Below are 115,343 nucleotides of genomic sequence, written 5' to 3'. Positions count from 1 at the left end.
TCATCAAACCGAATGTAACGGCCAACCCAATCGCAATGAGAATCAAAATAGAACCGAGACTGATCCCGTTAAATAATTGAGTCATGACGACAGACATGTTCCGCTTCCTCTCCCGCAAACGGCTTTGATTTATTTAGATAACCCCTTTGCCCAATCGTACGATTTTAAATACGGATCAGGTTTTACCGGGTCACCTGAGTTCCATACTTCTTTAAACTGTCCATCCCCCGTGATTTGCCCGATTCTGACCGTTTTGTACAGATGCTGTGTATCTCCGTCGATTTTCACTGTGCCGCCCGGGGCTTTGAATGCAATCCCGTCAGCCGCTTTCTTCACCTTATCGACATCAAAGGACTTCGCTTTTTCAACAGCTGCTGCCCAGAGATAGACCGCATTATAGCCAGCTTCAATCGGGTCGCTCGTCACCCTGTTATCGCCGTTCATCTTTTTATAGTTCTTCACGAATGTTTGATTTTCGCTCGTATTGGTTGTCTGAAAGTAATTCCACACCGCATAATGTCCTTTTAGCACATCAGGGCCGATCCCCCGAATTTCTTCCTCAGCGACACTTGCCGACATCACAGGCATATCGTCAGCCGAGATGCCCGCATCTTTCAGCTGTTTGAAAAACGCCACGTTGCTGTCGCCGTTTAATGTATTAAAAATGACATCAGGCTGTTTTTCTTTGATTTTGCTGACGAGCGTACTGTAGTTCGTGTGGCCGAGCGGCGTATACTCTTCACCGGCAATTTCTCCTCCGGCCGCTTTCACCTGCGCTTTAATGATTTTATTGGCTGTTCTCGGGAATACGTAATCTGATCCGATCAGAAAGAACTTCTTACCTTTATTCTTCAGCAGCCAATCAACAGCCGGAACAATTTGCTGATTCGTCGTTGCTCCGGTATAAAAAATATGAGGTGATGACTCCATTCCCTCGTACTGCACCGGATAGAACAGCAGCCCGTTGTTTTGCTCCACAACCGGAAGCATGGCTTTGCGGCTCGCTGATGTCCATCCGCCAAAAATAGCAGCGGCTTTATCCTGCTGAAGCAGTTTTCTCATTTTTTCCGCATAAACAGGCCAGTCTGAAGCGCCGTCTTCCACGACGGGTTCAAGCTTTTTGCCGAGAACTCCGCCTTTTTGGTTGATTTCTTGAATCGCCATTAACTCCGCATCATGTACGGACACTTCGCTGATCGCCATAGTTCCGCTTAACGAGTGAAGAATCCCAACCTTCACTGAATCACCGCTTGTGTCGATATCAACTGTTTTTTTCGCATCCCCGCTGGCTTCCGACACTTTCTTCGGCGCAGCGCATCCCGTCATCAGAACCATGAGCAGAAACAACAGAAAAACAACCTGTATTCCAACCCCTTTGTTTTTCATTCAAAACCTCCCTTTTGTGATTCCACTAGCTTATGTAACAAAAGTTAACATCTTATGTCATCATTATATAGAAGAGAGCCAATATTTCATATAATATTTTAAAAATTTAGATACTTTAACCAAATCGACTGCTTTTTTTGTTACATTTATTAACACATCCAAACAAGCGCACAAAAAAAGGCAAGAAACATATCGTTTCCCGCCTCTTCCGTACGATTAATCTTTATTGAATTTATCCTTCGCTTCCCCGATATCCTTTTGGATCTCGCCTTTTGCCTTATCTTTTTTGCCTTCAGCCTGCATATCCGCTTTATCGGTCATATCTCCGACTTTATCCTTCGCTTCTCCTTTGGCTTTATTGAAGCCGCCTTTCATTTTATCTTTTACACTATCGTTACCCATGTTGATTCTCTCCCTTCATATCTGTGTACTTGTTACCTTCCCGATCTAAGAGGCGGTAAACATTTGAATGTTAATTATCGATCTCATAGCGCTCTCCGTAGCGAAGCACCTTATAAATCGCCAGCCCGTCTGATGTCTTTTTCTCAGAATATCGAACCGGCAGCAGGGCGAAGAACACATAATACGTAGAAAAATAGACAAACTGATAGAAAAACAAATTCGGTTTTAATACACTGTGTATAATCAGCAAATTGACCGCGAAAATCGTTATCAGGTTAAACAGGCTGCCCCCGGCATACACGAGTGCATGTGAGAACCGATTGTCGGTTTTCAGCTCACCAAACCTGCAAAAAGAATCGATGAAATAAATCGCTCTGATCCGTATCGGCCCAATCTTAAACAGCGTTTTGCCCATCCCAATATCCAATGATCCTTTTCCGCCAAAAATTAAAGCCATAAAGCTGTGCCCTGAAACATGTATGATCTGTACAAGCGGCAGAACAATGAGGAAAGACCATAAAAACTTCACAATATCATTGAAACCAAACATCGAATTCCCCCCTCACGCTTGTCAATGACTCAGGCACCTTCTGAACCCGGCCATGTTAAGTTGTTCAAAAGCATATGTAGCGATTTTTCCTGTTTCGTCCGGAAATAAACGTTGCGATACTCTCCTTTTTTTGTATATAAAAAAACCATCTGGCAGCAGATGGTTTCGTCTTACACTTGATATAAACAGTCGTTCCTTTGGATCATCTCTCTCATGCTGACCGCTTTTTCATAAAAATACACCGCTTCTTTGTATTGTTCACGATGACTGCAATAGGCGGCAGCATCCAAAGCGAATTCTTCAATATATACATACAGGGATTTTTCTTCCATATAGTCAAATACTTCTTGAATCATATCTACATTGACACATTCCACATATAAAGCCTGCAGAAATTTATATTTTGCCAGACTGAAGAAATCGTTTCGTTTTTGAGCGATGGCAATCCCTTTTTCATAGTACCGCGTCGCGGCTTGGGCATCTTCTTTTTTGAAAAGAACGCGAGTCAGGCTGAAGAGCGCTTTCGGAAGCTGTTCCAGCTGATGCTCCTCAAAGACAGGCAGCGCTTTTTCAAAGTATGCCGCAGCTTGATCCAGCTCGCCTTTATCGTCATAGCAATTCCCCATATTGTAGAGGGCAGATCCGATCAAACGGGGCTGTCCTTCCAATAAAGCCAGGCGATACGCGTCATCCAAATGCTCAAGCGCCTTTTCATAATTTCTGTAGTCAATGTAGTTTCCTGATATCACGAAATGGCATTGAATTCTTCTGACTCTGTAAAAATCGTGATCCTTGTATGTCTCAAGCGCCTGTATGGCATGGTTCATGGAAAAGTGTGTCTGCTTCATGACATAAAAAACTTCAGCCACTTTAAAATGATATTCCGCTCTTTCAATTTCATCTTCCACAAACGCAAGCATCTTTTCAGCTTTCCGATAAAAGGATATGGCTGAAATATAATTGTTCTGTTCAAATTCGTACATTCCTCTGAACAAGTGAAAATAATACTCAGATAACCCGGAGATGCTGTTCTGATTGCTTTCCAGCGTTTTGATCAATTCACGATATTGAAGCTGAGATTCCTCGTGCAGGTCAGGTTTTACATAATCCAGCATAATTTGGTGACGGTAACTGATCAGCTGGTAATACAGCAGAAGCAGCTGATCCTCTTCCATATGTTCGATGTTCTGATCAATCTCTTTCTTCAGCTTAACGGCATCAGCCACTTGAAATGCTAAAATGTGCTTATACCACTTATTGATTTTCACTCCTACTTGAGATGACGGGATCTCGTACGCGGCCATGCCCCTCCAACCCTTTCTATTTTCTAATTGGTTATATTTTATCATAATGTATGGCATTGGAATTAAAAATTCTTACAATGATTCCTTCTTTATGCCTATCCTTATATATTTCGGTGTTTGTAACTATTTTTTGCCCTTGGACTCTTATAAAAAAAGCTTACCGGACAGTGCCGATAAGCTTTTTACATGAAATTTAGCCGCCAATATAAGACATTTCCACTTTCTTTTTGCCTAATGCTTTTGATAGAGTACGATCGACCGAATACTGATCGATCCGATTTTTCCATACTGTGCCGATCATCTCCGCCAGTTCGTCATCACTTAACTCCTGCCGTACCGGCGCTCTGAGGTCAAACCCGCCTGCAGCGAATAAGCAGGTAAACAGCTCCCCTCTCGCAGAAAGACGGGCCCTGTTGCATGATCCGCAGAACGCATCAGATACAGATGATATGACGCCGATTTCCCCTGATCCGTCCAAGTAGCGGAATCTGGAAGCCACTTCGCCTATATAATTAGGCGCTATCGGTTCTACCGGCATGTGTTCATTGATCAAATCAATGATTTCCGCCTTTGTCATGACGTCCTTCTTTTCCCATTGGTTGGTGTTCCCAACATCCATAAATTCGATGAATCTCAGGATATGCCCTTTTTCTTTAAAATAACGCGCCATAGGCATTATATCTTTTTCATTGACGCCCTTTTGGACGACCATGTTGATTTTAACACCGAGCCCCGCTTGCTTCGCCGCTTCAATGCCTTCAAGCACCTTGCTGACAGAAACCCCGCGCCCGTTTATCTTTTTAAACCGTTCGTCCTCTAAGGAATCAAGGCTGATCGTGACCCTTTTCAGCCCGGCTTCCTTGAGCCTCTCCGCATAAACAGGCAGCAGTGATCCATTTGTCGTCATCGCAATATCACGGACACCCGGAATACGGGCCAGTTTTTTGATTAATTCGGGCATATCCTTTCTCATGAGAGGCTCTCCGCCGGTTAAGCGGATTTTTTCAACGCCGAACCTTGTGACAAACAGCGTCGCAAGCCGTTCCAGCTCCTCAAATGAAAGCAGTTCCTCTTTCTTTAAAAAAGGATAATCCGGGCCGAATAATTCGGCGGGCATACAGTACGTGCATCGGAAGTTGCAGCGGTCTGTAACAGAAATGCGAAGGTCTCTCAGCGGCCTGTTCCTTTTATCCAACATCTGACGCGATTCTGTATTCATAGCTACAGCCCCTTCCTATCCCCCGATTCTCTCAGGGTGTGTATATACATTAAATGATCCGTTTCTGACGAATCCGATCGCTGTGATATTTAATTCTTCCGCCATTTGAATCGCAAGCTCCGTCGGGGCCGATTTGGAAATCACAATCGACACGCCGATTTTTGCCGCTTTTAACAGGACTTCTGATGAGATTCTGCCGCTAAACACAATCAGTTTGTCGCGGACAGATATCCCGTTCAGCAGGCAGTGTCCGTATAATTTATCAAGCGCGTTGTGCCGGCCGATATCTGCGCGCATCAGGAGCAGCTTCTCTGTGTCGCAAAGCGCCGCATTGTGGACGCCTCCCGTATCCTGAAACGTTTCGCTCCCTTTCTGTAAATCTTTCATAAGCGCCAGACATGCTTCAGGCGATATTTTCATTTGGCTGACAGCCGTTTTTGCGGTTTTGACATCCTGCTGAAAATAAAAATGGCGGCCCTTTCCGCAGCATGAGCCGATCACCCGTTTTGTATAATCCTTTTGATCCAATGCCTCAGGATGAATGAGATCGACATAAACAAAACCGAGACTTTCATCTATTGTAAACCTTTTAATCTCTTTTTGAAATCGTATAACACCCTCTGATGCGAGAAATCCGATGACAAGCTCTTTGATATGCTCCGGCGTACAAACGAGTGTCACAAATTCACTCCCGTTCAGTATCACTGTCAAAGGATATTCCGTCACTATCCGGTCTTCAATTTTGCTTATTTCCCCTTGTTCATAGCGCCATACATCCCTGACCGCAGTTAGTTTATCATTCAATTTCTCTTCCCCTCCGCAATGTTCCTGCCTTTATATTTTTTCATAATCCCCGGATTTTGTCGAATTCTGAGACATAAAAAGAGCCCTCTGTATAAAGGGCTTTCACAGGATGTGATGACGGCGGTGTTAGGCAGGACGCCTAAGGATTTAGCCGCCGTTCGTTTCATAACACGTGAGCACCAAGGTGCATTGACAATAATGCGGGGTTTGTCGACACGCTGAGAGCCCTCTATATAAAGGGCTCTATGTTTGATTATGCTGATTCTTTTTCACGATCACAAACAGCACAACAGCTGCGATCAAGGTGAGAATGCTGACAAAAAAGAAGGCTGCCAGTTTTAGAAAAACACCGAGCAAGACAAACGCCACGGCGGCTATAAGAAAAATCATTCCTAATAATCTCATATGTTCAACCCCTTTTAAGGGTATCTTTCCCGCACAGATCGTTTTTAAACCAATAGAAAAAGGCGCCTGGGGGAGCGCCTTCATACAAGCGATTACTCAGTAAATTTTTGTGCTTCTTTTTCCCAAGTCTGTTCGAACTCATCCGCGCTGTTCGCTGAAATATATTCTCCGCCGCCAGCAACAGCCGCCTGTTTCATCTCTTCGTTTCCTTTCACATCAAAGTTAAATCCGATAATGTTTACAATCGTATCCACATTCGCTTCACGAAGCTTTTCAATTTCAGCCGCTGGATCTCCGCCGCACGTTTCTTCACCGTCAGTGATTAAATACACCACGTTTTTTCCGTCTGCGTCGAATGCTTCAAGTTCTTTTCTTGTATCTGAAAGTGCTTTGGCAATCGGTGTCCAGCCAGTCGGCTTGATCTCGCTCAATGAATTGTCAAACAGTGATCCTTCATATGGATGAAGGCCGTAAATGGTTTCCGTCGTGCTGCATGAAAGAGCTTTTCCGGACAGTTTATTGTTTCCAGCATGTCCGAAAACGCGAAGCATGAGATTTGTATCCTTCGGAAGCAGCTCGGCAAAAGACTTGACGGAATTTTTGGCAATATCTATTTTGCGCTCTCCTCCTGTTTTTTGAACCATGCTTCCGCTTCCGTCAAACAAAACAGCCACATTTGTGTCCGCCTGTTTCTCAGCGGCAAAAGACGGGGAGGCAAAGGAGACAGTCAGCAATCCAATGATACCGGCAGCCAGCAATTTTTTCACGTTTAATCTTCCTTTCTCTATCATATTTTCCAACTTTATGTTGGATTATCCTTTATGCTAGAATATGAAATTGCAAAAAGATATAGGGCAAGCTGCCTTTTGTACCGCTTTCACTTTCTGTACAAAATCGCTTGATATGCCGGTGATTTTTAGCTATTTTCGCCCATAAAGTATATACAGACTGTAACACCATTCATTCTTTTTTCTCCTTGGTCAAGACAGAGAAACGAAAATCTGCTACTATGCTACAGGCTGACAGCGAATCACTTTTGAACATTTTGTTACATACAAAAAAGAGGCTGACCATTATCAGCCTCTCTTTTTTTCTTATTCAGATAACATCAATGATTGCTGAGTGAAGATTTTCTCAACATCTTTTTGAGTATACGCAGGGAAGTATTCACCGCCGCCTACTTTCGCAATCGCGTTCAGCTGGCCTTTGTATCCCTCTTTATAATCAAAACCGATCACATTCACAGTGATATTGTCTTTGTGCAGTTCTTTTGCTGTTTTAATCGGATTTCCTCCGCACGTTTCCTCACCGTCTGTCAGCAGATACACTACTTTTTCTCCTTTAGTATCAAGCTGATCAAAAGAAGATTTCGCCTCGTTCAGCGCTTTGGCAATTGGCGTCCAGCCAGTCGGCCCGATTGCATTAAGAGAATTGAGGAAGCTTTGTTCGTTAAAGCTTTGGAAGCCGTATACGTTGCGGATAGATTCACATGACTGAACCTTTCCGGAGTTTTTATTGTTTCCTTCTGAACCAAACACGCTCATTTTCACCTGAGTGCCTTCCGGCAGTGAGCTTGCAAACTTTGAAATTTCTTTTTTAGCTGAATTAAATTTAGATACACTGTCTATTCTTTTCGCCATACTTCCGCTGGCATCAAGCAAAACTGCCACGTTTGCCGGATCTTCAGCCTCCGCTTCTTTCTTTTCAGCTGCAAAAGCAGGTGAGGTTAATCCAAATAACAAGCCTGTCATCATGATCAGTGAAAATCTTTTCTTCATGCTCGTACCCCTTTACAAGTTTGTTTCTGCGTGCAGATGTTCAACGCTGAACATCATTAATCGTAATCGACAAAAACAGAGAAATAAATAGGGCGGGCTTCCCCATTGCTGTTATTTACTTTTGCATAGAAACCTTTGTTTTTATTAGTGATTTCCGCCTAACACTATTAAGAAAAAAGAAGATTGTCGGCCTTTCGGCTTTCGTTATATGAGTCTGTCGAAGTCTGTCGATATATGTGGATTACTTTACCACAATCTCAAAGTGAGCAATCAGGAAAAAGGAACTGATTCCCTTGTCGCCCTAAAGGCTGTCAGGAGCTTCTCTAAAACATTTCAACCGCTCTTAGATAAAAGACATTTAAGAACAGAAAAAGACGCTCAATGAGCGTCTTTTTCTACTTCTTCGCCATATATTTATTCAAAAACGAATCTGCTTCAGAAATTTGTGTACCTTGGTAATAGTACTTCACAATGTCATCAACCGTTTTTCCTTCTTTCGCCATAAAATTCGCGCCATATTGGCTCATCCCGACACCGTGGCCAAATCCTCTCGTCGTGACTGTAATCGAGTCTCCGCTTCGCTTCCATTCAAAATCGGCTGAATTGAGGCCCAGTTTTTCGCGTATGTCTCTTCCTTTCAGCGTCTTGCCGTTAATAACGGCCGTTGCGACCTGGCGGCCCGGTGTTTCTCCGGTAATCTGTCCGACTGTGCCAGACCCATCCAGCTTGACGCCAAGCTTTTGTTCAAATTCTGAGGCTGTAAAGGTTTTCGTTGCCTTATATTTCGGAGACTTTTTATCCCAAGCGCTTTTGACGCTTTTTAAATATGGTATGGCACTTGTCCAATAGGCTTCAGCATTTTCTGTGTAGCCGTTGCTTGTGGAGAAAAAGGAGGCTTCAATCGGCTGGTTGTTGTACGTTAGGATTTTGCCTTGCGTGCTGGCAACCGCATCTGTGATTTTCTTCAAATCCCGCTCGTAGCTCGCGCCCCACTGTTTTTTCAGCTCCGCTTTGCTTTTATACACCTGAAACATCTGTGTATCATCCACCAGTGAGCCTTTAGGAGCCTCTACCGCTGAATTTGAGACCATCAGTCTGACAATAAACGTTCTGGCGGCGAGAGCCTGAGCTTTCAGCGCTTCAGATTCAAAGGTTGCCGGCATTTCGGAGGCGACGACTCCAATCACATACTCTTCAAGCGGAATGTTTTCTACGGATTGATTTGCGGTTCGATAGACGGGAATAGAAACAGGCGATGCTTTCAACGTTTCCGCTCCTTTTGATGCCGATTTCGTGCTGACTGCTGTCTTTCCTGATTCTACACTGGCCCCCGCCTCTTTGTTATGCTGGAATGGTATGACCAAGAGTGTGGGAACCAAGAGAATCAATGCACATAGTACAGATAGTGTGATTACGAATTGTTTCATATTCAGCTGCCTCCTGCTCGGAATTCGACTCTAGTCTAGTCTATGGGCAGGGACAAGCTAATATGACCCTCGTTTTGGACAGAAACTTTATTTGTCATTTACGTATTCTTTTTTGCTATTTTGCGCATAATGATGATAATACACGAAAATAAAAAACCAGTATGCCAAAGTGACATACTGGTTTTTAGGTAAGTTTATGCGTTTAAGTCAGAAACGACTTCTTTGTTCTCTTGCTCAGAAGCAGACTCATCATTTACACGTTCGATGTCTGCGCCAATACCTTCAAGCTTCTTATGGAAATCAACGTAACCGCGGTCTAAGTGCTTCAATTCAGTAACACGCGTATGACCTTCAGCCACTAACCCCGCAAGAATCAGCGCTGCACCTGCACGCAAGTCAGTCGCTGCAACTTCAGCTCCCTGAAGCTGTACAGGACCGTTAATGATGACAGAACGTCCTTCAATCTTGATATCACCATTCATACGGCGGAATTCTTCCGCATGCATAAAACGGTTTTCAAAAACAGTTTCTGTAATCATGCTTGTGCCGCTTGCACGAAGCAGAAGCGCCATCATTTGTGACTGCATATCAGTCGGGAAGCCCGGATGAGGCATCGTTTTAATGTCAATCGGTTTGAGTTCTTTCGGGCCGATGACACGCAGGCCTTCACCTTCATCCTTAATCGTTACACCCATCTCTTCCATTTTTGCAATTAAAGAGGTGAGGTGTTCAGGAACCGCTCCTTTAACTAATACGTTTCCTTCAGTGATTGCAGCAGCAACCATAAATGTGCCCGCTTCAATGCGGTCAGGAATAATATGGTGTTTTACGCCGTAAAGCTTTTCGACACCTTCAATTTTGATGGTGCCGGTGCCAGCTCCGCGGATTTTTCCGCCCATGCCGTTGATATAGTTTGCTAAATCAACGATTTCGGGTTCTTTCGCCACGTTCTCTAGCGTTGTTGTTCCATCAGCCAGAGCGGCTGCCATAATCAGATTCTCTGTAGCTCCTACACTTGGGAAGTCCAGATAGATTTTTGCGCCTTGCAGACGGCCGTTTACTTCAGCTTCGATGAAGCCGTTGCCGACTTTGATTTCTGCGCCCATTGCTTCAAAACCTTTTAAATGCTGATCGATCGGTCTGGAACCAATTGCGCATCCGCCCGGAAGCGCAACTCTTGCATGACCTGTACGCGCAAGAAGCGGCCCCATAACAAGCACGGACGCACGCATTTTACGAACATATTCAAAAGGTGCTTCAGTTTGCAAAGCGTATGAAGCATTTACAGTCACTTCATTATTTTCAAAATGCACATCTGCTCCTAAATGACGCAACACTTCGTTAATTGTATATACATCGGAGAGCGTAGGTACATCACAAATTACGCTTTTTTCTTCACTTGCTAATAAAGATGCAGCGATAACAGGTAAAACGGCATTTTTAGCGCCTTCAACTTTGACTGTGCCGTTTAACTTTTGACCGCCGCGGACGATGATTTTTTCCAAGGTATTCCCCTCCGCGTCCCTAAATTCTCTATATTAATATTCAGTCGTAACGATTGGTGTGCCAACCGTAACGGTATGTTTTCCGCCCATTCCTGCACTTCTAAGTGCAATTTGCAAATTCATTTTATGTTTTGAGGTCATGATGGACTCTTTCCACTCATCTGTAAACGCAGAAATAGAAACGAAATTTGGCTCAACTACATGTTCTACAGTTCTTGCTTGAAATTCATTTAATAACTGATTTGCTTTTTTTTGCAAAACAATACTCATATTATCATCTAAATGACCATTTAGACAAGTAAAAATAACTACTTTTTCTTGGAATATCCCGAGTGACTCACGTTCAAACTGTTCATATGTATCATTCCAGCTATTCGGTGTCTCAAGACTCATTTGCTCATATAATAAATACGAAGTTGGGTTGTGTTTTTTGAGGGTTGTGACAAGCTGCAGCCTAAAAGAAGTGCGATTTTTTTTGTCAGTATATGTGCCCATTGCCTTTACGACCTTATCTTCCTGTGCAAGTACCCAATCATATTGACGATATTTTGTTTTTAAACGTTGCACTTTTTGATAAAATTCTTTTTCGGTCAGCGACATGTTTTGTTTGGCATGCAATGTCCATTTATCTATTAACACATCTTGGCGTTTCATCCCCTCAGCGATTTGCGCTAACGGCGTTAACTCACTCGCATGAATGGTATGAAAAAAAGCTATGACGAAGCTTAACATCACGGAAATGATAATGGCGCGGCTTACTTGTTTTTTGTACATATTCATCTCTCCCCCTTATCCCCAGTTTTACCGGAGGCGAGAGGCGCCATACGTAAAAATCTTCGTCAAAACTCGAGCTATTCGCTTATACCCCTTCCCCAACCATTCCCGTGATTATGATGTTCAAAACCTATTAAAATAGATAGGGAAGCTGCTGTGAATAATTGAGGTAATCTAAAAAGAAATTTGCAACGGCCGTTCCAATAGCGATTGTCAGCAAAATCATCAGGAGTCTAGCTTGCACAACTTTGCCTTTTTTGATTAACGGATCGATATTGACGGCTTGCAGTGCCCACCAAGTCACCGCTATAAAAATCAAGTGAACGACAATGCCGATTGCAGCCTGCTGTCCCAATACACTCATCTATTCCACTCCTTTCATCCTTTATCCGCGTTTTTACCCTTTCTTATTATATAAGAAGCACAGATAAAGATGATACCTTTTATACAGAACGGAATAATCAGCCAAATCTAGGGTTAATCCCCGCTTAAAGTACGATTCTCTTACATGGTATACTTTGTTGGAAAGGAGCTGGCAAACGTGAATCATTCTTTTTTTCAGCCTGAAAAGCAATACGGTGAGGATTTGCCAATTTTTGAACAGGAATGGGAAGCAATTGCATTCTATTATGATTATAGACAGTCACAGATTGAAGAACTGAATGAATTGTGTCAGTTTTATAACATTTCTCTTACCTATACGAGAGAAAGCCTTGAAGAGCTTGAAAACCTTTATTTTCAAAGTATACAAGAGCTTTTGCTTGCTGATTGGAATCTTCCTATTGAAGAATTCGAGAAAATGATCAGTGTGTATCTTATAGATTGCGTGATTGCCCATCATGAAGATGCGGAATGGATCGTAAAGCCTTACCCATACACAGACGGCGCTTATACAATGGGTTTCAGAAGACATCGTAAATCATGGCATACCGTGAATTGCTGTGATCGTTTATACTTGCGGCAAAAAGAGAGTCAGCCGCTGCTTTCGCTGTTTGATTCTCTTATGCGGTCATAAAAAAATCCTTCTCATAAAGAGAAGGATTTTTTCTATTTCCCTGCTACATCCAATCTGTTCAAAGCCCGCTGTAACGCAAACTCAGCCCGACGAATGTCAGTATCACCTGATTGAGAATTCAAACGCTCCTGCGCCCGCTGGCGTGCAGCTTCAGCGCGCTCTTTATCGATGCCTTCCGCTGTCTCCGCAGTTTGGGCAAGGATGGTCACATGATCAGGACGGACTTCTACAAACCCGCCGCTGACAGCAACCAATTCAGTCTGTCCGTCTTTTTTCAGACGGACAGCGCCAATTTTAAGAGGAGCCACGGTTGGAATATGACCTGGCAAAATACCGAGATCGCCGCTTTCGGCTCTCACACTCACCATTTCAATATCCGCATCGTATACTGGGCCGTCGGGAGTAACGATATTGACTTTAACGGTCTTCATGCTTTTACCCTCCTAGGACCAGATTAAACTTCTACACCCATTTCTTTTGCTTTCTCAACAACTTCTTCGATACGGCCTACAAGACGGAACGCATCTTCAGGAAGATGGTCGTATTTGCCGGCTAAGATTTCTTTGAAACCTTGAACCGTTTCTTTTACAGGCACGTAAGAACCTTTTTGTCCAGTGAACTGTTCAGCCACGTGGAAGTTTTGAGAAAGGAAGAACTGAATGCGGCGTGCGCGTTGAACGACAAGCTTGTCTTCATCACTCAATTCATCCATACCGAGAATCGCAATGATATCTTGAAGCTCTTTGTAACGCTGAAGCGTTGATTGCACTTCACGGGCAACTGCATAATGCTCTTCTCCGACAATTTCAGGAGCAAGGGCGCGTGATGTAGAAGCCAACGGATCAACCGCGGGGTAAATACCCATTTCTGTTAACTTACGCTCAAGGTTTGTTGTCGCATCCAAGTGAGCGAACGTTGTTGCCGGCGCCGGGTCAGTGTAATCATCGGCAGGCACGTAGATCGCCTGGATAGATGTAACTGATCCAACGTTTGTAGACGTGATACGCTCTTGAAGCTGACCCATTTCAGTCGCAAGCGTCGGCTGATAACCAACCGCTGAAGGCATACGGCCAAGAAGGGCTGAAACCTCGGAACCCGCTTGTGTGAAACGGAAAATGTTATCGATGAAGAACAGTACGTCCTGTCCTTGTTCATCACGGAAGTGCTCAGCCATTGTAAGGCCTGTCAAAGCAACACGCATACGGGCGCCCGGCGGCTCGTTCATTTGGCCGAATACCATGGCTGTTTTGTTGATTACGCCAGAGTCGCTCATTTCGTAGAACAGGTCGTTCCCTTCACGAGTACGCTCCCCTACACCGGCGAATACAGAGATACCGCCGTGCTCTTGCGCGATGTTGTTGATTAATTCCTGGATTAATACGGTTTTACCTACACCGGCACCGCCGAACAAACCGATCTTACCGCCCTTGATGTATGGAGCAAGCAAGTCAACAACTTTAATACCTGTTTCAAGAATTTCAACTTCTGTTGAAAGCTGATCAAACGAAGGCGCCTGTCTGTGAATCGGATCCTTTTTCGCATCCGCGGAAAGCGGCTCATTCAAATCAATATTTTCTCCGAGTACGTTAAATACACGGCCGAGTGTTACATCACCAACTGGTACTGAGATTGGCGCTCCTGTATCAATAGCTTCCATTCCGCGCTGAACACCGTCCGTAGATGCCATTGCGATTGTACGGACTGTATCATCGCCTAAATGAAGAGCGACCTCAAGCGTTAAATCAATACCTACTTCGTTTTCACTTGCTGGCTGTGAAACTTTAATCGCATTATAAATTTCAGGCAAGTGACCGTCTTCAAAACGCACGTCGACGACCGGCCCTAATACCTGGCTAACGCGTCCTTTCTTCATCGCTATCCCTCCTGACAAAATCTTTCTATTCTAAAGCGGCTGCTCCGCCGACAATTTCCGTAATTTCTTGTGTGATGGCTGCTTGGCGAGCGCGGTTGTAAGAAAGCGAAAGTGAATCGATAAGTTCCTTCGCGTTGTCTGTCGCGTTTTTCATCGCCGTCATTCTTGCAGCGTGCTCACTTGCTTTACTGTCAAGAAGCGCACCGAAAATTAAGCTTTCCGCGTATTGAGGAAGCAAAACCTCCAGAACCTCCTCTTCAGACGGTTCAAATTCATAAGACGCCGTTCTTTTACCGCCGCCGCTGCCCAAATCAGATAACGGCAGAAGTTTTTTCTCCGTTACTTCTTGAGAAATGGCGCTGACAAAATGGTTATAAACAAGGTGCAATTCATCATACGCACCATCTGTAAACATTTGGATCGTTTGTCGGGCAAGATCCTTAATTTGTGTAAACGTTACTTCATCTCCAAGCCCTGTTAACTCGGAAATGATCGGAATCTCACGTTTCTTAAAGAAATCACGGCCCACTCTTCCGATGACGATCACCGCGTACTCATCCTTAGACTGATGACGTTCTTGCATGGCCTGATAAGCACTTCGTAAAACCGAACTGTTAAAAGCGCCGGCAAGGCCGCGGTCAGACGTAATGACTAGGTATGCTGTCTTTTTCACTTCTCTGCTGAGAAGCATCGGATGCTTCACGTTGCCGGAAACTCTTCCGACGTTTGACACAACCTCTTGGATCTTATCCATATATGGCACAAATGATTTTGCATTGTTTTCAGCACGATTCAGCTTAGCCGCAGATACCATCTGCATGGCTTTTGTAATCTGGCTCGTTTTTTTCGTTGACGTGATCCTTGACTTAATATCGCGTAATGAGGCCAAAGATTTCACCACCTTTTCTCTTCATCTGCGTAAAAAGAGAGAAAAAGAGAACCTTTTTCTCTCATCAGCATTCGAGTTAGTTGCTTGGTGCAAATGTGCGTTTGAAGCCTTCGATTGCAGCTTTGAAGTCTTCATCAGCAGGAAGGTTTCCTGTTTTCGCAATTCCATCAAGCAGTTCTTTATGGTTTTGGTCAAGGTACATGTAGTACTCTTCTTCAAAACGTCTGATGTCCGCTACAGGAATATCATCAAGATGTCCTTTTGTCAGCGCATAAAGAATGGCTACTTGCTTTTCAACCGGAAGCGGCTTGTTCAGGTCCTGCTTCAGCACTTCAACTGTACGCGCACCGCGGTTCAGTTTCGCCTGAGTCGCTTGGTCGAGGTCAGATCCGAATTGAGCGAATGCTTCCAGTTCACGGTATGACGCAAGGTCAAGACGCAACGTTCCTGATACTTTTTTCATCGCTTTGATTTGCGCTGAACCGCCGACACGGGATACAGACAATCCGGCGTTGATCGCTGGACGTACGCCTGAGAAGAACAAATCAGATTGCAGGAAGATTTGTCCGTCGGTGATAGAGATAACGTTCGTCGGAATATAGGCAGAGATATCTCCGGCTTGTGTTTCTACGAACGGCAGAGCTGTAATTGATCCTGCGCCTTTCGCGTCGCTAAGCTTTGCTGCACGCTCAAGCAGGCGGGAATGAAGGTAGAATACATCCCCAGGGAACGCTTCACGGCCCGGCGGACGGCGTAGAAGCAAGGACAGCTCACGGTAAGCAGCCGCTTGTTTAGAAAGATCATCGTATACAACAAGAACGTGCTTGCCGTTGTACATAAATTCTTCTGCCATTGTAACCCCTGCATACGGAGCCAGGTACAGAAGCGGTGCCGGCTGTGACGCAGACGCCGTTACAACGATTGTATAATCAAGCGCGCCGTGCTTACGCAATGTTTCTACTACGCCGCGGACTGTTGATTCTTTTTGACCGATCGCAACGTATACGCAGATCATGTCTTGGTCTTTTTGGTTCAGGATCGAGTCGATCGCAACAGAAGTTTTACCTGTTTGACGGTCACCGATGATCAGCTCACGCTGGCCGCGGCCGATTGGGATCAGTGCGTCGATCGCTTTAATACCCGTTTGAAGCGGTTCATGAACGGATTTACGGTCCATAACGCCTGGTGCAGGGCTTTCGATCGGACGTGTTTTGCTTGTGAGGATCGGGCCAAGTCCGTCTACCGGCTGACCTAATGGGTTCACAATACGGCCGATTAGTTCCTCACCGACAGGAACCTCCATGATGCGGCCTGTTCTTTTTACTTCGTCTCCCTCACGGATCTCACTGAAAGGCCCTAAGATAACGATACCTACGTTTGATTCCTCAAGGTTTTGGGCCATACCCAGAACGCCGTTTGAAAATTCGACAAGTTCACCGGCCATACAGTTGTCAAGACCGTGCACACGCGCAATACCGTCACCGACTTGGATGACTGTACCTACGTCTTGAACTTCAATATCAGATTGATAATTTTGTATTTGCTGTTTTATCAGCGTGCTAATCTCTTCAGCTTTGATGCTCACTTAGGTTTCACCCCTTCTATCGATTTTCCCCGGCTAGTTGACGTTCAATGCGCTGAAGCTTTCCGCTTACGCTGCCGTCAAAAATCCGGTTTCCAATGCGGACTTTAATGCCGCCTATTAAATCCGTCTGCACTTCATTTTTGATTCTCAGTGAAGCGACTCCGGCTTTTTGTGCAAACACTTGTGATAATGATGAAATTTCCGTATCCGTCAGCGGTTTCACTGAATATACGATTGCGTCTTCTGTTTGACGGGCCTCATTTGCGAGTTTGATAAACTCATCTGTGAGATCAGGCACAATCGCTGCCCGATGGCGGTCAATCAAAAGAAAAATCGTATTGAGCACGGTCTGTGACAAAGAGCCAAATACATTTTGAATCAACTCTTTTTTCTTCGCAGCCGGCACCTTCGGATGGTTTAACACATCATTAAGCGCTTTTTCATTTTGGAATACTTCTTTTACAACGATTAGCTCTTCTTCTACTTGATTCAGCTGAGCGGACTCATTGGCAATATCAAAAAGAGCTGACGCATATCGTTTAGAGACAGCTGATCCACTCATCGGCTTTCTCCTACCTCTTTAAGATAGTCCTGAATCAATTTCTCTTGAGCCTGTTCATCCAGTTCTTTTTCGATCACTTTCGACGCAATCATGACAGATAGAGACGCTACTTGCTCACGGAGAGCAGAAACCGCCTGTTCTTTCTCCTTCACGATTTCAGTTCTTGCTGCTTCTTTCAGACGTTCAGATTCTGCACGTGCAGCCTGAATAATCTCTTCTTTTTGCTTATCTCCCAGTTTCTTTGCGTTTTCGATAAGAGTTTGGGATTCCTGTCTTGCTTCTTTTAAAAGAACGCGCTGCTCTTCAATCAGCTGCTGCGCTTCTTTATTTTTTTCTTCAGCAGACGTAATTTCTCCAGCGATGTGGTCTTCACGCTGTTTCATTATGTTTAATAGCGGCCCTAAAGCGTATTTCTTCAGAAGCGCTAATAAGATTAACATAGCTAACAGTTGGAACAGAATATCTCCGCCGTTAAACGACAATCCTAGTTCAAGTGGTAATTGAGACATCTACTACGGCAACTCCCTTCTGCAGGTTTTTCTTTGCTGATCCAGCAGCCGCACTTGTCTCTTTTCAGCCGGCAAGGCGGGATGCTTATCAGACATAAAGCAATGGCGAAGGTTCTCTTGGAATGATCTTCGCCATTTTTAGTTCATATAAGGCTTTTATGCTTAGCCAAAGAACGCTAAGAATGCGATAACGACAGCGATAATTGGAAGGGCTTCAACTAATGCGATACCCATGAACATAAGAGTTCTAAGTTCTTTACCTGCTTCCGGCTGACGGGCAATCCCCTCTACCGTACGTGAAACAATCAAACCGTTACCAATACCTGCACCAAGTGCGCCTAAACCAATTGCAATTGCAGCTGCTATTAAATTCATGAAAAAGTTCCTCCTTTTAAATGTTATCCGTTTGGATATAATGTTTTAATGATCATGACTGATTTTATGAGACATGTACACCATCGTGAGCATTGTAAAGATAAACGCTTGGATGGCACCTATAAATAAACTGAATGCTTGCCATGCCAGCATCGGCAGAATAGCGCCGATTGTACCGACAAGACCGAGAGCCACGCTTTGCGAATAATGGCTTGTCGCTAAACCCGCAAGCAGGCCGAGAAGAATCTCACCGGCGAAGATGTTACCATAAAGCCGCAATCCGAGAGTCAGCGTATTCGCAAACTCTTCGATAATTTTCATCGGGAACATGAGTGGAACAGGTCTTAAATAGTCTTTGGAATATTCCTTGAGCCCTTTCATCTTCACACCATAGTAGTGGGTTAAAGCGACAACCATCACGGCTAGCGTTAATGTAATGGCAGGGTCGGCTGTCGGAGATTTCCACCAGAGCTCATGTCCGATTGTAATAGAGAACGGCAGCCCCAGCATATTCGACACAAATATGTACATCAGCAATGTGACACCAAGTGCCAAGAAGTTAGCCCCTGTTTTCAAATCCATTGTACTGCCGATAATATTGCGGACGAAATCCACAACCCATTCCATAAAATTCTGGGCTTTTCCGGGACGAATCGAAAGCGTTCTTGTCGTTAATATCGCAATCAATAAAACAATCACACTCGCCACAGTAATCATCAGAATGTTTGTCAGATTAAAAGTAAGACCTAGAAATTCAATAGTTCTGTATTCATGATTCAAAGGGTTTTCACCTCTCTTCCATTGATGAACGTTTAAGCTGGATAATAGAATCTATCATAATGACAGGATATATTGTCATTAATCCAATAATTGTACTTGCCATATGAAAATGCTCGGGATATTTATAGGCGACAGCCACAGCAAGAATCGCATTGCACCACCGCGCTGCGCTCCCCAGAGATCGTATGGACTTTCCTTTCTCAACAGCTCTGTCAAAAGCGTTCATTCTTCTGATGAGCAGTAACAAATTAAACAAACTGAAAACAGTTCCCAGAATAAGGCCTAAAAAAACGGTTTTATACGCTGTTAAACCATAACCCAGTACATACACTGCCAAAATGCATAATAGATATTTTCGTTGTCTGCTAAATGTAAGCTTGGGATCGTCCATCAACTATCTGTCTCCTGATGAAAAAATAATGTATTTCTTAGATACGGCAAAATCAGCGGTTAACCCTAGTAGAAGACCTTTTTTGACCGACAAAACGGGCCTGTTCGAAAAAATCATTCATCCGCAAGCCTTGCAAGGATGCTGTTTCATTCGCTTAAATAAATCCTCATAATACGGGTTTACTGAGAGGATTTATATTGAGGATGAGGACTATAATGAAAGCTATGAAAACCTTCTCATAATACCCTCGTTTAGCATACAATAGCCCCTAACAAGTGTCAATCTGTTTAAAGTTAAAAAACTTTTTATACTGTGAGCCTCCACAGAATGTTCACATTTTCACCTATAATTGTATACAAATTGACCGAATAGCAAAAAACTGGATAAAAAAAGGAAACCCCTTTCGGGATTCCTTTTATTTTGTTCCAAACATACGGTCTCCCGCGTCTCCGAGACCTGGAACGATATAACCTTTTTCATTTAATTTTTCATCAAGCGCCGCGATGTAAATATCCACGTCCGCATGATGCTTCTGCAATTCTTCCACACCCTCCGGCGCCGCTACAAGGCACATGAAACGGATATTTTTCGCACCGCGTTTTTTGAGGCTGTGAATCGCTTCTACAGCAGAGCCGCCTGTAGCCAGCATCGGGTCAACCACGATGAATTCACGCTCTTCCACGTCAGAAGGAAGCTTGACATAGTATTCCACGGGTTTTAAGGTTTCAGGATCACGGTACAGGCCGACATGTCCCACTTTCGCTGCAGGAATCAGCTTTAAAATGCCGTCAACCATTCCCAATCCCGCTCTGAGGATAGGAACCACTCCAAGTTTTTTTCCTGAGATGACTTTCGATTTCGCAGCCTGAACCGGTGTATTGATATCCACTTCTTCTAAAGGAAGATCGCGGGTAATTTCAAACGCCATAAGAGTGGCTACTTCGTCTACAAGCTCTCTAAAATCTTTCGTACCTGTATTTTCATTCCGTATATATGTCAGCTTATGCTGAATTAAAGGATGATCAAATACATAAACCTTTCCCATACTGTGTTTCAGCTCCTTTTTTATTGTCCCATCAACAATTACACACTTCTATTGATTCTACAAAAAAAGACATTGAGTTTCAAGAACATCGTCAAAAAACCCGCCGGCCATAAGCCGAGCGGGTTTTTAGGATCTTAGTAATCTAATTCTTTATATAAAGGAAATTGATCAGTCAGAGCAGCTATACGCTGTCTTGCTTCTTCGAGTTTTCCTTCATCTTCGTGGTTCTTCAATGCAAGCGCAATGATGGAACCGACTTCATCCAATGCATCTCCGTCAAAACCGCGGCTTGTCACAGCAGCTGTACCAAGACGGATACCGCTTGTCACGAAAGGTTTTTCCGGATCGTATGGAATCGCGTTTTTGTTAGACGTAATACCGATTTCATCAAGCACGTGCTCCGCAACCTTACCTGTCAGTCCGAGAGAACGAAGGTCAACAAGGATCAGGTGGTTGTCAGTTCCGCCTGACACAAGCTGGATGCCCTCTTTCGTTAACGCTTCAGCCAGACGTTTTGCATTTGAAATGACGTTTTGTGCATATGTTTTGAAATCGTCCTGCAATACTTCGCCGAATGAAACAGCTTTTGCGGCAATAACGTGCATCAGCGGGCCGCCTTGAATTCCAGGGAAGATCGATTTATCAATTTTCTTGCCGAACTCTTCACGGCAAAGGATCATACCGCCGCGAGGTCCGCGAAGTGTTTTATGTGTTGTTGTTGTAACGAAATCAGCGTAAGGAACCGGGTTTGGATGAAGGCCTGCCGCAACAAGTCCTGCGATATGCGCCATATCCACCATGAAGTAAGCGCCGACTTCATCAGCAATTTCACGGAATTTCTTAAAGTCGATTGTACGAGGATACGCACTTGCTCCTGCTACGATAAGCTTCGGCTTATGAGCAAGGGCTTTTTCACGCACGTCATCGTAATCAATATATTGAGTTTCTTTATCTACGCCGTACTCAACAAAGTTATATTGAACACCGCTGAAGTTGACTGGACTTCCGTGTGTTAAATGGCCGCCATGGGAGAGGTTCATCCCAAGTACAGTATCGCCTTGCTCCAAAATGGTGAAGTACACTGCCATGTTTGCTTGTGCGCCTGAATGCGGCTGAACGTTTACATGCTCCGCTCCAAAGATCTCCTTCGCGCGGTCACGAGCGATATCTTCAACGACATCAACGTGCTCACATCCGCCGTAGTAGCGTTTGCCCGGATATCCTTCAGCGTATTTATTTGTCAAAACAGATCCTTGTGCTTCCATAACCGCTTCACTTACAAAGTTCTCAGAAGCAATCAATTCGATCTTAGTCTGTTGGCGTTCACGCTCATTTTTAATGGCGTTAAACACTTGTTCGTCTTGCGCAGGTAAATGTTTCATCAGCGAGATCCTCTCCTATCCGTATCCTGTTCTTTGTTTTTACCATCACTATTGTACATGGTTTTTTAGGCCGATGTAAAAGATTATTTTAAAAAAATCAAAATTTTTATTGGTAAAAACGAATATTGATAACTTAAATTTAAATTAAAGTTCGGGATTTATTTCACCGCCTTAAAAATAAAAGAAAAGACTGGCCACGCAGTCCTTTCATTCACATTCATAAACCGCCCGCATTCCGCCGATTAGTTTCGGCCGCGTACGCGCTAATGTCACATGTGCTGCCCCGAGACTGTTTTGAGACACACGCACAGGTACAGCTACCGGCTTCAGATGCATGCCGATAAACGTATCGCCGATGTCGATTCCGGCATCAGCCTGAATGGTTTCGACAAGAACAGGAGACTTCATCTGCTTAAACGCATAAGCAGCCATCGCCCCGCCCGCTTTTGAAACGGGTACGGCAGAAACAGTTGGAAGCCTGAACAGCCGGGCCGTTTCTTCCTCGACGACAAGCGCTCTGTTCAAATGCTCACAGCATTGAAACGCGAGATGGATTCCCGTTTTTCCCTTAAGCTCGGCAAGTCCGCTGTAGATGCTTTCGGCGATGTCTGTACTGCCCGATGTTCCGATCCGGCTGCCGGCCACTTCGCTCGTGCTGCATCCAAGAACAAAGAACTGATCCTGTTTCAATCCCGCTTGTTCCTGAAACTCAGACAACATCGTATTCCACGTTTGCTTGATCTCATTCATTGAACAGCACCCCTACAGGTTTTTCCCTTCATAATCTGAGATTTTTCCAATACGGGTTTGATGTCTTCCGCCGGTAAACTCAGTGGTCAGCCAGATTTTCGCGATTTCACGCGCCAAACCGGGGCCGATGACCCGTTCACCCATCGCGAGGATGTTTGTGTCATTATGCTCTCTCGTTGCCTGTGCGCTGAATGTATCGTGCGCCAGCGCGCAGCGAATGCCTTTGACCTTATTAGCGGAAATACTCATACCGATGCCTGTCCCGCAAATTAAAATGCCTCTGTCAACTTCGCCGCTAACCACTTTTTCGGCCACCGGGAAAGCATAATCCGGATAATCGACAGATCCGCTTCCGCAGTCACAGCCCATATCAATATATTCAATTTGCAATTCGTCCATTAACTCTTTGATTTCATTTCGAATGTGAACGCCGCCATGATCCGATGCTATGGCTACTTTCATCAGCTTTTCCTCCCAGTGTGTGTGATGCGGCCCGCCCGCTTTGTTGACCGCGCAGCCTGTCCGCTCTTAGATTCACACCATATGATGTGCTTTTCACTATATTCTACTCCTTCACGAAGGATTTGCAAATGACCTGTTTGCAGATTTTCTGACAACTTACCTGCCGTCTTTTTTCAGTTGTTTTGCCAGCTGCTGAAGAAGCTCTTCAAGCTCATCTCTCGTTTGTTTATAGATATCAATTGTGCCGCCGAACGGATCGATGACATCCCCGCGGCTGTCTGTGACATATTCTTTTAGCGTAAACACTTTATCACGATAACGTCCGAATTGGCTGGCAATGATCTGTTTGTGCTGCTGGGTCATAGCCAGAACCAAATCAGCCGATATCATATGTTCTTCAGTCAATGGAGAAGACAAATGATTAAGGGCAATGTGTTTTTCAAACAGCGCTTCGACAGCATGAGGCGTCGCTCTCCCATTAGGCGAAGCAAACACACCTGCCGAGCGGACACTGACATTCAGCCCTTCCGTTTCTGCAATTGATTTAAAAAGCGCCTCAGCCATGGGGCTGCGGCACGTATTTCCAGTACAGACAAAAATAATGTTCATGTCAGTCACCCCTTATTTTCTCTATTATATATGAAGAAAAAAGAAACGGCGACTTCGTTTCTTTTATTGGTATATTAAATTGGCAAAAGCAGCTTTAGACCGAATGCGATTAATATGATGCCCCCGAGCGCTTCACTGTATGTGCCAAGCCACGACTGTACTTGTTTTCCGATCAGCAGGCCCAGCCATGTCAACATCATGCTGAACAGCCCGAACAGGGTAATTGTGAGGAGCGGATGCGAGCCGTATATCCCCAAGCTCAAGCCGACGGAGAAGCTGTCAAGGCTGACGCCGACGGCAAACAGCAATAAGCCCGGTCCTGCCGGCGACATGAGTCGTTCTTCTGACTGTTTAAAAGAAGACATAAGCATTTGAACACCAAGAACAAAAAGCAGCGCCCCCCCGATATAAACCGCTAACACGCCGAGGAGCCCTGACAGCATGTTACCGGCCGCCATCCCTCCGAGAGGCATGATGACGTGAAAGAGGCCGATGATGAAACCAATATAGAATATCTGCTTTTTTGTGAGTTTGATCATGCCCATTCCGAGACCGACAGAAAAAGCATCCATCCCTAAAGCAAACGCCATGATGCTTAATGTAATCAGTTCGCCTATAAACAAATCCGACATACATGAATAACCCCCTTGGACACGCCCCGCTTTTTTAGCCTATGCGTGTCCAAAAAGGGTTAGAACATCTGACTGCGTTCAGCGAATCACTTTTCCTCCAGCGGCTTTCATCAGCCTGTTCATAATGGCGAGTCCGACGCCCGTGTCCGGAAAGGATTCCGCGATAATAAAATCCACCTTCTTCTCATCAAAGCTGCGTAAAGCATCATACAGCCCTGCCGCAACAGTCTCAAGCTGAGCCCGTCTGCCGCAGCTCTTCACGTAATCAGCGGAATACACGTCCGCATTTTCTTCTGTCGTCAGGACACCGACTCGTCTTCCGTCCTGTTGATATTCTTGAATGAGGTGCTGAATGCGCTCAGGGCTGCCTTCGCAAATGGCAAGCGGCGCTGTCGGCGCATAATGTGTATATTTCATCCCTGGAGAAATCGGCTTCTCATTTTGATCACTGAGCCCTTTATCCACAAGGATCGGTCCAATCTCCGCTTCAATTTGTTCTTTCGTAATGCCGCCCGGGCGCAGGAGAACGGGGATGTCTCCCTCACATGAAAGGACGGTCGATTCGACCCCAATCCCGGTAGGGCCTCCGTCCATCATTCCAGCTATGCGGCCATCCAAGTCGTGAGCCACATGCTCGGCCTTTGTCGGACTTGGCTTACCTGACAGATTGGCGCTCGGTGCCGCAATCGGCAACCCCGACGCGCGAATCAATGCAAGGGCAAGCGGATGATCCGGCATCCTAATGGCAACCGTTTCAAGCCCTGCCGTTACACGAGGTGAGAGCGCACTAGGTTTGCAAGGCAGGATGAGCGTAAGTGCCCCCGGCCAAAACCGGTTCATCAGTGTTTTCGCCTTTTCTGGCGCCGGTCCTGTTAAATCGTCTAGCTGGCTGATGTCCGCAATGTGGACAATCAGGGGATTATCACTTGGACGCCCTTTTGCTTCATATATTTTTTTGACAGCATCTGTGTCTTTCGCATTTGCGCCGAGGCCGTATACCGTTTCTGTCGGGAACGCAACGACCTCATTTTCCCGGAGCAAAGCGGCTGCTTGTGCAATTTGTGGATCATTTGTGGATAACTCGTCAGTTGCGTCCACAAACCATCTTTTCGTTTTCATTTTCTGACCAAACTCCTTATTCACAACAATAAAACGATTGTTTTACGCGTGTAATCCTTTTGAAAGTATAAAAGATGTCCTGTAATAAAACAAGCGTTATCCACAAATTGTGGACAACGCTAATGAAGAAGTGGATAAGTATGTGTATAAATCACATTTATCCAGACGCTTTTTTCATCAAGACAGCCCCTTCTGTTTGCCGGGATTCACGGAAATGGTCGGAAGAAAACAGCTCTTCAGGTACACTTTCAGCTGGTTCAAACCCCATAGCCGTCAGGAAATCGGCAGAAGAATGCTGATTCGCAATTAAATATACTGTTTTGATCTGATGCTTTTCACACAGCAGCTCCATACTCTGAAAGAGCGTCACCATATGGCCTTGGTGAAGCTTGTCCGATATCACAAGTGATCGCAGCAGCCCTTGGTCACAGCTTATTTTTTCAATTCCGAGACAGCCGGCAATGTTTTTCTCACTGTCCTCCAGCATCAGAAACTGGGTGAAGCCTTCTTTCACGCCTTCATGATTGGTTTTCGCCTGTTTTAAAAATTCCTCGAGCACGTCTCCGTCTTTTTCCCTTGCCACCCGCAGTTGATAAAACATCCGTTCACCCCGTTTTTGCATTCTTTCTTCCAATCTATGAGGCAAATCTATTTTTAGACCAGGTGATTAGGAAAAAAGGCCGGAAATCCATTCGACTAAAAAGAATTTCACTTCTGTGCCGCCGTCTTCCTTCTCTTCTTTCTCTTCTTTTGTGGCTTTTTCCGCTTTAGCGGTTACGTCCTCAAGCACTTTTTCAGTCTGCTTTTTTGAAGCTTCTTTATCTTCTTGTTCTTTTACGGCTTCCCCGTTAGAAAAATCGAGAAAACAGAGCGGCGGGAACAGCACACACCACCAATTGGCGCCGTCGCCGTTTCCAAGCGTAATCAGAATCGCTTCATATTCACCAGCAGGATATACCATGTTGCCATAAAGCTTTGTCGGAAATGAGATTTTGTCAAAATCAACGGAAATCGACTGGTTCGCTCCTTCTTTCTCCATTGTTTCCTTTGCAATTTCTTTGATTTCGGGCAGCTTTGAGCGAATCACACGCCGCGCTTCTTCTATAGAAGTAATATCCTCTACCCAAGTCGTGATTTCTTTATTGACCGCGTCTCTGATATGCCGTTTTAATTGCTGGTCCTGATCCCTATCGCTGTTTGCCAATATTCTCAGGCGGATCGCCTCGTCCGGAATGACCACCGGCTGATTTTCTGATTGCTGTGCCGTCTCTTCTTTTGCCAGCCCTACAAGCGCACCGGATAATAAAAGAAAGATATATATACAAATGATTACTGTTTTTTTCATCGGTCCCCACCGTTCCTCTCCGTGCTTTGTTTCTAGCCCTATTATGGACAAGGAGAGCCTGGGGTAAACGTGCAGGGTGAAAAAAATCTAGCAAGCTGTTAATCTTATTTATGGTACGATAGTGTTTTAGGAGGTTTAAGATGAAATATAATTATACAGTGCTGTTATCAGCATTCACGATGTCGGTTCTTTATTCGATGATTTATATTCATTCATTTATCATTGCCGCTCTCGTAACGATGGCATTTTATTTTCTATTTCCTTATTTGATATTCGCACTTCCGCTTCAGTTCATGATGAATAAAAAGCCGAAGCGGTTCAACCCTTTGTATCTGCTGTATTACTTTGCCGCGTCTATTGTTGCCAACGCGATTATTTTCGGCTTGCTGCAGCCTTCGGGACAATCCCTGTTTCAAAATAAAGCCTTCTATCTTTTCGCTGTATTAACAGCTCTTGTCTATTGGATATGGGATTCTGTGTTACTGCAAAAAAAGGAAGCCTAGGGGGCTTCCTTTTTCATTAAAACAAAATCGTCAGCAAATAACAAAGAATAGAGGGTATCCCCGCAACAAAGAAAGCTGCCGCCATTTTCATGCGGGATGTACGGCCTTCTTTCGTTTCTGAATGGTAGTTTGCCCGCTGATCGCTTCCGCTTACGGCCAAACCCGATGTGATGATCGCGAGCCCAATCAAAATAAGAGACGCAATGCCAAAAATCGACTCAAATGGAAGTGCCTGCGGAACAATGGTGCCGATCATACTTTCAATCGCAATGAGCAAGATTCCTGCTGCCAGGGCCTTTTTCATCTTTCACATCCCCTTTGCTGGTGTTAAAACAGCTTGATTCATCAACTCGCCAGCAAGCTGCTTATATATTTTTATGAATCACAGCGCATATGGTTCTGTCTTTTCCATTAATATCTTTCAGCACTTCCACTTCCGCACCCTTAAACGTCTTGAGGATCAGTTCTTTGACCGCCGCTCCCTGATTCCATCCGATTTCAAAAACGACAAACACTTTATTCTTCATGACAAGCGGGATGTCTTCCATAAACCGCTTATAAAATTTGAGCCCGTCTCCGCCATCAGTGAGAGCGTGAAGCGGCTCATGAAAACGGACAATCTCTGATAGATCAGCCATCTCTTCTTCTGAAATATAAGGAGGATTCGAGACGATAATATCCGCTTTTTTTCCAGCCATAATAAAAGGCTCTAGCAGATCGCCCTGATAAAAGTGCACATCAGCTCCAAGCTTTTCCGCATTAGCAGAGGCGACTTGCAGCGCCTCTTTTGAAATATCGACCGCCGACACAGAAAAATTTTTGTTTTCAAGCGCAAGCGTGACGGCTATCGCACCGCTCCCTGTACCGACGTCAACGACATCAACCCGGCCGTCTTCCGAAAAGACACGCCGATATTTTTCAAGCAAATGATAGACAACCTCTTCTGTTTCCGGCCGCGGAATCAGTACATCATCATTCACCATAAATTCCCGCCCGTAAAAAAACTCTTTTCCTATAATGTACTGAACCGGCACGCCCTCTTTATGCATCTCAACGTGACGCTGAAAGCGATACAGTTCGTCTTCGCCAATCGGTTCCTGTAAGCTGGCGAGCAGCTTGCTTCTGTCCATTCCGGTATCATAAAGCAAAAGAAGCTCGGCAGCGTTTTCTTCTCTTCCCGCTTCGGTTAAATAAGAAGAAGCCCATTTCAGGGCTTCAAATATCGTCTTCATCTTAACCTTCCGACTGTTGAAGCTTGCTTGCCTGATCTTCAACGATCAGTGTTTCAACCACTTCGTCAAGTTTTCCTTCAAGAATCTGATCAAGCTTTTGAATCGTCAGGCCGATTCTGTGATCCGTCACACGGTTTTGCGGGAAGTTGTATGTGCGGATACGCTCAGAGCGATCACCTGATCCAACTGCTGATTTCCGTGTTTGATCATATTCAGCCTGGGCTTCCTGCTGAAATTTATCATAGATTCTGGCACGGAGAACCTTCATTGCTTTTTCTTTGTTCTTGATTTGAGATTTTTCATCCTGGCATGATACCACAACACCTGTCGGCAAGTGCGTCAGACGAACGGCAGACATTGTGGTGTTCACGCTTTGTCCGCCCGGTCCGCTTGAAGCAAACGTATCAACTCGGATATCCTTCTCATGGATGTCAACCTCTACCTCTTCCGCCTCAGGAAGACACGCTACTGTTGCAGTCGATGTATGGATACGGCCGCCTGATTCTGTTTCCGGAACACGCTGTACGCGATGGGCGCCGTTTTCATATTTGAGTTTAGAATATGCGCCGCTCCCCGTAATCATAAAGATGATCTCTTTGTAGCCGCCCGTTCCGGTTACACTCGCTTCCATGACCTCTGTTTTCCAGCCTTGAAGCTCAGCGTAACGGGAATACATTCTGTACAGGCTGCCCGCGAATAAAGCGGCTTCTTCGCCTCCCGCAGCTCCGCGGATCTCCATAATAACGTTTTTGTCATCATTAGGATCTTTCGGGATCAGAAGCACTTTGAGGCGTTCAGACAGTGTTTCCGTTTCCTTCTGGAGTTCAGAAATCTCTTCCTTCACCATCTCGCGCATTTCAGCGTCCAGCTTCTCTTCAAGCATCGCTTTTGCATCAGTCAGCTGTTCTGACGCATCTCTGTATTGTCTATATACGTCAACTGTTTCTTGTATATCAGATTGCTCTTTTGAATATTCTCTTAGCTTTTTCGGATCGTTGACTACTTCTGGATCGCTTAAAAGCTCATTTAATTTTTCGTATCGTTCTTCGATTGACTTTAATCGGTCTAACACGGTCTTCACCTCTGTTTTCCTGTGCGTAACATTCTCATTATAGTATAGTGATTAACCCCAGTCAAAAGCATTTCAATCCAAGTTGGAAATGCCTCCTCTGCTATACTGGGAATCGAGGAGGGATCATCATGCTGAAATCCATACATCATATTGCAATCATATGTTCAGATTATGAAAAGTCGAAAGCTTTCTACGTACATAAGCTTGGTTTTCAAGTCATTCAAGAAACGTATCGAGAAGAGCGGGGCTCCTATAAGCTTGATTTGTCACTTAACGGCACGTATGCTATTGAGCTGTTTTCGTTTCCCGATCCACCCGCACGCCAAACCGAGCCTGAAGCGGCAGGCCTGCGCCATCTCGCCTTTACAGTCAGCAGCTTGGATGAAGCGGTTCAGGAGCTTCATAAAAAAGGAATCGAAACAGAGCCCGTCAGAACAGATCCACTGACCGGCAAGCGTTTCACCTTCTTTTTTGATCCTGACCAGCTTCCTTTAGAACTGTATGAACAATAACGGTTTTTGAAGAAAAAAAGAAGATACCCACTTTCTTTGCCGAATCTTTTCTTGTTTTGTCTAACAGGAAGGGAACCGCATTCTATGGTCGAATACCTAGCTAAAAAGGAGGTATGGGATCATGAATACAAATATGGTAGCAAGTGAACTCGGCGTCTCCGCAAAAACGGTGCAGCGGTGGGTGAAGCAGCTGAATCTTCCGGCCGAACGCAATGAGCTCGGGCACTATTCGTTCACGGCAGAAGACGTGAAGATTCTAAAATCTGTACAGAAACAAATCTCTGAAGGCAAGGCGATTCAGGATATTCATGTGCCTCAAAGCACTAAAAAGCGCACAGGCTTCCTTGTCCAAAATACAAATGGCGACACAGAACGAAGAATCGAGCAGCTCGAACAGAAGCTGAACACCCTATTACTGCAAAAGCAGGACGAAAACGAACTGCTGGCAAGGTTCGAGGAACTGGAACGCCAGCTGAAGCAAAAAGCGGATGAGGGTGTATCTTATCAGCTGCTTCAGCACCGCAGGGAAATTGATGACATCCTTGCAGACATGCAATCACTGACCTCACAAATGAAAGAATTCACCGCCCAGCCGATCCCCGAGACCGCTGCCGCTTCCGAAAAAAACAAAACAAGAAAAAAACCGCTGCTGTCACTGTTCAAATTTCAAACCTAATATAAAAAGCTCCCCGTAAAGGGAGCTTTTTTGATTTACGCAGTAAGCGCAATAATAATTGGAAGTGAAATCAATGACAGAATCGCACTGATTACAAATGCAGAAGCAGTTTCTTCCTCTTGTTTTTCGAAACGAGTTGCAATCATGGCTGCTACGGCAGAACCAGGGAATGCAACAAGAAGGATCGCTTTTGTCATTTGGTCAGCTGGAAGTCCGACTGCAAGAGCAATCAAGAACATTAACGCAGGCTGAACCGCAACTTTGAGCAGCGCAATACCAAATGCTGGTACGCTGAGTTTGATACTGCGGATACCAACAGTAACACCGACAGCAAAGAGAGCCACACCAGATGTTGTGCTTCCAATCTGGTCAAGCATTTTAACACCCAGCTCAGGTAGAGTCACACCGCAAAGCACTAAGATCATACTGATTAATGGAGCAGCTGCAAGCGGCTCAGAAAGACCGTGCAGGATTGATTTTCCTGTCATCTTCCAGAAGCTGTCGCCGCCCTCTTCGTTTTTCTTAGAAGACACACCGACAGTAGCGACAATAATCGCAAGCGGATCAAGAATCGCATTAACAACGATACCTGTAACCGCGATCGGAATCGCAACCTCTTGCGCGCCGAACAAGCTTCCCAGTACAGGAATACCCATAAATGCGAATGTCGGCTGTGCAGAGTTCAAAGAAAATATGGATGAGTTCGTTAAATCATATTTAAACACAAATCTGCAAAGCAATAAAATAACAATATAGAAACCAACAATCCCAATAATTAAAGAAACCATTAACGGAATTTGAGATAAAAATTCACTTCTGGAAGTAGTCAAAATACCAGCGATAAAGTGAGCTGGAAGTGCGTATTTCGTTACTAACGTACTTACCCCTTTTGCCGACTTGGCATCATAACTTCCAAAATGTCCTGCAAACCATCCCAGCACGATAACAAAGAAGATCGGTGCCAGGAGGATTAAGATATCTAAGATGCTCAAAATATTCTCCTCCAAATCCTATGTCCGTATACTTTAGCTTTCCAAAAAGCTTTCCCTCGGACGATGTATTTAATCGCTAATTATTTTGCGATGACTTTTTTGTATTCCGGTGTCCACATGGCATCAAGAACCGCTTGTTTCACATCTTCAGGCTGACGATTTGCTACGCCTTCTTTAATAGCTGCTTCAGCAACGGCAATCGCAACTTGAATAGAAACTTCTTGAAGCTTATCAATGCTTGGAAGCAATCCTGCTCCAGGTGTTTCAAAATCAACCATTTCAGCAATCGCATCAGCAGTTGCAGCAAACATAGCAGGCGTAATCACACGCGCTTCAGCTACAATTGAACCAAGTCCAAGACCAGGGAATGCAAATGCGTTGTTAGATTGTCCGATTTCATAAGAAACACCGTTGTATTCCACATTTTCAAACGGGCTTCCTGTTGCTACAAGCACTTTTCCGTCAGTCCATTTGAATAGATCTTCAGGAGTCGCTTCCGCAAGGTGAGTCGGGTTTGACATCGGCATGATTACCGGACGGTCTACGTGAGATGCCATTTCTTTTATAATTTCCTCTGTAAACGCGCCTGATACACCTGAAGTACCGATTAAGATCGTTGGTTTCGCTTGGCGAACCACTTCATCGAATGGGATTTGGCCTTTTTCATCGCGTTTCCAATCTTTCACTTCATCTACACTGCGAAGGTAAGGTTTTTGGAAATCAAGGATGCCTTCGATTTCTTCAGTCAGCAAGCCTCTGTAATCAATTGTGCAGAAGCGTTTGTTCGCTTCTTCTTCAGATAATCCCGCAAGCACCATTGTGTCACGGATTTGGTCGGCGATTCCGATACCTGCGGAACCTGCACCGAAGACAACAACACGCTGATCTTTAATAGATGCGCCTGTTTTCTTCATAGCAGCAAGCACACCAGCAAGTGTAATCGCGCCTGTACCTTGAATATCATCGTTGAATGTCAGAATGTCGTTGTTGTATTTCTTCATGATATTACGCGCGTTTTTATTACCAAAGTCTTCCCAGTGAAGAAGTGCTTTAGGGAAGAATTTCAGCGCAGCTTTTACATACGCATCAACGAATTCTTCATAACGTTCATCTGAAATACGCTCATGATGGTTACCGATATATAAAGGATCATTTAAAAGTTTTTCGTTGTTCGTACCGACATCAAGCACAACCGGGATAACACGGCTTGGATCAATACCAGCTGCTGCAGTGTAAACAGCCAATTTACCGATCGCGATGTTAATACCGCCTACACCCCAGTCACCGATTCCGAGGATGCTTTCAGAGTCAGTTGCAACGATAAGATCAATATCGCCTGCTGTCGCATGAAGGTTTTCAAAAGCTTTTTCAATACCCTCAATATTGTCGATTGACAAGTAGATACCTTGAGGTCTTCTGTACTCATGGCTGTATTCTTGAATCGCTTCGCCGACTGTCGGTGTGTATACAACAGGAAGCATTTCGCGAAGATGGTTTTTCAGCAATTTATAGAAAAGAACTTCGTTACGGTTTGCCAAATCATTTAAGTAAACATTTTGACGGAGGCGGTCTGGCTGAGCTTTAAACTGCTCATATGCGCGTTTTGCTTGTTGATCTAGAGAAAGTACAGTTGGCGGAAGAAGTCCTTCTAAGCCAAGTTCTTGTCTTTCCTCTAATGAGAAAGCAACACCTTTATTTAAAGTAGGAATAGATAAAACTTCTTTTCCTCTAAGAGTTGTTTCTAAATGGCCTTCCTTCGTTTTTTTTATGTTATTCAAGCAAATCTCCTTCTTTCTTGAAATAGTTAACAAAGTTAAGTAATAACCCATCTTGAAAATCCGATCATGATCTTTATGCGACTTTATGACAATTATTCGAACAATGTCTAAAAACTATTTACATTACGTAAGCTATTGTATGCCTGTGAAAATCAAAATTCAAGGGAAGAAAATTACTTAATTTTTTAATACACTTAATTAAATTTTTTAATTAATTATTATCAGAATATAAAAAAAACACCGGTGTTTTTAGCCGGTGTTTTCTATCTTTATACCCATGCTTCGGGCTATTTTTTAGATTTCCCTGGAACTTCGTGATGGTGTCTGCATCTCGCTTCATACGATTCGGATGCGCCCACCAAAATGACCGGATCATCGTAGGAAGCAGGTTTGCCGTCAATCAGGCGCTGTGTTCTGCTCGCCGGCGATCCGCAGACGGAACAGACGGCTTGCAGCTTCGTCACACTTTCCGCAATCGCCATAATATCCGGGACGACACCGAACGGCTCTCCTCTAAAATCCATATCAAGACCGGCTGCAATCACACGGTAGCCTTTATCGGCAAGGGATGATAAAACCTCAACAATTTCCTGGTCAAAAAACTGCACTTCATCAACCGCAATCACATCCGTACGCTCACTGATATGGTCCCAAATATCTGCAGCAGAAGAAATGGCATAGCTCTTCATGGATGTTCCATTATGGGAGACAACAGCATCTTCACTGTATCGATTATCAATCACAGGCTTAAATACCCTGACTTCCTGCTTGGCGTAAGTCGCTCTCTTCACTCTTCTGATCAGCTCTTCAGATTTCCCCGAGAACATGCTGCCGCAAATCAGCTCAAGCCAACCGCTTTGTTTCATTATGTACATAGGCTCTGTTCCCCTCTTTCTGCCAGCTGTGTTTTAGACAATATAAAAAACAGGCAAGACTGCTTGCCTGTTGAAAAATCTATTATTACTTAAGACCGTATTTTTTGTTAAAGCGATCAACACGACCATCAGCAGAAGCGAATTTTTGGCGGCCAGTGTAGAATGGGTGGCACTCAGAGCAAATCTCAACGCGTACCTCTTCTTTTACTGAGCCTGTTTCAAATTCATTTCCACAAGCGCATTTAACTGTTGCTTTTTTGAAATTAGGATGAATTCCTGCCTTCATTGTATCCATCTCCTTCCGCCCTGAATCCAGTGTGGAAACAGAGTTATTATTTCGGAGCATTGTCCGAAACGCATATAAGAAAATTATATCAGTGATTTACTTCTTTTGCAAATACTATTTACCTTCTTGCAGATGATAGATTTGCCTGTTTCCATTCTTGATTGAGAATGTCGAAAAATTCCTGGTTTGTTTTGGTTTTTTTCATTTTTCTCATGAATTTTTCCGCAAAATCAGGTGAATCAGACATCGTTTTGCGGATCGACCATAAACGATCAAGATGCTCTTTAGGCACAAGCAGCTCTTCCTTGCGCGTTCCTGAACGGCGGATATCGATGGCCGGGAAAATGCGGCGCTCGGCCAAAGAGCGGTCAAGGTGAAGCTCCATGTTGCCTGTTCCCTTGAATTCTTCATAAATAACATCATCCATACGTGAGCCGGTATCGACCAGAGCCGTAGCAAGGATAGTTAAGCTGCCGCCCTCTTCGATATTTCTCGCAGCCCCGAAGAAGCGTTTCGGACGGTGGAACGCCGCAGGGTCAATCCCCCCGGAAAGCGTTCTTCCGCTCGGCGGAATCACTAAGTTGTAGGCGCGGGCAAGGCGTGTGATGCTGTCCATCAGAATGATGACGTCTTTTTTATGTTCTACAAGACGCATTGCGCGCTCAAGTACAAGCTCGGCCACTTTGATATGATTTTCCGGCACTTCATCAAACGTTGAACTGACGACATCCCCAGCCACAGAACGCTCGATATCAGTTACTTCTTCCGGTCTTTCGTCAATCAAAAGCACGATGAGCTCTGCTTCTGGCTGGTTCGCTGTAATACTGTTGGCAATTTCCTTCAGCAGCATCGTTTTTCCGGCTTTTGGCGGTGCAACAATCAAACCGCGCTGTCCAAATCCGACCGGCGCCATCATGTCCATAATTCTTGTAGACAAGAAGTTAGGTTTTGTTTCTAGCACCATTTGACGGTCTGGATAAAGAGGTGTAAGAGCCGGGAAATGCACACGCTCTTTTGCAGATTCGGGATCATCCCCGTTTACTGCTTCAACGTGCAAAAGTCCATAGTAACGCTCATTTTCTTTTGGCGGACGAACCTTGCCTGATACTTTGTCTCCGTTTCGCAAATCGAAACGGCGGATTTGAGAAGCTGAGATGTAAATGTCTTCTGAGCTTGGAGAGTAGTTGATCGGTCTCAGGAAGCCGAAACCTTCAGACTGGATGATCTCAAGAACGCCTTCCATAAACAGCAGATCTTCCTGTTCTGCATTTGCTTTCAGAATGGCGAAAATGAGTTCTTTTTTTGTCAGTTTGCTGTAATAGGAGATTTTATAATGTCTTGCAAGTTCATAAAGCTCTTTCAATTTCATATTTTCCAAAGAGGAAATAGATACGTTTTTCATAAAAACACCACGCTTTTCATAGTCAATATCTTACTCTGTACATATAACCTGCTGCTTTTGCACAACATCCGCCAAAGCACATTCTTTTTTTAACATAAAGGAACTTCTATCGGTAACACTTCCACCCATGATCGGCGCTTTTGTTAAAAGGATTGTCTTAATGAGTTTTGAAGGAAGCGAGGACAAAAACATGAGAAGATCAATACTTATATCGTCTGTATGCGGTAGAAATTAAAACTTTCCTAGTGCTTAAAAGAAGGAATTACGCAGTAAAATTCGCAGCACTCTTTATTTTTACCTTATTTCAGAAAATTATTCAACTGAAATAAGGTTTTGACACTGAATTGATAGAGTTGACTCTTTTTTGCAAAAGAAAAGCAGGCTCACACCCGCTTTTTCTGTTTGTTATGGACGGATTACAAGATTTGGTTTCTTTTTCAAGCTGTGTCTGCCGTCAACAAAGCGGACAGTACCTGATTTTGCACGGATCACTATGCTTTCAGTTGTGCCGACAGAACCTTTAAATTGAACACCTTTTAACAGCTCGCCGTCAGTTACGCCGGTAGCTGCAAAAATAGCGTCATCACCCTTCACAAGGTCTTCCATACGAAGGACTTTGCTTAAATCAAGGCCCATCTTGTTGCAGCGCGTGATTTCTTCTTCATTTTGCGGAAGGAGTTTACCAATTATTTCTCCGCCCAGCGCTTTTAGCGCAACAGCAGAAAGCACACCCTCAGGAGCTCCGCCTGATCCGAACAGGATGTCAACGCCCGTGTGGTCGAAAGCCGTATTGATGGCGCCTGCGACATCGCCATCATTGATCAATTTGATTCTGGCGCCTGCCTCACGAAGCTCAGAAATAATTTTCGCGTGTCTTTCACGGTTTAAGATAGTGGCAACAACGTCCTCAACGTCCTTGTTTTTCGCTTTTGCCACCGCTTTAAGGTTATCAATGGCAGGTGCTTCGATGTCAATGCAGCCCACCGCTTCCGGGCCGACTGCGATTTTTTCCATATACATGTCAGGGGCGTTCAGAAGCGTGCCGTGGTCTGCGACCGCAATAACCGTCAGCGCGTTCCAGCCGCCGCTTGCCAAGATGTTTGTGCCTTCAAGAGGGTCAACTGCGACATCCACGCGCGGACCGTACCCGTTTCCGAGTTTTTCCCCGATATACAGCATCGGCGCTTCGTCCATTTCCCCTTCACCGATCACAACGGTTCCTTTCATCGGAACTGTATCAAAAACATCTCTCATTGCGCTTGTTGCGGCTTCATCAGCCTCGTCTTTTTTTCCCCGGCCCATCCATCTTGCAGATGCCAATGCCGCAGCTTCGGTCACACGCACCAATTCCATTGATAAACTTCTTTCCATTTCAACACGATCTCCTCTCACAAGAAACCATTATGAATTTTGAAGCTGTTCTATTTCTTCGTCAGTCATTCTTTCACGCCAGATTGTCGCTCCAAGCCCCTCAAGCTTCTTCTCAAGGGTGCTGTATCCGCGGTCAATGTGCTCCAGGCCCGTAATTTCCGTGACGCCGTCAGCCATCAGGCCGGCTACCACCAGACAGGCTCCGGCACGCAGGTCGCTCGCCTTCACTTTTGCGCCTTGAAGCTCGACAGGACCTGTGATGATGGCGGATCTGCCTTCTACTTTCATATTGGCACCCATCCGTCTCAGCTCATCAATGTGCTTGAATCTTGCCGAGTAAATGGTGTCCGTTACGACGCTTGTCCCTTTTGCTCTTGTCAGGAGCGCCGTCATCGGCTGCTGCAAATCAGTCGGAAAGCCCGGGTATACGAGGGTTTTGACATCAACCGGCTTTAAGTGCTTCTGCCCGCCGACAATGAGAAGCTGGTCATCGCTTGTTTCAATATGATAGCCCATTTCTCTCAGCTTTGCTGTTAACGACTCCAGATGAGTGGGGATCACATTATCGATCATGACTTCCTTGCCCATTGCAGCAGCCGCAATCATAAATGTACCTGCCTCAATTCTGTCCGGAATGATTGTGTGTTTGCAGCCGTGCAGTTCTTTCACGCCGTCGATTCGGATCACATTGGTTCCCGCACCTTTGATTTTGGCGCCCATGCTCGTAAGCAGTGTCGCAACATCAATAATCTCAGGTTCCTTCGCAGCGTTTTCGATGAGCGTTTTCCCTTCTGCCAAGACAGCGGCAAGCATAATGTTAATGGTTGCCCCTACACTCACGACATCTAAATAAATGCGTGCGCCTCTCAGCCTTTCAGCACGCAAATAAATGGCGCCTTGTTCATTGGTCACTTCAGCTCCAAGCGCTTCAAAGCCTTTGATATGCTGATCAATCGGCCGGGGGCCCAAGTGGCAGCCGCCGGGCAATCCGATGACGGCCTGCTTAAAGCGGCCGAGCATCGCCCCCATTAAATAATAAGACGCGCGAAGCTTTTTTACTTTTCCGTTAGGAAGCGGCATGCTGATCATCGACGTGGGGTCAACAACCATCTCCCCATTCTCGAAATGCACGTTGCCGCCGATTTCCTTTAACAGGTCACGCAGCGTTTCAATATCTGAAATCTCTGGAAGCCCTTCAATTGTCACCTCGGAATTTGCCAAAATGGTTGCAGGTATTAATGCAACGGCACTGTTTTTAGCGCCGCTGATATGTACTGTACCGTTTAACGAGTCACCGCCGGCAATATTCAACTTTTCCATGATAGTCTCCTTCCATAAGAAGATAGCTGCGGAGCTAAATAAAATGTCATTTTATTCTGTCTCTGCAAATAAAGCTCATGTCCAAAATCTAGCCAATTCGAAGAGAAAGAATACAACACATTGTAAAATATCAGGAAGAAAATAGCGAAGCTTTGCGGGGCACAGGTTTCGAAAATGCACAGAGACCCGCCGGCTTGAGAAACAACGTCGTCATCCGGCAAAAGCAGTACGCAAACACTTCATTCCGATATCAGCTTCTGCAGCCCAATGATTCCTTCTCTGTAAAGCGGCGTCAGCATCTGAAGGTCCGCTGTATCAGGACGGTGAAAAACAAAGGCTGCGGCAAACAGGCATAAGCTGTTTGCCGCCCTTTGAATTATTTATTCCAGTCTGCCAGGAATTGTTCGATTCCTTTGTCTGTTAACGGATGCTTAGTGAGTGAATGAATGACTTTCAGCGGCATGGTGCCGATATGGGCCCCTCTTAGAGCGGCTTCTGTCACGTGTTGCGGATGGCGGATTGACGCCGCAATGATTTGCGTGTCAAGACCGTGAATGTCAAAAATGGCTTTGACGTCTGAAATCAGGTCAAGTCCGTTGTGGCCGATGTCATCTAAACGTCCCAGGAAAGGAGATACATACGTTGCCCCTGCTCTGGCAGCAAGAAGCGCCTGGTTTGCATTGAAGATCAATGTGACGTTTGTTTTGATGCCTAATTCAGTAAGGGCTCTTACAGCTTTTAGACCGTCAGACGTCATCGGGATTTTCACCGTGATGTTCGGAGCGATTTTCGCCAGTTCTTTTCCTTCCTCGATCATCTCTTCAGCTTTTAAAGAAATAACCTCAGCGCTTACAGAACCTTTCACGACGTCTGTGATCTCGCGAAGACGGTCGTGGAATGATACGTTAGCTTCTTTTGCTACTAAACTAGGGTTCGTCGTTACACCGGCAAGAACTCCTAATTCATTCGCTTCTCTAATTTCATCGATATTGGCTGTATCAATAAAAAATAACATGTTCAAAAAGCCTCCTTGAGTAAGAATTTTTCTGAATTGCGAATATGATTGCGCTTTCTAAAGATAGACGGAAAACCGCCTGTCAAGCTGTCAGGCGGCTATAAAAGTTCCAATTAAATTAAGCTTGGTTTGATGAACCAAATTCACGCATTTTACCGATAACTGTTTCTTTAATCGCTTCACGAGCAGGTCCAAGGTATTTACGAGGATCGTATTCGTTAGGCTTAGCTGCCAATGTATCGCGAACAGCTTTTGCAGAAGAAATTTGGTTTTCAGTATTTACGTTGATTTTAGCTGTACCAAGTGAAATTGATTTTTTGATGTCAGCAGTCGGAATTCCAGTACCGCCGTGAAGAACTAATGGAAGACCAGTTGTTTTACCGATAGCTTCCATTTCCTTGAAACCAAGGTTTGGTTCGCCTTTGTAAGGGCCGTGAACAGAACCTAATGCAGGTGCAAGGCAGTCGATGCCAGTGCGCTCAACAAGTTCTTGGCACTCTTTAGGGTCAGCGTAGATTACGCCTTCAGCGATAACGTCATCTTCTTGTCCGCCGACTGTTCCAAGCTCAGCTTCTACAGATACTCCGTGGAAATGAGCAAGCTCAACAACTTTTGAAGTTGTTTCAACGTTTTCTTCAAATGGATGGTGAGAAGCGTCGATCATGACAGATGTGAAACCTGCATGAATCGCTTTCGCACAAGATTCAAAGCTTGAACCGTGGTCTAAGTGAATCGCAACAGGAACTGTCACTTTATACTCTTCCATAAGTGCTTTTACCATAGCTACGACTGTTTTGAAGCCGCCCATGTAGCGTCCCGCACCTTCGGAAACACCAAGGATCACTGGAGATTTTTCTTCTTCAGCTGCTTGTAAAATCGCTTGAGTAAACTCAAGGTTGTTTAAGTTAAATTGTCCTACAGCGTACCCTTTTTCTTTAGCTGTATTCAACATTTCCGTCATAGAAACTAAAGGCATGTCGAATGTCCTCCTTATGTAGCCTGATTGTCTTCTAGCGAAAAAAGCTTTCCACCCTAGCATGACCCATATATTGCTGTCATATGTAAATACTCAGATCGCTTTTTCTCCATAACTAGAATACCAACTTTTCGACAAATGGGCAACACAATGACATCATTCATTTGTATCTTCTTTGTTAATTAGACTTCAGGGGCAGATATTTTTTCACGGCATCTCTGATTTCATCGATATCAAAAGGCTTCGCAAAATGCGTCAAAGCGCCCAGTTCCTTTGATTCCTGGATCATGTCGAGTTCTCCGTATGCCGTCATGATGATCACCCGAATGTTTTCGTCAATGACCTTCATCCGTTTTAAAATTTCAATTCCGTCCATCCCGGGAATTTTCATGTCCAGAAGCACAAGGTCGGGCCGTTCTTTTGTCACGATGTCAAGCGCCTGCAGGCCGTTTGCAGCCTGAAACGTCTGGTAGCCTTCTTTATTGAATACTTCGTTAAGCAAAATACGTATGCCGTATTGATCATCAACGATTAAAATTTTTTCATTCATCATTTTACACCCCAATATTATGATTTTCGTCAAAAGTAAGCAGTAGTGTATGTATTCTGTTTGATTTTCCTATTTCCTTTAATTATAATAGTCTACTTTACGACATTTTCTGAGCATTTTCTCTTTTGTTGTATAATGATATTGTACGTTATAAAGGAGGATTCACTTATGTTGAAAATATTTACGACGCAGTTAACAGGTATTTTTTCCCGCATTCAGGATAAGGAATCTGACGCGATTGAAGATGGGGCACGGCTGCTTGCTCAAGCGGTGATCAGCGGGCATTCCATATATATATACGGAGCAAATGAGCTTCAGGGCGTCTTATATGAGGCTGCCGAAAGCACAGAGCCGCTGCCTTCTGTCAAACCCTTTCCAGAAAGCGCTGATGAAGTGACAGAAAGCGACAGGGTGCTGATGTTTTGCTCAGGGGCGGGCACTGCCGAAGAGCAGGCGCTCGCGAAAGAGCTTTATGAAAAGGGTGCGGGAATCGTATGCGTATCGCCGGCAGCTAAAGACAGCGCGGGAATTGAACAATATTGTGATGTGCATATTGATTCCAAATTAAAAATGCCGCTTGTTCCCGATGAAAACGGCACCCGTTACGGATTTCCCTCTTTAATGACGGCACTGTATGTTTACCATGCTTTATCGTTTACATTAAAAGAAATTTTGCAAGAGTATGCATAATACCTTATTGTACATGCTGTATCTTGCAGGAAACAAATAAAAAAGACTTGCCCGCTTTTAATAAAAACGGCAAGTCTTTTTTATTACTTCTGATTTGCAGCTTCGACAGACGCTCCGATAAAGCCTTTGAATAGAGGCTGAGGTCTTGTCGGTCTTGATTTGAACTCTGGGTGGAACTGAGAAGCCACGAACCAAGGGTGGTCTTTCAGCTCGATGATTTCAACAAGGCGTCCGTCAGGGCTTGTGCCTGAGAAAATGAAGCCTTGGTCTTCCATTTGCTGTCTGAATTCGTTGTTGAATTCATAGCGGTGGCGGTGGCGCTCGTACACCACTTCATCCTGATACACTTCAAAGGCTTTTGTGCCTTCTTCAAGCTTACAAGGGTAAAGGCCGAGACGGAGCGTTCCGCCGAGATCCTCAACATCCTTCTGTTCAGGTAGAAGGTCGATGATCGGGTATTGAGTTGACGGATCAATTTCAGCTGAGTGAGCGCCTTTTAAGCCCAATACGTTTCGTGCGTATTCAATAGAGGCAACCTGCATGCCCAGGCAAATGCCCAAGAACGGAATGTTGTTTTCGCGCGCGTATTTTGTTGCGACAATTTTGCCTTCAACACCGCGGTCTCCGAATCCGCCCGGCACGATGATGCCGTCCGTTCCGCTTGTAAGCTCTTCAATGTTGCTTTCCGTTACTTCTTCCGCGTTGATCCATTTCACTTTTACATCTGTGTCGAACGCATAGCCCGCATGGCGGAGTGATTCAACGACAGAGATGTACGCGTCAGGAAGCTCAACGTATTTACCGACAAGGCCGATCGTGATCGTTTGAGACAGATTGCTGACCTTGTTAACAAGCTCTTTCCACTCGGACATTTCCGCTTCTTTGCATTCCAATCGCATGTGCTCGCAAACAAGCTTATCAAGCCCTTGTTTTTGAAGCTCAAGCGGAATGGAGTAAAGGTTGTCCGCATCCTCACACTCGATAACAGCTTTTGTATCAATGTCGCAGAATAGCGCGATTTTATCTTTCATATCTTGAGAAATCGGCATTTCTGTACGAACGACGATGATGTTTGGCTGAATGCCCAAGCTGCGCAATTCTTTTACACTGTGCTGTGTCGGTTTTGTTTTCAATTCGCCCGCAGCTTTAATGTAAGGTACAAGCGTACAGTGGATGTACATGACATTTTCACGGCCGATGTCGCTCTTCATTTGGCGGATCGCTTCAAGGAATGGCAGTGATTCGATGTCCCCGACAGTTCCGCCGATTTCTGTAATAACGACATCTGCGTTTGTTTCTTTCCCTGCGCGGTAAACACGGTCTTTCAGCTCGTTTGTGATGTGCGGGATAACTTGTACAGTTCCGCCAAGGTAGTCTCCGCGTCGTTCTTTTTTAAGAACTGTTGAATAAATTTTACCTGTTGTCACGTTGCTGAATTTATTCAGGTTGATATCGATAAAACGCTCATAGTGACCAAGGTCCAGATCTGTTTCAGCGCCGTCATCCGTTACGAATACTTCACCGTGCTGATACGGGCTCATTGTTCCCGGGTCGACGTTGATGTATGGATCGAATTTTTGAATTGTCACGTTCATTCCGCGGTTTTTCAGCAAACGTCCTAATGAAGCTGCTACAATACCCTTTCCAAGTGAGGATACGACTCCCCCTGTTACAAAAATATATTTCGTCATTTCGTTTGCTCCTCTCTTCGCTCTTGGCTACATTTTTAAAATGTACTGTTTTATAGAAAATCATTTAGCCTTTTAAATGATTTATTAAGAAAAATGAGGGGTGAAAATAAGAAAGCTCCCTTTCAATTTCTTGAAAGGGAGCATAAACGCACTATGTTCTCTCTTCGTTTTTGAAGAGCCCAAAATACATACTACATAGTTCGACTTTGAAAGTCAAGATTGTTTTAAAGATGAGCTTTTACGATTTGAGATCCTTATCGTCGTCGTCTTCTTCGTCTTCTTCATCTTCATCAACCAGGTCTTCTTCGATCTCAAGTTCGTCGTCGTCTTCATCAAGATCTTCATCGTCAAAATCATCGGTATCAAGATCAAGTTGTTCCTCGACTTCATCCAAATCAATGTCGTCTTCGTCGATCTCTTCAAACTCGTCAAGATCAAGATCTTCTTCGACTGCTTTCTTCGCTTTTTTCTTTTTCGCTTTTACGGTCGGCTGCGTTTCTTCGTCAAGCTGATCATACGGATACCAGCTGCGAAGCCCCCAAGTCTGGTCAGAAAGCGCGAGGAAGCGGCCGTCAATGTTTAAATCTGTATAAAATTGAGCGATGCGGTCTCCAAGATCTTCTTTTGTCACGCCGAGCAAAGATGCAATTTCATTTAAAAGCTCCTGAAAAGGAACTGGTTTTTTATGTTCTTCAAATAATTCGTGAGCGATTTCGACTAAAGCCATTTCCTTTAGCTCTTCCTGTGAATATTGTTTGATACCCAAGGTCGGACACTCCCTTTCTATTACTTATATGTATCTGTTTTATCAATAATGAAAGCGTTTTTGTATCATTCTTATACAAACCATACCTCTCATTATAAACAAAATAAAACAGAATATGCTACCCTTAACAGCGTTAATTTAAATAATTTTACAAGAGTGATCCGCCTGACAGATGTTTTGCGTCAATCCGAGAGCATTCTGGAGATGACCAGTCTTTGAATTTCTTGAGTGCCTTCATAGATTTGCGTGATTTTCGCATCACGCATATAACGTTCAACCGGATAATCCTTTGTATAGCCGTAGCCGCCGAAGATCTGTACGGCTTCGGTCGTCACCTTCATCGCCGTATCCCCCGCCAGCAGTTTGGACATGGCGGAAGCTTTTCCATATGGAAGGCCTGACGATTCAAGCCACGCCGCCTGATAGGTCAATAGCCTTGAAGCTTCTGTCATTGTAGCCATATCCGCGAGTTTAAAAGCGATGCCCTGATGCTCGGCGATCGATTTACCGAATTGCTTTCTCTCTTTTGCATATTGAACCGCCGCATCAAGCGCCCCCTGAGCGATGCCTACGGCTTGAGCGGCAATGCCGTTTCTGCCTCCGTCAAGCGTCTTCATGGCGATTTTGAAGCCTTCCCCTTCTTCTCCTAGACGGTTTGCTGCGGGCACAACACAATCTTCGAATGTGATTTCCGTTGTCGTAGACGAACGGATTCCCATTTTCTTTTCTTTCTTGCCTGCAGAAAATCCTTCGAAATCCTTTTCTACAATAAAAGCGGAGATGCCTTTTTTCTTTTTCACGGGATCCGTGACTGCAAAAACAATGTAAATATCCGCGATCCCGCCGTTTGTAATAAACATTTTGGAGCCATTTAACACATAGTCATCACCGATTCGTTCAGCAGTTGTTTTCATGCCGCCGGCGTCAGAACCGGACCCCGCTTCAGTCAAAGCGAAAGCGCCGATCTTCTCTCCGAGGGCCAGCTGTGTTAAGTGCTCTGCCTTCTGTTCTTCCGTCCCAAAGGCAAAGATCGGCCAGCTGCAAAGAGAGATATGGGCGGAAAGCGTCACACCGGTGGAGGCGCACACTTTTGACAGCTCCTCCACCGCGATGACGTAGGCCAGATAGTCACTTCCGATTCCTCCGTATTCTTCAGGCCATGGAATTCCCGTCAGCCCTAAATTCGCCATCTCCCGAAACAGCTCGTGATCGAAGCGTTCTTGTTCGTCGCGTTCTGCTGCTGACGGGGCCACCTCATGCTTCGCAAAATCGCGCACCAATTTCCTTATCATCTCGTGTTCTTCTGACAATGAAAAATTCATTGCTTCTCCCCCATTTTCTTATCAGCGCCTAAGACAGATTGGGCCAGAAGCTCTGCGACATCATACGTTTTGACCCGGTCTTCGGCTTCTTTTGCCTTTGTGCCGTCCCCAAGCATCGTGAGACAGTACGGACAGCCGGAGCTGATCACCGATGGGGTGACCGCGAGCGCTTGCTCTGTTCTGGCGACGTTAATCCTGTTACCCGTTTCTTCCTCCATCCACATTAACCCTCCGCCGGCGCCGCAGCACATGCCGGTTTCCCGGTTTCTCTCCATTTCAATCAGCTGCACGCCCGGAATGGCTTTCAAAATCTCCCTCGGCGGATCATAGACTTCGTTGTACCGTCCCAAGTAGCACGAATCATGGAAGGTAATCGTCTCTTGAAGAGGGTGCTGCGGTTTTAATTTCCCGTTCTTCACCAGCTCAGCCAATACTTCTGTATGATGAAAAACCTCGCCTTCAAATCCGAAATCCGGATATTCGTTTTTAAATAAATTGTATGCGTGTGGGTCAATCGTAACGATTTTTTTAACATGATTTTTTTCAAATTCAGAGATATTCTTTTCAGCCAGCTCTTGGAACAAAAATTCATTACCGAGGCGGCGCGGCGTATCCCCTGAATTTTTTTCTTTATTGCCGAGGATCGCGAAGGACACGCCCGCGTGATTGAGCAGCTTGGCAAAGGAGACCGCGATTTTCTGGCTTCTGTTGTCGTAAGACCCCATGGAACCGACCCAGAAAAGGTACTCAAATTCCTTTCCCTCTTTTTTCATTTCTTTTACGGTCGGAATCTCGGTATCCGGCGCCGCGTCACGCCAATTTTCACGTTCCTTGCGGTTGAGTCCCCACGGATTTCCCTGCCGCTCGATACTGGTCATAGCGCGCTGTGCGTCACTGTCCATTTTCCCTTCTGTCAGCACAAGGTAGCGGCGGAGGTCAATGATTTTATCCACATGTTCGTTCATGACCGGGCATTGATCCTCACAGTTTCTGCAAGTCGTGCACGCCCAAATTTCTTCCTCTGTGATGACATCGCCGATCAAGCTCGGATGGTATTCAAGCGCGGCGGCGGCTTCCTGCGATCCGCTTCCTGATGAGGCCGCCGCCAGCTGATTGCCTTTCGTATGCCGAAATGCTGCCGCGGGCACCCATGGCGAGCGTGAGGTGACGGCGGCGCCTTTTTCTGTGAGATGATCCCTGAGACGCAAAATCAAGTCCATCGGCGACAGCATTTTTCCGGTGCCTGTTGCCGGACACATATTGGTACAGCGGCCGCACTCAACACACGCGTACAGATCAAGCAGCTGGGACTGCCTGAAATCTTCAATTTTTCCCGCGCCGTAGCTTTCTTTCGTTTCATCGGTAAAATCTATTTTTTCAAGCTTTCCGGCAGATTCCATCCTATTGAAAAAGACATTGGCAGGGCCGGCGATTAAATGGGCATGCTTTGACTGCGGCACGTATACCAAAAAACTCAGCAAAAATAGAAGATGCATCCACCATGCGATATAGAAAATCACCGCCGCCCCTGTTTCTCCTACTCCGCCAAGCAAAAACGCAATACCTGATGCAATCGGCTCGCTCGATGAAAGCCCATGCCCATGCCAGATCAGATTCATCCCGTTTCCAAGCAGAACCGTCAGCATTAATCCTCCGATAAAAATGAGAACAAGTCCTGCTTTGAAGCCGCGTTTCAGCCTGACGAGTTTTTCAATATAACGTCTGTAGAATGCCCAGACCACAGCGATTAAAATGAGAAACGTAACGATTTCCTGAAAAAAGGTGAAGGCGGGATAGACAGGGCCAAGCGGCAGATTCCGATCGGGAGCCAGTCCTTTAATAATAAAGTCAATTGCTCCGAACTGAACCAATATAAACCCGTAGAAAAACATGACGTGAATGATTCCGCTTTTCTTGTCCTTCAGCAGTTTTTTCTGTCCGAATACATTCACCCATATGGCGCGAAGCCGTTCCCTGATCCGATTATCAAAATGTTCTTTCTGCCCGAGTCCGATGTAGGCCAGTCTCGTTTTGACCAAGTAGACAAACAAATAAACAGCGTAAGCGGTTACAACCAGAAATAACAATGCATTTGCGATGAGAAAGCCGCTCATTCCAATTCCCCCTTTTTACTGATAAAGACCGCGATCCCCTACCTCCGAATCTGTATAAGATTACCTTTATGATAAATAATGAATGAGTGTTCAGTCAATAATTAAATTCCCGCTGTTAGGGCACACTACCCTTACTACAGAAAGGAGTGCCGGGATGAAGATATTTTTCGTGATTCTTATCATTGGCATTATACTATTGGCTTTCATACTGTTTGATATCTTCATGGGGCGTGCCGTTTACAAAAAAAACGCGTACGAGCCTGTTTTTTCAAAAAAGAAGAGTGATATCGAATTGATCCACTGCGGTGCTGATCTTGTGGAACGGATGATGAAAGATATCAGCCAGGCCGCTTCCTCTGTTCACGTGATGTTTTTTATTATGAAAAACGATGAGGTCAGCCACAATATGTTTACGCTGCTGAAAACAAAAGCCCAAGCCGGTGTTTCAGTTTATTTGCTGCTGGACTGGTCCGGCTGCCAAAAAATCAAAAAACCGGCGCTGGAGACGATGAAAAATGCCGGGGTTCATGTGCATTTTCTGAACAAACCTCGTTTTCCTTTTTTCTTTTTTCATATGCAGAAACGGAATCACCGGAAAATCGCTGTGATAGACGGAAAAATCGGTTATATCGGCGGGTTTAACATCGCTGAGGAATACCTTGGAAAGAAGGCGAAGTTCGGCAATTGGGAGGATTATCATCTGCGTATGAAAGGAGAAGGGGTGCATGATCTTCAAACGCTTTTCGCTTCCGATCTGAAACGAAATACCGGAATCGAACTTGGCACGGATGTTTGCCCGGATCGTCCGCAAGGGAATATCTCTCATAAGATTTATGCGACTGACGGTTATTCTCTTGAAAAAACGTATTTGGCAAATATCGCGCAGGCAAAAAAACGCATTACCATTTGTACACCGTATTATATTCCGACAAAACCGCTTCAGCAGGCCTTGGTCAAAGCCAGAAAAAACGGTGTAGCCGTTACGATCATCGTGCCGATGAAATCAGATCATCCGCTGGTCCGAGAAGCAGCTTATACCTATTATTCGGAGCTCTTGGATGCCGGCTGCCTGATCTACCGTTTTTATCAGGGGTTTTATCATGTGAAAGCCCTGATCATTGACGATCATTTCAGTATCATCGGAACCGCCAATTTTGATCAGCGAAGCTTTTTTTTAAATGAAGAAGTGAATGTTGAAATCGATAATGAGGCATTTACAAAAGAAGTCTATGCCACGATTGAAGAGGATATGAAAAGGTCGGAGCTGCTGACAAAGGAAAATTTCAAAAAGCGCACGTTCAGGCAGCGTCCGGCGGAATGGCTTGGCAGAGCATTATCTTATTTTTTATAAAGGAGAGTTCCTATGATTTTCAGATTCGGGTTCGTTTCAAACGCGATGAGCCTTTGGGATGCGTCTCCCGCTAAAACACTGACATTCGCGCGTTATTCCAAGCTTGCAAAGGATGAAAGACAAGAAGCCCTGCTGTCCGTAACAAAAGCCAATTTGCAAAATACACTGAGAACTCTTCACTATATCATCGGCCACAGCATTCCTTTGTACCGTTTTTCCAGTTCGATTGTTCCGCTGGCCACGCATCCCGATGTCATGTGGGATTTTGTAACACCGTTTCAAAAAGAGTTTCGGGAGATCGGGGAGCTTGTCAAAACACATCATCTGAGAACAAGCTTCCATCCAAACCAATTCACCCTGTTTACTAGCCCGAAGGAAAATGTCACAAAAAATGCGGTAACCGATATGGCGTATCACTACCGCATGCTTGATGCCATGGGCATTGCTGACCGCTCTGTTATCAACATTCATATCGGCGGCGCTTACGGAAATAAAGAAACCGCCATTGCACAATTTCATCAAAATATAAAGCAGCTGCCTAAGGAAATCAAACAGCGGATGACGCTTGAGAATGACGATAAAACATATACGACGGAAGAAACGCTTCAGGTTTGCGAACAAGAGGACGTTCCATTCGTCTTTGACTTTCATCATTTTTACGCCAATCCAGATGATCAAGCTGACCTGAATGAAGCACTGCCCCGGATGATCAAAACGTGGGAGCGGATTGGGCTGCAGCCGAAAGTTCACCTGTCCTCTCCAAAATCGGAGCAAGCCATACGCAGCCATGCCGATTATGTTGACGCCAACTTTTTGCTGCCGCTGTTGGAACGCTTTAGGCAATGGGAAACCAATATTGATTTCATGATTGAAGCAAAACAGAAAGACAAAGCGCTTCTCCGCCTGATGGATGAATTAAGCTCCATCCGCGGTGTCAAACGCATCGGCGGAGGCACACTGCAATGGAAATCATAAATGTGCATTATCAGGTTTAAGGTTCGTCCGCCCTGGGAACATACGCTATATAAGACAACAATGATGGAGGAGAAAGAACATGAAAAATATCAAGTCTCTAAAAGTAGCCGCACAGGCATTTACTTTAAGAAATTTGATTCATCTTTATAAAATGTGCCATTCCGGCAGCCACGAGGTCTATATTTATTCGAAGAAAACGATGTGCAAAATCAAAAACTTAATTGAGCTTGAGACGTTCCGCATGGCTCATGATGAGAAAGAATATCTCATTGTAGTGGAAGGCACAAAAGCGTCCCAGCTGGTTGAAAAGTTTCAAAATATCATCGAACCTGCTGAAAAAGAAGCGCTCTGACTTACATATAAAAAGGATAGACGTCGATGTCTATCCTTTTTCTTATGATCTTACATAATGAAGCTGAACCGCCTGTCCAAATTGTTTCAGCCCTTTTAACCGCAACTTTTTTTCATATGTTAACTCGTGAAACAGCGGGATGCCTAGACTGGAATAATATTTTCTAACCCTGCACCATTTGCCCGAATTGCGCCTGATGCAGCCTGCTGTAAAGACCGCCGGCTTCAATCAGGTCTTGATGGCGCCCTTGCTCTTCAATTCCGTTCTTTGTGACGACCACAATTCTGTCCGCGTCTTTGATCGTCGCCAGCCTGTGGGCGATCACGAGCGTGGTGCGCCCCTCGGACAATTCTTGCAGCGCCTTTTGGATCGCCGCTTCTGTTTCTGTATCAAGGGCAGAAGTCGCTTCGTCGAGAATCAAGATCGACGGATTTTTCAAGAACATCCGCGCAATTGACAGACGCTGCTTTTGCCCGCCGGAAAGCTTCACGCCCCTTTCACCGATGATGGTATCCAATCCATCCGGCATGTGATGGACGAGCTCTTCCAGATGCGCCCGCTTCACAGCCTGCCAGATTTCCTCTTCTGATGCGTCCAGACGGCCATATGCAATATTCTCTCTAAGCGTGCCCGAGAACAAGAAAACATCCTGCTGCACGACGCCAATCTGCCCCCGCAGTGAAGACAGCGTCATGTCTTTTATGCTGATGCCGTCGATCGTAATGTCGCCCCCTGATGCTTCATAAAAGCGCGGAAGCAGACTGCAAAGCGTTGATTTTCCCGCGCCTGACGGACCGACGAACGCAACTGTTTCCCCCGCTTGAATGGATAGGTTTATGTCATCGAAAACACTGTGATGGTCGTCATAGCCAAACGAAACATGTTCATAGCGGATATTGCCCCCCAGAGCGGAAACATCTCTCGCATCAGGAGAATCCTGAATATCCGGCTCTGTCTCCATCAGTTCCATATAGCTTTTGAAACCGGCGATTCCCCTTGGATACATTTCGATAATGGCGTTAATTTTGTCAATAGGCCTGAACAGCACGTTCGTCAGGAGCACAAACGCCACGAATTCCCCGTACGATAAGGAACCGCGAATGACAAACCACGTTCCGCACAAAAGGACAAACAATGTGACAAACCGAGTCAGCATGTAGCTGATTGAACCGTTTTTCGCCATAATTTTGTATGAGGAAAGCTTTGTGATACGGAAACGCTGATTGTTGACGGCGAAGCGTTCTTTTTCAAACGCTTCATTGCCGAACGCCTGCACGAGCCGGATGCCGCCGATATTATTTTCCACACGCGCGCTGAAGGCTCCGATATCTTTGTTCAGCGCGGTAAACGCTTTGGTCATTTTTTTGTTGAAATAAAGCGCGAGCCATATGACAATCGGCATGATGATAAACGTTAGTAATGCCAGCTGCCAGTTAATAAACAGCATCACCCCGAACGCCCCGAGAATGGTCATGATGGCAATGAATAAATCTTCCGGGCCGTGATGGGCAACTTCGCCGATGTACATTAAATCGTTCGTCAGCTTCGACATGAGCGTTCCCGTCTTGTTGTTGTCGTAAAATTTGAATGAGAGCTTTTGCAAATGGTCAAAAAGCGATTTTCTCATATCGGTCTCGATATTGATCCCGAGCATATGCCCCCAGTATGTCACGATATACTGGAGAGCCGAGCTGAGCGCGTACACCGCAAATAATCCGATTGAAGTTGCAATGATCAGGCCCCAGTCCCTGCCCGGAAGCAAGGTATCAATAAAATAATTGACGATCAAAGGAAAACTCAGCTCCATTAAGCCTCCCGCGATCGCCGAAAAAAAGTCGAGAAAGAACAACGTTTTATATGGTTTATAGTATGAAAAAAATTGCCGCAGCACCCTATCTTCCTCCAATGCATAAATAACTGATAATTTTTCTCAATTATACTATACACTGTCTGTATTTAAAGATCAGATTTCTTTTTCTTACAGAACGCCTGAAAATAGACGGGCAAAGGATTCTTTTGTCCGGTCGGTCACCCCTCTTTTGTAAAAGGCGACAGGGGTGAGTTTTTCACTGTCCAGCATATCCTCTTCAAAATGGTCTTCAAGGGTGCGTATCGCTTCGGCATCCGTGAAGAACACGTTCACTTCAAAGTTGAGCTGGAAGCTGCGCATGTCCATATTCGCTGTGCCGACCGAGGCGAGATCACCATCAACAATCATCACCTTTTGATGCATGAAGCCTTTTTGGTAGGAGTACACTTCAATGCCCTCAAGAAGCAGCTCCGGGAAATAGGATCTCGACGCGTATTGCGTCAAAAAGCTGTCGTTCGTCTCCGGCACCATGACCCTTACTTCTACTCCTTTTGTCGCCGCCGCTTTCAGCGCCGTGCGAATGGACTCATTCGGGACAAAATAAGGCGTGGCGATCCAGATTGATTTTTGGGCTGAAGTAATCATTTCATAATAGAGGTCGCTCATGCTTTCCTTCATGTCGGGGCCTGTCGCGACAATTTGATATATGCCCCCTCCCTCCACGGGAACAGGCATATTGTATTTCTCTTGATCTATTAACACTTCACTGGAGACGTATTCCCAATCCAACATAAAGATGGCGTGAAGCGTTTGCACAATTTCTCCTTCCAGCCGGAGGTGAGTGTCTCTCCAAAACCCGATATACGGATCTCTGCTGATATACTCCTTCCCGACATTTAATCCGCCCACAAAACCGATTTTCCCGTCGATGACTACGATTTTCCGGTGATTTCTGAAATTCAATTTTTGGTTGAAAAACCCGTATTTCAGCGGAGAAAACGGAACGATGTCCACTCCCGCTTGTTTCATTTTCATGATATCTCTTCTTGCCAGCTTGATGCTTCCTGCGGCGTCGTATAAAAACCGCACCTCGACACCTTGACGCGCTTTTTCCATCATAATGTCCATCATGCCGCGGCCGAGCATGTCCGACTTGAACATGTAGTATTCAATATGTATATAAGATTCCGCTTTCCGCATCGCTTTGAAAATATCGGGAAAGGTTTCTTCGCCGTTTTTCAGCACTTTGATATCGCTTTGCGTATTGATATTCATATGGGCAGCCCTGATGGAATACGTAAAGAACCTTTCCTGATTGTCCTTAAGACCTGTCACTTCAGGCGTTTCCTCCCTGTCAAACAGCTTCCTGAGCTTTTCCCGGTTGTACATTCGTTTTGTTTTAAAAAGCTTTCCCTTCACATAAAGCTGTCCGGAAAACAGATAAAACATGTAGCCGATGATAGGAAAAAAGACGAGAATGTGGATCCATAACAGCGTGTGCTGCGAGGTGCGGTTTTCAAGAATTAACGAATAGATGCTAAACAAAATAATGCTGACATAGCAAAGCAATCCTCCGTAAAACTCAAGCCTGGAAACCGGAAAAAACCATATGACATATGCCCCGATGAGCATGATATATAAAAAGAAAAATTCCAGTTTCCTTTTCAGCATCCTCACTCTCTCCAATCTGATTCAATTACCTCCTTATACCTCTTTTCCCTAGTCTGTAAACCTTTCAAAAAAATCCCCTCCGCACGAGGCGGAAAGGCTTAAGATGATGCTTCCTGTGATTGGCCGGGTGTGATGTTCCGGAGTAACCCGGGCTTGAGTGAATAGCTGCTTTTGATTTTATTTTTGAAGAAGCCGACGATCAAACCCGTAACCGCAATCGACACTAAGGAGAAGAGGCCTTTCAGCAATCCGACGGAGAAAATGCCGGCCAGCACTACGCCAAAATCGAAGAGAAAATTAACTGTACCCGGATTCCATCCGTAGCGCTTTTGCAGAAATAAAGCGAGAATATTGGCGCCCCCGAGCGATGCCTGATGATAAAACATGAGTGACAAGCCAAACCCGATCAGCGTCCCGCCGCAAATCGCCCCGGCAAGCGGTGAAAATGAGACAGACGGCAGCCAATGATCCGCGCTTGTAAACAGAGTCAGCGCTGTGACTGCAAATACAGTGGATAAGGTGAATGTGATGCCCATTCTGATGAGAGAAAATACATAAAACGGAATATTGATCAGAAAGAAGATCATGGCAAACGAGGAATGAAACAAGTATGACAGGCTTAGTGACAATCCGGCTGTGCCGCCGGTTAATACGTGAGAATGTCTGAGTGTCAGAACTCCGGCGCTTGTGATAAGACAAGCAGTTAAAATGAGTAAAATTCGTTTCATTCTTCACTCTCCTTTTTTAGATGATGTCATTTCCACCTACAAACATAACAGGATACCCGGCCGCCCAGCCATTGCCTTGGCAGAAAATATCTTATGTTTTCAAAAAATCCCCCTCTTGCAAGGGGGATTTTCACGAGCGTTTCCGATACACGACATAGCTTCGTGTCAGATATTTGAGTGGGAGACTGAACACGTGAACCAGTCTCGTAAACGGCCACAGGATAAAAACGACGTATCCGATTATGATATGAAGCTTAAACCATAGCGGGACATTCTCCATCAAAGAGGCGTCAGGCCTGAACAAAAAAATCTCCCTGAACCACGGTCCGACTGTTGTCCGGTAGTCAAATCCTTTCGAATCAATGTTGAGAAATGTGGCGGCAAGGCCCGACAGCATCATAAACAGCAGCAGAATAAGCGTAAGGATATCCGATGGCGAGCTGGTGTTGCGGATTCTTTTGTCAAACAGCCTTCTGTACGTCAGGATGAAAAGTCCGGTACATGCCGCGATTCCGGCAGGCAGGCCCGCGCCAATCGCCATTTTGTGATACACATGCTCTGAAATGCCAATGGAAGCGTACACGGCTTCCGGGATCAGAATGCCCATGACATGCCCGCCGATAACGCACAGCATGCCCCAGTGAAAAAGGGTGCTGCCTGCCGCAAGTTTTTTCTTTTCTAACAGCTCGCTTGATTTCGCGGTCCAGCCAAATTGGTCATGCTGATAGCGGTAAATATGGCCGCCGATGAAGAACGTCATGACAATGTATGGCATCACGCCCCACAGGATCTGCCCGCTCATGGCTGAACAGCCCCTTCAACGCTTTCACGCACGCCGATATTTTCCAGCGCGGCCAGTAGCACGTGCAGCAGCTCCGCATATATACTGGCATTTTTTTCGAGGCGGGATGCCAGTTCCCTCACATTGGACAAATACTTTTCAAACACGCTATTCGCAGCTTCAATCTCCGCAACCGCGGCAAATTCCAGCATAAGCGGGAGATAATCAGGCAGCTCTTTGTCTGTCGGCAGGAAACCGGATTGCTGGTAGGTGTTTTTTAAATGCAGCAATTCAATGCCGCGTTCCCTTTGCTCGCCTGAGTTAAAGTAGGTGACGTACATATTCGTTTTTTTCCCGAAGTCGAACGTATAGACATAGTGTTCAATCAGCGCTTTATGGGAAAAGCTGGCTGACGCCTCGAAAAAGTGCAGCAGCAGCTCCCGGATTTGCCGGTTGCCGATTTCATGGGTAAGAGCCTTCCAATCGGGAAGCTCGGCTCTCCACTCTTCGTCTGGATAAGACAGAAGACAGGAAAGAGCGGAGAACGTGATTTGCCGGTCTGTGGTGTTCATCTTGTTACACCTCATTTATCAAAAATTAAAAACAAGAGCCGGGGCCGCCTGAAAATGATAAGCCGCAGCTCCCTTGTTCAGCGTATAAATCAGACACTTCTTCTCGGTGGCTGCTTGGAATCACAAAGCGATCATCATATTTTGCAATCGCAAGCAGCCGATACATGTCTTCAATTTGCTGTTCTGTTAAGCCGACGCTGGAGATCAGTGCCGGGTCGATGGATTTATTCGTCTGGACCGCTCTCATATACTGGCGCATGACAGACATTTTCTTTAACGTTGACCGAATATGATCCGTATCACCAGCCGTTAAAAGCTGCGCCAAATAGTCAATCGGAATTCTCATTTGGTCGATAGCCGGAAAAATATCTTCCGCAGATTGCTGGCTGCCTTTTCCTTCAAAGAGATTCATAATCGGGCTCAGCGGCGGAATGTACCAAACCATCGGCAGTGTGCGGTACTCAGGGTGAAGCGGCAGCGCAATCTTCCAGTCAATGATCATTTTATAGATCGGCGATTGCTGAGCAGCCTCTATCCATTCAGCCGGGATGCCTTGTTCTTTTGCCAGCTTGGCAACCTCAGGATCATTCGGATCAAGAAAAACGTCCAATTGGGAATGGTAGAGATCCTTTTCATTTTCAACAGATGCCGCTTCCTCCACTTTGTCCGCGTCATACAGCATGACGCCGAGGTAGCGGATTCTGCCTACACACGTCTCGGAGCAGATGGTCGGCAGTCCAGCCTCCAGACGCGGAAAGCAGAGGGTGCATTTTTCCGCTTTGTTCGTTTGCCAGTTAAAATAGACTTTTTTATAAGGGCAGGATGAGACGCAATATCGCCATGAACGGCACGCGTTTTGATCCACAAGCACAATGCCGTCCTCCTCGCGTTTGTACATGGCGCCTGACGGACAAGAGGAAACGCACGCCGGGTTGATGCAGTGCTCACAAATACGCGGCAGATACATCATAAAGACCTCATCGAATTCTGTTTTGATTGATTCCTCCATCTTTTGCACGTTTGGATCTTCAAGCCCTGTAATATGGCCGCCTGCGAGGTCATCCTCCCAGTTCGGGCCCCATTCGATATTCATGAAATCCCCCGTCAGCGACGATTTCGGGCGCGCCACCGGCTGGTGTTTTTTCTGCGGGCTGTTTGTTAATGTTTCATAATCATAGTTCCAAGGTTCATAGTAATCATCAATCGACGGCTGGTTTGGGTTATAGAAAAGGCCTGCAAGCCGATTCGTTTTCGGGCCGGATTTCAGCTCGAGCTTTCCTTTTTTCAATGTCCAGCCGCCTTTATATTTGTCCTGATCCTCCCATTGCTTCGGGTAGCCGATGCCCGGCTTTGTTTCTACATTATTGAAGTACATATATTCCGCACCGGCACGGTTTGTCCACGTGTTTTTGCAGGTGACGCTGCACGTGTGGCAGCCGATGCATTTATCCAAGTTCATGACCATACCGATTTGCGCTTTAATCTTCAAGCCAATCGACCTCCTTCAGCTTGCGGATGACGACGTTCAGGTCGCGCTGATTCCCTGTTGGACCGTAATAGTTAAAGCCGTAGCTGAGCTGGGCATAGCCCCCGATCATCTGTGTCGGCTTGACGTGAATCCTTGTCGGGCTGTTGTGGGTGCCTCCGCGGTTATTCGTCAGTTTTGTGCCGGGTACGTTGATGTGGCGGTCCTGGGCATGGTGCATAAACGCCATTCCTTTAGGAATCCGGTGAGACAGAACCGCTCTCGCGACGACAACGCCATTTCGGTTGAAGCATTCAATCCAATCGTTGTCCTTGATATCCGTGTCCTCAGCATCATCTTTATTCATCCACACGGTCGGCCCGCCGCGGAACAGCGTCAGCATCGGTAAAGAATCGAAATACATGCTGTGGACGGACCATTTATTATGCGGTGTCAAATAATTAAGGACGATTTCTTTGCCCTCTTGATCTGGCCGCTTGCTTAGAAACGGACGATGCTGGAGGATCGGTTTAAATGTTGCCATCGTTTCACCGAATTCCATCATCAGTTCATGATCGACATAATAAGATTGTCTGCCGGTCAGTGTTCGCCACGGGATTAATTTTTCTACGTTCGTCGTAAACGGCGAGTACCTGCGTCCCCCTTTTTCCGAGCCGGTAAATGCCGGAGACGTGATGACTGTTTTTGGCTGGGCTGTAATTTGTTCGAACGTAAAGCATTCTTCCTCCCGCTCTTCCGCCAGGTCTTTCAGCTTCAGGTTTGTGATGTTTTCAAGTGATTCCCAGGCTTTCACAGCGACTTTTCCATTTGAAGTGGACGATAAGGTTAAAACTGCCTCTGCCGCCTGCTTCGCTTCACTTATATTCGGACATCCCTTGGCAACGCTGTCCGTTGTGATTTCTCCCAGTCTCTTTTTGAGTGATTCATATTCATCGGCTATCGACCAGCTCATCCCTTTTGTTCCGCTCGGTTTTAGGGCGGCTTGAGGACCCAGCGCTGTCATTTTGGCGAAAATTTGTTTATAGTCCCGCTCAACAACATGGATGTTCGGCATCGTTTTTCCCGGAATGGCTTCGCATTCGCCCTTGCTCCAGTCTTTGATTTTGCCGAACGGCTGGGCCAGTTCCTGCATGGTGTCGTGAAGGAGCGGCGTGGCGACCACTTCTTTCACCGGCTCCATATCGACTTCTTCTGCCAAATCGGAAACGGCTTTTGACAGTGCTTTGAAAATATCCCAGTCTGACTTCGATTCCCACGGGGCCGAGATGGCCGGAGCAAAAGGATGAATAAACGGATGCATATCTGTGCTGCTGAGATCATGTTTTTCATACCATGTCGCCGCCGGAAGCACGATATCGGAATAGAGTGCCGTACCGGCCATTCGAAAATCGAGATTGATTAACAAGTCGAGTTTACCTTCCGGTGCCTGCTCCCGCCATTTGATTTCTTCAGGGCGGATGCTGTCGCTGTCGTCATTCATTAATCCATTTGTCGTCCCCAGCAGATGCTTGAGAAAATATTCATGCCCTTTTCCTGAACTCGAAATCAGATTTGCCCGCCATACGAAGAGATTCCTCGGGAAATTGGCTTCATTGTCTGGATCTTCAATCGCGAATTTCAGCTTTTTCTCTTGAAGCTGTGAGGCCACGTACGCACCAACGTCTTCAGGTGTTGCTGCTCCTGCTCTTTCAGCTTCTTTGTATAGGTCAATTCCGTTTTGATTGAATGTCGGATAAGACGGCAGCCACCCTAATCGCGCTGCCAGCACATTGTAATCGGCATGATGCTTGTAGCGGGATGACGCAGCGATCGGCGAAGCCAAGTCACTGATCGGCTGGTCCTCGTATCGCCACTGGTCTGTTGCAAAGTAGAAAAATGAGGTGCCGTTTTGCAGCTTGGGCACGCCCTCCCAGTCCTTTGCATTTGCAATCGTCTGCCACCCTTCAGCAGGGCGGAGCTTTTCCTGCCCCACATAGTGAGCCCAGCCTCCGCCGTTTACACCTTGGGCGCCTACCAGTAAAACAAGATTTAACACCGCCCGGTAAATCGTATCGGAGTTGAACCAGTGGTTAATCCCCGCTCCTACGATAATCATGGACCGGCCGTCTGTATCGATCGCATTTTGGGCAAACTCTCTGGCAATCTTCATGACGGCTTCTTTTTTGATTCCTGTCATCTTTTCCTGCCAGGCAGGCGTGAAAGGCTCAGGATCATCATAGGAGACAGCTGATTGTTCGCCGATGCCCCGGTTCACGCCATAGTTGGCCAGTATCAAGTCAAACACGGTCGTGACACAAACCTCTTCGCCGTTCAGGTTCAGTTTTTTTAAAGGAAGATCCCGCTCAAGCACTTTGTTTCCGTCATCTGAAAAATACGGGATGCGCACCGTGCCGATTTCGTCCTCTATTCCGAGTACAGAGAGACGGGGTTCTATCGGTTCCCCGGTTTCTTCATCGATCATGTGCAGGTTCCATTTCTGCTGCCCGTCCCAGCGGGAGCCCATTGTTCCTTGCGGTATGGCAAATGTGTTTGTCTGTTCATTCCAGACCGCAGGCTTCCACTGGTCATGCTCTGTCTTGCGGCCAATGTCCTTCGCATGCAGAAACCGCCCCGCTGTGTATGCGCCATTTTCTTTCGACAGGGTGACGAAAAATGGAAAATCCGTGTATTGCTTCGCATAGTCAATGAAACGTTCCGTCTCTTGGTTCACGTAAAATTCCTGCAAAATGACGTGACCCATGGCCATTGCAAGCGCCCCGTCAGTCCCTTGGCGGATACTCAGCCAGTCATCCGCGAACTTTGAGGATTCCGCAAAATCCGGACTGATCGAAATGACCTTCGCGCCTTTATAGCGGGCCTCAGCCAAAAAATGCGCGTCAGGTGTTCTTGTTAACGGAACGTTGGAGCCCCATGTGATGATATAGCCTGAATTGTACCAATCACTGCTTTCCGGAACGTCTGTCTGGTCACCCCAAATTTGCGGGGATGCCGGAGGAAGATCCGCATACCAATCATAAAAACTGAGCATAGGGCCGCCGATTAAAGACATAAATCGGGAGCCTGAGGCGTGGCTGAGCATGGACATGGCCGGAATCGGAGAAAAGCCGACATTCCGATCTGGACCGTATTTCATGACTGTATAGAGCAGAGAGGCTGAAATCAGCTTCAGTACCTCCGGCCATTCAGCGCGCACAAAACCGCCTTTCCCTCTTGCTTGTTTATAAGACTTCGCTTGTTCAGGGTTTTCAACGATTGATTTCCAGGCTTCCAATGGATTTTGATGAGCCTGCAGAGCTTCACGCCATAAATTGATCAGCACACCGCGCACGTATGGATATTTCACACGGAGCGGGCTGTAGATATACCAAGAAAAACTGGCCCCCCGCGGACAGCCTCTCGGTTCAAAATCAGGCATATCAGGGCCTGTTGATGGATAATTCAAGTTTTGTCCTTCCCACGTGACAATTCCGTTTTTCACATATATATTCCAGCTGCATGACCCCGTGCAGTTGACACCGTGGGTGGAGCGCACGACTTTGTCGTACTGCCATCTGTTTCTGTATACATTCTCCCAATCGCGATCTTCGCGGGTCGTTTGGCTATGTTTATTTGAATGGTGTTCAATAGGAGAGAAATAGTTTAATCTCCTAAACAACGGACTCATTTTCTTTTTCTTCATGAGCGTTCACTCCTTCCGAGTCACAGGTGATGCTAAGTTCACTATAAACAGAGACAGCGTGTTTTCTTGTGAACTATGTCACACACTCTGCTTTTTTCACAAAATGTTCACACTGAGAAGAAGGAACAGACTTTCACAGGAAGTGATGAGGGCGGCGTTCAGGCAGGACACCTGAGTCATTAGCCGCTTTTCATTCAAAGATCAAAAAAACCGGTTCTATTTAAGAACCGGGCTCGGCGTTTTTATCTTGTGATGTATGCAGATAACGCAAAAATAGTTGATAGGAACAAAAGACATTTTGCTGAAGTACCGCCAAAAAATTCATTTGCAGCTGTGGGTTGTAAGTCATCATTTTTTTAAATATATAAAAAGGGATTTTGAGAATAAGAATGTCCGAAGAGGCATTGACTGAAATAAAAGGCGATAAATACAGCCCGCCTTTTTCATCAATCGGAAACACATCGCCTTTTTCCCACAGCGCAACGGTTTTCGATCCTTCAGGGAGCCTGCTGTCCATCAAACGGACACTGCCTTTTAATACAATATAAACGGATTGAGAATGAAGAAAGGATGAAGCATGATCAGATGAGCCGCCGATAAACGTCCCGTTTTTAAGCAAAGTTTCGACAATGGATAGAGGCACTTCATTAAACATAGGGAGTTGTTTCAGAAACAATAAATAGTCACACTGATTCATAGGAAAGCCTCCTGTGCTAAGGATAGCTTTAGTGTAGCTCGATTGAGCCTGTACGGCAGTGATGTATTTCACAGCCTGTATGATGTATGTCACTTATCAGGAGAGTGACTGCATTTATAATCAAATAAAAAAGGAGGATTTCGATGAAGGCGCTGATTCCGAAGCAGCACGGCGCATGGGCGATGCTGCTGATTCCATTTTTGCTTGGGATGGTCAAAGGAGGTCCCGTTTTCTGGCATCTTCCGCTTTTCCTAGGCTTGCTTTTCCTATACTTGATGGTCTGCCCCATCACACTCGCCATGAAGAAGAAACAGATTAAATCCTATCAAAAGTGGATATGTTATTACGGTGTTCCGGCCTGCTGCTTTTTGATAATCCCTGTCTTTTATAAGCCTGCGCTCATCTGGGTTGGCGTTTCTTTATTTCCGCTTTTTCTCATTCATACGTATTATGCCCGCCGAAAAAACGAACGAGCACTAGTGAATGATATTGCGGGTGTCTTGTTCTTTTGTTCAGGCGGGCTTGCGAGCTGCTGGCTGGGGGCGGGAACCCTTGACGGCTGGGCTTGGTTTATTTTCTTGCAATCTGCTTTATTTTTTATCGGGAGTTCTTTTTATGTAAAGTCGGTGATCCGGGAGAGAAAGAACAGGTTTTTTGCATACTATTCATGGGGATATCACCTGCTGCTCCCCTTTTTATCCGCTCTACTCGGAGCAGGATGGGCATTTCTTGCTTTTATCCCAAGCAGTTTGCGGGCATGGTTTTTTCACGGAAGGGATTGGCCCGCGAAAACGATCGGCATTCTGGAAATCGTGAATGCCTGTTTCTTTTTTGCCGTCATGTGTTTGTTTATCATCTAGATAAAAAACCAAGGACCGCCGGCGGCCCTTGGTTTTTTCAGTCAATATTGCAAATCTCCAGCGGACAATTTTCACACTCGATCTCACATCGTAAATAGTCCCGCTTGTGCAAAATAATTTTTCCGGATTCGTCTATCGAAATCACCCCTTGTTTGCGGAGGTCTCCGAGCATACGATTGACGCTTTCCCTTGCCGCCGCGCAAAACTTTGCCAAATCTTGATTTGTCAGCGCGATGTTAATCAGAATGCCGTCGCTTCGTTCCACCCCGTAGCTGTTCGATAAACGGATAAGAGTGGAGTAGAGCGCCCCCTTTTTGCCGTGAAGAAGCAGATCCCTGATTTTAGACTGGATTTTCCGAAGGTGGGTGCTCATCCATTTCATAAATTCAAATGTCAAAGCACCGTTTTGGATTAATTCCTTTTCCAGCTTGTTTTTATTAATGACGAGCACCTCGCCATCCTCTAGCACCTTTGCACTGAGCATATATCTCGGTTCTTCAGTGAAAAGTGTTAATTCCCCGACAATATCATTTTTTTGGCAGATTCTAAGGGTCAGATCTTTTCCGTCAGATGTCAGTTTGCCGATTTCAATGAGTCCTGATTGAATAAGATATAGCTCTTCTGCATCCATTCCTTCCCGAAACAAATACGTGTGTTTTTCCATTTTTCTTTTCGTACTGATCGATTCCAGCAATTCATGCAGATCGCTGGAAATAAGATCACTATCAGATGGTCGGACAGAGAGAAAATTCATGCGCTCACCTCGAAGAAAGTCACGTTGCGTATGTTTATTGTAACGTGAATTGTTTTGCACCCATCGAGAAAAAACTAACAATCTTGTGAATGACCAGTGTTAGCTGACGCTCTGGCTGTTTCTCTCCGTGTGCATTTTCATTCTTTCCTGCCAATACATCCAAATGACAAGGACAAAGCTGGCTAACGCCACTTCCGAAAGCGCCATAAAGCCGATCGCGTATTGGCCTGTTGCCTGAAATACACTCGCCAATATCAGCGGAGGGAAAAAACCGCCTAATCCTCCCATGGCAGACACAATACCATTGGCAATCCCCGCTTGCTTTGAAAAATAGAAAGGCACCAGTTTAAAAACGGTTCCGTTTCCTATACCTGAGCAGACCGCCACCGTTATTGACCCAAACGTATAAAGGCCGATCGTCGGCGAGAACGATAAGATAATGCCTGATAATGTAAGTCCCGCAAAAACGAACATCAGGATGCGGAGCGGGCTCAATTTATCAGCCAAGAATCCGCCCGCAGGCCTAAGCAGCGTGGAGACGGCAATAAAGCCGGCCGTCCGCAAACCGGCGTCCGCAGGATTAAGACCAAAGTGCGCTACCAGAAAGTTCGGGAGATAGATGGTGAAGGCGACAAAGGCGCCAAACGTAATAAAATAAAACAGGCTTAGAAACCAGAGGACGTGATTTCGGTAAACGGTTTTGATTTGAGCTTTTACGGAAACATTTACTTTCTTCTCATGCCGATCGCCAAACAAAACGTGCAGCAATGCGAAAACAGCCAGCAGAACCATATACATCTGCACGGTTGCTTTCCATCCCGCAGTCTGGGCGATAACCGGCGCCGCAAATGTGGTAATCGCGGTTCCGATGTTTCCGGCCCCGTAAATTCCATTGACGAAACCGTGCTTTTCTTTCGGATAATACTTCGGAAGGGATGTCACCCCAATGGAGAATACTGCCCCCCCGATCCCTAAGAAAAAACCGCCTGCGATTAAATCAAACATAGAATCCGCGATACTGATCCAAAACACCGGAAACAAAAGCAGGATGAAGCTGATCATAAACATCAGCCGCGCGCCAAACCTGTTCGTTAAATACCCTAAAGGAATGCGGAGAAGCGACCCGAGGATCACGGGAATCGCCGTCACTATAGAAATCTCGCCTTTGCTTAAATGAATATCTAATGTGATTTGGCTAATGAGTGATGAAATCAGCACCCAAACCATAAATCCTGCCACCAAGCTTAATGACTGTAACGATAATTGAATATGTTGACGGTTGAACATTCGGCTTGCTCCTTTCAATGATTCAATAATCAGTCCTATCATACAAAAACTCGGCAAACAGGATTGTGAATTACATCACACGTTTTACATATAAAAAAAAGACAAAGCCCGAAGACTTTGTCTTTTCATCATGATTACATTTTTTCCGGAGCCGATACGCCGATCAGCTGAAGCGCATTGTTCAGCGTAATTCGCGTGGCCTTCATTAATGCCAGGCGCTCGCGGCTTTTCTCTTCATTTTCAGGATCGATGACTTTCTCCGCGTTGTAGAAACTGTGCAAAGCAGAAGCCAGATCATAAATATAATTTGTGACGCGGTGCGGAATTCGTTTTTCCGCCGCTTCCGCCACTGCCTCTGGGAAGCCGCCGATCGTTTTCAGCAGGTCATATTCTTTTTCTGATTGAATATGGCTGAAATCCAGATCCGCCGCCGGCTTTAGTCCCTGCTCTTCCCCTTGGCGAAGCATGCTGCAAATACGGGCATGTGCGTATTGCGCGTAATACACAGGGTTTTCGTTAGATGTTGATACAGCAAGATCTAAGTCAAAATCCATATGCGTATCCGCACTGCGCATCGCAAAGAAGTAACGCACGGCATCCAAGCCGACTTCTTCAATCAGGTCGCGCATCGTTACCGCTTTACCCGTCCGTTTGCTCATTTTCATTTTCTCGCCGTTTTTGTAAAGGTGAACGAGCTGAATGATTTCTACTTCAAGCGTACCTTTTTCATAGCCCAGCGCTTCGATTGCCGCTTTCATACGCGGGATATAGCCGTGGTGATCGGCGCCCCAAACGTTGATCAGCTTATCAAAGCCGCGATCAAGCTTGTCCTTATGGTATGCGATATCAGGCAGAAGGTACGTGTACGTGCCGTCCTTCTTGATCAATACGCGGTCTTTATCATCGCCAAATGTCGTAGAGCGGAACCAAGTCGCGCCGTCTTCTTCATAAACATGGCCTTTTTCGCGGATCGCTTCAAGCGCCTTGTCGATTTTTCCGTTTTGGTACAGTGACGTTTCGGAATACCACACATCAAACGGCACACGGAAGTTTTCCAAGTCCTTGCGAAGCTTTTCCAGCTCGTATTTCAGGCCGTATTCCCGGAAAAATGCGAGGCGTTCGCTTTCCTCTTCGTTGACGAAACGGTCGCCGTATTCCTCAGCGAGACGCTTTCCGATCGCAATGATATCCTCGCCGCGGTAGCCGTCCTCCGGCATCGTTTTTTCCAAGCCGAGCGCTTCAAAGTAACGGACTTCAACAGAAAGCGCAAGGTTGTTGATTTGGTTTCCCGCATCGTTAATGTAGTATTCGCGGCTCACATCGTAACCCGCTTTTGAAAGCACATTGCACAAAGAATCGCCGACAGCCGCACCGCGCGCATGGCCAAGGTGAAGGTCTCCCGTCGGATTCGCTGATACGAATTCTACCTGAACTCGCTCACCGTTTCCGATATTCGTTTCCCCGTACGCTTCTCCCGCTTTTAACACAGACGGGATCAGCTTCGTTAAATAGTGATTGTTCATATAGAAATTGATAAAACCCGGGCCGGCGATATCCAGTTTTTCAATCGAAGCCTTTCCTTTATCAAAATGAGCGACAATCTCTTCAGCGATTTGGCGCGGCGCTTTTTTTGCGACTCTCGCCAGCTGCATCGCCATATTTGTTGAATAATCGCCGTGTGTTTTATCTTTCGGTGTTTCTAAAACGACATTCGGAATCTGGCTTTCTTCAGCCAGCCCCGCTTTCAGAACGGCCGCTTTGATTTCTTCTTTCAGCACGTCCTTCATTTGTTCCGCAATGTTCATGCGTGAGTTCCTCCCTCATACGTGATCGTCATATGATGTAAATGCTGCTGCTCGTCTCCGACATGCATGTCATATGCGATGCTGATACGACCTTTTTCTTCACCGAGATCAGATTGAATTGATTTTGTGCTTGTTTTCAGCTCAAGCTCACCAAATGACATTTTATATTTGGCAATTGTGGAAGCTCCCGTTACGAAACGCTGATTCATTTTGACCGCGCCTGACCTCATGACCAGCACTTCGCCTTCGCTTACTTTCACAATCGTTTTTACTTTGCCTAAGTCGTGTTCTTCATAATAAGATAGATACACTTTATTTTGTTTAACATAGTAAAATCCGGCGGTGCGGAATTCGATGACTTCCTGGTTTCCGTCATCCCCGATCACAGACTTCACATGGAGTGTTATCGGTGTCTCTTGCTTCATTTTGACACGTCCTTTTCATCATTCCACTTTGACTTGAATAGTATAATCATTCGGTTTGTAAACTTCAACTGCTTCTATCTTACCATCATTGCTCATCAGATTTGAAGATAAACCTCATAAAAGCATTTCCTTAATAGAAGAGAAAATCATATTATTAGTTACCTTCAGGAAATGTTACACTTTTCCGAAATCTACCGTTTCTATTTCACATTTTCTTCAATATATATGTATTGAATTGGTAATTTATTAGTTTTATGATAAAAGCACAACATAGATCTGCTAGAAAAACAAAAAGGGAGGATCCAATGATGAAAAAAGCAGTCATTGTAGAAAACAAAGGTTGTGCGACATGCTCGATCGGAGCCGTTTGTCTAGTGGACGGTCCTATCCCTGATTTTGAAATTGCCGGTGCTACAGGTCTATTCGGTCTATGGGGATAAGGTTCTCCAAAAGGGCATAGTCTTTCTGCTATGCCCTTTTTAAGTAAATTACAATTTTTAACTAAAATCTACCTCTTAGTTATACATACACAATCGTTTTTCATTTGAATCATATGTATAGGGGATGGTATTTTGTTTACAGAGCAAATGTTTCCATTTATTAATGAAAGTGTAAGAGTTCACCAGCTTCCTGAGGGCGGCGTGCTAGAAATCGACTACTTGCGGGATAATGTCTCCATTTCTGACTTTGAATATTTGGATCTTAACAAAACAGCTTACGAGCTTTGCATGCGAATGGAGGGGCAAAAAACAGCTGCTCAGATTTTGGCTGATCAATGCGCAGTGTACGATGAATCACCGGAAGACCATAAGGACTGGTATTACGACATGCTCAACATGCTCCTCAATAAGCAAGTCATCCAGCTTGGAAATCGGCCCAGCAGCCAAACCATCACCACGAGCGGAAGCAACGAATTTCCGATGCCGCTGCACGCCACCTTTGAGCTGACGCACCGCTGTAATTTGAAATGCGCCCACTGTTATTTGGAAAGCTCTCCGGAAGCGCTCGGCACCGTGTCGATTGAGCAATTCAAGAAAACGGCTGATATGCTGTTTGACAACGGTGTATTGACATGCGAAATCACGGGCGGAGAAATTTTTGTCCATCCGAACGCCAATGAGATCCTTGACTATGTGTGCAAAAGGTTCAAAAAGGTCGCTGTCTTAACGAACGGAACACTCATGCGAAAAGAAAGCCTCGAGCTTTTGAAAGCGTATAAGCAAAAAATCATTGTCGGCATTTCTCTCGATAGTGTGAACTCCGAGGTCCATGACTCCTTTAGAGGGAGAAAAGGCTCTTTTGCCCAAACTTGTAAAACGATAAAATTGTTGAGTGACCACGGTATATTTGTCAGAGTCGCCATGTCCGTTTTCGAAAAAAACATGTGGGAAATCCACGATATGGCCCAAAAGGTTCGGGATCTCGGGGCGAAGGCGTTTTCTTACAATTGGGTTGATGATTTCGGAAGAGGCAGAGATATTGTCCACCCCACAAAAGATGCCGAGCAGCACCGCAAATTTATGGAATACGAGCAACATGTCATTGATGAGTTTAAAGATCTGATTCCGATTATTCCTTATGAAAGAAAACGAGCGGCAAATTGCGGCGCTGGCTGGAAGTCCATTGTGATCAGCCCGTTCGGAGAAGTACGTCCGTGCGCGCTCTTTCCGAAGGAATTTTCATTGGGAAATATTTTTCATGATTCATATGAAAGCATCTTTAACTCCCCTCTCGTCCATAAACTGTGGCAAGCGCAGGCGCCGCGGTTCAGCGAGCATTGCATGAAAGACAAATGCCCGTTTAGCGGCTATTGCGGAGGCTGTTACTTAAAAGGGCTGAACGCTAACAAATATCACCGGAAAAACATTTGCTCTTGGGCGAAAAATGAACAATTAGAAGACGTGGTCCAGCTTATTTAGGAGGGAAACGATTTGTCACCAGCACAAAGAAGAATTTTACTGTATATCCTTTCATTTATCTTTGTCATCGGCGCAGTCGTCTATTTTGTCAAAAGCGATTATCTATTTACGGTGATCTTCATTGCGATTGCCATTCTTTTCGGGATGCGCGCGCGGAAGGCTGATTCGCGATGAGCATTTTGGATATACACGATGTATCCGTTTGGTATGAACGGGACAACGTCATCTTAGAACACGTGGATTTACACTTAGAAAAAGGCGCCGTTTACGGATTGCTTGGGGTAAACGGCGCCGGCAAAACAACACTGATCAATACACTTACAGGAGTGAACCGCAATTACAGCGGGGGCTTTACGCTGTGCGGCATTGAAGCGGAGGCCGGTATGCCGCAGAAAACATCAGATCAACTGAAGATTCACCGTTACTTCGCCGCCGATTATCCGCTGCTGTTTACAGAAATTACGGCGAAGGACTATGTGTCTTTCGTCCATTCGCTTTATCAAAAGGATTTTTCAGAGCAGCAGTTCACCAATTTGGCTGAAGCCTTTCATTTTTCAAAATACATCAACAGGAGAATTTCGGAGCTGTCCTTGGGGAACAGGCAAAAGGTTGTGTTGATGACAGGCTTATTGCTGCGGGCTCCCCTGTTTATTTTGGATGAGCCGCTCGTCGGTTTGGATGTGGAATCGATAGAGGTCTTTTATCAGAAAATGCGCGAGTACTGTGAGGCAGGCGGAACCATTTTGTTTTCTTCCCATCTGCTCGATGTTGTGCAGAGATTTTGTGATTATGCGGCCATTCTGCACAACAAACAGATCCAAAAGGTCATTCCGATTGGAGAGGAGACCGATCTGCGGCGGGAATTTTTCGAGGTGATCGGACATGAATAACATATTCCCCATCATGTCTTTGCTGTTCAAACAGCTGTATAGCCGGCAAGGGAAAAAGGACGTCATCCGCATTGCCGCAGGGCTTGTGATTCTGGCTGTGTTTGAAATCGGGCTGATCCGCCAGACCGGTATTGACGAATCGGTATTGGAAAAAACATATATCATACTCGCGCTTCTCTTGATGAACACATATATGGTGTTTCTTTCCGTGGCATCTCAATGGAAGGAATCTTATATGAAGCTGAGCTGCCTGCTGCCGATTTCTTCACGAAGCTTTTGGCTCGCCCAGAGTGTCGTTCTGTTTGTGGACACCTGTTTGAGAAGAACGTTATTCTTTTTTATTTTACCGCTGTTCTTATTTGGAAACGGAACGCTGTCAGGGGCGCAAACATTGTTTTGGCTCGGCAGATTTTCGTTTTTTACCGTTTATTCGATTCTATTCGGTGTTGTGCTGAGCAACCATTTCGTCAAAAAGAAGAACTGGATGTTTCTCCTGCATGCGGCGGTATTCGCCTGTGTATGCCTCAGCGCCGCTTTTATGCCGGCCGTCACGATCCCGCTATGCGCGGTTCACATGCTATGGGCGGTGCTCATTGATTTTCCTGTCTTTCTGCAGGCGCCTCCGCAACAGAGCAAGATGCATTCTTTTATGCGGAGATCTGAATTTTCGTTTTACAAGAGAGAATGGAACCGATTTATGTCTACTAAAGCAATGCTGTTAAATTACGTGGTGATGGCGGCGTTCAGCGGCTTCTTTTCGTTCCAGATGTTGAACACCGGCATCTTCAATCAGCAGGTGATTTATATTGTGATTTCCGCCCTTCTGCTGATCTGCTCGCCGATCGCCCTTTTGTACTCGATTGAAAAAAACGATCGGATGCTGCTGATCACGCTTCCGATTAAACGGAGAACGATGTTTTGGGCAAAATATCGCTTTTACTCAGGCCTATTGGCAGGCGGATTTCTCCTTGTCGCTATGATTGTGGGCTTCATCAGCGGCCGCCCGATTTCAGCCCTCACTTTTATGCAGTGTATTGAATTGTTGCTAGCTGGAGCATTGATCCGGTTAACCGCTGATGAAAAAAGGCCGTTCTTCGGCTGGCAAACGGAGCAGCAGCTCTGGAGCGGATTCTCAAAATACCGGTCTTATCTATTTTGTCTTCCCCTTTTCTTAGCCACATTAGCCGGCACCGCTGTCTCCTTGGCGGTCATTCCGATTGCCGGGTTGATCATAGTCTATTACCTGCAAAAACAGGATGGTGGTTTCTTTGATACAAGCAAAAGAGAACGGCTTGGAAGTTAATTTGCTGAAGACTCATCAATTTTCAACAATCTCAATCGCCGCAAGCTTTCTGAAACCGATCGAAAGCGCGGCGGAACCTGAAGAAGAAACGATTTATTTTTACGGCGCCGCCGGACACCTGAAGCAGCAAATCATTGACGCTTTCGGTTATGCTGCCGGAAGCCGCTTTATGTATTCAGCAAATCTCTTTTTTGATCAGCAGCTGAAAACCTGCGGAACCCGTTTCATTCACCCGCTATATAACAGGAATCTTCATGTTGATGCCCTGTTGAAAACATTTGCAGACATGTCCCTCCCCTCTTCCCTTTCAGCCGCCGGCGTTGAAAAGGCAAAGAGTGAGCTGCTGCTGAAAATCGAAAATAAATTCGCAGATCCCTTCTCCTACTCGGCGGCCCGTTTGGTCGAGGAGGCCTTCGGAAACCCGATGTACGGCACAGGCATGTTTGGCAGGAAAGACAAGATACAGGCAATCCATCCTAAACGGTTTCTCGACGCAACGGACTTCATCATTAATTTATTGTCCCAGCAAAAACAGCTGAACATATTGGGAGATATACAAGATTGTGATATTCCGGGACATGCCCCGCAAGCGTCTGCCGTGACAGCCGGAAGAATACCCGTGAACCGGCATGTTTTTGAAACAGAAACACGCAGCGCAGCAGGTCCTTCCGTCTTGACACTCGGATTTAACTGCGGGGAGATGAAAGATAAGAGCGATTATATCAACATTCAGCTGCTAGACGGATTGCTCGGAAAGTACGGGCATTCCGCTTTATTCAAGCATTTCCGCGAGAAGGATCTGGCTGTCTATCATGTCATTACCCGTTACGACATCATGAACAATCTGCTGCTTGTTTCAATATGTACGAACCAGCTTCATGAAAAAGAAATTCCCCCGCGCGTTTTGGAAGCTGTCTCACATTTTCAAATGGATGAGCGGGAACTGGAACAGGCAAAACAATTTTTACGCAATGAAATGCTGCTGCAATTCGATTCTCCCGAAGGGCTCTTGGCCTATATGGAGATCCTGCGCCGCTTCTCCTGTGAAAAAGAAGACTTGCTGGATGGCATCTCCGCGGTTACGTGCCGCGATCTATTACAATTCATAGCAAATATCAATTATATCGGAGCTCATGTAGTAAGGGGATGAAGAGATGGAAAAGAAAGCATTCTTTCAACAGCTGGATGAACAAACCGATATCAGATACACAGACAGCGGGCTGAAAATATTCAGATTGAAATTCCCCCGCGCCCATCTGCGGCTGTGCAATGTGAAAATTGATTTTGGAAGCCGTGATGTCTGCTTACAAGAAGATTCTGGCGACAAGCTGCTCCCGTATGGCACAGCGCATTTTTTAGAGCATCTTCTCTTCTGGCATAACGGCCGCAATCTGTACAGTGATTTTTTTGCGCACGGCGCGCTTTTAAATGCGTTCACCACCTACACTGATACTAATTTCATGTTTACCTCATTGCCGGATCGGCTCACGCAGACGGTCCCCATCCTGCTTGATGCGTTATGGAACCACTCATTTGACAAGAGGATTGTCACTCAGGAAAAAGCTGTGATTACAAGCGAAATTGAAACAGCACACCTCAATCATCAACTCTCTTACCGTTATCAGCTGATCAGCATGCTTTCTCCCGCCTCACCTGCTGCCGTCTATCCCGCAGGCAGAATCGAGGACATTGAGGCGATGACCATCCGTGATTTACAGAAAGCCTACAATGCCGCTTACCAGCCCGAGCGGATGACGTTGTTTTTGATTGGAGGCTCAGAAGATACGGAAGACCTTTTGCCTTCTCACCTTGGGCTGAAAAAACGTCCAGTTCATAAAGCAGAAAGGAAAATGATTCCTGCGTGCCCTCCAACCCTCTCACAAAAAGTGGTGCTGGGTGATGAGGAGCGGATGGAAGACACATGGACCGGCTTGCAGATCGGCGCACTTCCCGGGCAAAACGATCTGTTGACGGTAAAGCTTTATTGGGACATTGCGTCTCGAATTCTATTTCAATTAGATTCACCGTTTTTTCAAGAGATTCAGCAGATGTACCGTCTGGAAATCAATTGCTTGTCAGCCGAGGCTCACCTGTATGAGGATGGCGGTTTTTTGATGCTACACAGTCAAGGGGTTCATTCTTCAGCTTATATCGATGTCGCTTCCTACTACGTCACACAGCAGAAAGAACAGATTGCGGCCTGGCTCCAATACGGCAAGGGCTCTTTGACGGATGCGATCATCTATGACAGCGATTATGCGCGTAAATGCTTCGAATGGGCGGCCGAGTGTGACAGGTGCGATTGCACGTTTCTCGACGTTTACCGCATCATTCGCGATATGAATAGTCAGGATTTCTTGTCTCTCATTGATGCATTGTCATCTTCTAAAAAAGCGGTCATTCACGTTTCACAGAAAGAGGCGATCGGACAATGAAAAAAAGCACTGTCTTTACCGTGATGTTGCTGCTCGTAGGTATGGCGGCTTATTCCTTCGGCTGGGTTCAGGCCCTCGCCAAAGCCGCGGCCCAATATGTACAGATGATCGACAATGATGCTTTGCGGCTCGGACTGCTGGCTTTAACCGCTTCCGTCCTGATGCTGCCCGCTTTTCTCTATCTACACTATGTCACCCAATCCGTAAAAAACATGACAGCAGCTTTTCAGAAACTCACACAGTCCCATCAAAGCTGCTGCGACTTCCAGCATCACAGATTGTGCAGCCGCTATGCAGAAGATGTCAAAAAGCTGCGTGACAGCTATAAAAACGTCCGCCAAACATATGTGATGGCTGCTGTATTATGCCAAGTCCTCATATTCGGCTGTATGTTCGAAATCGTCAAAGCCGTCCCTTTCCGCCTTCATACGCCCCCCGCTGTTTCAATAGGACTTGCGGTGTTGCTGATTTTGTATTTATTGTTTTATATGCGAACGTACTTGGTGCAACTTTTCCAGCATGGCACCCTGTTCAAAAAAATGCTTGCGGGGGCGCTGACAGGAGCCGGGATTTGGTGGATGCTCAGTTTTACCATAAGTGAACTGTTGTTTCTGATCATTCTGGCTGCGATTCAGCAGATCGGATCATTTATTTATAACCGATTCTCATATCGCAGCACCGCTTCTCTTGATCTATAAAATAGCTACATCGCAATCGCAGACGGACCCGTACCAACCGGAATCACCGTCACGGCTGCATAATCACTCGTGCGGTACACAGTCACAGTATTGTCGTTGGGCTGTGCCGCATAAATGTACTGATTGTCGGGTGTTACTGCGAGGTCAAAGGCGCCGGGCACAGAAACACTCGCAATAATTGCGTTTGTGGCTGTATTGACGACAGTGAGATTATGAATGAGAGACGGATCAATATATGGTTCTAGAAAATAAGCTCGTGTACTGTCAAATGAAAATACAATTGTCCTCAAAGTTTCAAATAAACGATTAAAGTCACCTTCTCTGCTCAACGGTGACAAACTAATCTCCGCTACACCCTTCGGCCATAATTCACCAGTCATCACATACGCAAAGTCTCCGGCATATGGCGTTTCAATTAAACTTGGATATTCAAACTCATTCACGAGGCTGTCAACAAGCTGGCCTGTATTCACATCATATTGATCAATTGACCAGAAAATCGTATTAGCAGTAAAGACAAATTGCCCGTTCGGATCCAGGGCAAAGTCTGCGGCGTCGGGTACTGAAAAAACATCACTGACTGCCTGAAGCGCAAGATCAATCGTATAAATAGAGCCGGCAGCCATCACATATGCCAATTCTCCTGCAGGATCAAATTGAATCTTTCTCGGCCCAGTGCCGACGGTTATCGTATTTGCCACGGTTAATGTTTGATTATCAACTACAGAAATAAGATTGGTATTGCCATGAAGGACATACGTATAGGCTTTATCTTTCGTGACCCCCAGATCAGTTGGCACAGACGTAAAAGGAATAGTTGCAACAACAATGTTTGCTGCCGCATCAATGACCGAAACTGTGCTGTCCCCTGAATTGGCTGTAAAGACATACGATTGAGAACCTGGCGATGGTGGGAAAACGATTGTCCCGGTCACCGTAAGCGGACTACCGTAGAATGGCGGAACAATGAGAAGATCTTCCACTGTCATTTGACTGAAATCAGGACAGCGGTCAGACTGTGCTGCATAATAAACAATCTGATCAATCTCTTCAGTATGAATCACAGAAACCGACCCATTCCCTTGTCCATATTGATTTCGTACAGGCGACACACTGACAAGAAGCGTAACGGCCCCTTGTATTCTCACAGCATATCGAACACCGATATCTTCTGTTTCCGGTCCAGTCTGGATTAAGCAAGGCTCACTGATACATGATAAATGATCTGTACTCCATGTAACCGCCGCAGCTGCTTCGGCAGAATCAACAGTGAACCCCTCGGGAATGTCAATCGGCACTTGAAACGGCGCTTCTCGGCTGATTTCCTCATCACAAAAACAGAAACAATTTTCCTGTAAAGCAGAAAGATCATTCTTTTTCATGATTTCACGTCCTTTTAGAAATGCACAGCATGCAGTTGATTAAATCGCAATAGCTCCCGGTGAAACCCCAAGAGATATGACAGTCTCCACAGAGTAATCATCCGTGTTGTAAACAGTGATGCTCTGCTCTAAAACATGAGTTGCATACAGAAATTCGCCATTCGGGGTAAACGCATAGTCACTTGCTGATTGCTGAAGATTTCCTATTACGCCTGCTCCATTCGGACTGACAGAATATAAATTGCCAGTGAAGCTGTCATGTAAATACACCTCTGATCCACTCGTAAACATTACATATTGGCCGTCAGGCTCCAGCTCTTGGGTATTGCTGAGCGTAAACGAATTTAAATCAATAACCGTCAGATAATTGAATAAGAATTCTTGTTCTAATACATACGCATACCGCTCCGGAGAATCTGTTTCTATGGATGATACGATAAGCTCTCGTTCAATCGTTCCTATGAGTTCACCCGTGGATAGGTCCACTTTTTGCACTATACCAAAATCAAGAACATAGGCGAATAACCCATTGGGATCAATTGCAACATCATACCCTTCCACAGGAATCGACCTATCCACAGCTAACGTATCAATTCCAATCACATAAATCACAGTACCGGCGAAAACATAAGCAAATTCATGATTAGGGATAAATCTAATCGATCGAGGCGGCTGATCCAGCAAAATAGATGCTGTTACTGTTAATGTGTCATAATCGATGACAGAAATCACATTATTGTTGGGATGTAAGACAAACACAGAGCTTTTATCTGGAGTTATTTCAATACCTGTCGGCCGGTACGGAAGAGCAATCGTCGTCACAACAGTATGAGTGTTTGTATCAATCACAGAAACTGATTGATCACTTGGATTCGCTGTAAACGCATAAACGGGTTCGGGTTCCGATTCCGGTACAAGCACAATCGTTCCCGTCACAGATAAAGGACTGCCGTAAAAGGGCGGAACAACAACAAGGTTCTCGATCGTGATGTCACTGAAATCCGGGCAATCCTCCGGTTCATCAGAGTAATAGACGATTTGGTTGATCTCCGCATTGTGAATGACGGAAACAGCCCCGTCCCCTTGTCCATATTGATTTCGCACAGGCGACACACTGACAAGAAGCGTAACAGTTCCCTGCAGGCGTACTGCAAATTGAACAGCGATTTCATCAGGCTCAGGCCCCTTCTCAATTAAGCAACGTTCACTGACACAAGAAAGGCTGTCTGCATTCCACGTAACATTGGCGACAGCTTCAGCCGGATCAACGATAAACCCCTCAGGCAATTCAATCGGTGCTTGAAACATTGCTTCGCGGCTTGTTTCTCCCTCACAAAAACATAAACATTCTTCTTGTGCGGCTCCTGCTTTTTCTTTAAAGGAAAGCTTGTTTTTTCTCATACCTTCACTTCCTTTTTAGAAATACACTGCTCACGCAGATATAACAGAATATGGAAGGGTGTTGTGTTTGCTTGTACAAATTGCCGAGGATAAAAGCTTCTTTTTGAAATATATCCCCAACATGCGGGGTAACGAAAGAAAAGATTGCGGTTTTTTTGCGCTTCTCATAAGAATGATGATGATAAAATATGACATATATAGAATAATGAAGGGAGGGATTTGCAAACGTGACAGGTGTCATATCTTCTTCTTCCGTCGGAGAAAAGATTAATGAATGGTATATGTACATACGCCGATTCAGCATACCCGATGCAGAGTATTTACGAAGAGAAATCAAACAAGAGCTGGACCAAATGGAAGAAGATCAGGATCTTCATTTGTACTATTCACTGATGGAATTCCGGCACAACCTGATGCTTGAGTACCTTGAACCACTAGAGAAAATGCGGATCGAGGAACAGCCGCGGCTGTCTGATTTGCTGGTTGAGATTGATAAAAAACAGGCTCGTTTGACTGGGCTTCTTGAGTACTACTTTAACTTCTTCAGAGGTATGTATGAGCTGGATCGCCGTGAATATGTATTAGCCATTCAATTTTTTAAAAAAGCAGAGAGCAAACTGATTTTTGTGAAAGACAAAATTGACAAAGCTGAATTCTTTTTCAAAATGTCAGAAGTCTATTACTATATGAAACAAACTTATGTCTCCATGGACTATGCACGTCAAGCATTCGAACTCTACAGTGAACAGACTACATATGATATCAGAATGATTCAATGCCAGTCCTTATTCGGAGCCAATTTTTTGGATCTAAAACAATATGAGAAAGCCATTGCCCATTTTCAAAAAGCTTATATACTTGCCGAAGCAGAGCAGCAGCCTCAATTAATGGGAAGAACGCTTTATAACATAGCGCTTTGCAAGCAAAATCAAAATAGTTTTGAATCAGCGATAGAGTATGTAAAAAAATCTATTCAAGTATTTGAAGGATCTAAAATGATCCCTTCTCTGCCACAAGCCTTTTTCCTAATTACACAAATTTATTTTAAATTAGGTAAGATGGATGACGCTTGTGAATATCATAAAAAAGGAATAGAATATTCAGCAACAGCGGGAGACACCGTGTACTTAACGGAGTTTGAATTTTTGGAATCTTTATACTTGTCTGGACCAGATGAGGAACGGATAGAAAAATGTTTTGTTTTTCTTGAAAGTAAAATGATGTATGCTGATATTGAAGACTTCGCACTTGATGTTGCTAAGTATTATCATCAGCAGGAAAATTACAAAAAAGCATCTCATTACTTTTTAAAGGTTGAAGAAGCAAGACAGCACATTCAAGGGGGGGTGAATTTATATGAAATGGAAGTATAAATTATTACTCGCTTGTTTAGCTGTGAGCGCTGTATTTATCACAGTCGAAGTATCAAATTCATCAACAGAACATTTTGATGTTGCACAACGCGCCATGATCTAAAACCGCCGTCCATCGGCGGTTTTTTTTCACAATAAAAAAACATCCAGACAAGGTCTGGATGCTTCCTTATTTCACAAACCCAAGCAGCATTTCACGGATGACTTTACTGGCTGTGTTTGCCGTTTGTTCTGAGTGGTCGTACACCGGTGCGACTTCCACTAAATCAGCGCCCTTCACGTTTACCTCTGAACGCGCGATTTCATGGACGGATGCAAGCAGTTCTTTAGACGTGATGCCGCCGGCGTCAACCGTTCCTGTTCCCGGTGCGTGCGCAGGGTCTAATACGTCAATGTCGATTGTGACATATACCGGACGGCCCGCAAGCTTCGGAAGCACTTCCTTCAGCGGTTCAAGCACTTCAAATTTTGAGATGTGCATGCCGTTTTCTTTCGCCCATTCAAACTCTTCCTTCATGCCGGAACGGATTCCGAAAGAATACACATTTTGCGGTCCGATCAATTCTGCCGCTTTGCGGATCGGCGTGGAGTGAGAAAGCGGTTCTCCCTCATAATCAACGCGAAGATCTGTATGTGCGTCAAAATGGATAATCGCAAGGTCTGGATACTTCTTATACATCGCTTTCATGACAGGCCATGACACGAGGTGCTCCCCGCCCATACCCATTGGGAATTTCCCTTTTTCTAAAATGCTGTCTACATATTCCTCAATCATATCAAGGCTTTTCTGCGGATTTCCGAACGGCAGCGGAATGTCGCCGGCGTCAAAGAAGTTCAGATCAGCCAGATCACGGTCTAAATACGGGCTGTATTCTTCAAGGCCGATTGACACTTCGCGGATTCTGCTCGGGCCAAAGCGTGAGCCCGGGCGATAGCTGACCGTCCAGTCCATCGGCATGCCGTAAAGGATGGCGTCCGCCCCTTCCCACTCGGGGCGGCTCGCGATAAATACTTTTCCTGAATATGCTTCATCAAATCTCATCTATAATACCCTCGCTTTCCTGTAAAAAAGCGCAAGATTCGCTCCTGCGCCATACCCTCATTATTTAATCAGGTCACTCACAAATTTCGGCAGAACAAACGCCGCTTTATGAATATCTTTTGTGTAATATTTCGTATCAATTTCGAAGAAACGGCTGTCTTCGACTGCAAGCGGATCATATTTTTTCGATCCGATTGTAAATGTCCACAAACCGCTTGGATATGTCGGAATGTTCGCTGTATACAGCTTCGTAATCGGGAAAATTTCCTTCACGTCGCGCTGTACATTTGTGATTAATTCCGGCGTAAACCATGGGTTGTCCGTCTGAGCGACGAAAATTCCGTCTTCTTTCAGCGCTTTTGCGATTCCTGCGTAGAATCCTTTTGTAAACAGGTTTACAGCCGGTCCGACAGGTTCAGTTGAATCCACCATGATCACGTCGTATTGATTTTCAGATTTCGCAATGTGCATAAATCCGTCATCCACCTGCACGTCAACGCGCGGATCATCCAGTTTGCCCGCGATAGAAGGAAGGAACTTTTTAGAGTATTCGATAACCTTGCCGTCAATATCAACAAGTGTCGCTTTTTTCACGCTCGGATGCTTCAGGATTTCTCTAATGACGCCGCCGTCACCGCCGCCGACAACAAGAACGTGCTCCGGATTTGGGTGCGTAAATAATGGGACATGCGCCACCATTTCATGATAAACGAATTCGTCTTTTTCAGATGTCATAACCATGCCGTCCAAAAACAGCATGTTGCCGAACTCTTCCGTTTCCACCATTTCTAAATGCTGAAACTCCGTTTGTTCTGTATGTAATGTTTTATTAACCTTCATCGTAATGCCAAAGTTTTTCGTCTGCTTCTCTGTGTACCAAAGTTCGCTCAATTGTCATCTCCCTTTCAAGGCTGTATTCATGTATTGTAAGCGTCTTTTCAGCTTTTATTCCCGGTTGAAATCTCTTTTTCACCTAAGGAAAAAGTATAGAGGATGGCGGGAAAAAAGTAAAGATGCGTCCTGTTCTGCGATGTTTAAAAACGGTCTTTTTTCCTCATAATAGTAGAAACATAAAAAAAGGGGGAACCCATTGTGGATGCAATGACAAATAAACGGCTGAGACTGACGCTGAAAACCGTCCGCGCCTGTATCTTTTTAGGGGCTCTTGCGGCCTTAGCGGCAGCTGCTGTGTTTATGACTGTCATTTTGATAGCCAAATACCAAGGCGCTCCCTCCGTGCAAGTGCCGCAATCCACGATTTTGTATGCGAGTGACGGCTCAAAGCTCGGGGAAACGAATTACGGCGAAAAGCGCTATTGGGTCCCCTTAAAGGACATGAATCCGACAATTGTAAAAGCGACAGTGGCGGTTGAAGACCAGAATTTCTACGATCATCACGGCTTTGATTATAAACGAATGGCCGGTGCGGCGCTAGCTGATCTGAAAGCATTTGCCAAGGTTCAGGGCGCAAGCACCATCACCCAGCAATATGCGAGAAATTTATACCTTGAACACGATAAAACGTGGAAACGAAAATGGAATGAGGCGTTCTACACGATCCGTTTGGAACAGAACTATTCTAAGGAAGAGATTTTAGAAGGCTATTTAAATACGATTTACTACGGCCACGGCGCCTACGGCATTGAAGCCGCTTCCCGCCTGTATTTCGGCAAGCATGCGAAAAACCTGACGGATGCGGAGGCCGCTTTATTGGCGGGGATCCCAAAAGGCCCTTCCGGCTATTCGCCGTATATCAATGAAACGAAGGCCAAGGAGCGCCAGAAAACGATTGTGCGAATGATGGAAAAGCAGCGGATGATCAGCCAGAAAAAAGCGAATGAACTGATCAAGGAACCTCTTTCCTATCAGCCTTTGAATAAACAAGTTTCCAAGAGAAAAGCCCCTTATTTCTATGACAATGCGATGAGAGAAGTGGAGAAAAAGCTCGGCATGACGCGGGAGCAAATTGAAACGAGCGGGTTAAACGTCTATACAACGGTAGATAAACGGATGCAGCGCATCGCCGAGGAGACCATTACCGAAACAGTTAACGCCGGCTCTGACATTCAAGTCGGGTTTTCAGCCATTGATCCCCGCACAGGAAGTGTTCTCGCCCTTGTCGGCGGCAGGGATTATCAAAAAAGCCCGTTTGACCGGACGACACAGGCGAAACGCCAGCCTGCTTCGACGATTAAGCCATTGCTGTACTACAAAGCGATTCAGAGCGGATTTACGCCAGTCACCTTAATGAAAAGCGAAGAAACCGAGTTTCAAATTGATGCACAGGGAGAAACGTATTCTCCAAGCAACTATAACGGATACTATGCCAACAAGCCGATTACGCTTCTGCAGGCGCTGGCGCTTTCCGACAACATTTACGCTGTGAAAACACATCTCTTTCTCGGCATGAACAAGCTCGTACAGGCGGCAAATGAGTTCGGCATCACTGCTCATTTTCAAAAACTGCCGTCCCTGGCACTCGGCACCGAACCCGTGCGCCCGATTGAGATGGTCAACGCCTATGCCATGCTCGCAAATGGCGGGAAGCAAATCGAACCGACTTTTATTTCGAGGGTCACGGACGCGGCGGGACATGTGCTATACGAAAACCCGAATCAGCATAAACAGGTGCTTGATGAAAAAGCCGCTTTTGTCACGGCAAGTATGATGACAGGCATGTTTGATACGGATTTAAACGGCTATACGTCGGTAACCGGACGGACGATCGCCAACCGCCTGACAAGAACGTATGCGGGAAAATCAGGAACCACCAGCGCAGACAGCTGGATGATCGGCTTTAATCCACAGCTGGCCGCAGGTGTTTGGACGGGCTATGACAAAAACAGCACCATCGACTCGGTCGAAGAAAAAAGCTATGCCAAAACGATTTGGGCTGACTTCATGGAGGATGCGCTCAAAGGAGAACCGGAAACTGCTTTCAAACCGCCAAAAGGCGTAACCGGCGTGTACATTGATCCGGCAACAGGCTACACGTCCGGCCCCGGCTGCGCAGCCAAGCACTACACGTATTTTGTGAAAGGCACTGAACCGTCGAACGTGTGTTATGGGGCAAAACCCGCAAAACCAACAAAAGACCGGCTTCCAGCCAAAGAAAACCCCGCTTCCCCTAAAAAGTGGTGGGACAAATGGCTAGGGCGGAATCATTAAAAATAACCCGGCTCCTCGGAGGCCGGGTTATTCGTATGGTTCGTCTATAATCCATGGAAGCAGCGTAACGCAATCGAGTTGAATAATTGGTTTTGGAAACCCCTTAGGAATGTAAATTTTGTGTTGGGGCACTGAAAATGAAACATGCCACGACAAATCAATCCTTTCCGGGTTCAATTCTTGATTTCCTTCTACAATACGGCCAACGATAAAATAACTGGCTATATAAAAGTGCAAATGATCTTTAATCCCATGATAACTAATATCCGGGCATTTCGACGGAATAAGACCAAAACCTTCTAAGACACGAGATTTTCTGACCGGCAATTCATTCACTGCTTCATAGTAGTTTAGACAGTTACCGCATCCACACATATCCTCTAGTTCTTTCTCATATTGCTTTCTCGTTTCTTCCACGTCGGCTTTAATCACCCAATCACCGACTCGAATGGTTTCGTACATCCTATCACCCTAAAAATGAAAAACCCCGAGTCTTGGTTCGGCTCGGGATTTTCCATGTCCTATTTCTGTATCACCAGTTTACTCAAAGTTTACGGAAAATAGTACAAATTTTCTAAAAGTTCACAGAACGTTCACAAACTAATGGTCTTCCGGAAGCAGGCCTGTTTTTAATTCATCTGGTGACCGGTCCCATAGGCCCTGATCATGATTTTTCAGAAACTCGCCGAGCACACGCTTCGAGCTGTCGTCCATTTTATCAATGATAATGTTCCGTTTCATGGATTTATCCATCAGATTCACATGCTCAGGCAGCGATTTGTAGCCTCTTCTGATGCTTCTGTCGACCGTCAGTTCACAGGCTGTCACACCAGCGTAATAAGGCCCCTCTTCTCTTCTGTCAATCGTCACCCAGACAAGCCAGTATGGTTTGCCGTTCGGAACTTCTTCTTTGTTCGGCAGAAATTTAATTCCTTTTTCAACGGTGCTGCGGGCGTGCATAGCACCGATGTCAACGAACGCTTCTTTTTCCTCTACATCGACGAATACGGGGGAAATGTTATCTAAGCTGAGTGCCCCTACGCCAAAACCGCCGTGTCCGTCTGTCGGATCACTTTTAATAATATTAAACCCGATTGATTTTTTCTTTTTTTCTTCCATAAGTTCTACCTCCTACAAAAGCGGTTGAAATATCGCTGAAAACAGCTCTAAAATCTGATCTCTTCCGGCATTGAGCATCGGCCAAAGCACGTAAGATCCGAGCGGTGTCACAAACAGAACCAAAAAGACAATAAAGCCGTAGCTCTCCGCCTGCGTCATCTTGGCACGAACCCCCGGCGGGACGAGATCTTCAATGATTCGATAGCCATCGAGCGGCGGCAGCGGCAGCAGATTAAATAAAAACAAGACAAGATTCAGCTGAATCCAAATGGAAAAGAACTGATCAAGTCCCGTGCTGAATGCCGCAAGCTGCTCCATTCCGTATGCATGCATCAACACTAACAAAAAGAAACCGATAAACGCAAGAATCAGGTTACTGACGGGTCCGGCAATAGATACGAGCACGCCGGCAAGCCGAGGTTTCTTAAAGAAGCGGCGATTGACAGGAATAGGGCGCGCCCATCCGAAGCCGGCCACCAGAATCAAAATGGTTCCGAACGGATCAAGGTGTTTAATAGGATTCAGTGTCAGTCTTCCTTGTCTTTTCGCCGTATCGTCACCGAATTTGTATGCGACATAAGCATGGGCAAGCTCGTGTATCGTAAACGACACAATTAACGTGATGACGAGGTATGGCATTAAAGATAACGGATAATATAAAAAACGGTCCAAGTGAGATATCCCTCTTTCTAAAAATGCAAGAATTTACTTTATTCAGTATACTATAAGAAGCCTCTTTTTCTAAAGAGAGGAAACGAGATAAAGGAGGATTCAGCACCCATGCCATACGTAACCGTCAAAATGCTCGAAGGCCGTACAGACGAGCAAAAACGCAATCTTGTCGAGAAAGTAACAGAAGCGGTAAAGGAAACAACCGGTGCTTCTGAAGAAAAAATTGTTGTGTTTATAGAAGAAATGAGAAAAGACCATTATGCCGTCGCAGGCAAACGTCTGAGCGATATGGAATAATCTCTATAAAGCCGGCGCTTCGCGCACCGGCTTTTTCTATCCCTATTGGGTCAGCTTCGCAACAATCGCTAAGAACGTCTTTTTCTCTTCGGCTGTTACACGTTCAAACATGCCGTCAATCAGCTGCTGGCGGTTTTCAATCATTTGCTCAGCCGCTCCCCGGCCCGACTCGGAAAGCGTAATCCATACAGTGCGGCGGTCATTTTTATTTCTCGATCTCTCAATAAAACCCTCCTGCTCTAAATGATTGAGGGCGGTGGTTGTCGCAGAGGGAGACAGTGTGACCTCTTTTAGTATATCCTTTATGGTGCAGCTCCCATGTCTGTATATGATCCGCAGAATAAATCCTCTTATATTATTTACGTGTTTCGGAACGGTAGCTTCATCTATTTGCTTCGTGGTTTTCAAGTATTTTGTAAGTGCGTGATCCAGCAAATTTGCTTCCAGTTTGTCATGGTCCATGTCAATTTCCCCATTTCGAGATGCATTCATAACATACGAACGATATGATTTACTTATTATTTTACTGATTCCGGATAGGGAAAGTCAAAAAAGCAAAATGAGAATCCGCAGCTTTTCTCCTACATGCCTCGATTTTTCACCTGTTTGACAAGTTTATCTTTAAAAGTTTGAAAAGGAACGTGTTTATTCTCTTGATGCCCGAATTGGCGGACGTTTACCGCATCCTGCTGCTCTTCATGATCTCCTAGCACAAGCACGTATGGGATTTTCTGTACCTGCGACTCTCTGATTTTGTATCCAAGCTTCTCATTGCGCTCATCAATGCCGACTCTTATCCCCACCTGTTTCAGCTCTGCCTGCACCTTTCTGCAATAGTCCAAGTGAACGTGTGAAACCGGTATGATTTGAACCTGAATCGGTGCGAGCCAGACTGGGAACGCCCCGCCGAAATGCTCGATCAAAATACCAAAGAAACGGTCGATCGAGCCGAATACCGCTCTGTGTATGACAACAGGACGAACCTTTTCATTGTGTTCATTGATATATGTTAAATCGAATTTTTCCGGCATTTGAAAATCAAGCTGAATTGTCGCACATTGGTGGCTTCGTTTCAGGGCATCTTTTATGTGAAAATCAATTTTCGGTCCATAAAACGCCCCATCGCCTTCATTCACCTCATAAGGCAGGCCGAGTTCCTCAAGGACATGTGCTAAGGCGCGTTCCGATGCTTCCCAAAGGCTATCATCGCCCAATGAATCCTCCGGGCGAGTCGAAAGCTCAACCGAATACTCAAAACCAAATGTACGATATACCTCGTCAATCAGCCCAATCGCTTCTTTGATCTCGCTCTCAATCTGATCCTCCCGAACGAAGATATGCGCGTCATCCTGACAGAACGTCCGGACGCGAAGCATTCCATTTAAAGCGCCGCTGTATTCATGGCGATGGACCTGGCCGAACTCCGCCATACGAATCGGCAGATCACGATACGAATACAGGTTGTTTTTAAATATGAGCATATGTCCAGGACAATTCATCGGCTTCATTGCGAATCTTGTCTCATCCACTTCTGAAAAATACATATTGTCGCGATAATGATCCCAGTGGCCTGACTGCTCCCATAACCGCTGATTCATCATAAACGGCGTACGCACCTCATCATAGCCGGCATTTGTTTGCAGCTCACGCGAGAAGCGTTCCAGTTCATTGCGGACAATCTGCCCTTTCGGCAAATAAAACGGCATCCCCGGCGCTTCTTCAGAAAACATAAACAGCTCTAACTGTTTGCCAAGCTTGCGGTGGTCACGTTTTGCCGCTTCTTCCAGCATATGCAGATGCGCATCCAAATCTTTTTTCTTGTGAAACGCAACCCCGTACACCCGCTGCAGGACTTCATTTTCATTGTCTCCGCGCCAATAAGCGCCCGATACTCTTGTCAGTTTGAACGCCTTGATCATCCCTGTAGAAGGAAGGTGCGGCCCCCGGCACAGGTCAACGAATTCTCCCTGCTGATACAGCGTGATATCCTCTCCGCGCGGAATATCCTTCAAAATCTCCAGCTTAAACGGCTCACCTTTTTTGGCAAACAGTTCTTCAGCCTCTTCGTAAGAAACCTCAATTCTTTTCATTTCAAGGTTTTCATTTATAATGTTCTTCATTTCTTTTTCGATGGCTTCTAAGTCATCCGATGTCAAACTGTGCTCCAGCTTCATGTCATAGTAGAAGCCGTCTTCTATCACAGGCCCCACCCCCAATGACACTTCGCCATACAGCCGTTTCACCGCTTGGGCCAGCACGTGCGCTGATGTGTGGCGGAGCACTTGCAAGCCTTCTTGTGAATCAAGTGTGACAATCGAAAGCTCAGCATCCTCCTCCAGCTTGAAGCCGAGATCAACGAGCTTGCCGTTGACCTGACCCGCAGCCGCCTTCTTTTGCAGACTGGAACTGATAGAACCAGCCGCTTCTTTGATTGTAATGCCTTTCGGATATTCCTTGATCTGTCCGTCTGGATGCTGAATGTGTACATGTTTACTCATTTTTAAACACTCCTTCATTATTGTTGTATATAAAAAAACACACCCATCCCTCTGAAAGGGACGAGTGTGTGATTAACCCGTGGTTCCACCCAAATTCCCGACAAACGCTATGTTGTCGGCTTGGTGCTGTAACGCAGCATAGACGGCATTGGATACTTTCGTTCCCCAATGCTGCTCCAAGGCGGTAAATGATCATCCTAAGCTGGGAAGCTCTCACCTTTCCTTCCCTCTCTGAAAACCGTAACGACCATTCATGTCCTTTTCTTCGCATGTATTCAATTCATAAAAAAACACACCCATCCCTATAAAAGGGACGAGTGTGTGATTAACCCGTGGTTCCACCCAAATTCCCGACAAACGCTATTTGTTTGTCGGCTTGGTGCTGTAACGCAGCATAGACGGCATTGGATACTTTCGTTCCCCAATGCTGCTCCAAGGCGGTAAATGACAGCCCTAAGCTGGGAAGCTCTCACCTTTCCTTCCCTCTCTGAAAACCGTAACGATCATTCATGTCCTTTTCTTCGCATGTATTCAATTCATATAAAAAAACACATTCATCCCTATAAAAGGGACGAATGTGTTTATCATCCGTGGTTCCACCCAAATTCCCGATCAACACACATGGTGTATCGGCTTTAAGGTGCTGTAACGCAGCATGACGGTATCAGATACTTGATTTCTCCGATACGGCTCAAAGGCGGTAAGCTGCTTTCCCTGCGTTAGGAAGATCTCAGCTGTTCTTCCCTCTCTGGAAACCGTAAAAAGCATCTCATGTCCTTATCAGTGCCTGTATACATTACTGATTGTTTAATGATTTCATATATTTTACAATAGATTTTTTTAAACAGCAATCTTTTTTGTTAAAAAAAGCAAAAGAAACGTTTCATTCTTTTGCTTTGTATGGTTAACAAATCTGCTTCAATTCCTCTATGTATTGAAGCGCTTCGTCATATTCTTCATTTGTATATTTTTGCTTGCTTTTGATTGTAAAGACTTTTTCTTTCTTTTCCTCGGCCTCAAGCCCGTCAAAGTAAAGGATCGTGGAAACCAGCTCTAAAAACCGCGATGAACGGCTGTTCACACTGTCGATATAGCCCTTAATGTCTGGCATATCCAGATCAGCATGGTCTAAAAATGCGGAGCCTGTCTCAGTCAGCGAATAACGGTATTGAAAGTAGCCGCCCTTTTTTTCCTTCACCTCATGCAGAAATCCAAGGTTGCACAGCTCTTCAATCTGGAGCGTCAGTTCCTCTGAATACGGTCCGTAAAAGTGAAAATCATATTTCTCATAGAAAGGAAACTGCATTTTTTTTGCGATATAAATCATTTTCTGCATCTTCTTCCGCCCGATGATTTCTCCAGAATCCGAGAACACCTTCATCAGTTTTGCATGTTCTTTCAACAAATTCCCGACATCTCCTTTTTCCTTCTTTCCAATTTCTATGTCAGTCCCAGCAGCTGCCGGATTTTCATTTTCGCTTCCGGGTGTTCAGAGCCGTCACAAATCAGGTCCTTCGGATAGTACAGCTTGTGGTCCGTCCGCCGTTTTCCGGAGATGGATTCCACAATAGCCGACTGTCTGGACAGCTCTTTAATTTGGCCGTTTTGCGTCAAGAGATGGATCGGCAGACGCTCCTCTTCCTCTCCAGGACGGTAAAAATCGTATGGAAGATCGGAAGAAGAATCAACGACCAAATAATAGCTCGGATCGATTCCCGCCTCTTTGAACAATGAAGTCAGCTCAAAATAAGCCGACATTTCTTCATTCGGATTGAATTCAACGTATTGGAACAGCTGGCGGTTAATGAATCTGCGGCACAAATCGGATAAAATCGCGTCTTCTTCATCCTCCCAGGCCTGGAAGTAATACAAAATAATAGATTCATCCAGCTTCACATAATCCTCCAGTGTCAATTTACCTTCAAAAATAGAATAGAAATGAACCGGGGCGTGAGTGAAGACATAGCCTTCATCGTGCAGCTGCTTCGCCCTGTGAAGAATCTTCGTTAAAATAACCTCTGCGCTTCTTGTCACAGGATGGAAATACACCTGCCAGTACATTTGGTAGCGGCTCATGATATAGTCTTCGACAGCGTGCATCCCGCTTTCTTTAATGACGATCTGATCCTCGCGCGGGCGCATCACCCGAAGAATCCGCTCCATATCAAAATGGCCGTAGCTGACGCCCGTATAATAAGCGTCGCGCTGCAGGTAATCCATGCGGTCTGCGTCAATCTGACTCGAAATCAGGCTGACCACTTGCTTGTTTTTATATGTTTTGGCAATGACTTCAGCAACATCCTGTGGGAAACGCGGGCTCACCTTTCTGAGCACCTGATTGACCTCTGTGTCTCCCAAAATGATATCTCTTGTAAAATCTTCGTGGTCAAGGTGAAAGACTTTTTCAAATGAATGCGAGAATGGTCCGTGCCCGAGATCATGAAGCAGCGCCGCGGCCAAACAGAGTTCGCGCTCACTGTCATCCCATTCAGGGCGGCCTTTAAAGACGTCATCAACCATTCTCCTGACAATTTCATAGACACCGAGAGAATGGTTGAACCGGCTGTGCTCAGCGCCATGGAACGTCAAATACGTCGTGCCGAGCTGCTTAATTCTGCGGAGACGCTGAAATTCGCGGGTTCCGATCAAATCCCATATCAGCTTGTCCCGAACATGAACATAGCGGTGCACCGGATCTTTAAACACTTTTTCTTCTGATAATTTTCCATTTGGATACGCCATCGTCATTCCCTCTTTTTTTTAGCCGTGTTTCTATTATATCGACTCTATTCTTTGAAAACATCCTTGAATTTGCCCGGCGATTTGTTCCATCTTCACGAAAAACAGATCTTGTGAAGCAAAAAAGCCTGACCTGAGGGCCGAGGCTATGAAAAATATGTTTTTACTTTTTTATTTTCTTTTGTACTTTGTCAATCAGCTCATCCTCTGTCGGAGCTGACAGCGGGCGATTGTTCACAAAAGCAAATGATTTTTTGCGTCCGGGCCCGCAATAAGATTGGCACCCTACCTCAACCTTTGCGTCCGGGTCCACTTCTTTTAAACGCGGCAGCAATGTTTTGATATTAGTGGCTTGGCAATCATCACACACTCGAAATTCATTAGCCATGATGTACGCTTCCCTTCATTTCTATGTTCATCTATGTGAATAAACCTAAAATACGCTTTTCAAAAAAATCACATCACTCTTTATTTTACAAGGATTCGACTGTTCCTGCAAGCTGCTCCAACCTTCGTATCTTCTATTCTTTCAGCCAATTTGTATAAATATTTTCCAAACTGGACATTCTAATACCATGAAAAGAAAATGGGAGTTGAGATAAATGACAAAACAGCGACAAGACGCTTGGTCAAAAGAAGATGATCTGCTTTTAGCCGAAACAGTGCTTCGGCATGTGAGGGAGGGCAGCACTCAGCTGAACGCCTTTGAAGAAGTCGGAGATCAATTAAACCGGACATCCGCAGCCTGCGGATTCAGATGGAACGCGGTCGTCCGCCATCAATATGAAAAAGCGCTTCAGCTTGCGAAAAAACAGCGAAAACAGCGGATGAGAGCGCTCGGAAACGGGCAGCCTGCGAAAAAAAGGCTATTATATCAGCCTCCCGCGGTTGATCCTGAAATCATTCAAGAAACCGATGCAGAGGAGACGGTTAAAACAGACGCGCCATCAGCCGAAAATGAGCTGCAGCCTTTAATGTCAGGCGAACACATGCCTTTTGTCGATGAAAGCTTTAAGGAAGAGTTAGCTAGTCTATCACACTTATTGTCTCCTCAAACGCCTGCAGCTGCGCCTGAGATGACGATGAATGATGTGATCCGCTTCCTGCAGAGTTATGAAGGAAATAACGAGCAGTCATCGGCATTAAGAATGGAAAATGAACGTTTAAAGAAAGAAAATCAGGAATTGCAAAGCAAAACGGAACAGCTTGAGGCAGAAGTTCAAAAGCTTGAAAAAGATCAAAAAACGATCCAAGAAGATTACGAAACCTTAGTGAAAATTATGAATAGAGCCAGAAAACTAGTTTTATTTGAAGAAGATGAACATGCATCTCCATCCTTCAAAATGGACCGGAACGGCAATTTAGAAAAAATGGCAGAATAAGTTGGAAAAATCCCAAAACAGCAGATGGTTTTGGGATTTTCGCCATGTGCAAAATCTCCTTTTCCATTGAGAAAAGAGGATTTCATCATTTTGCAGCCGGCTCCGCTATTCTTGTAAAATGAGGCTAAGCTTATGTGAATCTATTAAGACATGTGAACTGCCTCGGCCGTTTTTTGTTTTCGAGGCGAAGCGGAGATGACCAGAAGCCCGAGCATCATAAGGGCAATGCCGAACCAAGAGGAGAGTGAAAGCATTTCCCCTATGACAAACACGCCCAGCAATGAGGCCGTCAGCGGTTCAGCTAAAGACAGCGTGACCGCCGCCGAGGCCGGAACCCCGGTAAGGCCTTTCACAAACAAAAAGTATGCGGCGCACGTTGCAATTAACCCGATGTAAAGGCTCGTTCCCAGTCCTCTCGGGGTCAGTATCCACGAGATATCCGACTGCCATAAAAGCGGCGTCAGCAAGATGGCGCTGATCATAAAAACAACGGCGGAAGTTGCTAGCGGAGGCTGGTTTTTCACCATCGCTTTACTGATGAGCGTATAGCCAGCAAAAGAAGCACCCGCTCCAAAGGCCATAAGAACACCAGCCACATCAATCCGAACATTGGAACCGTCGGAAAACAGAAGCCAGCAGCCTGATAAGGCCAGCACGGTCGCGATCCACCAGGCGTTTCGCGGGCGTTTTTTCAAAACGGCCCACTCTAGGCTTCCGGCAATGATAGGCGCACTGCCGATCGCAATCACAGTCCCTACAGCAATTCCCGTTTCTTTAACGGCAGTAAAAAACAGCGGCTGGTAACACGCCATACAAACCGCTGCTGATAACACGAGCGGCCATGACCAATTTTTCACGAGAAGCTCCCGGCTGATCCAAACCGCAAGCAGCATGGCACTTCCTCCTATTAATAATCGGAATGCTCCGAATGCCAGCGGTGTGGAGCTTTCTGGAGCCATCGCCTGAACGGTTCCCGTGGTTCCCCAGAAAAAAGCCGCAATCAGTACAAACAGGCTGTAAACATTCCCTTTCATCTGCCCTCTCCCCTTTGTATATGGATGCTGATCTCATTTTATCGTTTTTCTTTTGTTCATGGTTATCTGCATGTAAGAATGATTTATCTGAAAACAAGATGAAATAAAAAATGCATGCCAGCCGATACGGCTGGCATGCGAAGAACATTCACCCAAATACCTTTGCATTCCGCTCAGTCATCCGAACGAGGTTTTTCTCAAATTCCATTTCCTCATCAACGGACAGTCCGGCTGAGTAAAGGTGTGTGCTTAACGCTTTTAATTCCGTCAGTAAAGCGAACATTAAGTCTTGTACGGAGATGTCTGTTTGCAGAAGCTCGCTTAAGGACGCCATCGTTTCCGGACATATCTCCGGATAAACGCCTTTTTTATCATTTCGTTTGTCCTTCAGCGCCGCTTGGTAGAACCTTCTGATCAAATCGGCTCTTTGACTGCCGCTTTTATCCGCGCAAAGATAAATCTGAACAGCGACTCCGCCGCGAACGCGTCTTTGAGAGATGCCGGCGAATTTTTTTCCATTTATGCTGAGGTCATAGCTGCCGGGGCAATATGATCCTTCAATTTCATAGGCTTCGATATTTGCGTTGTATGGGTTTAGCATCCGTCTCATCAACTCAACCATCGCTTCATATCCTTTGTCTATATCGATGCCTTTCTTTTCGTCCTCGAATATGAGAGAGATATTTAAAACGCCTTCGTCCAAAACGACTGCCAGACCGCCGGAATTGCGTACGATCACACGGTACCCTTCGTTCTCCAGCAGAGCGATGCCATCCTGCAAAAACGGCAGACGCGTATCCTGTATTCCAAGGACAATCGTATTATGGTGCACCCATGAGCGCGCTGTCGCCGGCGACACGCCTTTTCCGACGGACATGCACAGCGTATCATCTATTGCGAAGGACTGCTTCGCATCAAATAAAGGGCCGAGACTGGATTGGTCAATGATTCTCCATGTCGGCTGCATCAGTAAATCAATCGGTTGGTTTGCCATCTATGTAAAACCCTTTCATTTTAGGCTTATGAACGAAAACTATTATATCATTTCAGCCGCTGTGATTGATAATTGCTTTTCAGCATCGTAATAAAAATTTCCTTATTTTTCGTATTCTCCATGAGAGGAGAATGAATATAAGACAACTTGCGCTTTAATGAGAGATCCTTCATATGGAGAATGGAAATTTCACGGTGGATCAAATCCTTATGCAGCACGCTTCTGGATAAAACCGACAGACCCATGCCGCTGATCACCGCTTCTTTTACCCCTTGATTGCTGCTGATGGTGAACATCGACTTCGGCCGCAGTCCGTTTGAGCTGAGCACATGATCGAGATATTCTCTTGTCCCGGAGCCTTTCTCTCTTGTCACCCATGCTTCGTTTTGCAAATCGCTGATTGAAATATCTCTCCGTCCGGCCAACGGGTGCTGATTCGGCGCGGCAATGCACATTTCATCCTCCATGAACGGTTCAATTTCCAGTTCATTCTCGTTTGTATGTCCTTCAATCAGTCCGATATCAGCCTGAAGCATCCGCACACGTTCGCTGACCTCCTCTGTATTGCCAATCATGACATCGAGGTTCAGCTCTGGATACAACTTTTGCAGCTGGGCCAGAAGCGGCGGAAGAATATACTCTCCGATCGTAAAGCTGGCAGCTATTTTCAATTCGCCTTTCACGTAATGGTGATGCGCATAGATTTCGGCCTTGGCTTGCTCGTAGAGAAATACCATTTGCTTTGCTCTTTGATACAAAATGTCTCCTGTCGGCGTTGTCGTAAAGTGTTTTGGCGACCGGTTCAGGAGGGCCGTTTGAAATTCTTTCTCAAGATTTTTGATATGCAGGCTGACGCTGGGCTGGGAGATCATCAGCTTTTCCGCCGCTTTCGTGAAGTTTTTTTCTTCTACTACCGCTATAAACGTTTTTAGTACGTCGTAATACAAAAACCCCACCCCTGTCATTAATAAAATATATAGTTATGATCAGTTTTCTTTATTGTACTCATATCATCTGACTTGGTAAAGAAGGCTATGCGAAGGCGCAAAAAAAGCAGCCCTCCGGAAGAGAGCTGCCATCGTCTTCATTTATTACAGTGCTTGTACAGCTGTAATTAATGCGAGGTTGTAAACATCTTCAGCGTTACATCCTCTTGAAAGGTCGTTTACAGGCATATTTAAGCCTTGCAGAATTGGCCCTACCGCTTCAAAGTTGCCCAAACGCTGAGCGATTTTATAGCCGATGTTGCCTGCTTCAAGACTTGGGAATACGAATACGTTAGCGTCCCCTTTGATCTCGGAATCCGGCGCTTTTTTCTCAGCTACAGATGGAACAAATGCAGCATCAAATTGGAATTCTCCGTCAAGTGTCAGCTCAGGCGCTTTTTCTTTGGCGATTTTCACAGCATCCGCTACTTTTTCTGTTTCATCAGATTTAGCTGAGCCTTTTGTAGAGAAGCTGAGCATTGCCACGCGAGGCTCAATGTCGAACATTTTTGCCGTATTGGCACTTTCGATCGCAATTTCGGCAAGATCTTGGCTGTCAGGCGCAATGTTGATCGCGCAATCCGCGAATACGTATTGCTCTTCTCCGCGAGCCATGATGAAGACGCCGGAAGTCTTTTTCACGCCTTCTTTTGTTTTGATGATTTGAAGAGCCGGGCGGACAGTGTCGGCTGTTGAATGAGCCGCTCCGCTAACAAGTCCGTGTGCAAGCCCTTTGTACACCAGCATTGTACCGAAGTAGTTCTCGTCTAATAATGCTTTTCGAGCCTGTTCTTCTGTCGCTTTGCCTTTACGGCGTTCAACGAATGCTTGTACAAGGTCTTCCATGCCTTCATATGTATGTGGATCATAAATCTGAACGCCATCCAGTGCCAGATTCAGTTCTTTCGCTTTTGCTTGAATTTCATTTTCATTGCCGACCACAATCGGATTCAGCACCTTGTTTCCTGCAAGCTTGCTGACAGCTTCTAAAATACGCTCGTCTAAACCTTCAGGAAATACAATTTTAACGTCTTTTCCAGCTACTTTTTCTTGCACTGTTGAAAATAAATCTGCCACAATAAAACCTCCTCAAAAAGTTACAAAAACGCTTTCTTTTACTAGCATACTCTTCTTCCAACCAAATTCAAACAGCCAACTTTCATTATAGCGCTTTCACAAAAAAATCTTATTTTTCTAACTAATTTAACTGACTCATTTTCCCCTTATAGTTTCTCTTATTTTTATGAATTTATACAAAAGGGATGTTCAAGGTTTCTCCACAGTAGAAACGGATAAACTATGGTATAGTGAAGGCAATCATGAAATGGTAATAGGAGTGAAGATAAATGAGTGAACAGCAAATGACGAATGAAGCGGCCAAAACGCTTGACGGCTGGTATGCGCTTCATGATTTCCGCACAATGGACTGGACTTCCTGGAAGCTGCTGTCCAGTGATGAGCGCCAATCTATTATACATGAATTCACAGGATTGCTTGAAAAATGGGGCGTGGCACAAAAAGAAGGAAAAGGGTCGCAAGCGCTTTACAGCATCGTCGGCCAAAAAGCTGATTTTATGCTGATGATTCTTCGTCCTACAATGGAAGAATTAAATGAAATTGAGCTCGAATTCAACAAATCAAGACTTGCTGAGTTCACTATTCCGGCTTACTCCTACGTATCAGTGGTAGAGCTGAGCAACTACTTGGCAAGCGGCGACGGCGACCCTTACGAAAATCCGCATGTGCGTGCGCGCCTTTACCCTGAACTGCCGGAATTTAAATATGTATGCTTCTATCCAATGGATAAAAGAAGATCCGGCAATGACAACTGGTACATGCTTTCAATGGAAGAACGCAGAAACTTGATGAGAAGCCACGGCTTAATCGGCCGCAGCTATGCGGGCAAAGTCAAACAAATCATCACCGGCTCCGTCGGCTTTGACGATTACGAGTGGGGCGTTACATTATTCAGTGATGATGTGCTTCAATTCAAAAAGCTTGTGTATGAAATGCGTTTTGACGAAGTCAGTGCCCGCTACGGAGAATTCGGTTCATTCTTTGTCGGCAATCGCCTTTCGCTTGAGACACTTCCTCAATTCCTATATGTATAATATCTGTTCCCGCCCTAGACGGCGGGAGTTTTTTTGATTCCCTCTTATCAGAATTTAAATAAAATTTGCTATTTTCTCTGTTTTTTCTTACGATGTAGTTAATAATCCAATTTTTTCAAAGGGGTGCAGTTATTTGTCAAAACGAACCGCATTTATTATGGGAGCCAGTCAAGGGATCGGAAAAGCAATCGCTCTAAAATTAGCAGACCAGCAATTTTCCGTCGTCATTAATTCGCGAAACTTGGATAATATTGAACCTGTCAAAGAAAACATTTTGGCCAAACATCCTGAAGCGAGTGTCATTGTTTTGGCGGGTGATATGTCTGACCAGCATACGAGAGCCGGCATTTTCCAAAAAATCGAATCTCAATGCGGTCGGCTTGATGTTCTGATTAATAATATTCCGGGCGGCGCGCCTGACACATTTGATAACTGTCATATAGAGGATATGACAGCCACGTTCACACAGAAAACCGTCGCTTATATTGACGCGATCAAACGTGCCTCCTCACTGATGAAGCAAAACGAGTTTGGCAGAATCATCAACATTGTCGGAAATTTGTGGAAAGAACCCGGCGCCAATATGTTCACAAACAGTATGTTGAATGCCGCTCTAATTAACGCCAGTAAAAATATTTCCATCCAGCTTGCTCCTCACAACATTACTGTCAACTGCCTGAATCCTGGTTTTATCGCTACAGACCGTTACCATCAATTTGTGGAAAATGCAATGAAAAAAAACAGCATATCCAAACGGGAAGCAGAGGAACAGATTGCTTGCGGAATTCCGATGAAACGTGTCGGATCAGCAGAAGAAACCGCAGCGCTCGCCGCGTTTCTCGCATCTGAGGAAGCCTCCTATATCACCGGACAGCAAATTTCCGCGGACGGAGGCAGCATGAAAAGCATATAAAAAATCCCGCTTTTTAGCGGGATACCAGATTGTTGACAAAATCCTATAACGACTTTCGTTTTAGGATTTTGTCATCTTTTCAGCGTGATTGAAAACCTTTGAAGTCTAGGAAGGACGAGCATCGGAGCAGACTTTCACAGGATGTGATGACGGCGGCGTTTAAGCAGGACGCCTAAGCATTTAGCCGCCGTTCCTTTCGGTCATTGTGAGCACCGATGCGCAAGCCTGACAACGAATGCGAAGATTTGCCGACACGCTGAAATCCTGCTTTTTAGCGGGATACTCCTTGTAATGATGCAAACGGCAGGTTCAGCTTTTGAATCCGCATGACAAATTCCCGCAGATCCTCCTGCTTTGACACCATTGATATTCTGACATGCCTTTTTCCGTTGCTTCCGAATATTTCGCCCGGTGTGACAACGACATGGGCATGCTCCAACAAGTAATCAGAGAATTGGTGAGATGTCTCAAACATTTTCGGAATCTCAGCCCATACGTAAAATGTTCCTTTTGGCTTTTCCATCTTCCAGCCCAATTCCTTTTCACACAGCCCCGTAAAAAAGTCAATTCGTTCCTCGTAGATTCTTTTCAAGGATTCCGTTTGCTCAGGATCTCCTGAAAGCGCCGCGCTTGCCGCCTGCTGCAGCCCGCCGAACATGCCGACAAATACATGATCCTGAAATTCATTGACGGCCTGAATGATCTTTTCATTCCCGACCGCAAACGCCATTCTCCAGCCGGCCATATTAAATGTTTTTGAAAATGAATAAAGCTCCGCCCCGACTGCTTTGGCATCTTCTGCCCCTAGAAAGCTGGCCGGTTTGTTATCAAATTCAAACGCTCCGTACGCAAAATCATGGATCAAGTGGATCTTGTGCTCTTTCGCAAAAGCAGCCGCTTTTGCATAAAAAGCCGCATCGGCTACGGCTCCCGTCGGGTTATTCGGATAGTTTAAAAACATGAGCTTCGCTTTTTCCAGCACGGCGGGATCGATCTTTTCAAAATCGGGCAGATAGCCATTTTCTTCATACAGCGGCATTTCGTGCAGCTCAGCTCGCGCCATCGTAATCCCTGACAAGTATTCAGGATAGCCTGGATTCGGGACCAAAGCGATGTCTCCCGGGTTGAGCAGGCATTGTGTCAGCACATACAAGCCGGCTTTCCCGCCGCCGAAGAGCGCAACTTCCGTTTCAGGATTGATTGAGACTCCGTATTCTCTTTTATAGAAAGCAGCGATGGCTTCCTTCAAAAAAGGATAGCCTCTGAATGGGCCGTATCCGTGAAACGACGGATTCAGAGACGCCTCCCGCAAAGCCTCCACAATATGAGGCGGAGTGGGAAGATCAGGGTTTCCCTGTCCGAGATTAATGATATGGGCCCCCGTTTTTTCCAATTCCTTCACCTTTTGAAAAACGAGCGAAAACTCTTGCCTTGGAAGTGTCTTGATGACGTCGGACGGTGTTATTTCCATCTAATAGACTCCTTTTTGCTCCGTTTTGTGATCCCGTTCCAAAAACGATTTGTTGACGAGCTTCGTATGCAAAAACAATCCGCTTACCATAACAACAATCAGCCCCATAATGACCGGAGCGTTGAAGACGTTGATTAACATTGAACCAACAGAAATGCATAATCCGATAGACGCTTCCGCCACCGAAAAAATGCGCCCCTGAATCTGGTTCGCCGCGTTCTCCTGAACCTTCACCTTTGCAAGCACTTCCCCGTATTCCATCGCGATGAAAAAGAGAATTGCGGCGATGACAGAGACAGCGAAAATCGGCGTGAATAAAAACAGCGCCAGCGAGACAATGGATAGTACGGTAAAGTACGTCAGGCCTTTATTGTTGTTAAAACCCCACTTGCTGACAAGCACCGCTCCGATAAAGCCGCCGAAGCCGATGCAGAACGTGAGAATAAAGTTGCCGATTTCCCCATCACCCAGAAAGCGGCTGACAATCGGAAAATAGCTGTAGACGATGCCCCATAAAAGCGCCATCGTAACCATCGTAAACATAGCGTTTAACACGAACGCGTTTGTTTTGATTTCTTTCAGGCCTTCTTTAAACGACTGAAAGGCTTCCCTTACGTTTTCCGACTGAATCGGGACATATTGCAGCTGGATGCGGCTGATAAAAAATGCCGAAATCAAGTATGTCACACCATTAAAGGCAACAGCCAGCTCTACAGAACCGCCTAACAGAAAAAGCCCTCCTGCAGCCGCCCCGACGATAATGGAGATGGTCGTCGCTTTTGCGAATAACGTGTTGATGTTTTTAATATCTGATTCCAATGATGACATGACAGCGAGACGGGCCGGATTAAAAAACACGCCGCTTCCATAAGAAATAAACAGAAGGGCCAGAAAAATCAGCGGATACTCGCCTTTTGGAAGAAACATGAGCCCCAAAAAGATCAAACCCCTGATGATATCCGTCCACAGCATGATCTTAATTCTGTCTAACCGGTCGACCAGAACCCCCAAAAACGGCTGGAACACCATCGGAATGCTTCTGACCACGATGACCCCCGACGTCACCCAATAGTCATGATAATATGTAGACAAAATGAGCAGGGCCGGGAGAACACAATAGTCTCCCATAAACGATAGCGCCTGCCCGTAAAGCAAGTATTTAGAATTGGGCTTCAACTGTTTCATACTGGCAGCACATACTTTGCCGTCAGCTTCGCATACAGTTGAATTTGTCTGATTGAATCAGCCACATCCTGTGAATTGCTGCCTCTCAGTTCAAAGGCAACAATGGAATTGAAGGCTTCAAACAGTGTCAAATCAACTGATGTGCCTGGTGCCGCAGCCGAAAAAGAAACGATTTCTGTATCACCCTTCAATAGCCCGTCCGGAATATCGATCGCTTCAATCACCAAATCCTCTGCAGTTTCAGGAATCTGGCCATTTTGTTTGAAATGCTGAGGATATAAATGGCAGTCAGCGACATAGTAAGGCTCTTGATCTAATAATCCGTCCGGCAGATCGGCGTCTTTTCCGAAACAGAGAACATCTAATAATAATTGCGCCATATCAAGACCGAAAACCTTTTTAATGTTAGGAATCATATTCCAGCCGGCGAATCTGGCCGCCGACTCTATTAAACCTGGTTCTCTATTTTTCATTAGCTTGATTTCTGTATGTGTGGCGCAATTTTGCAGTCCAAGCCCTTCATTTGCCTTTTTGGCGGCTTCAACAATTTTCTTTTTCGCCTCTTCATCAAGAATGGACGGCGTAATATGTGATGTTTCTGTAAATCCGATTTGCGGCGTTTTGTCATGAATGGCGATCGGGAAATACTCACCGTCCGCCATGATGCCTTCTATGCTGATATAGTCGGAGTAGCCTTCTGTTTGATACCAGTCTCCGTACTCACCCTGTAAAAATTCTTCAGCAATAAACGGCGCTTCAAATGTGACCGCCTTCGGCACGTTAATCGATTTCAGGTAGTCATTGACTCTGTTAAATTCAGCTTCTGCCGTCTCAGTGTCCGTAATCAGCGTTACGCCGATTGAACTCGCTAAGTATGTAGGCTTTAAAATAAGGGGTGTGCCGATCTCTTCAAGTGCGGCACGGAAATCTTCAAGAGTTGTGACCCGTTTGTTTTTGATCGATTTCACTCCCGCTTTATTAAAAGCGTCTCTCATTTTATTTTTATCTCTGGCATTTTCGGCAGCCTGCACTCCGGCGCCCCTTAGGCCCAGACGTTCACAGGCTTTCGCCATCGGGGCAATGAATAATTCATTGTTTGTGGTGATGGCATCCGCTTCAAACATTTCGGCAACCTTGACGATTTGCTCGACGACCTCTTCTTCAGGCTTGTCATGATCCTCATGCGCCCAATAAATTGAATCGGGATGCTCAAAATCAGCTAAGCTCTGAAAATAGTCTTTATCTTTTATAACCGCGACCGAGTATTTTTCAATCAGTGCTGCATGAGAGGCTGTAATTGCAAAAGGCCTTGGAATAAAGCTGACCAGATTATACTTTTCAGCAGCGCTTTTATAAAACATGTGCGGCGGGCAGCCTCCAAGATCAGCGATGACCAATACTGTTTTTCTCTCCATATGTAAAACACTCCTTATCTATTGTGCGGTGTATCCTCCGTCTGCGGTGAGGGCGCTTCCGGTCATATAGCTTGATAAATCTGAGGCTAAAAACAGCATCACGTTTGCGATTTCTTCGGGTTTCCCGAGCCTCAGCAGCGGATTTACCTTTGCCTTTTCTTTTTTGATCTCTTCAAGTGTGCCTTCATTATTTTCAAGGAATGATTTTTCATTTAGCGGTGTGTCGATAATCCCCGGGCATACGCAGTTGACGCGAATTTGATGTTTCGCATAATCAACGGCCATTGACCGCGTCAGCTGCAAAACGCCTCCTTTGCTGGCGTTATAGGCAGGAATATCAGGCCATGCCACGAGTCCGCCGACTGAGCATGTATTAATAATGTTGCCCTTGCCGGCAGCCAGCATATGCTTGAGTGCGTACTTGCTCATTAAAAACGTGCCGGTCAAATTGACTTGAAGCACCTTATTCCAATCGCTTAGCTCCATTTCGTGAATGGGAGCCACGATTTCGATTCCCGCGTTATTAATCAATACATCCAACCCTCCAAATGTATCGACCGCCGATTGAACAGCGTGCTGACAGGCAGCTTCGTCTGTGATGTCCGTTTGCACAAAGTGCAGCCTGTCATGATTTTCTTTCCGGACCATTGCTTCTCCCTGCGCCTCGTCAATATCCGCCACAACCACATTGGCCTGCTGGTTCAAAAAAGCCTGAACCGCAGCATAACCAATGCCTGATGCGCCTCCTGTTATAAGGACGGTTTTATCGGTGAGGTTCATAATCACTCATCCGCCTTTATTTTTTTTGCTTTTGCCCTGTTGTAGCGCGGTGGGAAGAAGATGTTAATGGATTTTGATTCTTTTTCTGAGCGGTTGATGGCGCCGTGATCTTCCCGAGGCTCACAGAAATAGGCTGTACCGAATTTCATGTCCACCGTGCAGCCTTCGACCGTCATGTCGTAACCGCCGCCGATGCAGATGCCGATTTGTTCATTCCGATGTTTATGGAAAGGCATTTCTCCGCCGTTTCCAGGGATTTTGGCCAGCATGATTTCCACCCAGTCCTCTACAAAGAACGTGACTTCCATGCCGGGCAATAGGTCTCTTGTTTTGAAAATATTCAAAAAATAGTCCTCAGGACTTGTATATGTTTCATCAGCTTTCAGCCGCTTGATATCAATCGCAATGACTTCTTGGTCTGTGTCGTTTCTAGCCCCGTGAGGCACATCCGGCGGCGCGATGTAGGCAGATTCCAAAGCCGTCATTTTTCTCGTCACATCTCCGACAGTCATCATCAGCTCGCCTGAAACGACCATGCCGATTTGGACTTCCTTATGCTGATGGGGTTCAACGTTCGTATGCGGCGGAACGTAAGACATTAATACCTCAGTGTCGCCGCGCACGGTTGAATACTGTCTCACACCGTTTTCCCATTCTATTAATTTCGGTGTTGGGAAATAAAGCTCCTGCATATCTTCTTTAGTTTTCATAATCAACGTCTCCTTTTCCGAATAATGACCAACTCATAGGAATGCTTTTAAATGTTTTCACAAATGTAAGCCCGTACTTTTGCCGTGCAAGCTCATTCGTTAAAGCAATGTCATACAAGCCTTCTTTTACTTTTCTTGCAGCTTGACTGGTCGAATTGACCAATTTGAAACGTACTTCTTTGCGGGTAAAATATTTGATTAAATTAATGGGTGAAGGATGTGAAACAATAACAGATAAATCAAGCATATCGTCGCTGAATTCAAAGTCAGGACGAACAGCCAGGCCGTACATCGGTGTATCGCACCTGAAGATTTGCAAAAGCTGCAAATCTGGCCTCATGTAGAAATGCTTAATGCCGTCGTAAGCGTGTGGGACGATGGTATATTCCAGCGGGCTTTGAAGCGTCCTTTCGATGCATGATTCAAATGTATCATGCAAGGACAATTTACTGTTCAGCCCCTGCAGAAGAGTAAAATTGGAGATGAAATGCTTTGCTGCGTACTCACTGCTTGTCCCCTCAGGGCCGAGCGTGTTGACTGTAATCAATTTGGATATTGAATCAGTTCTGTTTTTTATCTGAATGCTATTATCCAATATTATCATGAGCACCAACCAATCTTTTAAAATTTTAAGTAAATTTTATCCAGAGAAAATCGAACTGTCAACATTTTTTGAAAATACTGATAATTATTCCCGTACAAACAGAAAAACCCTTAAAAAAGGGTTTTTTATTATAGGCATTTAGAAACTTTCTTTATTGGCATAAGGAATGATCGGCTTTCTGCTCATGTTTGCCGTACTTTTTATATGCGAATACACTGAGCACAAATCCGAGTACGGTGATGGCGGCGCAAATCAATCCGACAGCTGCATAACCGTATCCCACATATACAGGTCCCATCAAAGCAGATCCTAATGTCACAGCCAGATTCGAGGCAAGGCTGTAAAACACCATGATTTTCCCGCGATGATGCTCTGAGCAGTCACTCAAAATGGTGCTGAGCAGCGTCACCGTCAAGCTTTGCATTAACCCCCAAATAAATAGGCTGACGATTAACAGAATCATTGAAGCCGGCGCATAGGCTAAACAGGCCAGCAGCACGCTGATGACCCCCAGCGCAATCAACAGGGAGCGCATTTTTCCGATGCGGTCGGCTATCTTTCCTGTAATCACACTCATGGAAAACCCAATGCCGTAAATCATGATAAATAAGCCCGCAGCTGTATTTCCTCCGGTAAAAATGTCCTGAAGATAGGAGCCTAAAAATGAATACATACCGTAAAAACCAATCATATTACAAAAGGTTATCGTGATATAAACGGGTACGCGCGGGACTTTCAGCGCGTCCCGGAATGTTCCAGCCGGCTCTTCTTTTTCTTCCTTGCCGCTGTTTTTTTGCTCGGCATGACGGCGTATTTCAAGAAGGGTCAGCAAAACAACCAGAACGCCCATCAAGGCGAATATCCAAAATGTCCATCTCCAATGCAGGACGCCGCCGATAAATGATCCGAGCGGCACACCGAAAATCAGTGCCAGCGACCAGCTTGAAACGATCAGTCCCATCACCTTGCCCCGGTATGTATAAGGAACACGATCCCCGACAACTGCGTAAGCGGTCGGCACAAACGCTCCCGCAGCCAATCCCGACAGCGCCCGGCCCAAAAAGAAGAATAAGATATTTTGGGCTAAAGCGCATATTACTGTTCCTATGATAAAAATGATAAGACTTGCCATTAAACTAAGTTCTCTCGAATATTTATCGCCTAAAGGAACCAGAAGCGGCGCACCGATAAAAATCATCACGCCGTAAATACTGATAGATAACGCAAGGACACTGACATCTGAGTTGAAGGCTTTTGCTAAATCCGGCAGCAGCGGTGAGATCACAAGTTCTTCAGATCCGGCCGCAAATACCCCCATCGTTAAAGCCAGTGCTAACAATAGCGGAAAATGATGTTTTGTTTTGATGTCATTGTTTTGTTTACTGTTCATTCTCCCTCAAACACCTCTTCCATAATCTTCATAAAGTTGAATTCATTTTAGCATTGTTTTTTCGCAATTTACAATTCGAACGTAATCTTTATTATTTTTATTGTTTTCATTTAAATTTTAATACAGATTTTAATATTTCATTTAAAAATTACGAGAAACGTTAACGCTACTTATGGAAAGCCAATGGCATTTAGTTTACTCGGATGATCAGACGACACCGTAAAAAAGCTCTCCGATTCTCCGGAGAGCTTTTTCTATTGCGCCTCTGCCTGTTTAAATCGTGCGGTCAGCTACAGAACGCACGGTTTTGTTTCTCTCAAATCAAAAAGCTTCGGACGTTGTTTTGGCTTGCATATGAAGAATTAAATAATCCGGGCCGCCTGCTTTTGAGTCTGTTCCGGACATATTAAAACCGCCGAACGGCTGATACCCGACAATCGCTCCGGTACAGCCTCTGTTGAAGTATAAGTTTCCGACATGGAAATCTTCTCGCGCCCGTTCAATGTGCGCACGGTTTTTCGTCAGCAGTGCGCCTGTTAATCCGTATTCCGTGTTATTTGCAATCTCCAGCATATGATCGAAATCACGCGCTTTGCAGATCGCAACAACCGGGCCGAAAATTTCTTCCTGCATCAGGCGCGCGTTTTCATCAACGTCTGCAAAGATCGTCGGCTGAATAAAGTAGCCTTTTGAATCATCGCCTTCGCCGCCGGTCAACAGTTTGCCTTCAGATTTGCCGATTCCAATATATGACATGACTTTGTTGTAGGACGCTTCATGAATGACTGGGCCCATATACGTATCAGGATCCTCCGGATTGCCGGCAGTCAGCGTTTTGGTAAGTGCCACAGCTTTCTCCACTACTTCATCATAAACATCCTGATGGATGACCGCGCGAGACCCTGCTGAACACTTCTGTCCTGAAAATCCAAACGCTGAATACACGATAGAGGATGCAGCAAGGTCTAGATCAGCATCCTTGTCGATTAGCACCGTGTCTTTGCCGCCCATCTCTGCAATGACCCGTTTCAGCCATTTTTGGCCCGGCTGCACTTTGGCGGCGCGCTCATAAATCCGGCAGCCAACCGCTCGGGAACCTGTAAATGAGACAAACCGCGTTTTCGGATGCTCTACTAAGAAATCGCCGATCTCCGCTCCATCTCCCGGAATATAATTCAGCACACCGTTTGGCAAACCGGCTTCCTCCATGACCTCAACAAATTTTGCAGCCACGACCGGCGCCGCGTCAGCCGGTTTTAAGAGAATCGTATTTCCTGTCACAATCGCTGCCGCCGCAGTACCTGCCATAATCGCAAGCGGGAAATTAAATGGAGAAATGACGATGCCGACGCCAAGCGCTTCGTAATGATATTGATTGAATTCGCCAGCACGGCTCTTTACCGGAGCCCCTTCCTTAAGGTTTAACATTTGGCGCGCGTAAAACTCTAAAAAGTCTATCGCTTCAGCCGTGTCCGCATCTGCTTCCTTCCACGGTTTTCCCGCTTCCTTTACAAGATAGCCTGAAAATTCATGCTTTCTTCTGCGTAAAATAGTTGCTGCTTTAAAGAGGATATTGGCGCGGTGCTCCGGTCTTTGTTTTTTCCAGGATACAAATGCCTGCAATGCGGCTTGCATCGCTTTTTCAGCAAGCTCTTGATCCGCTGTAGACGCGTACCCAATGACCTCTTCTTTATTGGCCGGGTTTATTGAAACCATTTTGCGGTCTGTTTCGATTTTTTCTCCATTGATGACAAGCGGATAATGCTTGCCGAGCTGAGTGTTTACAAAGGCCAATGATTCTTGAAATGCTGTTCGATTCTTTGCCTCCGTAAAATCAGTAAATGGTTCGTGCGCGTATGAAACTGTCATATGTAATCCCCCTCATGTCCTAAAAAATGCCTTGGCATAAATTAAAAATGCAAGAATCATACCAATATCTTGTCTTTTGCTGAAAAAACTTGTTGAATTGTACAGAAATTTGTCTAACAGGAGATCACCTAGCTCTTTTTCCGATCACGAAATGCAAATTTATTTTGCGCATTCTACTTTTCCGAAAAGGGTAAAATGCAAAATTTGTTTGCATCTGAAAGATTCTCCTTCCGAATTCACACCCACCCGCGGAATCGCGATGCTTCTGCCGATTTTCTGATGCCCGTCATGTAAGCCGCCAAACGCATGTCTACTTTATGTGCGGCCGCTGTCTGATAAATCGTTTCGAACGAATTAACCATGACGTTTCTCAGTTTTTCCGCAACCTCTTCTTCCGGCCAATAGTATCCTTGGTTGTTTTGCACCCATTCAAAATAAGAAACCGTGACGCCGCCGGCACTCGCCAGAATATCAGGCACGAGGAGCACGCCTCTTTCGTTCAAGATCTTCGTGGCATCAATGGTTGTCGGGCCATTCGCCGCTTCAACGACAATTGACGACTGAATGTGATGTGCGTTTTTGGCTGTGATTTGATTGGCGATCGCCGCGGGCACTAAAATATCGCAATCCTTTTCAAGCAGTTCCTCATTTGTGATGACATCTGTAAATAAATTGGTGACCATGCCGAAGCTGTCCCGCTTATCGAGCAAATAAGGGATATCAAGGCCGTCCGGGTTGTAGAGCCCGCCGTGGGCATCCGAAATCCCGATCACCTTCGCGCCGGCATCATGCATGAATTTGGCCAGAAAGCTCCCCGCGTTTCCAAAGCCCTGTATGATGATGCGCGCGTTTTGCAGCTTGATCCCTTTTTTCTTAACCGCCTCTTCAATACAAATCGTGACGCCCTGTGCCGTTGCCGTTTCCCGGCCTTGCGATCCGCCTAAAACGATTGGTTTCCCTGTAATAAAGCCTGGAGAATCGAATTCCCGGAGCCGGCTGTACTCATCCATCATCCACGCCATAATTTGCGAGTTGGTGTACACATCGGGAGCCGGAATATCCTTTGTCGGGCCGACGATCTGGCTGATGGCACGGACATACCCCCTGCTCAGCCTTTCCAGTTCTCCAAATGACATTGTCCGCGGATCACAAATAATACCGCCCTTTCCGCCGCCATAAGGAAGATTGGCAATCCCGCACTTGAGCGTCATCCAAATGGATAATGCCTTTACCTCCTCTTCGCTGACTTCAGGATGGAAACGCACGCCCCCCTTTGTCGGACCGACAGCATCATTGTGCTGCGACCGGTAGCCTGTATACACTTTGACACTGCCGTTATCCATTTTTACCGGAATACGGACGGTAAGCATTCTCTGCGGCTCTTTCATGAGTTCATACATATCGCCCGGATAGCCCAGCTTCCGCAGGGCTTCCTTAATGATCGTTTGGGTAGACAGAAATAAATTAAGAGCTTCTTTTTCCTCGTCTTTCTTGACTTGCTTTTCTGACATCTTTTTCACCTCATTATTTTTTGACCGGCTTAAAATGTAAGCGCTTTAAAAATTTTCCGCCGATCAATTCCTTTCTTCATTGGATTCACCCTTATCATCATGCAAGATCCGTACCAGTTTTTTAAATCAACAAAAAAGAGACTGAAAATATCTCAGCCTCTGATCACATCTATTCATTAACGAGTTAACGAGGGTCAATCACCAGCTGCGTTTCAGCGTAAAAACTGCCGATTCCCAAACCGTTCACAACATCGCCTTTAATCGTGTAAGTGCCTGCGCGCGGAAGGGTTTTGCGCACCATGACGAGGTCAAATTCAGTTGCGCCTAATAAATCAAGCGTAAGCGGGAGTCTAACTGTTTTTCCATCGTTTAAAATCTGTGTTTCTTTCAGTGTTCTTCCATTCACTGAATCTCTTATCGTGGCATGGAACCCGTCAGGAAATCGGAATTCTACCGCTCCTAGAGAAAGCACCGCGTTTGGTTTATACGTCACTTCAATATCGGAAGTGGTCCACTCTTTTGTGCTGTTGATCGTTTTAGCTTCAATTGATGCAGACTGCGCATGAGCTTGGCCTGAAGGAAGCAAGATTGATAGTAAAACAGCTGAACTGATGAATAGTGAAGATACGAATGAAGTTCTTTTTAACATGACATTTCCCCCTCAAATCACAGTTAATATTTGGCCAGAGCGTCCTCTGCAGAAAAAGTATGTTTCTGTCATTCGCGAATTTCCAATTCTTTTTCTTAAAAATTAATCTAACACCAATCCATATGGAAGTAAATGCTTTTTTAGGAATATTAGAACTTGGGTTTTTTTGTGAGTTCCATCCTATTTATACAAGGTTCCTACAGACTATTTTTTCTCTCGTTTTCTAGCTACACCCGCCTGTTGATCTCTATCTTTTATCCTATTTTGAAAAAGGACAAAAAAAAGCGAAGATGCCTCCGCTCTTCGATTGATCACGTTCCTATCTTTATCTGAATTCGGTATTCCAGTTAAAACCGATCGTCTCATCATTCCACGGAATTCTTTTTTCATCAGGTTGATCCGCGTTATACGACATGGTCGTGAAATAGATAATCGTCAGCGGCTTCTCTCCCAGCACTCTGTATCCGTGGGCAACCCCTTTAGGGATCAATAATAGCATCGGGTTATCTTCGCCCATGTAATAAACGCCAGTTTCTCCTTTTGTCTTTGAGTCCTCTCGAAGATCGTAAAGGACAACCTGAGCATGGCCGGTTGGGAAGAACCAAAGATCATCTTGCTTCTCATGATAATGGAATGCCTTAATCACACCTGGATAGCTTTTCGACCAAGAGGCCTGCCCGAAATGCTCAAGAAGGTTCTCATCATCCCGAACCAACTCGGCAAAAAATCCTCTGTCATCACTGTGCTTCGTCAATTTTTTCACCTTGACTCCATCAATCACGTGCACTGCTCCTTTCCCGCAAATATGCCCGTAACGCTTCTCGCCAATGGCGAGGGCGAATGCCGGCTTCTTCAATGGCCTGATGGCTCAGAACAGAATAAGCCGGACGGGGCGTTTTGTTTCCGTATTCTTCAGTCGTGACAGGCAAAATGACTGTGGCCAGCCCGCTTTCTTCCATAATGGCCTTCGCAAATTCATACCAGCTGCATATGCCTGAATTGCTGACATGATAAATGCCCGGCGGATGGCTGAACAGCTTGATGACCGCTTCCGCTAAATCCTTTGTATAGGTCGGCGAACCCATTTGATCGCTTACAACCCGCAGCTCTTGTTTCGTTTCAGCAAGCTTCAGCATGGTTTGAACGAAATTGCTGCCGCCGTGTCCGTACACCCACGACGTTCTGATGATCGTGCTGTCTTTTGTCGCTAATCGAATCAGTTCTTCTCCGAGCTTTTTGCTTTTGCCGTAGATGGTATTTGGATTTGGAGGATCGTCTTCCCTGTATGGCTGGGTTCCTTTCCCGTCGAATACATAGTCCGTGCTGATATGAACATATTGAGCGCCGATGCGGGTTGCCTCAAGAGCTGTATAATAAGCGCCGATTCCGTTAATCAAGTACGCTTTATCAAGTTCTGTCTCGCATTGATCAACCGATGTAAACGCGGCCGCATTAACCACGATATCCGGCTGATAATGGCCAAACGAATGCCGTACTGAGCGCTGGTCAGCAATGTTCATCATCTTCTTTGTTAATGCAATGACCTCATATCCAGTTTGCTTCAGCTGGCGGCACAGTTCCCGGCCAAGCTGTCCTCCCGCACCAGTCACCAATACCTTTGTCAATCGGATCACCTTCTCATCGGTCATTGTCGGTATACCAGCGAATCGTACGCGCAATGCCTTTTTCAAACGGCACTTCCTGCCGCCAGCCCAGTTCGTTTTTCAGCTTTGATGCATTGATCGCATAGCGCCGGTCATGCCCTTTTCGGTCTTCCACGTGTGCGAACAATTCCTCACAGCCCAAATGCTTCATGATGATGCTCGCCAGCTCTTTATTTGTGCGTTCATTCCCGCCGCCGATGTTATACACCTCACCATCTGTTCCTTTTTCTAAAATCAGCTTGATGGCGCGGCAATGATCCTCCGCAAACAGCCAATCTCGGATCTGGAGCCCATCGCCGTACAGCGGAACTGGAAGTCCTTGCTTCGCATGGCGGATAATCGTCGGAATCATTTTTTCGCTGTGCTGGTAAGGGCCGTAATTGTTGCTGCATCGTGTAATAATGGCCGGAAGCTTGTGGGTTTTGACATAAGATAACACAAGCAAATCAGAGCTTGCCTTGCTGGCTGAATATGGGTTATTAGGAGAAAGCGGCGTCGTTTCAGTAAACGCGGGATCTTCCGCTTCTAAATCCCCGTACACCTCATCTGTTGAAATATGAATCAGCTTCTTGGCTTTTCCCTGCAAAACCGCTTCCGCCAATCGGTATGTTCCCATGACATTTGTGGTGATAAACGGCTCTGCTTGGGAAATGCTTCTGTCTACATGCGATTCCGCAGCGAAGTGAATCACGCCGTCATACGTCTCATCAAACGCGCGGTCGATATCCTCCTGAACACTGATATCCCCTTTCACAAAGCGAAATCGGCTGTTTTCCTTTAATTTTTCCATTTCCTCCAAGTGGCTGGCGTACGTCAGTTTATCTAAAACGGTAATGCGCGCATCCGTTTCCTTCAGCATGAGCTTTGTAAACGTGAGCCCGATGAAGCCGGCCCCGCCCGTAATTAAATATGATTTTGCCATCACTGTTCGTCCTGTCCTTTCTGTAAAGCCCGGTGTACAAGCTGAGAGGCGAGATGAAGCGATTCGTGAGTTCCGGCATCGACCCACCAGCCTGATAACACATCATACGTAAGCTGGCTGTTTTCGATGTATAGATTATTCACATCAGTGATTTCCAGCTCGCCGCGCTTTGACGGTGATATTTGTTCAATATACGAAAATACCTCCGCATCATACATATAAATGCCGGTTACGCAAAGGTTGGTCGGCGGATGTGCGGGCTTCTCGATAATGGAACGAATCCGCTTGTTTTTCTCATCAATTTCAGCAATCCCGAAGCGCTCCGGATCATCAACTTCTTTCAGCAGCACCTTTGCTCCTTTTCCCTGCTGTTCAAAGCGCTCCGTAAAAGGCTTTAATGAATCTTCGAATATATTATCACCTAATAATAAAATGAAAGACTCTTTTTTCGTAAAGCGTTTTGCATAAGACAGCCCATCCGAAATACCCGATGCGGCAGGCTGGACCTGATAAGTGATTGTGACGCCAAGCTCTTCCCCGTTCCCAAGCAGCTTGAAAAACTGCGGCATATGATCTTTTTGGCTGATGAGTAAAATGTCTTTTATTCCGGCTTCCTCCAGCTTCATAATCGACCAGTAAATCATCGGATACGGGCCTACAGGAAGCAAATGCTTGTTGACGGCTTTCGTTAAGGGCATAAGGCGTGAGCCGTTTCCTCCGGCTAAAATTACACCTTTCACAGTAACACTTCCTTACATGCATTTTTATAGCTTTTGATCATACAAATCTTGAAGAATAGCTTTTACCCGCTTGATGCCTTTGCCATCCACGAGCGGCCTCCCTCCCTTGTGCAAAGAAAGGCGAAGAGGATAGCTGCTGCTGATTCGTGACATCTGATAGATGAGCGTTTCATCCGATACAAGCTCTCCGAGACCAAGATCAAGAGCGGCGCCTTGTTCAGCGAATGTTTTGGCTGTTGCCGTTTGGTGCTCAACCTGAGAAAGAACAAGGCACGGCACACCGATGCAAATGGCTTCGTACAAGGAGATGCCGCCGGCTACAATGGCTGCATCCGCTTGTTTCATGACACCCGCCATATCACTTGTCTGCCCGATCACCGTGTACTGCGGCTTCTTTTGAATCAGCCTTCGGACCGCTTCTTGATGCGGTGAAGCGCTCCCCATCACAAAAATCATGTTTTTATCTTTCATGGCGGGGACTTGATCGGCTGCAGCCAGCACTTTAAAAATAAGCTGCTTCGGATCGCTTCCTCCCAGCGCAACAAGAATATTGCGGCATTTTTTCCTCAGTTTGTAATCATTTCTTGCGGTCTGGAAGGCGGGGTGAAGAATGAGATAATCAGGGCCTTCATAGATGCGGGTGTTTCCCTGATCGTACGACCTGCTTCTGATATCACCGTAAATTCCGTTGATGACTGCGTCACTTAGCTGAATCGCTTTTTCATTTTTCTCTTCAAAGAGTACGATTTTTGCATCTGTTTCCGCCTTTATTTTCCTTAATAGCTCAGCAGGCGCATCGAGAATATCAAACAAAAGCAGATCAAGGTGCTTGTTTTTTATTTCCCGGAGAATAAATTCATCCTGCCGCAGCTCCGGTTTTACGATGACATGCCAATGCTCTTCATGAAGAAATGGTTCAGACTCCTGATTCGTGTAAAACGTAATCAAGCAGCGCTGTTTGAGTTCTTCCGCGAGCCTCTTCATCCGGACAACATGGCCCATTCCCTTTTCATAACCGCCGTCTGCGACGATCCCAATATGCATGGCTATTCAGCCTCTCGTTCGATTGCCGCATCAGGGTTCCGGTTCAGCAGGTTGATGAGCTCGGAGGCGGATACATCGGGGCGCTCGCCTGCTTTTTGATAAAGGGCCTTTATCGATTCATAGTCTTCCTTTGTGTCGATGGTCAGCCGGCATTGAGGGGCGCGAAATTGTTCCGGCGCCTCTATAAACTGAACGCGATAAAGATCTGGATGGTTCCTTACATATAACGTGACATGCTCCTGATATTGATCCTCCAACGCCTGAATACGGCTGATGTCTGTTAACAGCTTGGCGCTGACCACTTCGCCGCTAATCCCTAACGGAGTGTGCCGGATATACGTATAATCCGCTCCTTGATCAAGATGCGCCGCTATCATGAAATCGAGCAGCTCCGGATCGACAAACGGATTATCACCCGTTAACCGGATGACCACTGTCGGTTTGACAGCTTTAATGACCTGCACAAACCTGTCAAGAACACGTTCCTCGCTGCCGCGGAAAACGCGAAAGCCATATTTCACACAGTGCGCCTCTAAGATGTCGTCAGTTTCTTTGTCAGACGTGGCGATGACAAGATTATCCCGATCCTTTTGATAAAACGCGCTTTTCCGGACACGGTGAACGAGAATATCGAGTAAACGATTGGACCCGAGCGGACGCAGCACTTTTCCCGGAAGCCGTGTTGAACCCATTCTGGCTTGGATGATAAAGAGAATGTCATTCATGAGATGGGCTGTCCTTCATTAAAATGTCGTCCCAGACAATGCCTGTATCGGACGGGATGTCTCTTACAGCCCGAACGCCGCCGGTCAGCAGCTCAAAAAATCTCGGGTGCAGCCCCTGCGGCTTTTGTCCGGGGCGCAGCACTGCGATATTGTCTTCACTAAAAACTTCGCCTTTTTGTATCGGAGCTGTTGCAAAAATTCCTCTGTATGCAAATTGCCGGATTTCTCCTTCGATGGCGGTTGTGGTTTTGTATGAACTGCCTAGCAGTCTTTCAGATACCGGCTTCCTGATTCCTTGTTTCATCTCGGCCTCGGTTTTCCTGATACCTTCGACCATTTCTTTTAATTCGTCCGGATTTAACGCAAACGAGTGGTCGGCGCCCGGCAGATTTTTATCGATCGTAAAATGCTTTTCTATCAGTTTTGCTCCGAGCCGAACCGCGGCACACGGCGCTTCAGTCGGGTGTTCGCTGTGATCGGAGAAGCCGATCACAGCATCAGGAAAAGCGGCGGCAAGCATCGGAATGACGCTGAGGTTGCTGTACTCCGGCGGCGCAGGGTATTTCGCCACACAATGCATAATGGAGATTTGATCGTTGCCCTCTGCCCTGATGGTGCTCCACGCTTCGTGAACATCAGAAATTTCCGCTCCGGCTGTCGAGAATATCATCGGCCTGTTCAGTCGGGCGACATATTTGAGCAGCGGAAGATGGTTAATTTCATAGGATGCGATTTTAAAAGCGGTTGGCGAGGTGGACTGAAGCAGGTCGGCTGACCCTTCGTCACACACTGTGCTTAAAAAGATCACCTGCTTTTCGCGGCAGTAATCCAAAAGCGGGGAAATCCACTCAGCGGGCATTTCCATGGATTGAATCAAAGAAAAAATAGAGACGTCCTGGCCAGCCGCTGTTTTGTACAAACCAGGATCTTTCTGGTACATCTTATCAGCCTGGAACATTTGAAATTTCACGGCATCCGCGCCGGCTTCCGCCGCTGCATCAATCAGCGCAAAAGCCTGATCAAGCTTTCCGTCATGATTAATTCCCGCCTCGGCA

At 45.6% G+C, this 115,343-nt stretch carries 119 protein-coding genes, 2 pseudogenes and 3 other annotated features (2 of these 124 only partly in view); of the genes and pseudogenes, 25 read left to right on the top strand and 96 right to left on the bottom strand.

All coding sequences use genetic code 11. From position 1 onward, the window contains the following. The 14 genes from urtB to JMN17_RS08945 form a co-directional block, all read right to left on the bottom strand. Positions 1-97, bottom strand: the start of a protein-coding gene (gene urtB, locus JMN17_RS09010; protein ID WP_087992679.1) for an urea ABC transporter permease subunit UrtB. 806 nt of this gene lie to the left of the window's left edge; only the first 97 of its 903 coding nucleotides appear in the window; its start codon is at positions 95-97; the stop codon falls past the left edge of the window. A gap of 32 nt (positions 98-129) precedes the next feature. Then, on the bottom strand, positions 130-1,386 hold the full coding sequence (gene urtA, locus JMN17_RS09005; protein WP_087992680.1) for an urea ABC transporter substrate-binding protein: 1,257 nt from the start codon (positions 1,384-1,386) through the stop codon (positions 130-132). A gap of 216 nt (positions 1,387-1,602) precedes the next feature. After that, positions 1,603-1,788 (bottom strand): CsbD family protein, encoded by a 186-nt coding sequence (locus JMN17_RS09000; RefSeq protein ID WP_087992681.1) that lies wholly within the window; start codon positions 1,786-1,788, stop codon positions 1,603-1,605. Between the two features lie 70 nt (positions 1,789-1,858). Then, positions 1,859-2,338 (bottom strand): hypothetical protein, encoded by a 480-nt coding sequence (locus tag JMN17_RS08995; RefSeq protein ID WP_087992682.1) that lies wholly within the window; start codon positions 2,336-2,338, stop codon positions 1,859-1,861. Positions 2,339-2,508: 170 nt separating this feature from the next. After that, positions 2,509-3,642 carry a response regulator aspartate phosphatase gene (locus JMN17_RS08990; protein ID WP_087992683.1) on the bottom strand — a complete coding sequence of 378 codons (1,134 nt, stop codon included), beginning with the start codon at positions 3,640-3,642 and terminating at the stop codon, positions 2,509-2,511. A gap of 193 nt (positions 3,643-3,835) precedes the next feature. After that, the gene (moaA, locus tag JMN17_RS08985; protein ID WP_202327924.1) at positions 3,836-4,861 is read right to left on the bottom strand and encodes a GTP 3',8-cyclase MoaA; all 1,026 of its coding nucleotides are present in this window, start codon (positions 4,859-4,861) and stop codon (positions 3,836-3,838) included. A gap of 15 nt (positions 4,862-4,876) precedes the next feature. Continuing rightward, a complete protein-coding gene (gene fdhD / locus JMN17_RS08980) occupies positions 4,877-5,665 on the bottom strand; it encodes a formate dehydrogenase accessory sulfurtransferase FdhD (protein WP_087992685.1) in 789 nt (262 codons plus the stop codon). 243 nt (positions 5,666-5,908) lie between these two features. Beyond that, entirely contained in the window at positions 5,909-6,070 is a 162-nt protein-coding gene (locus JMN17_RS08975) for a hypothetical protein (protein ID WP_087992686.1), read from the bottom strand. Between the two features lie 92 nt (positions 6,071-6,162). Then, entirely contained in the window at positions 6,163-6,837 is a 675-nt protein-coding gene (locus JMN17_RS08970) for a vWA domain-containing protein (protein WP_087992687.1), read from the bottom strand. 327 nt (positions 6,838-7,164) lie between these two features. Next, a complete protein-coding gene (locus JMN17_RS08965) occupies positions 7,165-7,848 on the bottom strand; it encodes a vWA domain-containing protein (protein ID WP_087992688.1) in 684 nt (227 codons plus the stop codon). A gap of 395 nt (positions 7,849-8,243) precedes the next feature. Next, positions 8,244-9,275: a stage II sporulation protein D gene (gene spoIID, locus JMN17_RS08960; protein WP_087992689.1), complete on the bottom strand. Its 1,032-nt coding sequence runs from the start codon at positions 9,273-9,275 to the stop codon at positions 8,244-8,246. A 194-nt stretch (positions 9,276-9,469) separates the two neighbouring features. Next, positions 9,470-10,780 (bottom strand): UDP-N-acetylglucosamine 1-carboxyvinyltransferase, encoded by a 1,311-nt coding sequence (gene murA, locus JMN17_RS08955; protein ID WP_087992690.1) that lies wholly within the window; start codon positions 10,778-10,780, stop codon positions 9,470-9,472. Between the two features lie 33 nt (positions 10,781-10,813). Beyond that, on the bottom strand, positions 10,814-11,554 hold the full coding sequence (locus JMN17_RS08950) for a YwmB family TATA-box binding protein (protein ID WP_087992691.1): 741 nt from the start codon (positions 11,552-11,554) through the stop codon (positions 10,814-10,816). A gap of 133 nt (positions 11,555-11,687) precedes the next feature. Continuing rightward, a complete protein-coding gene (locus tag JMN17_RS08945) occupies positions 11,688-11,918 on the bottom strand; it encodes a DUF1146 family protein (RefSeq protein ID WP_003227691.1) in 231 nt (76 codons plus the stop codon). A 177-nt stretch (positions 11,919-12,095) separates the two neighbouring features. Here JMN17_RS08945 and JMN17_RS08940 point away from each other — a divergent pair, with 177 nt between their 5' ends. Continuing rightward, the gene (locus JMN17_RS08940; RefSeq protein WP_087992692.1) at positions 12,096-12,569 is read left to right on the top strand and encodes a hypothetical protein; all 474 of its coding nucleotides are present in this window, start codon (positions 12,096-12,098) and stop codon (positions 12,567-12,569) included. Between the two features lie 32 nt (positions 12,570-12,601). Here the strand turns inward: JMN17_RS08940 and JMN17_RS08935 are convergent, their stop codons facing one another. The 18 genes from JMN17_RS08935 to spoIIR all read right to left on the bottom strand — a co-directional run bounded on the left by JMN17_RS08935 (position 12,602) and on the right by spoIIR (position 26,877). Next, the gene (locus JMN17_RS08935) at positions 12,602-13,000 is read right to left on the bottom strand and encodes a F0F1 ATP synthase subunit epsilon (protein ID WP_087992693.1); all 399 of its coding nucleotides are present in this window, start codon (positions 12,998-13,000) and stop codon (positions 12,602-12,604) included. 23 nt (positions 13,001-13,023) lie between these two features. Beyond that, positions 13,024-14,442 (bottom strand): F0F1 ATP synthase subunit beta, encoded by a 1,419-nt coding sequence (atpD, locus tag JMN17_RS08930; protein ID WP_010328918.1) that lies wholly within the window; start codon positions 14,440-14,442, stop codon positions 13,024-13,026. Between the two features lie 25 nt (positions 14,443-14,467). Next, entirely contained in the window at positions 14,468-15,331 is an 864-nt protein-coding gene (gene atpG / locus JMN17_RS08925; RefSeq protein WP_087992694.1) for an ATP synthase F1 subunit gamma, read from the bottom strand. Between the two features lie 76 nt (positions 15,332-15,407). Further along, complete coding sequence (gene atpA, locus JMN17_RS08920) at positions 15,408-16,916, bottom strand: F0F1 ATP synthase subunit alpha (RefSeq protein WP_010328920.1); 1,509 nt, start codon at positions 16,914-16,916, stop codon at positions 15,408-15,410. Positions 16,917-16,932: 16 nt separating this feature from the next. Continuing rightward, entirely contained in the window at positions 16,933-17,478 is a 546-nt protein-coding gene (locus tag JMN17_RS08915; protein ID WP_087992695.1) for a F0F1 ATP synthase subunit delta, read from the bottom strand. Further along, positions 17,475-17,987, bottom strand: a complete 513-nt coding sequence (gene atpF / locus JMN17_RS08910; protein ID WP_003221894.1) for a F0F1 ATP synthase subunit B — start codon at positions 17,985-17,987, stop codon at positions 17,475-17,477. Before atpF ends, JMN17_RS08915 begins: the two co-directional genes overlap by 4 nt. Before the next feature lie 162 nt (positions 17,988-18,149). After that, on the bottom strand, positions 18,150-18,362 hold the full coding sequence (atpE, locus tag JMN17_RS08905; RefSeq protein ID WP_003151167.1) for a F0F1 ATP synthase subunit C: 213 nt from the start codon (positions 18,360-18,362) through the stop codon (positions 18,150-18,152). Positions 18,363-18,407: 45 nt separating this feature from the next. Next, positions 18,408-19,142 carry a F0F1 ATP synthase subunit A gene (gene atpB / locus JMN17_RS08900; protein WP_019716028.1) on the bottom strand — a complete coding sequence of 245 codons (735 nt, stop codon included), beginning with the start codon at positions 19,140-19,142 and terminating at the stop codon, positions 18,408-18,410. Between the two features lie 7 nt (positions 19,143-19,149). Beyond that, entirely contained in the window at positions 19,150-19,533 is a 384-nt protein-coding gene (gene atpI, locus JMN17_RS08895; protein WP_148962516.1) for an ATP synthase subunit I, read from the bottom strand. A 415-nt stretch (positions 19,534-19,948) separates the two neighbouring features. Beyond that, entirely contained in the window at positions 19,949-20,578 is a 630-nt protein-coding gene (gene upp, locus JMN17_RS08890) for a uracil phosphoribosyltransferase (RefSeq protein WP_087992697.1), read from the bottom strand. 134 nt (positions 20,579-20,712) lie between these two features. Then, a complete protein-coding gene (gene glyA, locus JMN17_RS08885; protein WP_087992698.1) occupies positions 20,713-21,960 on the bottom strand; it encodes a serine hydroxymethyltransferase in 1,248 nt (415 codons plus the stop codon). Positions 21,961-22,167: 207 nt separating this feature from the next. Next, a complete protein-coding gene (locus JMN17_RS08880) occupies positions 22,168-22,710 on the bottom strand; it encodes a TIGR01440 family protein (protein ID WP_087992699.1) in 543 nt (180 codons plus the stop codon). 12 nt (positions 22,711-22,722) lie between these two features. Beyond that, the gene (rpiB, locus tag JMN17_RS08875; RefSeq protein WP_087992700.1) at positions 22,723-23,172 is read right to left on the bottom strand and encodes a ribose 5-phosphate isomerase B; all 450 of its coding nucleotides are present in this window, start codon (positions 23,170-23,172) and stop codon (positions 22,723-22,725) included. A gap of 156 nt (positions 23,173-23,328) precedes the next feature. Further along, positions 23,329-23,781 carry a low molecular weight protein arginine phosphatase gene (locus JMN17_RS08870; RefSeq protein ID WP_087992701.1) on the bottom strand — a complete coding sequence of 151 codons (453 nt, stop codon included), beginning with the start codon at positions 23,779-23,781 and terminating at the stop codon, positions 23,329-23,331. 74 nt (positions 23,782-23,855) lie between these two features. Continuing rightward, positions 23,856-24,413 carry a manganese efflux pump MntP gene (locus JMN17_RS08865; protein ID WP_202327923.1) on the bottom strand — a complete coding sequence of 186 codons (558 nt, stop codon included), beginning with the start codon at positions 24,411-24,413 and terminating at the stop codon, positions 23,856-23,858. Positions 24,414-24,491: 78 nt separating this feature from the next. After that, positions 24,492-25,532: an L-threonylcarbamoyladenylate synthase gene (locus JMN17_RS08860; RefSeq protein ID WP_087992703.1), complete on the bottom strand. Its 1,041-nt coding sequence runs from the start codon at positions 25,530-25,532 to the stop codon at positions 24,492-24,494. A gap of 157 nt (positions 25,533-25,689) precedes the next feature. After that, positions 25,690-26,133: a GNAT family N-acetyltransferase gene (locus tag JMN17_RS08855; RefSeq protein ID WP_087992810.1), complete on the bottom strand. Its 444-nt coding sequence runs from the start codon at positions 26,131-26,133 to the stop codon at positions 25,690-25,692. A gap of 66 nt (positions 26,134-26,199) precedes the next feature. After that, positions 26,200-26,877, bottom strand: coding sequence for a stage II sporulation protein R (gene spoIIR / locus JMN17_RS08850; protein WP_087992704.1), 678 nt, complete (start codon positions 26,875-26,877; stop codon positions 26,200-26,202). A 140-nt stretch (positions 26,878-27,017) separates the two neighbouring features. Between spoIIR and JMN17_RS08845 the strand changes: the two genes are divergently transcribed. Continuing rightward, entirely contained in the window at positions 27,018-27,380 is a 363-nt protein-coding gene (locus JMN17_RS08845) for a UPF0715 family protein (RefSeq protein WP_087992705.1), read from the top strand. Positions 27,381-27,396: 16 nt separating this feature from the next. On the opposite strand, the gene JMN17_RS08840 is transcribed toward JMN17_RS08845, so the two are convergent. The 3 genes from JMN17_RS08840 to prfA all read right to left on the bottom strand — a co-directional run bounded on the left by JMN17_RS08840 (position 27,397) and on the right by prfA (position 29,684). Further along, positions 27,397-27,684 (bottom strand): DUF5316 family protein, encoded by a 288-nt coding sequence (locus JMN17_RS08840; protein ID WP_087992706.1) that lies wholly within the window; start codon positions 27,682-27,684, stop codon positions 27,397-27,399. Positions 27,685-27,745: 61 nt separating this feature from the next. Continuing rightward, positions 27,746-28,612 (bottom strand): peptide chain release factor N(5)-glutamine methyltransferase, encoded by an 867-nt coding sequence (gene prmC / locus JMN17_RS08835; protein WP_087992707.1) that lies wholly within the window; start codon positions 28,610-28,612, stop codon positions 27,746-27,748. A 1-nt stretch (position 28,613) separates the two neighbouring features. Next, the gene (gene prfA, locus JMN17_RS08830; protein ID WP_087992708.1) at positions 28,614-29,684 is read right to left on the bottom strand and encodes a peptide chain release factor 1; all 1,071 of its coding nucleotides are present in this window, start codon (positions 29,682-29,684) and stop codon (positions 28,614-28,616) included. Positions 29,685-29,809: 125 nt separating this feature from the next. Between prfA and gloA2 the strand changes: the two genes are divergently transcribed. Next, the gene (gloA2, locus tag JMN17_RS08825) at positions 29,810-30,196 is read left to right on the top strand and encodes an SMU1112c/YaeR family gloxylase I-like metalloprotein (protein ID WP_202328229.1); all 387 of its coding nucleotides are present in this window, start codon (positions 29,810-29,812) and stop codon (positions 30,194-30,196) included. Positions 30,197-30,317: 121 nt separating this feature from the next. Beyond that, on the top strand, positions 30,318-30,872 hold the full coding sequence (racA, locus tag JMN17_RS08820) for a chromosome-anchoring protein RacA (RefSeq protein WP_087992709.1): 555 nt from the start codon (positions 30,318-30,320) through the stop codon (positions 30,870-30,872). 35 nt (positions 30,873-30,907) lie between these two features. Here the strand turns inward: racA and JMN17_RS08815 are convergent, their stop codons facing one another. The 11 genes from JMN17_RS08815 to spo0F all read right to left on the bottom strand — a co-directional run bounded on the left by JMN17_RS08815 (position 30,908) and on the right by spo0F (position 41,440). Further along, positions 30,908-31,864, bottom strand: a complete 957-nt coding sequence (locus tag JMN17_RS08815) for an AEC family transporter (RefSeq protein ID WP_087992710.1) — start codon at positions 31,862-31,864, stop codon at positions 30,908-30,910. A gap of 80 nt (positions 31,865-31,944) precedes the next feature. After that, complete coding sequence (malS, locus tag JMN17_RS08810; RefSeq protein ID WP_187441503.1) at positions 31,945-33,642, bottom strand: oxaloacetate-decarboxylating malate dehydrogenase; 1,698 nt, start codon at positions 33,640-33,642, stop codon at positions 31,945-31,947. A 287-nt stretch (positions 33,643-33,929) separates the two neighbouring features. Beyond that, on the bottom strand, positions 33,930-34,517 hold the full coding sequence (locus tag JMN17_RS08805; RefSeq protein WP_087992712.1) for a thymidine kinase: 588 nt from the start codon (positions 34,515-34,517) through the stop codon (positions 33,930-33,932). Positions 34,518-34,602: 85 nt separating this feature from the next. Next, complete coding sequence (rpmE, locus tag JMN17_RS08800; protein WP_003151132.1) at positions 34,603-34,803, bottom strand: 50S ribosomal protein L31; 201 nt, start codon at positions 34,801-34,803, stop codon at positions 34,603-34,605. Between the two features lie 118 nt (positions 34,804-34,921). Beyond that, the gene (rho, locus tag JMN17_RS08795; RefSeq protein WP_010328939.1) at positions 34,922-36,205 is read right to left on the bottom strand and encodes a transcription termination factor Rho; all 1,284 of its coding nucleotides are present in this window, start codon (positions 36,203-36,205) and stop codon (positions 34,922-34,924) included. Between the two features lie 30 nt (positions 36,206-36,235). Further along, positions 36,236-36,397: a hypothetical protein gene (locus JMN17_RS08790; RefSeq protein ID WP_141113417.1), complete on the bottom strand. Its 162-nt coding sequence runs from the start codon at positions 36,395-36,397 to the stop codon at positions 36,236-36,238. A gap of 213 nt (positions 36,398-36,610) precedes the next feature. Continuing rightward, positions 36,611-37,576 carry a class II fructose-bisphosphatase gene (gene glpX, locus JMN17_RS08785; RefSeq protein ID WP_202327922.1) on the bottom strand — a complete coding sequence of 322 codons (966 nt, stop codon included), beginning with the start codon at positions 37,574-37,576 and terminating at the stop codon, positions 36,611-36,613. A 30-nt stretch (positions 37,577-37,606) separates the two neighbouring features. Next, positions 37,607-38,896 (bottom strand): UDP-N-acetylglucosamine 1-carboxyvinyltransferase, encoded by a 1,290-nt coding sequence (locus JMN17_RS08780; protein WP_087992715.1) that lies wholly within the window; start codon positions 38,894-38,896, stop codon positions 37,607-37,609. A gap of 376 nt (positions 38,897-39,272) precedes the next feature. After that, entirely contained in the window at positions 39,273-39,911 is a 639-nt protein-coding gene (gene fsa, locus JMN17_RS08775; RefSeq protein ID WP_087992716.1) for a fructose-6-phosphate aldolase, read from the bottom strand. A 118-nt stretch (positions 39,912-40,029) separates the two neighbouring features. Beyond that, positions 40,030-40,887, bottom strand: coding sequence for a class II fructose-bisphosphate aldolase (locus JMN17_RS08770; protein ID WP_087992717.1), 858 nt, complete (start codon positions 40,885-40,887; stop codon positions 40,030-40,032). Between the two features lie 178 nt (positions 40,888-41,065). Continuing rightward, positions 41,066-41,440 carry a sporulation initiation phosphotransferase Spo0F gene (gene spo0F, locus JMN17_RS08765; RefSeq protein ID WP_003227621.1) on the bottom strand — a complete coding sequence of 125 codons (375 nt, stop codon included), beginning with the start codon at positions 41,438-41,440 and terminating at the stop codon, positions 41,066-41,068. A gap of 165 nt (positions 41,441-41,605) precedes the next feature. Between spo0F and JMN17_RS08760 the strand changes: the two genes are divergently transcribed. Then, positions 41,606-42,127 carry a DUF2529 domain-containing protein gene (locus tag JMN17_RS08760; RefSeq protein WP_087992718.1) on the top strand — a complete coding sequence of 174 codons (522 nt, stop codon included), beginning with the start codon at positions 41,606-41,608 and terminating at the stop codon, positions 42,125-42,127. 83 nt (positions 42,128-42,210) lie between these two features. On the opposite strand, the gene pyrG is transcribed toward JMN17_RS08760, so the two are convergent. From pyrG to JMN17_RS08740, 4 genes are all read right to left on the bottom strand, one after another. Continuing rightward, the gene (gene pyrG / locus JMN17_RS08755) at positions 42,211-43,818 is read right to left on the bottom strand and encodes a glutamine hydrolyzing CTP synthase (RefSeq protein WP_087992719.1); all 1,608 of its coding nucleotides are present in this window, start codon (positions 43,816-43,818) and stop codon (positions 42,211-42,213) included. A 238-nt stretch (positions 43,819-44,056) separates the two neighbouring features. Continuing rightward, positions 44,057-44,584, bottom strand: a complete 528-nt coding sequence (gene rpoE, locus JMN17_RS08750) for a DNA-directed RNA polymerase subunit delta (protein ID WP_202327921.1) — start codon at positions 44,582-44,584, stop codon at positions 44,057-44,059. 182 nt (positions 44,585-44,766) lie between these two features. Beyond that, positions 44,767-45,906, bottom strand: a complete 1,140-nt coding sequence (locus JMN17_RS08745; RefSeq protein WP_202327920.1) for an acyl-CoA dehydrogenase — start codon at positions 45,904-45,906, stop codon at positions 44,767-44,769. Then, a complete protein-coding gene (locus JMN17_RS08740) occupies positions 45,903-48,020 on the bottom strand; it encodes a heterodisulfide reductase-related iron-sulfur binding cluster (RefSeq protein WP_087992722.1) in 2,118 nt (705 codons plus the stop codon). The genes JMN17_RS08745 and JMN17_RS08740 overlap by 4 nt, the downstream gene beginning before the upstream one ends. Positions 48,021-48,174: 154 nt before the next feature. Between JMN17_RS08740 and cls (JMN17_RS08735) the strand changes: the two genes are divergently transcribed. The 3 genes from cls (JMN17_RS08735) (at position 48,175) to JMN17_RS08725 (ending at position 50,698) form a co-directional block, all read left to right on the top strand. Further along, positions 48,175-49,371, top strand: a complete 1,197-nt coding sequence (cls, locus tag JMN17_RS08735; protein WP_202327919.1) for a cardiolipin synthase — start codon at positions 48,175-48,177, stop codon at positions 49,369-49,371. Between the two features lie 12 nt (positions 49,372-49,383). Further along, positions 49,384-50,346 carry a UV DNA damage repair endonuclease UvsE gene (gene uvsE, locus JMN17_RS08730; RefSeq protein WP_087992724.1) on the top strand — a complete coding sequence of 321 codons (963 nt, stop codon included), beginning with the start codon at positions 49,384-49,386 and terminating at the stop codon, positions 50,344-50,346. Positions 50,347-50,425: 79 nt separating this feature from the next. Next, positions 50,426-50,698 carry a hypothetical protein gene (locus tag JMN17_RS08725; RefSeq protein ID WP_010328953.1) on the top strand — a complete coding sequence of 91 codons (273 nt, stop codon included), beginning with the start codon at positions 50,426-50,428 and terminating at the stop codon, positions 50,696-50,698. Between the two features lie 42 nt (positions 50,699-50,740). Here JMN17_RS08725 and JMN17_RS08720 read toward each other — a convergent pair. From JMN17_RS08720 to JMN17_RS08680, 9 genes and pseudogenes are all read right to left on the bottom strand, one after another. Next, a pseudogene (locus tag JMN17_RS08720) lies at positions 50,741-50,842 on the bottom strand (dihydrofolate reductase); the annotation flags it as partial. A gap of 19 nt (positions 50,843-50,861) precedes the next feature. Then, positions 50,862-52,589, bottom strand: coding sequence for an ABC transporter ATP-binding protein (locus tag JMN17_RS08715; protein ID WP_202327918.1), 1,728 nt, complete (start codon positions 52,587-52,589; stop codon positions 50,862-50,864). A gap of 87 nt (positions 52,590-52,676) precedes the next feature. Further along, positions 52,677-54,179 (bottom strand): cardiolipin synthase, encoded by a 1,503-nt coding sequence (cls, locus tag JMN17_RS08710; protein WP_087992726.1) that lies wholly within the window; start codon positions 54,177-54,179, stop codon positions 52,677-52,679. A 98-nt stretch (positions 54,180-54,277) separates the two neighbouring features. Then, on the bottom strand, positions 54,278-54,907 hold the full coding sequence (locus JMN17_RS08705; protein WP_202327917.1) for a YitT family protein: 630 nt from the start codon (positions 54,905-54,907) through the stop codon (positions 54,278-54,280). A 130-nt stretch (positions 54,908-55,037) separates the two neighbouring features. Beyond that, positions 55,038-55,709: a respiratory nitrate reductase subunit gamma gene (narI, locus tag JMN17_RS08700; RefSeq protein WP_202327916.1), complete on the bottom strand. Its 672-nt coding sequence runs from the start codon at positions 55,707-55,709 to the stop codon at positions 55,038-55,040. Continuing rightward, positions 55,706-56,260 carry a nitrate reductase molybdenum cofactor assembly chaperone gene (gene narJ / locus JMN17_RS08695; protein WP_087992729.1) on the bottom strand — a complete coding sequence of 185 codons (555 nt, stop codon included), beginning with the start codon at positions 56,258-56,260 and terminating at the stop codon, positions 55,706-55,708. The genes narI and narJ overlap by 4 nt, the downstream gene beginning before the upstream one ends. Positions 56,261-56,285: 25 nt before the next feature. After that, positions 56,286-57,749 carry a nitrate reductase subunit beta gene (narH, locus tag JMN17_RS08690; RefSeq protein ID WP_087992730.1) on the bottom strand — a complete coding sequence of 488 codons (1,464 nt, stop codon included), beginning with the start codon at positions 57,747-57,749 and terminating at the stop codon, positions 56,286-56,288. Continuing rightward, positions 57,739-61,425: a nitrate reductase subunit alpha gene (locus JMN17_RS08685; RefSeq protein WP_202327915.1), complete on the bottom strand. Its 3,687-nt coding sequence runs from the start codon at positions 61,423-61,425 to the stop codon at positions 57,739-57,741. The genes narH and JMN17_RS08685 overlap by 11 nt, the downstream gene beginning before the upstream one ends. A 220-nt stretch (positions 61,426-61,645) precedes the next feature. Next, the gene (locus JMN17_RS08680) at positions 61,646-62,122 is read right to left on the bottom strand and encodes a Crp/Fnr family transcriptional regulator (protein ID WP_202327914.1); all 477 of its coding nucleotides are present in this window, start codon (positions 62,120-62,122) and stop codon (positions 61,646-61,648) included. Positions 62,123-62,265: 143 nt separating this feature from the next. Here JMN17_RS08680 and JMN17_RS08675 point away from each other — a divergent pair, with 143 nt between their 5' ends. After that, positions 62,266-62,982, top strand: a complete 717-nt coding sequence (locus JMN17_RS08675) for a YwiC-like family protein (RefSeq protein ID WP_202327913.1) — start codon at positions 62,266-62,268, stop codon at positions 62,980-62,982. 37 nt (positions 62,983-63,019) lie between these two features. On the opposite strand, the gene fnr is transcribed toward JMN17_RS08675, so the two are convergent. The 4 genes from fnr to JMN17_RS08655 all read right to left on the bottom strand — a co-directional run bounded on the left by fnr (position 63,020) and on the right by JMN17_RS08655 (position 67,253). After that, a complete protein-coding gene (gene fnr / locus JMN17_RS08670) occupies positions 63,020-63,736 on the bottom strand; it encodes a fumarate/nitrate reduction transcriptional regulator Fnr (RefSeq protein WP_087992734.1) in 717 nt (238 codons plus the stop codon). Between the two features lie 99 nt (positions 63,737-63,835). After that, on the bottom strand, positions 63,836-65,023 hold the full coding sequence (narK, locus tag JMN17_RS08665) for a nitrate transporter NarK (protein ID WP_087992735.1): 1,188 nt from the start codon (positions 65,021-65,023) through the stop codon (positions 63,836-63,838). A 134-nt stretch (positions 65,024-65,157) separates the two neighbouring features. Next, positions 65,158-66,828 carry an arginine--tRNA ligase gene (gene argS / locus JMN17_RS08660; protein WP_202327912.1) on the bottom strand — a complete coding sequence of 557 codons (1,671 nt, stop codon included), beginning with the start codon at positions 66,826-66,828 and terminating at the stop codon, positions 65,158-65,160. Continuing rightward, positions 66,825-67,253 carry a DUF1934 domain-containing protein gene (locus JMN17_RS08655; protein ID WP_202327911.1) on the bottom strand — a complete coding sequence of 143 codons (429 nt, stop codon included), beginning with the start codon at positions 67,251-67,253 and terminating at the stop codon, positions 66,825-66,827. The genes argS and JMN17_RS08655 overlap by 4 nt, the downstream gene beginning before the upstream one ends. Positions 67,254-67,561: 308 nt before the next feature. On the opposite strand from JMN17_RS08655, the gene sboA reads away from it, so the two are divergent. From sboA to JMN17_RS08610, 9 genes and pseudogenes are all read left to right on the top strand, one after another. Further along, entirely contained in the window at positions 67,562-67,693 is a 132-nt protein-coding gene (sboA, locus tag JMN17_RS08650; protein ID WP_087992738.1) for a subtilosin A, read from the top strand. Further along, positions 67,650-67,801 (top strand): annotated as a pseudogene (locus JMN17_RS08645) (bacteriocin-like protein SboX). Before sboA ends, JMN17_RS08645 begins: the two are co-directional and overlap by 44 nt. Positions 67,802-67,825: 24 nt before the next feature. Then, the gene (gene albA, locus JMN17_RS08640; RefSeq protein ID WP_202327910.1) at positions 67,826-69,172 is read left to right on the top strand and encodes a subtilosin maturase AlbA; all 1,347 of its coding nucleotides are present in this window, start codon (positions 67,826-67,828) and stop codon (positions 69,170-69,172) included. A gap of 12 nt (positions 69,173-69,184) precedes the next feature. Further along, positions 69,185-69,346, top strand: coding sequence for an antilisterial bacteriocin subtilosin biosynthesis protein AlbB (gene albB / locus JMN17_RS08635; protein ID WP_087992740.1), 162 nt, complete (start codon positions 69,185-69,187; stop codon positions 69,344-69,346). Continuing rightward, positions 69,343-70,062 (top strand): ATP-binding cassette domain-containing protein, encoded by a 720-nt coding sequence (locus JMN17_RS08630; RefSeq protein WP_087992741.1) that lies wholly within the window; start codon positions 69,343-69,345, stop codon positions 70,060-70,062. The genes albB and JMN17_RS08630 overlap by 4 nt, the downstream gene beginning before the upstream one ends. Continuing rightward, positions 70,055-71,365: an antilisterial bacteriocin subtilosin biosynthesis protein AlbD gene (gene albD, locus JMN17_RS08625; protein ID WP_202327909.1), complete on the top strand. Its 1,311-nt coding sequence runs from the start codon at positions 70,055-70,057 to the stop codon at positions 71,363-71,365. The genes JMN17_RS08630 and albD overlap by 8 nt, the downstream gene beginning before the upstream one ends. Continuing rightward, on the top strand, positions 71,355-72,515 hold the full coding sequence (locus JMN17_RS08620; protein WP_202328228.1) for an insulinase family protein: 1,161 nt from the start codon (positions 71,355-71,357) through the stop codon (positions 72,513-72,515). The genes albD and JMN17_RS08620 overlap by 11 nt, the downstream gene beginning before the upstream one ends. 4 nt (positions 72,516-72,519) lie before the next feature. After that, the gene (locus tag JMN17_RS08615) at positions 72,520-73,800 is read left to right on the top strand and encodes a M16 family metallopeptidase (protein WP_202327908.1); all 1,281 of its coding nucleotides are present in this window, start codon (positions 72,520-72,522) and stop codon (positions 73,798-73,800) included. Then, positions 73,797-74,498 (top strand): bacteriocin biosynthesis protein AlbG, encoded by a 702-nt coding sequence (locus JMN17_RS08610; RefSeq protein ID WP_202327907.1) that lies wholly within the window; start codon positions 73,797-73,799, stop codon positions 74,496-74,498. The genes JMN17_RS08615 and JMN17_RS08610 overlap by 4 nt, the downstream gene beginning before the upstream one ends. A gap of 5 nt (positions 74,499-74,503) precedes the next feature. Here the strand turns inward: JMN17_RS08610 and JMN17_RS08605 are convergent, their stop codons facing one another. Together JMN17_RS08605 and JMN17_RS08600 are read right to left on the bottom strand one after the other, a co-directional pair. After that, complete coding sequence (locus tag JMN17_RS08605; RefSeq protein ID WP_202327906.1) at positions 74,504-75,880, bottom strand: YncE family protein; 1,377 nt, start codon at positions 75,878-75,880, stop codon at positions 74,504-74,506. 39 nt (positions 75,881-75,919) lie between these two features. Then, on the bottom strand, positions 75,920-77,281 hold the full coding sequence (locus JMN17_RS08600; protein WP_087992746.1) for a YncE family protein: 1,362 nt from the start codon (positions 77,279-77,281) through the stop codon (positions 75,920-75,922). A gap of 227 nt (positions 77,282-77,508) precedes the next feature. Between JMN17_RS08600 and JMN17_RS08595 the strand changes: the two genes are divergently transcribed. Both JMN17_RS08595 and JMN17_RS08590 read left to right on the top strand, forming a co-directional pair. Beyond that, positions 77,509-78,654, top strand: coding sequence for a response regulator aspartate phosphatase (locus tag JMN17_RS08595; RefSeq protein WP_202327905.1), 1,146 nt, complete (start codon positions 77,509-77,511; stop codon positions 78,652-78,654). Next, positions 78,638-78,757 (top strand): PhrC/PhrF family phosphatase-inhibitory pheromone, encoded by a 120-nt coding sequence (locus tag JMN17_RS08590; protein ID WP_014665774.1) that lies wholly within the window; start codon positions 78,638-78,640, stop codon positions 78,755-78,757. Before JMN17_RS08595 ends, JMN17_RS08590 begins: the two co-directional genes overlap by 17 nt. A 66-nt stretch (positions 78,758-78,823) precedes the next feature. On the opposite strand, the gene speB is transcribed toward JMN17_RS08590, so the two are convergent. Both speB and speE read right to left on the bottom strand, forming a co-directional pair. Then, the gene (speB, locus tag JMN17_RS08585; protein ID WP_202327904.1) at positions 78,824-79,696 is read right to left on the bottom strand and encodes an agmatinase; all 873 of its coding nucleotides are present in this window, start codon (positions 79,694-79,696) and stop codon (positions 78,824-78,826) included. Positions 79,697-79,756: 60 nt separating this feature from the next. Next, positions 79,757-80,587 (bottom strand): spermidine synthase, encoded by an 831-nt coding sequence (speE, locus tag JMN17_RS08580; RefSeq protein WP_003222027.1) that lies wholly within the window; start codon positions 80,585-80,587, stop codon positions 79,757-79,759. Positions 80,588-80,788: 201 nt separating this feature from the next. On the opposite strand from speE, the gene JMN17_RS08575 reads away from it, so the two are divergent. Next, positions 80,789-82,864, top strand: coding sequence for a transglycosylase domain-containing protein (locus tag JMN17_RS08575; protein WP_202327903.1), 2,076 nt, complete (start codon positions 80,789-80,791; stop codon positions 82,862-82,864). 27 nt (positions 82,865-82,891) lie between these two features. Here JMN17_RS08575 and JMN17_RS08570 read toward each other — a convergent pair whose 3' ends face one another. The 3 genes from JMN17_RS08570 to JMN17_RS08560 all read right to left on the bottom strand — a co-directional run bounded on the left by JMN17_RS08570 (position 82,892) and on the right by JMN17_RS08560 (position 84,655). After that, positions 82,892-83,326 (bottom strand): hypothetical protein, encoded by a 435-nt coding sequence (locus JMN17_RS08570; RefSeq protein WP_087992750.1) that lies wholly within the window; start codon positions 83,324-83,326, stop codon positions 82,892-82,894. Positions 83,327-83,464: 138 nt separating this feature from the next. After that, the gene (locus tag JMN17_RS08565; RefSeq protein ID WP_087992751.1) at positions 83,465-83,983 is read right to left on the bottom strand and encodes a YwhD family protein; all 519 of its coding nucleotides are present in this window, start codon (positions 83,981-83,983) and stop codon (positions 83,465-83,467) included. A 12-nt stretch (positions 83,984-83,995) separates the two neighbouring features. Then, positions 83,996-84,655 (bottom strand): site-2 protease family protein, encoded by a 660-nt coding sequence (locus JMN17_RS08560; RefSeq protein ID WP_087992752.1) that lies wholly within the window; start codon positions 84,653-84,655, stop codon positions 83,996-83,998. Positions 84,656-84,763: 108 nt separating this feature from the next. Here JMN17_RS08560 and JMN17_RS08555 point away from each other — a divergent pair, with 108 nt between their 5' ends. After that, positions 84,764-84,952, top strand: a complete 189-nt coding sequence (locus JMN17_RS08555; protein WP_003222038.1) for a 2-hydroxymuconate tautomerase — start codon at positions 84,764-84,766, stop codon at positions 84,950-84,952. A 42-nt stretch (positions 84,953-84,994) separates the two neighbouring features. Here the strand turns inward: JMN17_RS08555 and JMN17_RS08550 are convergent, their stop codons facing one another. The 5 genes from JMN17_RS08550 to JMN17_RS08525 form a co-directional block, all read right to left on the bottom strand. Beyond that, entirely contained in the window at positions 84,995-85,414 is a 420-nt protein-coding gene (locus JMN17_RS08550; RefSeq protein ID WP_087992753.1) for a MarR family transcriptional regulator, read from the bottom strand. Between the two features lie 119 nt (positions 85,415-85,533). Further along, the gene (gene thrS / locus JMN17_RS08545) at positions 85,534-87,450 is read right to left on the bottom strand and encodes a threonine--tRNA ligase (protein ID WP_087992754.1); all 1,917 of its coding nucleotides are present in this window, start codon (positions 87,448-87,450) and stop codon (positions 85,534-85,536) included. A 53-nt stretch (positions 87,451-87,503) separates the two neighbouring features. Continuing rightward, positions 87,504-87,725: a binding site (T-box leader), on the bottom strand. 31 nt (positions 87,726-87,756) lie between these two features. After that, positions 87,757-87,981: a binding site (T-box leader), on the bottom strand. A gap of 33 nt (positions 87,982-88,014) precedes the next feature. Next, positions 88,015-88,243: a binding site (T-box leader), on the bottom strand. 111 nt (positions 88,244-88,354) lie between these two features. Beyond that, on the bottom strand, positions 88,355-88,855 hold the full coding sequence (locus JMN17_RS08535) for a YwgA family protein (RefSeq protein WP_087992757.1): 501 nt from the start codon (positions 88,853-88,855) through the stop codon (positions 88,355-88,357). A gap of 35 nt (positions 88,856-88,890) precedes the next feature. Further along, positions 88,891-90,192: an HD domain-containing protein gene (locus tag JMN17_RS08530; protein ID WP_019716089.1), complete on the bottom strand. Its 1,302-nt coding sequence runs from the start codon at positions 90,190-90,192 to the stop codon at positions 88,891-88,893. 160 nt (positions 90,193-90,352) lie between these two features. Next, positions 90,353-90,577 carry a DUF1450 domain-containing protein gene (locus JMN17_RS08525; RefSeq protein ID WP_087992758.1) on the bottom strand — a complete coding sequence of 75 codons (225 nt, stop codon included), beginning with the start codon at positions 90,575-90,577 and terminating at the stop codon, positions 90,353-90,355. Positions 90,578-90,791: 214 nt separating this feature from the next. Here JMN17_RS08525 and rsfA point away from each other — a divergent pair, with 214 nt between their 5' ends. After that, positions 90,792-91,571 carry a prespore-specific transcription regulator RsfA gene (rsfA, locus tag JMN17_RS08520; protein WP_087992759.1) on the top strand — a complete coding sequence of 260 codons (780 nt, stop codon included), beginning with the start codon at positions 90,792-90,794 and terminating at the stop codon, positions 91,569-91,571. 143 nt (positions 91,572-91,714) lie between these two features. Here rsfA and JMN17_RS08515 read toward each other — a convergent pair whose 3' ends face one another. The 4 genes from JMN17_RS08515 to pta form a co-directional block, all read right to left on the bottom strand. Continuing rightward, entirely contained in the window at positions 91,715-92,605 is an 891-nt protein-coding gene (locus tag JMN17_RS08515) for a carboxylate/amino acid/amine transporter (RefSeq protein WP_087992760.1), read from the bottom strand. A 148-nt stretch (positions 92,606-92,753) separates the two neighbouring features. After that, positions 92,754-93,599: an octanoyl-[GcvH]:protein N-octanoyltransferase gene (gene ywfL / locus JMN17_RS08510; RefSeq protein WP_087992761.1), complete on the bottom strand. Its 846-nt coding sequence runs from the start codon at positions 93,597-93,599 to the stop codon at positions 92,754-92,756. 47 nt (positions 93,600-93,646) lie between these two features. Next, positions 93,647-94,546: a cysJI operon transcriptional regulator CysL gene (gene cysL, locus JMN17_RS08505; protein ID WP_087992762.1), complete on the bottom strand. Its 900-nt coding sequence runs from the start codon at positions 94,544-94,546 to the stop codon at positions 93,647-93,649. 144 nt (positions 94,547-94,690) lie between these two features. Then, positions 94,691-95,662 carry a phosphate acetyltransferase gene (gene pta, locus JMN17_RS08500; RefSeq protein WP_087992763.1) on the bottom strand — a complete coding sequence of 324 codons (972 nt, stop codon included), beginning with the start codon at positions 95,660-95,662 and terminating at the stop codon, positions 94,691-94,693. A 269-nt stretch (positions 95,663-95,931) separates the two neighbouring features. Here pta and hemQ point away from each other — a divergent pair, with 269 nt between their 5' ends. Continuing rightward, positions 95,932-96,696 (top strand): hydrogen peroxide-dependent heme synthase, encoded by a 765-nt coding sequence (gene hemQ / locus JMN17_RS08495; RefSeq protein WP_141113419.1) that lies wholly within the window; start codon positions 95,932-95,934, stop codon positions 96,694-96,696. Positions 96,697-96,829: 133 nt separating this feature from the next. Then, the gene (gene bacG, locus JMN17_RS08490; RefSeq protein ID WP_202327902.1) at positions 96,830-97,609 is read left to right on the top strand and encodes an NADPH-dependent reductase BacG; all 780 of its coding nucleotides are present in this window, start codon (positions 96,830-96,832) and stop codon (positions 97,607-97,609) included. 271 nt (positions 97,610-97,880) lie between these two features. Here bacG and bacF read toward each other — a convergent pair whose 3' ends face one another. The 17 genes from bacF to JMN17_RS08405 form a co-directional block, all read right to left on the bottom strand. Next, positions 97,881-99,080, bottom strand: a complete 1,200-nt coding sequence (gene bacF, locus JMN17_RS08485) for a transaminase BacF (RefSeq protein ID WP_202327901.1) — start codon at positions 99,078-99,080, stop codon at positions 97,881-97,883. Further along, positions 99,081-100,265 carry a bacilysin exporter BacE gene (bacE, locus tag JMN17_RS08480; protein WP_087992766.1) on the bottom strand — a complete coding sequence of 395 codons (1,185 nt, stop codon included), beginning with the start codon at positions 100,263-100,265 and terminating at the stop codon, positions 99,081-99,083. Next, on the bottom strand, positions 100,262-101,680 hold the full coding sequence (gene bacD / locus JMN17_RS08475) for an alanine--anticapsin ligase (RefSeq protein WP_087992767.1): 1,419 nt from the start codon (positions 101,678-101,680) through the stop codon (positions 100,262-100,264). Before bacD ends, bacE begins: the two co-directional genes overlap by 4 nt. A gap of 18 nt (positions 101,681-101,698) precedes the next feature. Next, entirely contained in the window at positions 101,699-102,460 is a 762-nt protein-coding gene (bacC, locus tag JMN17_RS08470) for a dihydroanticapsin 7-dehydrogenase (RefSeq protein ID WP_141113420.1), read from the bottom strand. Positions 102,461-102,462: 2 nt separating this feature from the next. Beyond that, positions 102,463-103,170: a 3-((4R)-4-hydroxycyclohexa-1,5-dien-1-yl)-2-oxopropanoate isomerase gene (bacB, locus tag JMN17_RS08465; RefSeq protein WP_087992769.1), complete on the bottom strand. Its 708-nt coding sequence runs from the start codon at positions 103,168-103,170 to the stop codon at positions 102,463-102,465. Next, entirely contained in the window at positions 103,160-103,774 is a 615-nt protein-coding gene (gene bacA / locus JMN17_RS08460) for a prephenate decarboxylase (RefSeq protein WP_087992770.1), read from the bottom strand. Before bacA ends, bacB begins: the two co-directional genes overlap by 11 nt. A gap of 151 nt (positions 103,775-103,925) precedes the next feature. After that, entirely contained in the window at positions 103,926-105,164 is a 1,239-nt protein-coding gene (locus JMN17_RS08455; protein ID WP_087992771.1) for an MFS transporter, read from the bottom strand. 321 nt (positions 105,165-105,485) lie between these two features. After that, a complete protein-coding gene (pruA, locus tag JMN17_RS08450) occupies positions 105,486-107,033 on the bottom strand; it encodes an L-glutamate gamma-semialdehyde dehydrogenase (RefSeq protein ID WP_087992772.1) in 1,548 nt (515 codons plus the stop codon). 236 nt (positions 107,034-107,269) lie between these two features. Then, a complete protein-coding gene (gene rocG / locus JMN17_RS08445) occupies positions 107,270-108,544 on the bottom strand; it encodes a glutamate dehydrogenase (protein WP_202327900.1) in 1,275 nt (424 codons plus the stop codon). Positions 108,545-108,728: 184 nt separating this feature from the next. Next, a complete protein-coding gene (bslB, locus tag JMN17_RS08440; RefSeq protein WP_202327899.1) occupies positions 108,729-109,193 on the bottom strand; it encodes a biofilm surface layer hydrophobin BslB in 465 nt (154 codons plus the stop codon). A gap of 325 nt (positions 109,194-109,518) precedes the next feature. Beyond that, a complete protein-coding gene (locus JMN17_RS08435; RefSeq protein ID WP_087992774.1) occupies positions 109,519-109,974 on the bottom strand; it encodes a dTDP-4-dehydrorhamnose 3,5-epimerase family protein in 456 nt (151 codons plus the stop codon). Next, positions 109,967-110,818 carry a dTDP-4-dehydrorhamnose reductase gene (gene rfbD, locus JMN17_RS08430; RefSeq protein WP_087992775.1) on the bottom strand — a complete coding sequence of 284 codons (852 nt, stop codon included), beginning with the start codon at positions 110,816-110,818 and terminating at the stop codon, positions 109,967-109,969. Before rfbD ends, JMN17_RS08435 begins: the two co-directional genes overlap by 8 nt. A gap of 13 nt (positions 110,819-110,831) precedes the next feature. After that, complete coding sequence (rfbB, locus tag JMN17_RS08425; protein WP_087992776.1) at positions 110,832-111,779, bottom strand: dTDP-glucose 4,6-dehydratase; 948 nt, start codon at positions 111,777-111,779, stop codon at positions 110,832-110,834. Next, positions 111,779-112,519 carry a sugar phosphate nucleotidyltransferase gene (locus JMN17_RS08420; RefSeq protein WP_087992777.1) on the bottom strand — a complete coding sequence of 247 codons (741 nt, stop codon included), beginning with the start codon at positions 112,517-112,519 and terminating at the stop codon, positions 111,779-111,781. The genes rfbB and JMN17_RS08420 overlap by 1 nt, the downstream gene beginning before the upstream one ends. A gap of 24 nt (positions 112,520-112,543) precedes the next feature. Then, on the bottom strand, positions 112,544-113,563 hold the full coding sequence (locus JMN17_RS08415; protein WP_202327898.1) for a PseG/SpsG family protein: 1,020 nt from the start codon (positions 113,561-113,563) through the stop codon (positions 112,544-112,546). A gap of 2 nt (positions 113,564-113,565) precedes the next feature. Further along, complete coding sequence (locus JMN17_RS08410) at positions 113,566-114,288, bottom strand: glycosyltransferase family protein (RefSeq protein ID WP_202327897.1); 723 nt, start codon at positions 114,286-114,288, stop codon at positions 113,566-113,568. Then, on the bottom strand, positions 114,281-115,343 hold the 3' portion of the coding sequence (locus JMN17_RS08405; protein ID WP_202327896.1) for an N-acetylneuraminate synthase family protein. 59 nt of this gene lie beyond the right edge of the window; only the last 1,063 of its 1,122 coding nucleotides appear in the window; the start codon falls outside the window, past its right edge; the stop codon is at positions 114,281-114,283. Before JMN17_RS08405 ends, JMN17_RS08410 begins: the two co-directional genes overlap by 8 nt.

The organism is Bacillus sp. RHFS10 (assembly GCF_016757475.1).
Lineage (GTDB): Bacteria > Bacillota > Bacilli > Bacillales > Bacillaceae > Bacillus > Bacillus subtilis_G.
This window is presented reverse-complemented; position numbering and strand designations above follow the sequence as displayed.

What these genes read in the sequence shown, in the direction of transcription:
- urtA (WP_087992680.1), bottom strand. Translation starts at nt 1,386, where the DNA reads ATGAAAAACAAAGGGGTTGGAATACAGGTTGTTTTTCTGTTGTTTCTG.
- JMN17_RS09000 (WP_087992681.1), bottom strand. Translation starts at nt 1,788, where the DNA reads ATGGGTAACGATAGTGTAAAAGATAAAATGAAAGGCGGCTTCAATAAA.
- JMN17_RS08995 (WP_087992682.1), bottom strand. Translation starts at nt 2,338, where the DNA reads ATGTTTGGTTTCAATGATATTGTGAAGTTTTTATGGTCTTTCCTCATT.
- JMN17_RS08990 (WP_087992683.1), bottom strand. Translation starts at nt 3,642, where the DNA reads ATGGCCGCGTACGAGATCCCGTCATCTCAAGTAGGAGTGAAAATCAAT.
- moaA (WP_202327924.1), bottom strand. Translation starts at nt 4,861, where the DNA reads ATGAATACAGAATCGCGTCAGATGTTGGATAAAAGGAACAGGCCGCTG.
- JMN17_RS08975 (WP_087992686.1), bottom strand. Translation starts at nt 6,070, where the DNA reads ATGAGATTATTAGGAATGATTTTTCTTATAGCCGCCGTGGCGTTTGTC.
- JMN17_RS08965 (WP_087992688.1), bottom strand. Translation starts at nt 7,848, where the DNA reads ATGAAGAAAAGATTTTCACTGATCATGATGACAGGCTTGTTATTTGGA.
- spoIID (WP_087992689.1), bottom strand. Translation starts at nt 9,275, where the DNA reads ATGAAACAATTCGTAATCACACTATCTGTACTATGTGCATTGATTCTC.
- JMN17_RS08950 (WP_087992691.1), bottom strand. Translation starts at nt 11,554, where the DNA reads ATGTACAAAAAACAAGTAAGCCGCGCCATTATCATTTCCGTGATGTTA.
- JMN17_RS08945 (WP_003227691.1), bottom strand. Translation starts at nt 11,918, where the DNA reads ATGAGTGTATTGGGACAGCAGGCTGCAATCGGCATTGTCGTTCACTTG.
- JMN17_RS08935 (WP_087992693.1), bottom strand. Translation starts at nt 13,000, where the DNA reads ATGAAGACCGTTAAAGTCAATATCGTTACTCCCGACGGCCCAGTATAC.
- atpD (WP_010328918.1), bottom strand. Translation starts at nt 14,442, where the DNA reads ATGAAGAAAGGACGCGTTAGCCAGGTATTAGGGCCGGTCGTCGACGTG.
- JMN17_RS08915 (WP_087992695.1), bottom strand. Translation starts at nt 17,478, where the DNA reads ATGAGTGGATCAGCTGTCTCTAAACGATATGCGTCAGCTCTTTTTGAT.
- atpF (WP_003221894.1), bottom strand. Translation starts at nt 17,987, where the DNA reads ATGTCTCAATTACCACTTGAACTAGGATTGTCGTTTAACGGCGGAGAT.
- atpE (WP_003151167.1), bottom strand. Translation starts at nt 18,362, where the DNA reads ATGAATTTAATAGCAGCTGCAATTGCAATTGGTTTAGGCGCACTTGGT.
- atpI (WP_148962516.1), bottom strand. Translation starts at nt 19,533, where the DNA reads ATGGACGATCCCAAGCTTACATTTAGCAGACAACGAAAATATCTATTA.
- upp (WP_087992697.1), bottom strand. Translation starts at nt 20,578, where the DNA reads ATGGGAAAGGTTTATGTATTTGATCATCCTTTAATTCAGCATAAGCTG.
- glyA (WP_087992698.1), bottom strand. Translation starts at nt 21,960, where the DNA reads ATGAAACATTTACCTGCGCAAGACGAACAAGTGTTTAACGCCATTAAA.
- JMN17_RS08880 (WP_087992699.1), bottom strand. Translation starts at nt 22,710, where the DNA reads ATGAATGAGATCAAGCAAACGTGGAATACGATGTTGTCTGAGTTTCAG.
- rpiB (WP_087992700.1), bottom strand. Translation starts at nt 23,172, where the DNA reads ATGAAAGTAGCCATAGCATCGGATCATGGCGGCGTTCACATTCGAAAT.
- JMN17_RS08870 (WP_087992701.1), bottom strand. Translation starts at nt 23,781, where the DNA reads ATGAACATTATTTTTGTCTGTACTGGAAATACGTGCCGCAGCCCCATG.
- JMN17_RS08865 (WP_202327923.1), bottom strand. Translation starts at nt 24,413, where the DNA reads ATGTCGGATTTGTTTATAGGCGAACTGATTACATTAAGCATCATGGCG.
- JMN17_RS08860 (WP_087992703.1), bottom strand. Translation starts at nt 25,532, where the DNA reads ATGAAAACGAAAAGATGGTTTGTGGACGCAACTGACGAGTTATCCACA.
- JMN17_RS08855 (WP_087992810.1), bottom strand. Translation starts at nt 26,133, where the DNA reads ATGTTTTATCAACTGCGGGTGGCAAGGGAAAAAGACGGAGACGTGCTC.
- spoIIR (WP_087992704.1), bottom strand. Translation starts at nt 26,877, where the DNA reads ATGAAAAAAACAGTAATCATTTGTATATATATCTTTCTTTTATTATCC.
- JMN17_RS08845 (WP_087992705.1), top strand. Translation starts at nt 27,018, where the DNA reads ATGAAATATAATTATACAGTGCTGTTATCAGCATTCACGATGTCGGTT.
- JMN17_RS08840 (WP_087992706.1), bottom strand. Translation starts at nt 27,684, where the DNA reads ATGAAAAAGGCCCTGGCAGCAGGAATCTTGCTCATTGCGATTGAAAGT.
- prmC (WP_087992707.1), bottom strand. Translation starts at nt 28,612, where the DNA reads ATGAAGACGATATTTGAAGCCCTGAAATGGGCTTCTTCTTATTTAACC.
- racA (WP_087992709.1), top strand. Translation starts at nt 30,318, where the DNA reads ATGAATACAAATATGGTAGCAAGTGAACTCGGCGTCTCCGCAAAAACG.
- JMN17_RS08805 (WP_087992712.1), bottom strand. Translation starts at nt 34,517, where the DNA reads ATGTACATAATGAAACAAAGCGGTTGGCTTGAGCTGATTTGCGGCAGC.
- rpmE (WP_003151132.1), bottom strand. Translation starts at nt 34,803, where the DNA reads ATGAAGGCAGGAATTCATCCTAATTTCAAAAAAGCAACAGTTAAATGC.
- rho (WP_010328939.1), bottom strand. Translation starts at nt 36,205, where the DNA reads ATGAAAAACGTATCTATTTCCTCTTTGGAAAATATGAAATTGAAAGAG.
- JMN17_RS08790 (WP_141113417.1), bottom strand. Translation starts at nt 36,397, where the DNA reads ATGTTTTTGTCCTCGCTTCCTTCAAAACTCATTAAGACAATCCTTTTA.
- glpX (WP_202327922.1), bottom strand. Translation starts at nt 37,576, where the DNA reads ATGGAAAGAAGTTTATCAATGGAATTGGTGCGTGTGACCGAAGCTGCG.
- JMN17_RS08780 (WP_087992715.1), bottom strand. Translation starts at nt 38,896, where the DNA reads ATGGAAAAGTTGAATATTGCCGGCGGTGACTCGTTAAACGGTACAGTA.
- fsa (WP_087992716.1), bottom strand. Translation starts at nt 39,911, where the DNA reads ATGTTATTTTTTATTGATACAGCCAATATCGATGAAATTAGAGAAGCG.
- JMN17_RS08770 (WP_087992717.1), bottom strand. Translation starts at nt 40,887, where the DNA reads ATGCCTTTAGTTTCTATGACGGAAATGTTGAATACAGCTAAAGAAAAA.
- spo0F (WP_003227621.1), bottom strand. Translation starts at nt 41,440, where the DNA reads ATGATGAATGAAAAAATTTTAATCGTTGATGATCAATACGGCATACGT.
- JMN17_RS08760 (WP_087992718.1), top strand. Translation starts at nt 41,606, where the DNA reads ATGTTGAAAATATTTACGACGCAGTTAACAGGTATTTTTTCCCGCATT.
- pyrG (WP_087992719.1), bottom strand. Translation starts at nt 43,818, where the DNA reads ATGACGAAATATATTTTTGTAACAGGGGGAGTCGTATCCTCACTTGGA.
- JMN17_RS08745 (WP_202327920.1), bottom strand. Translation starts at nt 45,906, where the DNA reads ATGAATTTTTCATTGTCAGAAGAACACGAGATGATAAGGAAATTGGTG.
- JMN17_RS08740 (WP_087992722.1), bottom strand. Translation starts at nt 48,020, where the DNA reads ATGAGCGGCTTTCTCATCGCAAATGCATTGTTATTTCTGGTTGTAACC.
- cls (WP_202327919.1), top strand. Translation starts at nt 48,175, where the DNA reads ATGAAGATATTTTTCGTGATTCTTATCATTGGCATTATACTATTGGCT.
- uvsE (WP_087992724.1), top strand. Translation starts at nt 49,384, where the DNA reads ATGATTTTCAGATTCGGGTTCGTTTCAAACGCGATGAGCCTTTGGGAT.
- JMN17_RS08725 (WP_010328953.1), top strand. Translation starts at nt 50,426, where the DNA reads ATGAAAAATATCAAGTCTCTAAAAGTAGCCGCACAGGCATTTACTTTA.
- cls (WP_087992726.1), bottom strand. Translation starts at nt 54,179, where the DNA reads ATGCTGAAAAGGAAACTGGAATTTTTCTTTTTATATATCATGCTCATC.
- JMN17_RS08705 (WP_202327917.1), bottom strand. Translation starts at nt 54,907, where the DNA reads ATGAAACGAATTTTACTCATTTTAACTGCTTGTCTTATCACAAGCGCC.
- narI (WP_202327916.1), bottom strand. Translation starts at nt 55,709, where the DNA reads ATGAGCGGGCAGATCCTGTGGGGCGTGATGCCATACATTGTCATGACG.
- narJ (WP_087992729.1), bottom strand. Translation starts at nt 56,260, where the DNA reads ATGAACACCACAGACCGGCAAATCACGTTCTCCGCTCTTTCCTGTCTT.
- JMN17_RS08685 (WP_202327915.1), bottom strand. Translation starts at nt 61,425, where the DNA reads ATGAAGAAAAAGAAAATGAGTCCGTTGTTTAGGAGATTAAACTATTTC.
- JMN17_RS08680 (WP_202327914.1), bottom strand. Translation starts at nt 62,122, where the DNA reads ATGAATCAGTGTGACTATTTATTGTTTCTGAAACAACTCCCTATGTTT.
- JMN17_RS08675 (WP_202327913.1), top strand. Translation starts at nt 62,266, where the DNA reads ATGAAGGCGCTGATTCCGAAGCAGCACGGCGCATGGGCGATGCTGCTG.
- fnr (WP_087992734.1), bottom strand. Translation starts at nt 63,736, where the DNA reads ATGAATTTTCTCTCTGTCCGACCATCTGATAGTGATCTTATTTCCAGC.
- narK (WP_087992735.1), bottom strand. Translation starts at nt 65,023, where the DNA reads ATGTTCAACCGTCAACATATTCAATTATCGTTACAGTCATTAAGCTTG.
- argS (WP_202327912.1), bottom strand. Translation starts at nt 66,828, where the DNA reads ATGAACATTGCGGAACAAATGAAGGACGTGCTGAAAGAAGAAATCAAA.
- JMN17_RS08655 (WP_202327911.1), bottom strand. Translation starts at nt 67,253, where the DNA reads ATGAAGCAAGAGACACCGATAACACTCCATGTGAAGTCTGTGATCGGG.
- sboA (WP_087992738.1), top strand. Translation starts at nt 67,562, where the DNA reads ATGAAAAAAGCAGTCATTGTAGAAAACAAAGGTTGTGCGACATGCTCG.
- JMN17_RS08630 (WP_087992741.1), top strand. Translation starts at nt 69,343, where the DNA reads ATGAGCATTTTGGATATACACGATGTATCCGTTTGGTATGAACGGGAC.
- albD (WP_202327909.1), top strand. Translation starts at nt 70,055, where the DNA reads ATGAATAACATATTCCCCATCATGTCTTTGCTGTTCAAACAGCTGTAT.
- JMN17_RS08615 (WP_202327908.1), top strand. Translation starts at nt 72,520, where the DNA reads ATGGAAAAGAAAGCATTCTTTCAACAGCTGGATGAACAAACCGATATC.
- JMN17_RS08610 (WP_202327907.1), top strand. Translation starts at nt 73,797, where the DNA reads ATGAAAAAAAGCACTGTCTTTACCGTGATGTTGCTGCTCGTAGGTATG.
- JMN17_RS08605 (WP_202327906.1), bottom strand. Translation starts at nt 75,880, where the DNA reads ATGAAAAAGAATGATCTTTCTGCTTTACAGGAAAATTGTTTCTGTTTT.
- JMN17_RS08600 (WP_087992746.1), bottom strand. Translation starts at nt 77,281, where the DNA reads ATGAGAAAAAACAAGCTTTCCTTTAAAGAAAAAGCAGGAGCCGCACAA.
- JMN17_RS08590 (WP_014665774.1), top strand. Translation starts at nt 78,638, where the DNA reads ATGAAATGGAAGTATAAATTATTACTCGCTTGTTTAGCTGTGAGCGCT.
- speB (WP_202327904.1), bottom strand. Translation starts at nt 79,696, where the DNA reads ATGAGATTTGATGAAGCATATTCAGGAAAAGTATTTATCGCGAGCCGC.
- JMN17_RS08570 (WP_087992750.1), bottom strand. Translation starts at nt 83,326, where the DNA reads ATGTACGAAACCATTCGAGTCGGTGATTGGGTGATTAAAGCCGACGTG.
- JMN17_RS08565 (WP_087992751.1), bottom strand. Translation starts at nt 83,983, where the DNA reads ATGGAAGAAAAAAAGAAAAAATCAATCGGGTTTAATATTATTAAAAGT.
- JMN17_RS08555 (WP_003222038.1), top strand. Translation starts at nt 84,764, where the DNA reads ATGCCATACGTAACCGTCAAAATGCTCGAAGGCCGTACAGACGAGCAA.
- JMN17_RS08550 (WP_087992753.1), bottom strand. Translation starts at nt 85,414, where the DNA reads ATGGACCATGACAAACTGGAAGCAAATTTGCTGGATCACGCACTTACA.
- thrS (WP_087992754.1), bottom strand. Translation starts at nt 87,450, where the DNA reads ATGAGTAAACATGTACACATTCAGCATCCAGACGGACAGATCAAGGAA.
- JMN17_RS08530 (WP_019716089.1), bottom strand. Translation starts at nt 90,192, where the DNA reads ATGGCGTATCCAAATGGAAAATTATCAGAAGAAAAAGTGTTTAAAGAT.
- JMN17_RS08525 (WP_087992758.1), bottom strand. Translation starts at nt 90,577, where the DNA reads ATGGCTAATGAATTTCGAGTGTGTGATGATTGCCAAGCCACTAATATC.
- rsfA (WP_087992759.1), top strand. Translation starts at nt 90,792, where the DNA reads ATGACAAAACAGCGACAAGACGCTTGGTCAAAAGAAGATGATCTGCTT.
- JMN17_RS08515 (WP_087992760.1), bottom strand. Translation starts at nt 92,605, where the DNA reads ATGAAAGGGAATGTTTACAGCCTGTTTGTACTGATTGCGGCTTTTTTC.
- ywfL (WP_087992761.1), bottom strand. Translation starts at nt 93,599, where the DNA reads ATGGCAAACCAACCGATTGATTTACTGATGCAGCCGACATGGAGAATC.
- hemQ (WP_141113419.1), top strand. Translation starts at nt 95,932, where the DNA reads ATGAGTGAACAGCAAATGACGAATGAAGCGGCCAAAACGCTTGACGGC.
- bacF (WP_202327901.1), bottom strand. Translation starts at nt 99,080, where the DNA reads ATGGAAATAACACCGTCCGACGTCATCAAGACACTTCCAAGGCAAGAG.
- bacE (WP_087992766.1), bottom strand. Translation starts at nt 100,265, where the DNA reads ATGAAACAGTTGAAGCCCAATTCTAAATACTTGCTTTACGGGCAGGCG.
- bacD (WP_087992767.1), bottom strand. Translation starts at nt 101,680, where the DNA reads ATGGAGAGAAAAACAGTATTGGTCATCGCTGATCTTGGAGGCTGCCCG.
- bacC (WP_141113420.1), bottom strand. Translation starts at nt 102,460, where the DNA reads ATGAACCTCACCGATAAAACCGTCCTTATAACAGGAGGCGCATCAGGC.
- bacB (WP_087992769.1), bottom strand. Translation starts at nt 103,170, where the DNA reads ATGAAAACTAAAGAAGATATGCAGGAGCTTTATTTCCCAACACCGAAA.
- bacA (WP_087992770.1), bottom strand. Translation starts at nt 103,774, where the DNA reads ATGATAATATTGGATAATAGCATTCAGATAAAAAACAGAACTGATTCA.
- JMN17_RS08455 (WP_087992771.1), bottom strand. Translation starts at nt 105,164, where the DNA reads ATGAACAGTAAACAAAACAATGACATCAAAACAAAACATCATTTTCCG.
- pruA (WP_087992772.1), bottom strand. Translation starts at nt 107,033, where the DNA reads ATGACAGTTTCATACGCGCACGAACCATTTACTGATTTTACGGAGGCA.
- rocG (WP_202327900.1), bottom strand. Translation starts at nt 108,544, where the DNA reads ATGTCAGAAAAGCAAGTCAAGAAAGACGAGGAAAAAGAAGCTCTTAAT.
- bslB (WP_202327899.1), bottom strand. Translation starts at nt 109,193, where the DNA reads ATGTTAAAAAGAACTTCATTCGTATCTTCACTATTCATCAGTTCAGCT.
- rfbB (WP_087992776.1), bottom strand. Translation starts at nt 111,779, where the DNA reads ATGGCAAAATCATATTTAATTACGGGCGGGGCCGGCTTCATCGGGCTC.
- JMN17_RS08415 (WP_202327898.1), bottom strand. Translation starts at nt 113,563, where the DNA reads ATGCATATTGGGATCGTCGCAGACGGCGGTTATGAAAAGGGAATGGGC.
- JMN17_RS08410 (WP_202327897.1), bottom strand. Translation starts at nt 114,288, where the DNA reads ATGAATGACATTCTCTTTATCATCCAAGCCAGAATGGGTTCAACACGG.